General features: G+C 31.4%; 113 protein-coding genes and 2 tRNA genes (1 of these 115 running past the window's edge). 49 read left to right on the top strand and 66 right to left on the bottom strand.

Features of this window, described 5'->3' with window-relative positions:
* On the bottom strand, window positions 1-18 hold the beginning of the coding sequence (locus tag EG240_RS03880; protein WP_125017622.1) for a hypothetical protein. The gene continues 396 nt to the left of window position 1, outside the view; the window shows 18 of its 414 coding nt (coding positions 1-18); it begins with the start codon at window positions 16-18; the stop codon falls past the left edge of the window.
* A 140-nt stretch (window positions 19-158) separates the two neighbouring features.
* On the opposite strand from EG240_RS03880, the gene greA reads away from it, so the two are divergent.
* From greA to EG240_RS03865, 3 genes are all read left to right on the top strand, one after another.
* On the top strand, window positions 159-635 hold the full coding sequence (greA, locus tag EG240_RS03875; RefSeq protein WP_125017620.1) for a transcription elongation factor GreA: 477 nt from the start codon (window positions 159-161) through the stop codon (window positions 633-635).
* A gap of 3 nt (window positions 636-638) precedes the next feature.
* Complete coding sequence (locus EG240_RS03870; protein WP_125017618.1) at window positions 639-1028, top strand: HIT family protein; 390 nt, start codon at window positions 639-641, stop codon at window positions 1026-1028.
* 99 nt (window positions 1029-1127) lie between these two features.
* Complete coding sequence (locus EG240_RS03865; RefSeq protein WP_125017616.1) at window positions 1128-1757, top strand: hypothetical protein; 630 nt, start codon at window positions 1128-1130, stop codon at window positions 1755-1757.
* A 4-nt stretch (window positions 1758-1761) separates the two neighbouring features.
* Here the strand turns inward: EG240_RS03865 and EG240_RS03860 are convergent, their stop codons facing one another.
* The gene (locus EG240_RS03860) at window positions 1762-2907 is read right to left on the bottom strand and encodes a sensor histidine kinase (protein ID WP_125017614.1); all 1146 of its coding nucleotides are present in this window, start codon (window positions 2905-2907) and stop codon (window positions 1762-1764) included.
* Window positions 2908-3020: 113 nt separating this feature from the next.
* Here EG240_RS03860 and EG240_RS03855 point away from each other — a divergent pair, with 113 nt between their 5' ends.
* From EG240_RS03855 to aat, 3 genes are read left to right on the top strand one after another with little or no spacing between them, the layout of a single operon-like run.
* A complete protein-coding gene (locus EG240_RS03855) occupies window positions 3021-3905 on the top strand; it encodes a flavin reductase family protein (protein WP_125017612.1) in 885 nt (294 codons plus the stop codon).
* A 3-nt stretch (window positions 3906-3908) separates the two neighbouring features.
* Window positions 3909-4442: a DUF3127 domain-containing protein gene (locus EG240_RS17055; protein ID WP_125017610.1), complete on the top strand. Its 534-nt coding sequence runs from the start codon at window positions 3909-3911 to the stop codon at window positions 4440-4442.
* A 40-nt stretch (window positions 4443-4482) separates the two neighbouring features.
* On the top strand, window positions 4483-5124 hold the full coding sequence (aat, locus tag EG240_RS03845) for a leucyl/phenylalanyl-tRNA--protein transferase (RefSeq protein WP_125017608.1): 642 nt from the start codon (window positions 4483-4485) through the stop codon (window positions 5122-5124).
* A 64-nt stretch (window positions 5125-5188) separates the two neighbouring features.
* Here aat and EG240_RS03840 read toward each other — a convergent pair whose 3' ends face one another.
* The 23 genes from EG240_RS03840 to tssD all read right to left on the bottom strand — a co-directional run bounded on the left by EG240_RS03840 (window position 5189) and on the right by tssD (window position 28375).
* Window positions 5189-5989, bottom strand: coding sequence for a T9SS type A sorting domain-containing protein (locus tag EG240_RS03840; RefSeq protein WP_158611979.1), 801 nt, complete (start codon window positions 5987-5989; stop codon window positions 5189-5191).
* A gap of 227 nt (window positions 5990-6216) precedes the next feature.
* Entirely contained in the window at window positions 6217-6867 is a 651-nt protein-coding gene (locus tag EG240_RS03835) for a queuosine precursor transporter (RefSeq protein WP_125017604.1), read from the bottom strand.
* A 2-nt stretch (window positions 6868-6869) separates the two neighbouring features.
* Entirely contained in the window at window positions 6870-7427 is a 558-nt protein-coding gene (locus tag EG240_RS03830) for a DNA-3-methyladenine glycosylase I (protein ID WP_125017602.1), read from the bottom strand.
* 2 nt (window positions 7428-7429) lie between these two features.
* A complete protein-coding gene (locus EG240_RS03825; protein ID WP_125017600.1) occupies window positions 7430-8584 on the bottom strand; it encodes a dicarboxylate/amino acid:cation symporter in 1155 nt (384 codons plus the stop codon).
* A gap of 87 nt (window positions 8585-8671) precedes the next feature.
* Window positions 8672-9610, bottom strand: coding sequence for a hypothetical protein (locus EG240_RS03820; RefSeq protein ID WP_125017598.1), 939 nt, complete (start codon window positions 9608-9610; stop codon window positions 8672-8674).
* A gap of 134 nt (window positions 9611-9744) precedes the next feature.
* Window positions 9745-10710 (bottom strand): translation elongation factor Ts, encoded by a 966-nt coding sequence (gene tsf, locus EG240_RS03815; protein ID WP_125017596.1) that lies wholly within the window; start codon window positions 10708-10710, stop codon window positions 9745-9747.
* A gap of 106 nt (window positions 10711-10816) precedes the next feature.
* The gene (gene rpsB, locus EG240_RS03810; protein ID WP_125017594.1) at window positions 10817-11560 is read right to left on the bottom strand and encodes a 30S ribosomal protein S2; all 744 of its coding nucleotides are present in this window, start codon (window positions 11558-11560) and stop codon (window positions 10817-10819) included.
* 153 nt (window positions 11561-11713) lie between these two features.
* Entirely contained in the window at window positions 11714-12100 is a 387-nt protein-coding gene (gene rpsI / locus EG240_RS03805; RefSeq protein ID WP_125017591.1) for a 30S ribosomal protein S9, read from the bottom strand.
* On the bottom strand, window positions 12100-12555 hold the full coding sequence (rplM, locus tag EG240_RS03800; RefSeq protein WP_125017589.1) for a 50S ribosomal protein L13: 456 nt from the start codon (window positions 12553-12555) through the stop codon (window positions 12100-12102). The genes rpsI and rplM overlap by 1 nt, the downstream gene beginning before the upstream one ends.
* Before the next feature lie 193 nt (window positions 12556-12748).
* A complete protein-coding gene (locus EG240_RS03795; RefSeq protein WP_125017587.1) occupies window positions 12749-13507 on the bottom strand; it encodes a hypothetical protein in 759 nt (252 codons plus the stop codon).
* A 124-nt stretch (window positions 13508-13631) separates the two neighbouring features.
* Window positions 13632-16448 (bottom strand): DNA polymerase I, encoded by a 2817-nt coding sequence (polA, locus tag EG240_RS03790; RefSeq protein ID WP_397337408.1) that lies wholly within the window; start codon window positions 16446-16448, stop codon window positions 13632-13634.
* Between the two features lie 74 nt (window positions 16449-16522).
* Window positions 16523-17095 (bottom strand): hypothetical protein, encoded by a 573-nt coding sequence (locus tag EG240_RS03785; protein WP_125017583.1) that lies wholly within the window; start codon window positions 17093-17095, stop codon window positions 16523-16525.
* A 535-nt stretch (window positions 17096-17630) separates the two neighbouring features.
* Complete coding sequence (locus tag EG240_RS03780) at window positions 17631-18329, bottom strand: hypothetical protein (RefSeq protein ID WP_125017581.1); 699 nt, start codon at window positions 18327-18329, stop codon at window positions 17631-17633.
* A gap of 587 nt (window positions 18330-18916) precedes the next feature.
* On the bottom strand, window positions 18917-19660 hold the full coding sequence (locus tag EG240_RS03775; RefSeq protein ID WP_125017578.1) for a hypothetical protein: 744 nt from the start codon (window positions 19658-19660) through the stop codon (window positions 18917-18919).
* A complete protein-coding gene (locus EG240_RS03770; protein WP_125017576.1) occupies window positions 19635-20216 on the bottom strand; it encodes a hypothetical protein in 582 nt (193 codons plus the stop codon). Before EG240_RS03770 ends, EG240_RS03775 begins: the two co-directional genes overlap by 26 nt.
* A gap of 12 nt (window positions 20217-20228) precedes the next feature.
* Window positions 20229-21200, bottom strand: a complete 972-nt coding sequence (locus EG240_RS03765) for a DUF2931 family protein (protein ID WP_125017574.1) — start codon at window positions 21198-21200, stop codon at window positions 20229-20231.
* Between the two features lie 428 nt (window positions 21201-21628).
* Complete coding sequence (locus tag EG240_RS03760; RefSeq protein ID WP_125017572.1) at window positions 21629-21979, bottom strand: bacteriophage T4 gp5 trimerisation domain-containing protein; 351 nt, start codon at window positions 21977-21979, stop codon at window positions 21629-21631.
* Between the two features lie 155 nt (window positions 21980-22134).
* Entirely contained in the window at window positions 22135-22713 is a 579-nt protein-coding gene (locus EG240_RS03755; protein WP_125017570.1) for a hypothetical protein, read from the bottom strand.
* A 6-nt stretch (window positions 22714-22719) separates the two neighbouring features.
* Entirely contained in the window at window positions 22720-23577 is an 858-nt protein-coding gene (locus EG240_RS03750; protein WP_125017568.1) for a hypothetical protein, read from the bottom strand.
* A gap of 25 nt (window positions 23578-23602) precedes the next feature.
* The gene (locus tag EG240_RS03745) at window positions 23603-24085 is read right to left on the bottom strand and encodes a hypothetical protein (RefSeq protein ID WP_125017566.1); all 483 of its coding nucleotides are present in this window, start codon (window positions 24083-24085) and stop codon (window positions 23603-23605) included.
* A 111-nt stretch (window positions 24086-24196) separates the two neighbouring features.
* Complete coding sequence (locus tag EG240_RS03740) at window positions 24197-25816, bottom strand: hypothetical protein (RefSeq protein WP_125017564.1); 1620 nt, start codon at window positions 25814-25816, stop codon at window positions 24197-24199.
* Window positions 25817-25818: 2 nt separating this feature from the next.
* A complete protein-coding gene (locus EG240_RS03735; protein ID WP_125017562.1) occupies window positions 25819-27726 on the bottom strand; it encodes a type VI secretion system Vgr family protein in 1908 nt (635 codons plus the stop codon).
* Window positions 27727-27967: 241 nt separating this feature from the next.
* The gene (tssD, locus tag EG240_RS03730) at window positions 27968-28375 is read right to left on the bottom strand and encodes a type VI secretion system tube protein TssD (protein ID WP_125017560.1); all 408 of its coding nucleotides are present in this window, start codon (window positions 28373-28375) and stop codon (window positions 27968-27970) included.
* Window positions 28376-28932: 557 nt separating this feature from the next.
* Here tssD and EG240_RS03725 point away from each other — a divergent pair.
* Both EG240_RS03725 and EG240_RS03720 read left to right on the top strand, forming a co-directional pair.
* Window positions 28933-30150, top strand: a complete 1218-nt coding sequence (locus tag EG240_RS03725) for a metallophosphoesterase (RefSeq protein WP_125017558.1) — start codon at window positions 28933-28935, stop codon at window positions 30148-30150.
* 56 nt (window positions 30151-30206) lie between these two features.
* The gene (locus EG240_RS03720) at window positions 30207-30503 is read left to right on the top strand and encodes a thioredoxin family protein (protein WP_125017556.1); all 297 of its coding nucleotides are present in this window, start codon (window positions 30207-30209) and stop codon (window positions 30501-30503) included.
* On the opposite strand, the gene EG240_RS03715 is transcribed toward EG240_RS03720, so the two are convergent.
* The 5 genes from EG240_RS03715 to EG240_RS03695 form a co-directional block, all read right to left on the bottom strand.
* Window positions 30496-31125 carry a polysaccharide deacetylase family protein gene (locus tag EG240_RS03715; RefSeq protein WP_125017554.1) on the bottom strand — a complete coding sequence of 210 codons (630 nt, stop codon included), beginning with the start codon at window positions 31123-31125 and terminating at the stop codon, window positions 30496-30498. The genes EG240_RS03720 and EG240_RS03715 overlap by 8 nt on opposite strands.
* A gap of 230 nt (window positions 31126-31355) precedes the next feature.
* Window positions 31356-32756: an efflux transporter outer membrane subunit gene (locus EG240_RS03710; RefSeq protein WP_125017552.1), complete on the bottom strand. Its 1401-nt coding sequence runs from the start codon at window positions 32754-32756 to the stop codon at window positions 31356-31358.
* 2 nt (window positions 32757-32758) lie between these two features.
* Entirely contained in the window at window positions 32759-35899 is a 3141-nt protein-coding gene (locus tag EG240_RS03705; protein WP_125017550.1) for an efflux RND transporter permease subunit, read from the bottom strand.
* A gap of 11 nt (window positions 35900-35910) precedes the next feature.
* On the bottom strand, window positions 35911-37062 hold the full coding sequence (locus EG240_RS03700; RefSeq protein WP_125017548.1) for an efflux RND transporter periplasmic adaptor subunit: 1152 nt from the start codon (window positions 37060-37062) through the stop codon (window positions 35911-35913).
* Window positions 37052-37534: a MarR family transcriptional regulator gene (locus EG240_RS03695; RefSeq protein WP_125017546.1), complete on the bottom strand. Its 483-nt coding sequence runs from the start codon at window positions 37532-37534 to the stop codon at window positions 37052-37054. Before EG240_RS03695 ends, EG240_RS03700 begins: the two co-directional genes overlap by 11 nt.
* A gap of 243 nt (window positions 37535-37777) precedes the next feature.
* On the opposite strand from EG240_RS03695, the gene EG240_RS03690 reads away from it, so the two are divergent.
* From EG240_RS03690 to EG240_RS03650, 9 genes are all read left to right on the top strand, one after another.
* Window positions 37778-37853: transfer RNA gene (locus tag EG240_RS03690), tRNA-Gly, on the top strand.
* 34 nt (window positions 37854-37887) lie between these two features.
* Window positions 37888-37960, top strand: a tRNA-Gly gene (locus tag EG240_RS03685).
* A gap of 98 nt (window positions 37961-38058) precedes the next feature.
* Window positions 38059-38418, top strand: a complete 360-nt coding sequence (locus tag EG240_RS03680; RefSeq protein WP_125017544.1) for an S-adenosylmethionine decarboxylase family protein — start codon at window positions 38059-38061, stop codon at window positions 38416-38418.
* Window positions 38418-39809, top strand: coding sequence for a DUF4178 domain-containing protein (locus EG240_RS03675; RefSeq protein WP_125017542.1), 1392 nt, complete (start codon window positions 38418-38420; stop codon window positions 39807-39809). The genes EG240_RS03680 and EG240_RS03675 overlap by 1 nt, the downstream gene beginning before the upstream one ends.
* 7 nt (window positions 39810-39816) lie before the next feature.
* On the top strand, window positions 39817-40029 hold the full coding sequence (locus tag EG240_RS03670; RefSeq protein WP_203229281.1) for a DUF350 domain-containing protein: 213 nt from the start codon (window positions 39817-39819) through the stop codon (window positions 40027-40029).
* Entirely contained in the window at window positions 40022-41536 is a 1515-nt protein-coding gene (locus tag EG240_RS03665) for a polyamine aminopropyltransferase (RefSeq protein ID WP_125017540.1), read from the top strand. Before EG240_RS03670 ends, EG240_RS03665 begins: the two co-directional genes overlap by 8 nt.
* A complete protein-coding gene (locus tag EG240_RS03660) occupies window positions 41514-43121 on the top strand; it encodes an FAD-dependent oxidoreductase (protein WP_125017538.1) in 1608 nt (535 codons plus the stop codon). Before EG240_RS03665 ends, EG240_RS03660 begins: the two co-directional genes overlap by 23 nt.
* Entirely contained in the window at window positions 43099-44124 is a 1026-nt protein-coding gene (locus EG240_RS03655; RefSeq protein WP_125017536.1) for a hypothetical protein, read from the top strand. The genes EG240_RS03660 and EG240_RS03655 overlap by 23 nt, the downstream gene beginning before the upstream one ends.
* 162 nt (window positions 44125-44286) lie before the next feature.
* Complete coding sequence (locus tag EG240_RS03650; RefSeq protein WP_125017534.1) at window positions 44287-45090, top strand: DUF3667 domain-containing protein; 804 nt, start codon at window positions 44287-44289, stop codon at window positions 45088-45090.
* A gap of 116 nt (window positions 45091-45206) precedes the next feature.
* Here the strand turns inward: EG240_RS03650 and EG240_RS03645 are convergent, their stop codons facing one another.
* The 4 genes from EG240_RS03645 to EG240_RS03630 form a co-directional block, all read right to left on the bottom strand.
* Window positions 45207-45716, bottom strand: coding sequence for a hypothetical protein (locus EG240_RS03645; RefSeq protein ID WP_125017532.1), 510 nt, complete (start codon window positions 45714-45716; stop codon window positions 45207-45209).
* Window positions 45717-45816: 100 nt separating this feature from the next.
* Window positions 45817-47613 carry a translation elongation factor 4 gene (gene lepA / locus EG240_RS03640; protein WP_125017530.1) on the bottom strand — a complete coding sequence of 599 codons (1797 nt, stop codon included), beginning with the start codon at window positions 47611-47613 and terminating at the stop codon, window positions 45817-45819.
* Window positions 47614-48039: 426 nt separating this feature from the next.
* Entirely contained in the window at window positions 48040-48423 is a 384-nt protein-coding gene (locus tag EG240_RS03635; RefSeq protein ID WP_125017528.1) for an OsmC family protein, read from the bottom strand.
* 2 nt (window positions 48424-48425) lie between these two features.
* On the bottom strand, window positions 48426-49313 hold the full coding sequence (locus EG240_RS03630) for a pirin family protein (protein ID WP_125017526.1): 888 nt from the start codon (window positions 49311-49313) through the stop codon (window positions 48426-48428).
* Window positions 49314-49440: 127 nt separating this feature from the next.
* Between EG240_RS03630 and dusB the strand changes: the two genes are divergently transcribed.
* Window positions 49441-50439, top strand: coding sequence for a tRNA dihydrouridine synthase DusB (gene dusB, locus EG240_RS03625; protein ID WP_125017524.1), 999 nt, complete (start codon window positions 49441-49443; stop codon window positions 50437-50439).
* A 35-nt stretch (window positions 50440-50474) separates the two neighbouring features.
* On the opposite strand, the gene EG240_RS03620 is transcribed toward dusB, so the two are convergent.
* The 4 genes from EG240_RS03620 to EG240_RS03605 form a co-directional block, all read right to left on the bottom strand.
* Window positions 50475-52511 (bottom strand): M48 family metalloprotease, encoded by a 2037-nt coding sequence (locus EG240_RS03620; RefSeq protein ID WP_125017522.1) that lies wholly within the window; start codon window positions 52509-52511, stop codon window positions 50475-50477.
* Window positions 52512-52595: 84 nt separating this feature from the next.
* Entirely contained in the window at window positions 52596-53558 is a 963-nt protein-coding gene (locus tag EG240_RS03615) for a mechanosensitive ion channel family protein (RefSeq protein WP_235830329.1), read from the bottom strand.
* 68 nt (window positions 53559-53626) lie between these two features.
* Window positions 53627-54820, bottom strand: a complete 1194-nt coding sequence (locus EG240_RS03610; RefSeq protein WP_125017520.1) for a C1 family peptidase — start codon at window positions 54818-54820, stop codon at window positions 53627-53629.
* A 115-nt stretch (window positions 54821-54935) separates the two neighbouring features.
* Window positions 54936-56846: a S9 family peptidase gene (locus tag EG240_RS03605; RefSeq protein WP_125017518.1), complete on the bottom strand. Its 1911-nt coding sequence runs from the start codon at window positions 56844-56846 to the stop codon at window positions 54936-54938.
* Between the two features lie 148 nt (window positions 56847-56994).
* Between EG240_RS03605 and EG240_RS03600 the strand changes: the two genes are divergently transcribed.
* Together EG240_RS03600 and EG240_RS03595 are read left to right on the top strand one after the other, a co-directional pair.
* Window positions 56995-58275 carry a dicarboxylate/amino acid:cation symporter gene (locus EG240_RS03600; protein WP_125017516.1) on the top strand — a complete coding sequence of 427 codons (1281 nt, stop codon included), beginning with the start codon at window positions 56995-56997 and terminating at the stop codon, window positions 58273-58275.
* Window positions 58276-58289: 14 nt separating this feature from the next.
* The gene (locus tag EG240_RS03595) at window positions 58290-58973 is read left to right on the top strand and encodes a DedA family protein (RefSeq protein ID WP_125017514.1); all 684 of its coding nucleotides are present in this window, start codon (window positions 58290-58292) and stop codon (window positions 58971-58973) included.
* 67 nt (window positions 58974-59040) lie between these two features.
* Here EG240_RS03595 and EG240_RS03590 read toward each other — a convergent pair whose 3' ends face one another.
* On the bottom strand, window positions 59041-59976 hold the full coding sequence (locus EG240_RS03590) for an AEC family transporter (RefSeq protein WP_125017512.1): 936 nt from the start codon (window positions 59974-59976) through the stop codon (window positions 59041-59043).
* A 158-nt stretch (window positions 59977-60134) separates the two neighbouring features.
* Here EG240_RS03590 and mtgA point away from each other — a divergent pair, with 158 nt between their 5' ends.
* A complete protein-coding gene (gene mtgA / locus EG240_RS03585) occupies window positions 60135-60821 on the top strand; it encodes a monofunctional biosynthetic peptidoglycan transglycosylase (protein WP_125017510.1) in 687 nt (228 codons plus the stop codon).
* A 43-nt stretch (window positions 60822-60864) separates the two neighbouring features.
* On the opposite strand, the gene dinB is transcribed toward mtgA, so the two are convergent.
* Window positions 60865-61935, bottom strand: coding sequence for a DNA polymerase IV (dinB, locus tag EG240_RS03580; RefSeq protein ID WP_125017642.1), 1071 nt, complete (start codon window positions 61933-61935; stop codon window positions 60865-60867).
* Between the two features lie 43 nt (window positions 61936-61978).
* A complete protein-coding gene (locus EG240_RS03575) occupies window positions 61979-64021 on the bottom strand; it encodes a recombinase (RefSeq protein ID WP_125017508.1) in 2043 nt (680 codons plus the stop codon).
* Between the two features lie 45 nt (window positions 64022-64066).
* Here EG240_RS03575 and EG240_RS03570 point away from each other — a divergent pair, with 45 nt between their 5' ends.
* Window positions 64067-64534, top strand: coding sequence for a CYTH domain-containing protein (locus EG240_RS03570; RefSeq protein ID WP_125017506.1), 468 nt, complete (start codon window positions 64067-64069; stop codon window positions 64532-64534).
* A 5-nt stretch (window positions 64535-64539) separates the two neighbouring features.
* On the opposite strand, the gene EG240_RS03565 is transcribed toward EG240_RS03570, so the two are convergent.
* From EG240_RS03565 to EG240_RS03555, 3 genes are all read right to left on the bottom strand, one after another.
* Complete coding sequence (locus tag EG240_RS03565; protein WP_125017504.1) at window positions 64540-64920, bottom strand: septal ring lytic transglycosylase RlpA family protein; 381 nt, start codon at window positions 64918-64920, stop codon at window positions 64540-64542.
* Window positions 64904-65302, bottom strand: coding sequence for a septal ring lytic transglycosylase RlpA family protein (locus tag EG240_RS03560; protein ID WP_125017640.1), 399 nt, complete (start codon window positions 65300-65302; stop codon window positions 64904-64906). The genes EG240_RS03565 and EG240_RS03560 overlap by 17 nt, the downstream gene beginning before the upstream one ends.
* A 286-nt stretch (window positions 65303-65588) precedes the next feature.
* Window positions 65589-66020, bottom strand: a complete 432-nt coding sequence (locus EG240_RS03555) for a hypothetical protein (RefSeq protein WP_125017502.1) — start codon at window positions 66018-66020, stop codon at window positions 65589-65591.
* 296 nt (window positions 66021-66316) lie between these two features.
* On the opposite strand from EG240_RS03555, the gene EG240_RS03550 reads away from it, so the two are divergent.
* Together EG240_RS03550 and EG240_RS03545 are read left to right on the top strand one after the other, a co-directional pair.
* Complete coding sequence (locus EG240_RS03550) at window positions 66317-66973, top strand: metal-dependent transcriptional regulator (RefSeq protein WP_125017500.1); 657 nt, start codon at window positions 66317-66319, stop codon at window positions 66971-66973.
* A gap of 2 nt (window positions 66974-66975) precedes the next feature.
* On the top strand, window positions 66976-67800 hold the full coding sequence (locus EG240_RS03545) for a ZIP family metal transporter (protein WP_203229280.1): 825 nt from the start codon (window positions 66976-66978) through the stop codon (window positions 67798-67800).
* Window positions 67801-67832: 32 nt separating this feature from the next.
* Here the strand turns inward: EG240_RS03545 and EG240_RS03540 are convergent, their stop codons facing one another.
* The 7 genes from EG240_RS03540 to EG240_RS03510 all read right to left on the bottom strand — a co-directional run bounded on the left by EG240_RS03540 (window position 67833) and on the right by EG240_RS03510 (window position 75278).
* The gene (locus EG240_RS03540; RefSeq protein WP_125017496.1) at window positions 67833-68459 is read right to left on the bottom strand and encodes a hypothetical protein; all 627 of its coding nucleotides are present in this window, start codon (window positions 68457-68459) and stop codon (window positions 67833-67835) included.
* A gap of 11 nt (window positions 68460-68470) precedes the next feature.
* Window positions 68471-69145, bottom strand: coding sequence for a hypothetical protein (locus tag EG240_RS03535; RefSeq protein ID WP_125017494.1), 675 nt, complete (start codon window positions 69143-69145; stop codon window positions 68471-68473).
* A 428-nt stretch (window positions 69146-69573) separates the two neighbouring features.
* Window positions 69574-71943: a hypothetical protein gene (locus tag EG240_RS03530; RefSeq protein ID WP_125017492.1), complete on the bottom strand. Its 2370-nt coding sequence runs from the start codon at window positions 71941-71943 to the stop codon at window positions 69574-69576.
* A 99-nt stretch (window positions 71944-72042) separates the two neighbouring features.
* Entirely contained in the window at window positions 72043-72171 is a 129-nt protein-coding gene (locus EG240_RS03525; RefSeq protein WP_125017490.1) for a FeoB-associated Cys-rich membrane protein, read from the bottom strand.
* A gap of 3 nt (window positions 72172-72174) precedes the next feature.
* Window positions 72175-74268 carry a ferrous iron transport protein B gene (feoB, locus tag EG240_RS03520; protein WP_125017488.1) on the bottom strand — a complete coding sequence of 698 codons (2094 nt, stop codon included), beginning with the start codon at window positions 74266-74268 and terminating at the stop codon, window positions 72175-72177.
* Window positions 74269-74272: 4 nt separating this feature from the next.
* Complete coding sequence (locus EG240_RS03515; RefSeq protein WP_125017486.1) at window positions 74273-74494, bottom strand: FeoA family protein; 222 nt, start codon at window positions 74492-74494, stop codon at window positions 74273-74275.
* 85 nt (window positions 74495-74579) lie between these two features.
* On the bottom strand, window positions 74580-75278 hold the full coding sequence (locus EG240_RS03510) for an SCO family protein (RefSeq protein WP_125017484.1): 699 nt from the start codon (window positions 75276-75278) through the stop codon (window positions 74580-74582).
* Between the two features lie 120 nt (window positions 75279-75398).
* Here EG240_RS03510 and EG240_RS03505 point away from each other — a divergent pair, with 120 nt between their 5' ends.
* Entirely contained in the window at window positions 75399-77456 is a 2058-nt protein-coding gene (locus EG240_RS03505; protein ID WP_125017482.1) for a M13 family metallopeptidase, read from the top strand.
* A 42-nt stretch (window positions 77457-77498) separates the two neighbouring features.
* Here EG240_RS03505 and EG240_RS03500 read toward each other — a convergent pair whose 3' ends face one another.
* Together EG240_RS03500 and EG240_RS03495 are read right to left on the bottom strand one after the other, a co-directional pair.
* Entirely contained in the window at window positions 77499-78482 is a 984-nt protein-coding gene (locus EG240_RS03500; protein ID WP_125017480.1) for a T9SS type A sorting domain-containing protein, read from the bottom strand.
* Between the two features lie 68 nt (window positions 78483-78550).
* Entirely contained in the window at window positions 78551-79519 is a 969-nt protein-coding gene (locus EG240_RS03495) for a T9SS type A sorting domain-containing protein (protein WP_125017478.1), read from the bottom strand.
* A gap of 159 nt (window positions 79520-79678) precedes the next feature.
* Here EG240_RS03495 and EG240_RS03490 point away from each other — a divergent pair, with 159 nt between their 5' ends.
* The 7 genes from EG240_RS03490 to EG240_RS03460 all read left to right on the top strand — a co-directional run bounded on the left by EG240_RS03490 (window position 79679) and on the right by EG240_RS03460 (window position 88022).
* Window positions 79679-81730 (top strand): M13 family metallopeptidase, encoded by a 2052-nt coding sequence (locus EG240_RS03490; RefSeq protein ID WP_125017476.1) that lies wholly within the window; start codon window positions 79679-79681, stop codon window positions 81728-81730.
* A 53-nt stretch (window positions 81731-81783) separates the two neighbouring features.
* Complete coding sequence (locus tag EG240_RS03485) at window positions 81784-82245, top strand: SRPBCC family protein (RefSeq protein WP_125017474.1); 462 nt, start codon at window positions 81784-81786, stop codon at window positions 82243-82245.
* A complete protein-coding gene (locus tag EG240_RS03480; RefSeq protein WP_125017471.1) occupies window positions 82238-83551 on the top strand; it encodes a cryptochrome/photolyase family protein in 1314 nt (437 codons plus the stop codon). Before EG240_RS03485 ends, EG240_RS03480 begins: the two co-directional genes overlap by 8 nt.
* 226 nt (window positions 83552-83777) lie before the next feature.
* Window positions 83778-84263 (top strand): acetyl-CoA carboxylase biotin carboxyl carrier protein subunit, encoded by a 486-nt coding sequence (locus EG240_RS03475; RefSeq protein ID WP_125017469.1) that lies wholly within the window; start codon window positions 83778-83780, stop codon window positions 84261-84263.
* Between the two features lie 4 nt (window positions 84264-84267).
* Entirely contained in the window at window positions 84268-85713 is a 1446-nt protein-coding gene (accC, locus tag EG240_RS03470) for an acetyl-CoA carboxylase biotin carboxylase subunit (RefSeq protein WP_125017467.1), read from the top strand.
* A 60-nt stretch (window positions 85714-85773) separates the two neighbouring features.
* Window positions 85774-87321 (top strand): acyl-CoA carboxylase subunit beta, encoded by a 1548-nt coding sequence (locus tag EG240_RS03465; RefSeq protein ID WP_125017465.1) that lies wholly within the window; start codon window positions 85774-85776, stop codon window positions 87319-87321.
* Between the two features lie 158 nt (window positions 87322-87479).
* A complete protein-coding gene (locus tag EG240_RS03460; RefSeq protein ID WP_125017463.1) occupies window positions 87480-88022 on the top strand; it encodes an NADAR family protein in 543 nt (180 codons plus the stop codon).
* Between the two features lie 22 nt (window positions 88023-88044).
* Here EG240_RS03460 and EG240_RS03455 read toward each other — a convergent pair whose 3' ends face one another.
* Complete coding sequence (locus EG240_RS03455) at window positions 88045-88470, bottom strand: hypothetical protein (protein ID WP_235830326.1); 426 nt, start codon at window positions 88468-88470, stop codon at window positions 88045-88047.
* 60 nt (window positions 88471-88530) lie between these two features.
* Window positions 88531-93525, bottom strand: a complete 4995-nt coding sequence (locus tag EG240_RS03450; RefSeq protein ID WP_125017459.1) for a DUF4132 domain-containing protein — start codon at window positions 93523-93525, stop codon at window positions 88531-88533.
* 186 nt (window positions 93526-93711) lie between these two features.
* Here EG240_RS03450 and EG240_RS03445 point away from each other — a divergent pair, with 186 nt between their 5' ends.
* Window positions 93712-94098 (top strand): YchJ family protein, encoded by a 387-nt coding sequence (locus EG240_RS03445; RefSeq protein WP_125017457.1) that lies wholly within the window; start codon window positions 93712-93714, stop codon window positions 94096-94098.
* A gap of 23 nt (window positions 94099-94121) precedes the next feature.
* On the opposite strand, the gene EG240_RS03440 is transcribed toward EG240_RS03445, so the two are convergent.
* Window positions 94122-94367, bottom strand: a complete 246-nt coding sequence (locus tag EG240_RS03440; RefSeq protein WP_125017455.1) for a VF530 family protein — start codon at window positions 94365-94367, stop codon at window positions 94122-94124.
* Window positions 94368-94829: 462 nt separating this feature from the next.
* On the opposite strand from EG240_RS03440, the gene EG240_RS16440 reads away from it, so the two are divergent.
* From EG240_RS16440 to EG240_RS03425, 3 genes are read left to right on the top strand one after another with little or no spacing between them, the layout of a single operon-like run.
* Complete coding sequence (locus EG240_RS16440) at window positions 94830-95210, top strand: hypothetical protein (RefSeq protein WP_158611978.1); 381 nt, start codon at window positions 94830-94832, stop codon at window positions 95208-95210.
* Complete coding sequence (locus tag EG240_RS03430; RefSeq protein WP_125017451.1) at window positions 95180-95941, top strand: sensor histidine kinase; 762 nt, start codon at window positions 95180-95182, stop codon at window positions 95939-95941. The genes EG240_RS16440 and EG240_RS03430 overlap by 31 nt, the downstream gene beginning before the upstream one ends.
* Complete coding sequence (locus EG240_RS03425; RefSeq protein ID WP_125017449.1) at window positions 95938-96633, top strand: response regulator transcription factor; 696 nt, start codon at window positions 95938-95940, stop codon at window positions 96631-96633. The genes EG240_RS03430 and EG240_RS03425 overlap by 4 nt, the downstream gene beginning before the upstream one ends.
* Window positions 96634-96940: 307 nt before the next feature.
* On the opposite strand, the gene EG240_RS03420 is transcribed toward EG240_RS03425, so the two are convergent.
* The 6 genes from EG240_RS03420 to EG240_RS03395 all read right to left on the bottom strand — a co-directional run bounded on the left by EG240_RS03420 (window position 96941) and on the right by EG240_RS03395 (window position 101727).
* A complete protein-coding gene (locus EG240_RS03420) occupies window positions 96941-97441 on the bottom strand; it encodes an FKBP-type peptidyl-prolyl cis-trans isomerase (RefSeq protein WP_125017447.1) in 501 nt (166 codons plus the stop codon).
* Between the two features lie 160 nt (window positions 97442-97601).
* Window positions 97602-97949 (bottom strand): hypothetical protein, encoded by a 348-nt coding sequence (locus tag EG240_RS03415; protein ID WP_125017445.1) that lies wholly within the window; start codon window positions 97947-97949, stop codon window positions 97602-97604.
* A gap of 57 nt (window positions 97950-98006) precedes the next feature.
* Window positions 98007-98594: a hypothetical protein gene (locus tag EG240_RS03410; RefSeq protein WP_125017443.1), complete on the bottom strand. Its 588-nt coding sequence runs from the start codon at window positions 98592-98594 to the stop codon at window positions 98007-98009.
* A gap of 144 nt (window positions 98595-98738) precedes the next feature.
* Complete coding sequence (locus tag EG240_RS03405) at window positions 98739-99767, bottom strand: asparaginase (RefSeq protein ID WP_125017441.1); 1029 nt, start codon at window positions 99765-99767, stop codon at window positions 98739-98741.
* Entirely contained in the window at window positions 99757-100893 is a 1137-nt protein-coding gene (locus EG240_RS03400; protein WP_125017439.1) for a 1-acyl-sn-glycerol-3-phosphate acyltransferase, read from the bottom strand. The genes EG240_RS03405 and EG240_RS03400 overlap by 11 nt, the downstream gene beginning before the upstream one ends.
* A gap of 63 nt (window positions 100894-100956) precedes the next feature.
* Window positions 100957-101727 carry a TatD family hydrolase gene (locus tag EG240_RS03395; protein ID WP_125017437.1) on the bottom strand — a complete coding sequence of 257 codons (771 nt, stop codon included), beginning with the start codon at window positions 101725-101727 and terminating at the stop codon, window positions 100957-100959.
* 36 nt (window positions 101728-101763) lie between these two features.
* Here EG240_RS03395 and EG240_RS03390 point away from each other — a divergent pair, with 36 nt between their 5' ends.
* Complete coding sequence (locus EG240_RS03390; RefSeq protein WP_125017435.1) at window positions 101764-102201, top strand: retropepsin-like aspartic protease; 438 nt, start codon at window positions 101764-101766, stop codon at window positions 102199-102201.
* Here EG240_RS03390 and EG240_RS03385 read toward each other — a convergent pair.
* Window positions 102180-102770 (bottom strand): DUF3109 family protein, encoded by a 591-nt coding sequence (locus EG240_RS03385; protein ID WP_125017433.1) that lies wholly within the window; start codon window positions 102768-102770, stop codon window positions 102180-102182. The two genes, EG240_RS03390 and EG240_RS03385, sit on opposite strands and share 22 nt — an antisense overlap.
* Before the next feature lie 159 nt (window positions 102771-102929).
* Here EG240_RS03385 and EG240_RS03380 point away from each other — a divergent pair, with 159 nt between their 5' ends.
* From EG240_RS03380 to EG240_RS03370, 3 genes are read left to right on the top strand one after another with little or no spacing between them, the layout of a single operon-like run.
* On the top strand, window positions 102930-103505 hold the full coding sequence (locus EG240_RS03380; protein ID WP_125017431.1) for a MarC family protein: 576 nt from the start codon (window positions 102930-102932) through the stop codon (window positions 103503-103505).
* A gap of 52 nt (window positions 103506-103557) precedes the next feature.
* Window positions 103558-103752: a hypothetical protein gene (locus EG240_RS03375; RefSeq protein ID WP_125017429.1), complete on the top strand. Its 195-nt coding sequence runs from the start codon at window positions 103558-103560 to the stop codon at window positions 103750-103752.
* On the top strand, window positions 103749-104363 hold the full coding sequence (locus EG240_RS03370) for an FAD-dependent oxidoreductase (protein ID WP_162497954.1): 615 nt from the start codon (window positions 103749-103751) through the stop codon (window positions 104361-104363). Before EG240_RS03375 ends, EG240_RS03370 begins: the two co-directional genes overlap by 4 nt.
* 38 nt (window positions 104364-104401) lie before the next feature.
* Here the strand turns inward: EG240_RS03370 and EG240_RS03365 are convergent, their stop codons facing one another.
* Window positions 104402-104905, bottom strand: coding sequence for a hypothetical protein (locus EG240_RS03365; protein WP_125017425.1), 504 nt, complete (start codon window positions 104903-104905; stop codon window positions 104402-104404).
* Window positions 104906-105041: 136 nt separating this feature from the next.
* Window positions 105042-106184: a cystathionine gamma-synthase gene (locus EG240_RS03360; RefSeq protein WP_125017423.1), complete on the bottom strand. Its 1143-nt coding sequence runs from the start codon at window positions 106182-106184 to the stop codon at window positions 105042-105044.
* 86 nt (window positions 106185-106270) lie between these two features.
* On the opposite strand from EG240_RS03360, the gene EG240_RS03355 reads away from it, so the two are divergent.
* The 9 genes from EG240_RS03355 to amaB all read left to right on the top strand — a co-directional run bounded on the left by EG240_RS03355 (window position 106271) and on the right by amaB (window position 114923).
* The gene (locus EG240_RS03355) at window positions 106271-107032 is read left to right on the top strand and encodes a DUF3298 and DUF4163 domain-containing protein (RefSeq protein WP_125017421.1); all 762 of its coding nucleotides are present in this window, start codon (window positions 106271-106273) and stop codon (window positions 107030-107032) included.
* Window positions 107033-107042: 10 nt separating this feature from the next.
* Window positions 107043-108512 (top strand): oligosaccharide flippase family protein, encoded by a 1470-nt coding sequence (locus EG240_RS03350; RefSeq protein WP_125017420.1) that lies wholly within the window; start codon window positions 107043-107045, stop codon window positions 108510-108512.
* Window positions 108509-108943, top strand: a complete 435-nt coding sequence (gene dut / locus EG240_RS03345) for a dUTP diphosphatase (RefSeq protein ID WP_125017418.1) — start codon at window positions 108509-108511, stop codon at window positions 108941-108943. The genes EG240_RS03350 and dut overlap by 4 nt, the downstream gene beginning before the upstream one ends.
* 9 nt (window positions 108944-108952) lie before the next feature.
* The gene (locus EG240_RS03340; RefSeq protein WP_125017416.1) at window positions 108953-109501 is read left to right on the top strand and encodes a hypothetical protein; all 549 of its coding nucleotides are present in this window, start codon (window positions 108953-108955) and stop codon (window positions 109499-109501) included.
* A 15-nt stretch (window positions 109502-109516) separates the two neighbouring features.
* Complete coding sequence (locus EG240_RS03335) at window positions 109517-110527, top strand: sugar phosphate nucleotidyltransferase (protein ID WP_125017414.1); 1011 nt, start codon at window positions 109517-109519, stop codon at window positions 110525-110527.
* A gap of 117 nt (window positions 110528-110644) precedes the next feature.
* Window positions 110645-111469: a DUF4292 domain-containing protein gene (locus tag EG240_RS03330; protein WP_125017412.1), complete on the top strand. Its 825-nt coding sequence runs from the start codon at window positions 110645-110647 to the stop codon at window positions 111467-111469.
* Between the two features lie 21 nt (window positions 111470-111490).
* Window positions 111491-112771, top strand: a complete 1281-nt coding sequence (locus EG240_RS03325) for a murein hydrolase activator EnvC family protein (RefSeq protein WP_125017410.1) — start codon at window positions 111491-111493, stop codon at window positions 112769-112771.
* Between the two features lie 6 nt (window positions 112772-112777).
* The gene (locus EG240_RS03320; protein ID WP_125017408.1) at window positions 112778-113311 is read left to right on the top strand and encodes a 3-hydroxyanthranilate 3,4-dioxygenase; all 534 of its coding nucleotides are present in this window, start codon (window positions 112778-112780) and stop codon (window positions 113309-113311) included.
* 64 nt (window positions 113312-113375) lie between these two features.
* On the top strand, window positions 113376-114923 hold the full coding sequence (amaB, locus tag EG240_RS03315; RefSeq protein ID WP_125017406.1) for an L-piperidine-6-carboxylate dehydrogenase: 1548 nt from the start codon (window positions 113376-113378) through the stop codon (window positions 114921-114923).
* Window positions 114924-114970: 47 nt separating this feature from the next.
* Here the strand turns inward: amaB and EG240_RS16435 are convergent, their stop codons facing one another.
* On the bottom strand, window positions 114971-115132 hold the full coding sequence (locus EG240_RS16435) for a hypothetical protein (RefSeq protein ID WP_158611977.1): 162 nt from the start codon (window positions 115130-115132) through the stop codon (window positions 114971-114973).
* Window positions 115133-115343 lie beyond the last annotated feature (211 nt).

Raw genomic sequence — 115343 nt, 5'->3', positions numbered from 1 at the left:
AAGAATTAGCTTTTTCATGATTAAAGATTTGGAAAACAAATTTAATTAATTAACTTTGACCTATAGAGTAAAAACGAAAATTAATAACATATATTATCAAAGTAAACAAAATCCCGTTTGTTGGGATTTTTTCTATTTTATAAAAATGACGTAAAATTATGAGTAAGGTTTCTTATTACACAGCGGAAGGGCTTAAAAAGTTACGTGACGAAATCGATCAATTAAAAAGTATCGAGCGTCCAAAAGCGTCGCAAGCTATTGCAGATGCTAGAGATAAAGGTGACTTATCTGAGAATGCAGAATATGATGCAGCTAAAGAAGCTCAAGGTTTATTAGAAATGAAAATTGCTAAGATGGATGAAATTTTAGCTAATGCGCGTTTAATCGACGAAAGCCAATTAGATGTTTCAAAAGTTTTAGTTTTATCTAAAGTAAAGATTAAAAATCAAGCAAACGGAATGGAAATGACTTATACGTTAGTTGCAGAAAGTGAAGCAGATTTAAAATCTGGAAAAATATCAGTTACCTCTCCTATTGGAAAAGGTTTATTAGGAAAATCACTTGGAGAGATTGCAGAAATCAACGTTCCAAATGGAGTTTTAAAATTCGAAGTTTTAGAAATTTCTAGAGACTAAGTTATGGCATCAATCTTCACAAAAATAATCAGCGGAGAAATTCCTTGTTACAAAGTAGCAGAGGACGAAAATTTCATTGCTTTTTTAGACATCAATCCCAATGCTAAAGGACATACTTTATGTGTTCCAAAGCAAGAAATTGATAAGATTTTTGATATGGATGAAGCGCTTTACGCAAAGTTAATGGCGTTTTCATACAAAGTAGCCAAAGCGTTAGAAAAGAGTATTCCTGCAAAACGCATCGGAATGTCTGTAATTGGTTTAGAAGTACCTCACGTTCACGTACATTTAATTCCGTTACAAGAAATGCAAGACATTCAATTTAAAAATAAAGTTTCATTATCTAATGAAGAATTTGCTGCAACAGCAGCATTAATCGCATCGCATTTATAACAAAAAAACCTCTTTGTATTTAATTACTTAGAGGTTTTTTTGTAGGTAGTTTTTATTTTTTTTGTTCTTAAAAAACTCTTTCTTTACAAAAAATAAAACATGCAATTATTTAAAAACCTATCGTTAATTACAACTACAATAATTCTCACAATAACCTTAACTTCCTGCGTTAATTGTTTGAGAACAAATGACGAAAGTTATTACCTTTCACTTCAAGATAAAAAAATCAATCAGGTTTCTGAACAAGTTCAAAAAAAATATTTAAAAAATAACACATCTGAAGTCACATTCACATTTGAACCCACAAATCTTTTTCAGGAAGATATTAGAGCTTCCAATGACGAAGGTTGTTATTCTGATTGGTGTGAACAATCTACTAATAATATTTATATCGACGGTACTGATAAAACAATCAAATTAAATATTAGAAGTTGCATGAATAATGGATTATTTGAAGTGCATTTTTTTGACAATGCAAATAATTACCACCAATCTTACTATTTAATAAATCAAGAACTACAAGATGTAACAACAATTGCATCTTATAATTCTTCAGTTTCTACTTTTTTAAATTTCACACAAGATTTTCTCTACAAGAATACTATTTATAAGAATGTATTAGTTTTTAAAAGTTGGAATACAGTTGAAACTAATTATATTATAATTGAACCTGATTTTAATTTAATATTATTTGAACATCAAAATGATGAATATAAACTAACTGAATAAACCATTATTTTTGTTTTTTGTAGGCAATTTGAATCGTTGTTCCTTTTCCGATTTCCGATTTTACTACACGAATTATTCCATTATGATATTCTTCAACAATTCGTTTAGTTAATGAAAGTCCCAATCCCCAACCACGTTTTTTAGTTGAAAATCCAGGTTCAAAGATTTTTCTAAAAAGATTTTTTGGAATCCCTTTTCCTGAATCAATTACATTGATGTAAATATATTTTTCGGTATTCTTTATATTAATAAAAATTGCTCCTTTTCCTTTAATCGCATCTATGGCATTTTTGACTAAGTTTTCAATGGTCCAACTATGAAGTACATCGTTTAAAGGAATAATCACTTCTTCTGCATTGGTTTGGTAATAGAATTCGATTTGTTTAGAAGCACGAGATTTTAAATACTCATACGATTTTTCTGTTTCAGCAATCACATTCAGCGGAACTAAAATAGGGTCGGAACCAATTTTTGAAAAACGGTCAGCAATGGTTTGTAAGCGGTAAACATCTTTCTCAATTTCAGTAATCGTTTGTTCATCAACATTATCTAAACGCATAATTTCAACCCAGCCCAACAAAGACGACAAAGGTGTACCGATTTGATGTGCAGTTTCTTTAGCCATTCCTGCCCAAAGTTTATTCTGTGCAGAAACACGACTTGCTTTAAAATAACTTAAAATAACTCCGCCAAACAAAACCAAAATCGCAATTAAGGCTAACGGATAATATTTTAATTTGGTAACCAAAGACGAATTTCCATAATATAAATATTGATTTCCGCTTGGATGCTCAATAACTATAGGTTCGTTCTCTGCCTTCAGTCGTTCTAGTAAATCTTTTTTTGCGACATTATCACCTTGTACATAATCTTCGACATTAGACACATTCATAATGCTATCCTTCTCAGAAGTTTGAACAATTGGAATAGTCGTATTCATACTTAGAACCATCAATTGAAATGAAATATCGGTTTCGTCATTAGCGCTATTAATTCCTTGGTAAGCTGAAGACCAAATTTCCATTTTATCTCGTTCTTCTTCTTTATATGTTTGAAATAACAAATAGGTATTCCAAAGAATCAACGTTAAAATAAGAAACGAACTAATAATGATAAACCAACGTAAATAAATTCTTCTTTTCGAAAACATAAATGGCATTTAAAATTTAAAGATAGTATATTTTGTGGATTTTATTTCAGAATAAAAACACTAAAAACTCAATTCATATTTTTATATTTGTTACAAACCGAATTATCTCAAATATGTTAAGTATTACACCAAAAGAATTAACTCCTGTACAGGTTCAAGCGTATTTACAAGCAGCTGTTGGTCCGCGTCCTATCGCTTTAGCAAGTACAATAGACGAAGACGGAAATGCAAATTTATCTCCTTTTAGTTTTTTCAATATTTTTAGTTCTAATCCGCCGATATTGATTTTTTCTCCTGCACGAAGAGTAAGAAACAACACCATAAAACATACTTTAATTAACGCAGAAGCAACCAAAGAAGTTGTGATAAACATTGTTAATTATGACATTGTACAACAAATTTCTTTAGCTAGTACGGAATATGGTGATGGTGTTGACGAATTTGTAAAAGCAGGTTTAACAAAAGTAAAGTCTGATGTTATAAAGCCGTATCGTGTTGCCGAAAGTCCGGTTCAATTAGAATGTAAAGTAAATCAAATTGTACCGTTAGGAACAGAAGGTGGTGCAGGAAATTTAGTGATTTGCGAAGTGGTTAAAATACATATTCACGAACATATCTTAAACGAAAATGGAGCTATCGACCAAGCAAAAATTGACTTAGTTGCACGTATGGGTGGCAATTGGTACACGAGAGCAAATGCTGGAATGTTTGAGGTTGAAAAACCATTAACAACTTTAGGAATTGGTGTTGATTCTGTTCCTGATGAAGTTAAAAAAAGTGATATATTTGTAGGAAACGATTTAGGAAAATTAGGAAACATTGAACACATTCCTACAATCGAAGAAGTTTCTGCTTTTTTAAATGATAATCAAGAGATTAAATCCCTTTTAGATAGCAACAACACAGAAGAAATATACAAAAAAGCGAAAGAACTTTTAGATAACGATAAGGTTTTAGACGCTTGGAAAATAATAGTATCAATACAAAATAAGAATTAGAAGATGGAAGTTTCAGGAAGAGTAAAAATGATTGGAGAGCCTCAACAAGTGAGTGCTAGTTTCAGAAAAAGAGAAATTGTTGTTACAACAGAAGAACAATATCCACAACATATTTTGGTAGAATTTACACAAGATAAATGTGATTTATTAAATGGTTTCCAAATTGGAGAACCTGTTCGTGTTTCAATTAATTTGAGAGGAAGAGAATGGACAAATCCACAAGGAGAAACACGTTATTTTAATTCAATTCAAGGTTGGAGAATCGACCGTCCATCACAACAAGCACCTCAAGGGCAACCAGCTTATGGAGCTCCACAAGGTTATGGACAACCTCAAGGAGGATATAACCAAGCACCACAACAAGCGTACGGTCAGCCTCAAGGTGGATTCAACCAAGCACCGCAACAAGCGTATGGTCAACCACAACAAGGTGGGTTTAATCAAGCGCCACAAAACAACTTCAATCAAAATCCAGGTGGATTCCCTCCAGCTCCAGATTTTGGAAACAATGAAGAACCAGACGATTTACCGTTTTAATTAATACCTTTATCCTGATTTTTACAAATCAGGATTTTTTATGTATATTTTATCAAACGAAATTTATTTTCCACCCGTTTCAGAAGCTCACGAATCTGGGATTTTAGCTTTTGGAGGCGACTTATCTACAGAGCGTTTACTTTTGGCTTATAACAGCGGTATTTTTCCGTGGTATGAAGAATGCGAACCTATAACTTGGTACGCACCTGAATATCGAATGGTTTTACCTTTAAGTGTTTATAAACCAAAGAAAAGTGTTCGAAATCTTATTAATAGAAACATCTTCAATTGTAGCATTAATCAAGATTTTGAATCGGTAATTCTCAATTGTCAGCAAATAAAACGTGCAGGACAAAACGGCACTTGGATTACCGATGAAATCATTGAAGCTTACAGTAATTTACATAAGTTAGGAAAAGCTTTATCTGTAGAAGTTTGGCAAGATGGAGAATTAGTTGGTGGTTTATACGGAATTGTTGTAGGTAGGATTTTCTGTGGAGAAAGTATGTTTTCTATAGTATCAAACGCTTCGAAAATAGGTTTTGATTTTTTGGTTAATTACTTAAAATCAAAAGATTTTGTTTTGGTTGATGGTCAAGTTTATAACGAATATTTAGAACAACTTGGCTTCTTTGAAACACCTCGTGAAGCTTTTATGGAAATATTAGAAACATATAGATAAAAAAGAAAAGAGTTAGCACCAACCCGCTAACTCTTTTCAACCATTATTAACCACCAAATAAATATTATTTAACAACTATTTTTTTAGTAATAGACTGTCCGTTTGATTCGATTTTCATTAAGTATATTCCTGTTGCAAAACCATCGATAGAAACTTTGTCTGTAGCTTTTACGTTTTTCAACATTTTACCTGTAATATCATATATTTTAACATTAAGGTCGTCATTGTTTTGGTTAGTGATATAAACCATACCATCAGAAACTGGATTAGGATAAACTTTAAATTTATCTTTCATCTCATTTTTAGTATTCGCAGTAGGATCAACTCCAGTTAATTTAACGTCATCAATTCTAAATCCAACATTTGAATCTGATGGATTGCTGAAACGGATACGTAAATTAGCTGTTGCGGGAATTGTTCCAGTCGGTTCAATTAAAATCCAATTAGAAGTACCTGCTCCAGTTGGTCTTGTGTAAGTCAGTCCAGTCCATGCTGTTCCATCCTCGCTTACATCAATCAGCAATTCATTACTTCCAGCATTTGTTCCTTTATAATGACCTAATGATAATGCTAAGTCTGTAAAATCAACGGTATTAATTCCTTCGATTGTTATACTTTGTTGAGGTGTTGCTGCTCCAATAAAAACACAACCCTCGCCAGAAGCACCAACATATCCTTCTGAAGGTGTTGAAATTCTAATAGTTGCATTTCCTGTAAAAACAATAGGTGTTCCGTTTTCAAAATCAGTATGATCCGCAATATTTGTATTAGCAGTTACCACACCAAAGTCCTCTTCAAAAACAACAGTTTGTGCATTCATATTCAATGCAAATCCTAGCATTGAGAATAGTAAAATTTTTTTCATAACTTTTTCTTTTATCATTTGAGTTCAAATGTATAAAAAAAAATTATAAAATGTTAAAAAATAAATATATTTTTTTAAAAATAACACTTTTAAAAACAAAAGTAATACTAATTAACATAAGATTCAATATATAAAACGACTACGAAGACAAGAAACAGAAAAAAAGACAAAATCGATACATCTAAAAAAAAACGACCTCAAAAAAGGGTCGCTAACAATAGATTATATCATTTAATATCTTCTTTTAAATACTTCTTAATCAAGTGATGACCGAGATAGATTAGTGGAGTTAAAGCAATTGCCAAGACCAATTTAAAACTATAACCTGTACCAGCCATATTAATATAGTCTAAAGTAGAAACTTTACCAGTCATCCAAAAAGCAATTCCTGAAACGATAAAACTATCAAACAATTGAGAAATAACAGTCGATCCTGTGCTACGTAACCAAATGTGTTTTCCTTGAGTTAAGCGATTGAAAAAATGAAACAATCTCACATCCAAAAGCTGAGATATTACAAATGCAATTACACTTGCGACAATAATCCACATGCTTTGTCCAAAAACTTGATTAAAAGCATCGTTAGTAACAGCAGAAACTCCAGATGCCGGAATTATCATGGCAAAAAACAAAACAATGAAGCTGTAGATTATTAATCCGGTTGTTAGGAAAGTAAGTTTTTTGACACCAGCTTTTCCAAAGTGTTCATTAATCAAATCTGTTGCGACAAAAACAATTGGCCAAGGTAAAATACCAACGCTCAAGATGAAAGGTCCAATTTCAATAAGTTTACCTCCAATTAATTCAGCAACAATAGCGTTTGTGATAAACAAACCACCAAGAATGATATAAACAATTTGCTTTTTAGTTAATTCCAAAATTATTCCTTTTTAAAACAAAAACAATCCGAAACGTGATCATTTACTAAACCAACAGCCTGCATAAAAGCATAAACCGTAGTTGAACCCATAAATTTAAAACCACGTTTTTTCAAATCTTTCGCAATTTGATCCGACAATTCTGTTTTAGGCGGAACGTCTTTTAAAGTTTCAAAAGCGTTCAAAACAGGTGTTTGATTTACGAAAGCCCAAAGATAATTGGAAAAACTTCCAAATTCAATTTGAATATCTTGAAATAAATTTGCGTTATTTATTGCTGCTTCGATTTTTCCACGATGACGAATTATTCCTTCATTTAAAAGTAGTTCTTCAACTTTCTCTTGATTGTATTTTGAAATCTTTTTATAATCAAAACTATCAAAAGCTTGTCTGAAATTGTCTCTTTTCTTCAGAATCGTGATCCAACTTAAACCCGCCTGAAATGATTCTAATAATAAAAACTCAAACAACACAGCATCATCAAAAACAGGTTTTCCCCATTCTTCATCATGATATTTTATATACAATGCATCATTTGAAACCCAACTACATCTTTTCATAATTATTTCTCTTTAAAAAATTTATCCATTGCAATTGCGATAGCTCCATCACCGGTAACATTTCCAGCTGTTCCAAAACTATCCATCGCAATATACAAAGCAATCATTAATGCTTGATTTTGCGCATCAAAACCCAACATTGTTCCAATAATACCAATCGCAGCCATAATTGCACCTCCAGGAACACCAGGAGCAGCTACCATTGCAACACCCAACATCAGAATAAAACCAGAAAAAGAAAAGAAATCAATAGGCATTCCTTGAATCATCATCAAAGCAATACAACAAGCTACAATTTTCAAAGTACTTCCTGAAAGATGAATCGTTGCACAGAGCGGAACAACCAATTTAGCTATAGAATCCGAAACTCCAATTTTTTGAACTTGCTTTAAAGTTACCGGAATCGTTGCCGCAGAAGATTGTGTTCCTAAAGCTGTAAAATACGCAGGAAGCATCAATTTTAAGCTTGTAAAAGGATTTTTTCCAGCTATTAAGCCTGCAATAATAAACTGAATTAAAAGCACTACAATATGCAGAATAAATATAACGATGATAATCTTTGCAAATACATTTAAGATTACAAAAGCTTGACCTGAATGTGTCATATTCAAAAATATTCCGAAAATGAAAATAGGTAAAAAAGGAATAATTACCTTTTCGATAATCATATTAATGATTTTTTCGAACTCTAAACTTGCTTGAAGCAAAACAGAATTATGAATTTTAGCCAGGCCAATTCCAACAATAAAAGCAAATATTAACGCCGACATAACATCCATAAATGGTGGAATCGCAATTTCAAAGAAAGGTTTTATAGCTTCTTCTTCTGCAACTTGACTTAATGTTTGATTTTGTAGCAAACTCGGAAAGAATGTCATACTTGTTCCGTATGAAAGAAAACCTGCAAATAATGTTGATCCGTAAGCAATTAAAGCAGTTATTCCAACCATCTTACCCGCTTGACTCCCTAAATTTCCAATTGAAGGAATGATTAAACCAACTATTATCAAAGGGATAATAAATCCTAAAAACTGACTGAAAAGCGAATTTATAGTTACAAAAACACCAACAAAAGTTGCGTTAGCAAAACTTCCAATGACGATTCCTAATAAAATTGCAAGAATAACACGAAAAAGAAGATTGTTAAAAAACTTCATGAAAAATACATTAATTGAATAATACTATCAAAGCTACGAAATTAAAAAAGAAAAAACCCAAATCGGATGATTTGGGTTTGAAATAAATTATTGTTTTGAAACTTTACTTTTTAATATTGTTATTATATCTGTATTGGTTTTAAGTTCTTTCGTTGGAGTGTTAAATTTTCTGACTTTTGCCATTCTTGCACTTGCACTATCAGTGGTAGATACATCACCGCTATAGATAAATGAGACATTGTGTGTACCTGTTATTTGAATATTAAAATCAGCTGTAACAGGGTTAGCTTCTACATTAAAAGAATTGTAAATTACAGTTCCTTCTCCTCCAGTATATTCATTAGCAATAACATCAACTCCGTTTAAAGTTGCAAAACCAATTGATTTATAGATATTATTATCAACACTTGGGTACTCATAATCGGTAACTTGCCCATTAACAAAAGTTGCAGGAGTATCGAATGTAACAGCTACAAAATTTGTTGCCGAGTCGGGATTATTTCCATTCCAACCATATTGTGCCCATACAATAGTTGCGCCACCGATTCCGTCTGGACGATATCCTAATAAATCAATATATCCGGCGTTAATTTCATATGTTGTGCCGTTATAAATAAAATTACCTTCTCCCTCAATGGTTAAAAAAGGATTTTCAGCAAATGAAACAGAAACATAATCGCTGGTTATGTTCTGATATTTTGCGCTAACTAACATTACTGCTGCTGTATTTGAAGTAATTGTATTTCCAGAAATAGCAACATCATCAACATAATATGTAACTCCACTTGTAACCGCTGCACCATCTAAAGTTGCGGATAATGTAATAGTGTCACCAAGATAAGCAGAAGTAGCACTTGCAGTAACAACTAATTCTTGAGTTTGTGGTTCATTATCTTCTGGATTAGGGTTTGGATTTGGATTTGGAGTAACTTCAGTTGTGCTATCATCACCACCACAAGAAGTTACAGACAATGAACCTGAAAGGATTAATGATAATGTTAAGATAGAATAAATAATTTTTTTCATAATATTATAATTGTTTAGGTTTTGATGTAGCAATATAGTAAAATTAACAATAAAACAATAAACAATGTGTTTTTTTTGCAAACAAAAAACCCAAATCTAAAAGATTTGGGTTTTTAATATTTTGAATCTAAAGATTAACCTAAAGAAACACGTTTAAATCCAGTGATTTCTACACCAAATTCTTTAACGTAATCAGCTACTTTTTTAGCTTCGTCTTTAATAAAATTTTGGTCTAATAAACATTTTTCTTGATCTAATGTTGTATTGTCAGAAATGAAACGAGCCATTTTACCTGGTAAAATTTTATCCCAAATTTGCTCTGGTTTTCCTTCTGCTTTTAATTCAGCTTTAGCAGCTTCTTCAGCTTTAGCTAAAACCTCTTCAGTAATTTGAGAGAAAGAAATAAATTGAGGTACGTTTTTCAATGTTTTTCCTAAACGAGATAATTCTTCGTTATCTTTAACGATAGCCGCAATACGAGCTTCAGTTTCAGAAGCAACGAATGCAGGATCAAAATCTTTGTAAGATAAAGTCTCAGCACCCATTGAAGCAACTTGCATAGAAACGTCTTTCGCTAAAGTTTCAGCTTTGTCAAATGCTTTAGATAAAGCAGTGATTGCAGCGATTTTATTAACGTGAACGTAAGAACCAATATAAGCTCCTTCTAATTTTTCAAAACCACCGATTTCAATTTTCTCACCGATAACTCCAGTTTGCTCAACTAATTTTTCAGCAACAGTCATTGCATCATTATAAGCAGAAGCTAAAAATTCGTCTTTAGAAGCAAAGTTGATTGCTTTGTTAGCTAATTCGTTAGCTAAAGCAACGAAACCTTCGTTTTTACCTACGAAATCAGTTTCACAGTTTAAAGTCATTACTAAACCAACAGTTTTGTCAGCATTAATAACAGCTACAGCAGCACCTTCAGAAGAATCTCTATCTGAACGGTTAGCAGCAACTTTTTGACCTTTTTTACGTAAAACTTCAATTGCTTTATCGAAATCTCCTTCAGCTTCAACTAAAGCTTTTTTACAGTCCATCATTCCGGCACCTGTAGTTTGTCTCAATTTATTTACATCTGCAGCACTAATATTTGCCATTGTATATAGATTTTAATTGTGATTATTTATAAATTAAAAAAAGCCGTTATGGATGACTCAAAAATATGAAACCATCAGCATAACGACTTTAAGATACTGTTAAGGATTACTCCTCAGTAGTTGCTTTTACTTCAACTTTAGCAGTTTCTTCTTTCTCAGATTTTCTTTCAGAATTTCCTTCAACGATAGCAGAAGTAACTAAAGATAATACTTTATCAATTGATTTAGAAGCATCGTCATTTGCTGGAATAACATAATCAACCTGACGTGGATCAGAGTTAGTATCAACCATTGCAAACACTGGAATGTTTAATTTTTGAGCTTCTTTTACTGCGATATGTTCAGCTTTGATATCTACTACAAACAATGCAGCTGGTAAACGTGTCATATCAGCGATAGAACCTAAGTTTTTCTCTAATTTAGCACGTAAACGGTCAACTTGTAAACGCTCTTTTTTAGAAAGAGTCATGAATGTACCGTCTTTTTTCATACGATCAATAGAAGCCATTTTTTTAACAGCTTTACGGATAGTTACGAAGTTAGTTAACATACCACCTGGCCATCTTTCAGTGATGTAAGGCATGTTAGCTGCTGCTGCTTTTTCAGCAACGATATCTTTTGCTTGTTTTTTAGTCGCTACGAATAATACTTTACGACCTGATGCAGCGATTTTCTTTAAAGCCTCATTAGCCTCTTCGATTTTTGCTGCTGTTTTATATAGATTGATAATGTGAATTCCATTACGTTCCATATAGATGTAAGGAGCCATGTTTGGATCCCATTTTCTAGTCATGTGTCCGAAATGTACACCTGCTTCTAGTAATTCTTTTACTTCTACTTTGTTTGCCATTTTTGTAATAGTTTACGTTCTTGTGATTAGCAATGTTCCACAGCTTAAGGTTGATAACTTTATGCATTAGGCTTCATTTAGATGCTAAACTACCTCCTGCCTCAGCAGGCGTGCAACAAAAACTTAGATTTTTTTAATAAATAATAATAAATATTAACGTTTAGAGAATTGGAATCTCTTACGAGCTTTCTTCTGACCGAATTTCTTACGCTCAACCATACGAGGGTCACGCGTTAATAATCCTTCTGGTTTTAAGATTGCTCTGTTTTCTGCATCAACTTCACACATTGCTCTAGCAATTGCCATACGAACAGCTTCTGCTTGACCAGTTGTTCCACCACCATAAACATTTACTTTAACGTCAAAGTTAGCTCCATTTTCAGTCATTGTTAATGGTTGCATTACTTTGTATTGTAAAGTTGCAGTTGGGAAATAAGTTGTGAACTCTTTTTTGTTAACTGTGATGTTACCAGTTCCTTCAGTAACATAAACACGAGCTACTGCAGTTTTTCTTCTTCCGATTTTGTGAATAACTCCCATTACTTAAGATCGTTTAAATTAACGGCTTTAGGTTGTTGTGCAGCATGTTTGTGCTCAGAACCTACATTTACATTTAAATTACGGAATAATTGTGCTCCTAATTTGTTTTTAGGCAACATTCCTTTTACAGCTTTTTCTACTAATAATGCAGGGTTTTTTTGTTGCATTACTTTAGCTGTTAATTCTCTTTGACCACCTGGGTAACCTGTGTGACGGATATAAGTTTTATCCTCCAATTTGTTACCAGTTAAGTTGATCTTTTCTGCGTTGATAATAATCACATTATCCCCACAGTCCACGTGAGGTGTATAACTTGGCTTGTATTTACCTCTAAGTAACATTGCTACTTTAGTTGCAAGACGTCCTAAGTTATGACCTTCAGCGTCAACAATAACCCACTCTTTATGAGCAGTTGCTTTGTTTGTCGATACTGTTTTGTAGCTTAAACTTTCCACAATAAATATATTTTAATTAAACATTCCATTCCCAATAAAGGGAGTGCAAAAGTACAAATAAATTTTAACTAACCAAATTTGTTGGTTCATTATTTTGTTGATAACTATATCTCAAATTAACTTTTACTCCCTATTGACTTTTATTTTCAAAAATCAGCATTAAAAAACTCGTCAAAAAAGACGAGTTTTAAAACTATTTTTTTAAATATTCAATTGTAATTGAATTCGAAAAGTTTTCAGACCCTATCACATTCATTTTTACAGGATAATTAGCCGAATTGTACTGATAGGAAATATTTGAAAAATCTTCTTCTGCATCTTCAGAGTCCTTATACGTTAATTTAGTTACATTATTTATATCAAAAATATGAAACTCCTCTAACACTAAATAAAATGCCCACTGTGGAGTATTTACGTTTTTAAACATTCCGTTTTGATTATCATAGGTGTATGTATTCTCAAAGTCATCTTCAACAAGTTTAGTTACATTTCCTTTAGAATCATATGTAACAGTTAAGCCGTTACCTGACTGTAATTTTCCATTCGAATCGATTGTATAAACTGAAGTTTGGGTACTATTGCTCCAGTTTGATGTATAAACATTTACAACTGTTACTTCATTATTCTGATATGTAAAGGTATAATCTTCAGTTGAAACATACGTTTGATCATTTCCAACTTCAGTGGTTACCTCTTTTGCAGAAACCAATTGCCCATTAGTATAAACAAAAGTTACTATATTTGTACGAGAGCCGTCGTCTTCAATGTCTTTACTTTCAATTAAACGATTTTCTGAATCATATACAAAAGTTTGTACATTTTCTTCCGATTCAAATTTTGTTGGTAAATAAATTCCTGATGTGTCAACTCCTGTATTGTTGTCATCTGAATCATTACAAGAAACAAATGCTAATGTTGAAAATATTAAAGCTGATAATAAAATCTTTTTCATAACTTTTTTTGATGCAAAAATCTCCTTTTTTTAATGTAAAAAAACCCCTGTAATCAGTGATTTTTACAAGCTCAAAATAAAACCCGATGAAATCTAAATATCATGAGGTTTTAAAATAAATATTTTAATGCGCAGCCAACCAATCGTTTCCTACACCTATTTCTACTTCTAATGGAACAATCAATTTAAAAGCATTTTCCATTTCTTGTTTTATCATTGGTTTAATAGCTTCCAATTCATCTTTAGGAACATCAAATACCAACTCATCGTGTACTTGAAGTAACATTTTTGATTTCCAATTTTCAGCTTTCAAACGTTTGTGAATATTAATCATTGCAATTTTGATAATATCTGCAGCCGAACCTTGAATTGGTGCATTTACCGCATTTCGTTCGGCACCACTTCGCACCATTGCATTACCCGAATGAATGTCTTTTAAATAACGACGACGACCAGAAACCGTTTGCACATATCCGTAATCTTGAGCAAAAGTGATTTGATCTTGAATATAACTTTTCAATTTTGGATAGGTAGCATAATACGCATCAATTAATTCTTTACTTTCAGAACGAGTTAAATTCGTTTGCTGACTTAATCCAAAAGCAGAAACTCCGTATATAATTCCAAAGTTCACCGTTTTTGCGTGGCTACGTTGTTCACGAGTAACCTCATTTAACGTAACATTGAAAACTTTTGCAGCGGTTGATTTATGAATATCTTCGTTACGCTGAAACGATTCTATCATATTTGGTTCACCACTTAAGGCTGCAATAATACGCAATTCTATTTGAGAATAATCGGCAGAAACCAAGACGTGATTCTCGTCTCGTGCAACAAACGCTTTACGTACTTTTTGTCCACGTTCAGTACGAACTGGAATGTTTTGCAAGTTTGGGTTATTTGAACTCAAACGTCCTGTAGCCGCAACAGCTTGCATATAATCCGTATGTACACGATTTGTACGTACATCAACCTGTAAAGGCAACGCATCTACATACGTATTTTTCAACTTCACAATCTGACGCCATTCTAAAATATCTTTTACAATTTGATGCTCGTTTACCAAGTCACTAAGAATTTCTTCTCCAGTTGCATATTGTCCCGTTTTGGTTTTTTTAGGTTTTGAACCTCCAATTTTTAATTTATCAAAAAGGATTTCACCCAATTGTTTTGGAGAAGCTAAGTTAAAAACCTCACCCGCGGTTTCGAAAATTCGAGTTTCTAATGTGTTCGCTTCAATAGTTAGTTCTTCGGAAAGCGCGTTTAAATAAGGAATGTCTAAACGAATTCCTTCTGCTTCCATATCAGCCAAAACAGAAACCAACGGAACTTCAATCGTATCAAACAATTCTTTAGTTTGCGATTGTTCTAACCTTGGAGCGAAAATCTCTTTTAATTGAAAAGTAATATCCGCATCTTCACCTGCGTATTCTTTTATATCTTCCAAGGCAACCTCACGCATCGTTTTTTGTCCTTTACCTTTTTTACCAATTAAATCTTCAATTGGTTTTGGACTATATTTCAAATACGTTTCTGCCAAAACATCCATGTTATGACGCATATCAGGATTTATCAAATAATGTGCAATCATCGTATCGAAAATAAATCCTTTTACATCTATATTGTATTTCTTTAAAACCTTGATGTCGTATTTTAAATTTTGTCCGATTTTAACGATGTTTTCGCTTTCAAAAAACGGACGTAAAATTTCAATTAATTCTTGAGCTTCTTCACGACTTTCAGGGAAAGGAATATAATATGCACTTCCTTTTTCATATGAAAATGCGATTCCGACTAACTCGGCATTATTCGCATCTAAGCCCGTAGTTTCGGTATCAAAACAAACTTCTTTTTGTTCTAATAAAGTTTTAACGAAAAGTTTGGTAGGAAAAGCTCCTTCCACATATTGATAAAAATGTGAAGTGGTTGCTAAAGTCGCATAATAACCTTCATCTGTAATTTTTTCTTCAGAATCACCAACTTCAAACAATGAAATTTGGTCGTCTGCTTTTTTAGGTTTTCCAACAGAAGTCGGAACCACTTCTTGAACTTCAACCTCATCAGAAAACAATTTATCGAATTGCTCTTTCATACGTCTGAATTCCAACTCCATAAACAAAGCTTCAGTTTGTTCAACATCCGGTTTATCTAATTTATAAGCTTCAGCATCAAACGTAACTGGGCAATCTAATAAAATGGTAGCTAATTTTTTTGAAAGCAAACCTTGCTCTTTAGCAGCTTCAATTTTTTCTTTCATTTTTCCTTTTAGCTGGTGGGTATTCGCTAAAAGATTTTCCATTGACCCATATTCAGCCAATAATTTCTTAGCTGTTTTTTCGCCAACACCAGGTAATCCAGGAATATTATCCACAGCATCGCCCATCATTCCCAAGTAATCTATCACTTGTTCTGGACGTTCGATTTCGAATTTAGCTTTCACTTCTTCAATTCCCCAAATTTCAATTCCATTACCCATACGAGCTGGTTTGTACATAAAGATGTTTTCTGAAACCAACTGCGCATAATCTTTATCTGGCGTAACCATAAAAACTTGAAAACCTTCTTTTTCGGCTTGTTTAGATAGAGTTCCAATTAAATCATCAGCTTCAATTCCTGCTACTTCAATAATCGGAATATGCATTGCTTGTAACAACTGATGAATATACGGAATTGCAATTTTAATTGCATCTGGCGTTTCGTCACGATTGGCTTTATATTCAGGAAAAAGTTCGTTTCTAAAATCGCTTCCACCTTTATCAAATGCAACCGCCAAATAATCTGGACGCTCTCTTTTGATAACATCCAACAGAGAATTCATAAATCCAAGAATAGCAGAAGTATCCATTCCTTTTGAATTGATTCTAGGATTTTTTATCAGGGCGTAATATCCTCTGAAAATCAATGCGTATGCATCTAGTAAAAAAAGGCGTTTTTGTGACATAATTATTTCTTATAATTTTCAAAAATACGAAGATTAAATAAAATGACTTACCCTAAATTTTTAAAATAAGAAAATCACCATTCATATTTTTTATTTTCATTTTCAATACATTCATCAATACTTACTTCTAATGGACATTGAAGGCAATTATCAAAATTTGAATTTAAAAAATCTAACATAGGAAGTACGTCTTTTATTTTAATAATAGAATCCAGTTTACAAATTTCAGTTGCAGGAAGATAATCGAAATCGTCGGGAGCAAGTTCTTTTTTATAAATTGACCTTTGAAATCGAAGTAGCTTATTAATATAAATTTCGTTTTCAAATTTCATGAAATAAATCAAGAAAAAATCACCTGTATAAACAGAACTAAATTCTAGTATCGTTTCATTCTCTTTTTCGATTAAATTATATTTATAGAGTATTTCAATTTTTTCATTTTGAGCTGTAACAGGAATTTGTATATTAATTTTTGTATTGAACAAAATCATTTCTTCTAGATAATAACAATCTTCACATTCGTAAATTTCAGTAGAATTATGTAACTGACCGATTACGTCATTTTTATAATAAACCGAAGTTTGCGCAGATACAATTTGAATCCATAAAAAGAATAAAATATACAGAAGTTTTTTATTTATTTTCATAATTGATTGTTTATTAACGAGTAGTTTTGTAGCTATTCTCATATCTTGAATTAAAAACTTTTTATTCGTTTTTTTGAACATTAAGACTATCAATTAGATTGTCATTATCAAGATTTCCTGTAACGTAAAAAGCTTGACTAGATACTAATGAAAAGGTAAATACGAATATTATAATGATGTTTTTGCGCCAATTTTTTTCTTCAATTTCATTAACATGTTTCGGGTTTTTATTGACTAAAACTATTATTGCCAAAAATTCAGGATAAAAATAAAGTTACTTAGTTCTTCCCCAAACATATTTAGGTATTTTATTCAAATCTTTCTTTTGAAGTTTCATTAGTTCAATATATTTTTGATAATTATCTTTAGCTAAATCTTCCTGTCCTATTTCCCAATAACTATCCGCAAGATTTAGATAAGCAACAACTCTATCTGGAAATTTTTCGTGAATTTTATAAAAGATAAAGAAACCTGTAGTGCATTATACAACAAGATTATTTTATAGGTTGTTTCTATTTCTTCAAAATCATCAAAACTAAAATTTAAAAATATTTGTATTTCTATATTTTGATGCAATAAAATTCTCGATTTCAATTCTCGTAAATGAAACTTCATATTTTTGATTTCCGCTAACTGAATAATTATTTAAATCTTTGAAAACAAAAATAATTTCATTAAACTTTCTATTTGAATCAAAAACTAATATGTAGTTCGATAAATCAGAGGTCTCTAAATTTAGACGAATATTTTCTTGATTTATTAATTTTTTATTACATTCTAGCAGAAGCTTTTTTCGATTTTTAAATAAAGAATTTCCAATATTTGTATCTTTTTCTAAATCGAAAAAATAATATTCACTATCTTCCCAAGGGCTTCCAAATACTTGAATGCTAATTGATAATGCTAAATATTTAGAATCAATATATAAAATTTCGTAAGATTCGAATCCATATTGATGTCTATTTAAATCTTCGCTTAAATTGATTAATTTTTCTTTTTTTGCTGTAAGTCTATTAATTGGATCTTTAAAATAATTACCGTCAAAAAGATTATATTTTTGCTGTAAAATTTTATAAATATTTTTATTTTTAATACTTAAATTCATTTCTTCAAGTACATAATATTGATTGGAAATATGTACCGAATCTTTTAGAATTGTAATATTTTGCGCACTTATCTTTTGATCAACTAAAATGATAATACACAAAATGTAAAAAAACTGTAGTTTACTCATTATCAATTATTTTTTTCTGTTTTTCTCCAAGTTAATTGTATTTACATCTTCCTTTATATTGCAGTCCATCTCCTTCAACAATATGTTCCATTTCTTCGGCGTCTTTATGATTTCCTGAACTTCTCTTAAATTCCACATAATAATTAGGTGTATTTTCAACATTTTGGTTACGGATAATTTTATAATTATTATAATCATGGCATGTATCTATGATTATAACGATAATAATAGTTGTTATACTACCTATAATAAAAATACTTTTTGTTTTTCATTGTTTTCTTCTTTAATATTTTGGTCCAGTAATGGGCGGAATTTCTTTGTGAGTATCAAATAAATCAATCCAATTTCTAAAGATTTTTTCATTCGTCTTAGGATAGTGTTGTATCTCTTAGTATTCTTTTGAAAAACACCATCAGAACAATTGTCATTTGGAAAATATTGAGGCGTAAATTTTTTATTTTTATATTTTCATTTGCTAAAAGTACCTGGATGTTTTCTGTAAATTTTATGTGACTTTCGTGCATTCTGTTGTTTATCTTGCGTAGTTGACACGTCGTTTAAAATTTTTGAATAAAATTTGATTTAATTCAATAACAAGGTTCTGTTTTATTAAAAATACAATGGGGAAAACGCACATCTACAGAATCTTTTAATGTATAGATTCTGACGCTGTCAATGTTGCCTTCTTTGTTATAATATTTCCATTCTCCAAATTTGAAATTGTTTTTAACTTTTCCTTCTACTTTTATTGGGTATTCATTCGTTTCTTCTACAAAATGGTAGTCTTTCCAATAACCAGTACCTAATTTAAATTTGGTTGTATATAAGCTTTTAGCTGATTTATCGGTTATTTGCATTTTTCCATGAAAATTATTATTACAAACTTCTATGTTTATAACTTTGATGGTATCTCTACTTTTTTCTGGATATTGTACTTGTATGTATGAATCAGCAATTGTTCCATAAACTACAATAGTATGTTCGCTGATATTTTGAAATTTTCCAAAAAGAAATGCCGAATATAATTCTTCTGGATACGTTTTATAAATAAATTTATTTCCTTTGTTATCTGTATCAAATAAGTCAAATGATTTTTTTACAATTTGACCGTCTATTGTTTTTTTGTATCTACTTTTAAAATAATCACTTGTAATGCCTGAACCAAAAAGTCTAATCTCTTCGTTTCCTGAAAGAAATTCAATAAGTGGAGTAAAATCGCTATTATTCTTTTTATATAAATTCATGTTAGCATCCTTGCACACAGCACATCCATAAATTAATGAAATCAATAAAATATAAAAGCTTTTAATGATAATATTTTTCAACTTCATTTTGCATAATTTTTATTTGCCAAACGTAAAACGACACTTGCGAATTGTTGTAATCTAAAAAATTATCGGTTTTTGTTTTTTCGTATTTAAAACTAGCTCCATCATCTTTTCTATTTTTTTTATCATCACCTACTGTACCAATACCTTCAATATAAATGGAATATAATTCCATATCGGCGAACATGTATTTTCTAGCTACATTGGTAAAATCGTTACTAAAGCTATTGTCAACACCCATTTTGTCCATATAGCTTCTATGTATAGCTTTAAGGTATTGTTCGTACTCGTTTCCTACATCGGGGTTGTCTTTGTTTTTTAATTTTTTATATTCTTTTTCTTGTGCTTTTGTTGAAGCCTCTATTGCCTTTTCTTTTCTTAAAATCTCTTCGTCAGTATCAGTACTTTCCATTTTGTTTTCATGGTCTTTATACTTTTGTCGAAGTTCTGTATTTTTAAGATTATTAAGAGTACCGTCAAAAAAAACACCTACCTCAATTTCTAATTCATCTTTTGGATCTGAATAATTGCCAGTATTATATACATATGTTTTTTTCATAATTTTTTAAATTTAAAAAACTTCTAGATTATCCGTTTTTATAAATGCTTCTTTTCCGTTTTCTCCTTTTAGCTTCACCGTAAAATAACTATTTGCTTCATTTACTTTTATTACCAACTCTGCTTTGGTGCTAGTAGGATCATCTCCAAAAACTTTTTGAAAAACTTCAAGACTCGACTTTTCATTAATTTCACAATTCCCTCCAAATAATTCTCCTTTCAGGTTCTTATAAACAAAACCTATTTTTGTAGGCATTGCTCTCCATTCATAATCAGATAAAGGTTGAACTGCTCCATCTAATTGCTCCCACTCTCCATTGATCATACTCATTCCTACATCTGTTAATGGATTTAATATTGAATTTTCAGGCAATTCAAAGACGGGTTTCCAGCTAAATCGAGTTCTATAGACATCCCATATCCCAAATGGGATAGGTTTTCCTTCGTTTTCTTTTTTTACTTTTTCGGGAATTATTTTACCATTATTGAAAACCATATTTATATAATCTTCTCTCCAAAATCTATTTTCGTAACTGTCTAATTTAGCTATTTCAGATTCTGAAATGGTTACTTTTTCTCCCTGATATCTTCCTATTTCTTTTTGCCAACCTACTCCTGCTATCCAAACTACTACTACCCCACCTGGTGCCATACCTACACAAACTACATCATAATTTAGGTGTTGAATCTTTCCACTTGCTCCCTTTATTTTATATCCTTCGCTAAAATATTCCCTTATCTTCTCCGTATCTATATCAGCTTTTATCTGATAAAATTGATTTTCTGTATAAGACATCCATATAAAATCTAAACGAGTAGGTAAACCTTTAAAACCACTACTCATTCCATTATTAATTGAACCCCAACCATGAATTCCAGGAATCATCCCAAAACTTAAACCCACCCAGCCATTACCTTCATATTCCATACCGCCCTTATATACTTCCATTGGGTAACCTAATGCGGTGAAGTACCTTCTGTCCATTCGTATTTTGTTATCGTTTTTTCCTTTGTGTTTTTATTTTCTTTATTCTCTTGACATGATACTTGCATAAAAAAGAAACAGAATAAAATATATTTCATTGATTTAATAAACATTGTTTTTACTTTTATAAATATCAAATATGTGAGTTATTTGCTTCTATTGGTACTAATAGAAGGATAATTGGCGCAAGGATTATTAGTATCACACTTATTGCAATTGCAGTAAGTGAAGGTAAATACAGTTAATTTTCTCTTTTATAGATATTGCATGAGATGAAAGTCAAAAAATAGAGATTATAGAACTTTAAAAAAAGCTTATATAGCTCTTTGTTAATAAAAGTAATTGCCTATTTTAATATTCATAAAATCATAAAAATGAGAAAACACATAATAATAACGGTAATTATACTTACTTCAATACATCAATAATTATCCTTTATTTACTTTTGCATCAATCTTTCCAAGAACTTTTGCTACCCCAGAACTTTGGATAAGAATATCACCATATTTAGCTTTATGAGTAGTTGTAGATGTTGTTTCATTTAAATCTCCAATTATGGTTATTGTCTTATCTTCATTAATTGTTTGTTTATAGTTTTTAGAATTAAACTTATGATCATTTGTAATATCTACGGTGTGGTCATTCCCCACATTTGTTTTCATATCGTTTCCTACATTAACATTTAAATTTTCACCTGCCGTTATATTTATATCTTTTCCAGCATTTATATAAATATTTTCTGGTGCAGTAACATCGATATTTCCAGCACCATATACCATTTGTTACCGCTTGAGTAGTGAATTCAGAATTTCTACTTCAATTTCCTATCTCAAAACTCTTCAAAAAACACTTCATTGAAGTTACTAAAAAAATCGCAACTTTCTTAAAATAAAAAAGTTAGATTCGTTTTTTGAATCTAACTTTTAACAAAAAATTACCATTTAATTTGCTCTGCAAAAACTTCTTCTCTGCCTTTACTAAAACCAATACTTAGTTTTAATGTATCTGGTTTTTCTCTCATTTTATTTATAAAATCTGGATGGTCAGCTCTAAACTTTTTATATGAAATTACTTCTATGGTATCTCTTTTGTTTTTTAGTTCGAAAAGTGATTTTTTAACAGCATATTTTTCTAGTAATTCTTTGGCTTGAATATCGGTTAACTCATGCAAACCATCAACCACATAAATACTGTTTGGGTAGCTGCCATATCCTAAATCTTCTATAGCAAATAAAACTTTGTTTGTATCTCCGTTGTACACTAAATATTCAAATAGTTCCTGAACCCTCTTTGAATCTTTGTTATAATAAATACCGACATCCTTAATATCAGTTTGATTTAGATTTAGTTCAAATTCAATAGGTATATTTAAAATATATTTTTTTTGACCTTCTACTTCGCGCATGGTTATTGTTACACTTTTTTCTGAAACAACTTCTTTAAAATAAGGTTTTTGCTGGCAACTAACAATAGTTACAAAGCCTACAGCAATTACGATTAACATTTTTTTCATAACTTTTTATTCGTTTAAAAATATACAATCTACAACATCATAAAAATCATCAATCTCATTTTCTTCAACCCTGTAAGTAAATATGGTATGTGTTTTGGTGTCAGATTCACCATGTACTTGATCTTTTAAATCATCAATATTCATAATATTTCCTTTTAAAATTTGGTCTAATAAGTTATTACTTACCGAAAAATATAGAAAACTTTTTGTTTCTGCCCAACCATCGTTGTTTACAAATTTTTTGTCAGCTTCAAGCCCTTTGGTTTTAACATTTTGCCAATTTACCCACATGCTTTGCTCAATAACATAATCAACCTCTGCTAATTGGTCTTTAATAATTACTTCTGCTAAACCTAAGCCAAACGCAAGCATTTGAGCACCAGGTATAAAAGAATACAATCCAACTAATGTAGATAACGAGGGCATATTAAATTTTTTATTATCACTAAGTTCGGGTATCATATTTATCATTTCTTTATATACTTGAATCTTATCAAATACATCAGCAACCTTAGTTCCAAATTTGATTCCTTTTTTCAAGTAATTGAACATTATCATTCTCGTTCCTCTTTCAATTGGAATTTCAAAAACTATTTCATCTATATAAATTTGGGTAGCATTGTTTTTAATTTTATAAAAATGTTCAACACTTTCAACATGATAAGAAAAAGAGTTTAGTGTATTTGTATCTAAATCTATCGATTCTGTATAAATCGTCTTCTTTAATTGATTTATGCCTTCAATCGACTTAAATGCCGTTGTTGTACGTATTTTTATTACTTTAAATGTTTTTGTAGTTCCATCAGGTAATTCATCGATTGCAAAAAGTATAACATCACCTACTTTAGAAAATATTTCAGGCATAGGATATTCTTGTCCACAAGCTGGTTTATTTCACAAGTTTTCTGTAATCATCCCAATTAAAACCTACTGGTACGCTATCTTTTCGTACATCAAACGTATCCCAATAATGTATTTTGTAAAATTTTTCAAGACTTTTATCTTCAAGATAATCTATAAAATTAAGGTCAGTAGTATCTTTATAAAGAATTATTTTTTTAAAACTATAAAATTCATTGTTACCTTGACCAATAATTACCTGAACACCAAATACATTATAATCATTTGGTTTTATGAATTCTCTATCGGATGTATAAATGGGATAGTTCAATTTTTTTATAGGATTACCGTTTTCATCAACATAATAAAATTCGAATTTTTCGTTGAAAGTTCTATATTTTTCGTTTGTTCTTTCTTTTTCATTTTCTGTTGATTTTAAAAAAACAGAACCAGTATTTGTTTTAAATTGAGTTTTTAGTACTCCAGATGGAGGAATTCTATATAATCGTTTTCCATTCTCTAGGCAAACCATCTTCTCTTTCAAATAGTACAACAATATCTCCCGTTAATCCTTCAGGAATGTAATAAATTTCTCCATCCATCATGTTACAAGAATACAAAAAAAACAAAGAAAAAATTATTGCTATTCTACTAAATCCAAGTCTTCTGAAGCTGGTCTTTTTAAATGTATTTTGTTCCATGCGTCAATTGTTATATCTTTATAATCGGTAGCTTTATACGTAGCCTTTACTTTATTTAACCCTTTATTTAAATTTCCACCTGCTTGTTTTACATATTCCTTACCTGAATCAGTAAAATGCAGTCCTAAACTTCCTCGCCCAGAAAGAGAAGCAGTTTGAAAAATACTTTGCAATAAATTCCGTGATTGCTTTTTATCTTCTATTATTATTTCTACATTAGGCTTAACTCTAAAAACATCTTTAGCTTTTATTAGAGTTTCATCAAACAAAAGCGTTCCGTTTACTCTTTTTAGTTTAATACTCATTTCGACAGGTTGAATATAATCATAATTCGGATTATCTAACATTAAAGGTTTTTTGGAACTTTTTCGTTGATTATTCATCCAATTGTATGGAGAATATACCAATTCGCCTAAATCCATAAGTTCCCATGCTAATAACTCTTCATGTAGTGGTCCGAAAGTGTGTAAAAACAATTTGGTACCCGCATCGTCTTCAATATATGCTTCATATGCTGGAAAAGCTTTGTAAAAGACTTGTCCTACTATATTTAAAATATTTGTCGACTTATCTAACCTAAATTGAAGGTCTAGTTTACAATCTATATTAGGAGCAGGGATTACTAATGGATCTTGCCCTAAAACTCGCATAATAAGTTGATCTCCATCAAAAAATTGTTCAGAATACGGTTTTTCATGTGCTGTATCTTCAGGCCCTATCATCATAACCGCCCCTTCTGTTTCACTTGCATATGATTTGACATTTTTTTCATCAATCCCTACAAAGGGATAGACAATTTTTATTTCGTGGTATAATCTTGAAGACACTTTATTATTCGCTTTAGCATTTTTTGCACCTTCAACAGTATTTTCAAGCAAAGAAAAGCTTCGATTATCTCCATAAAATGAATTTGGCAATATACCATAAAGACTTCCAAATTTATACCAAGGTGCAAATGCACGTTGATAAATAATTAAAGGAATATTTAATTTTGAGGTTTTTAAGTAGTCTTTGTAACCTAATGGTAATTTTACATTTTGACTAGCGTAACTACATGCAAAATAAAGTTCTACAGTTCTATCATCTTCTTTATCAATTAAATCACTTAAAATTCCAGATTCACTTAAAGTTATCTTTATTACAACTTTATTCTTAGATACTTTACGATAATTAATAAGACGATAACCCTTATCATCATTACCAAGTTCAATTGATTTATCTTTACCTTGATGCCTCTCATTATAATTACTATCAACTAATCTAGTTGCGATGAACTTATCATCTTTTATATTACGCGTTTCTATTGTGAAATAAACAATATCGCCTAAATAGGCTTCATTAATTCTCACTCTACCTTCGGAATCTGAACTCCAATAACCTTTAATAAAATATCCTTCTTTTAATTCTTCTTCTTTGGGTGTATTATGATTTGTTTTCTTTGCATTAAAATTAGAAATCCCACCTGAAGACATAGTTAGTTTTTGATAAAAACCTTCAAAATTTTCTTCTACAACAGTTGTTGATTTACCTAACGCAATTCTTGTAATAGTTCCTCCTGCCATGATTATTGATTTTTAGACTTTTCACCCGAATTGTTATTAAACTCATTTTGAGTATTCCAATTATTATCGCCTTCTACTATCACATCTTTATTTTGGGCACTTTCTTTTAAATTTTTTGCTCGAGATGATTTCTCTCCATTTGCAATCTCGGTAATATTAGCTGCCAATAATGAATAATCAGCAACTGCGTTTTGAGTCATCATCGCTCCTGCAAAAGTTGTATGATTAACTCCTGCCGATTCAGAAATATTAACACCAGCAGAAGACGTTATATTTACTCCAGCTGTAATTGATACGTTCTCACCTGCATTCAACGAAATGTTTTTTGGTGCAGTAACATCAATGTTTCCAGCCCCATCCATATACCATTTGTTACCGCTTGGGTCGTGGATGGTGATGCTTCCTTTGTTTTCGGTATCATCAATCTGGATGGTGCAACCACTACGTGTGATGATGGTTTTTAGATGGTTTTCTTGTTGTCCGCCTAGTCCAATTTTCCCATGGAATAAACCTCCCATTACATAAGGTCGGTCTGGATGTCCGTGGATGAAACCAACCATTACTTGGTCACCTACTTCAGGAATGAATACAAATCCTCGGTTTTTGTTTACCAGTTTACTGCTTCCCGCATCGGGTGTCAACACACGAACCCAATCGGTGTTTTCACTACCTCGTTGCCACGGAAAATGCACTTTTACGCGTCCCATTTTATCTTCATTACTTACAACAGTTCCAAATTGAGCTTCGGCTTTTACTTCTGTGAATTCTGGTCGTGGTAAATAACCGGTGTCGTTTCCAACGGCTTCAAACCGCCCAACATAAGTTCCCAGTTTATCTACTGTATGTTCAATCTTGGTTATCATCAATCGGGTGAAATACGTTTTTTGTTTGGTTCCGGGTTTTAGCAATTGCATGTCAACCACACAACCTGGAAACAAAAACGGAACACTGGTTCGTCCTGTGGTTACAAATGTTTCTACTGCTGCGCTTCCTGCTGTGCTGTTTTGAGATTGTTGCACATCAACTGATGTTCGCGCTTTTATCGGTGCTGCCTGATAGGAAGGTGCTTTGAATGTTTTTTGTGAAATTTGATAAGCTATCTTTCCTAATGAAGAAACGTGTTTTATATCGCTTTCGTTGGTTTTCAACGGTTCGTCATCGCTGCTGTTATAGCCAAAATATCTCGGATTTACATGTAAGGTTTTGATAGAAATTTCGATTTGGTCAACATTTTTACCATAATACAATTCAATGGCTTTCTCGGGATTGGTCAACTTTCCGAATTTAACGGTATAACCATCATAGAAAAACTGCTGACCGTGGGTTTCTGCAAGTCGAGCTAAATAATTGTAATGTGTTTCGTTGTATTGACAACTATAACCTACATTTCCAAAATCTGAATTTGTGAAAATGGGATAATTTTGTTCGTCTAAGGCTTGTCTTAAAACGGTATTGGCAACATAATTTAACGACACGGCCATATCGCCTCCAAAGCTTTGAACATGAAGTGCTTTGTCTAACAAAATAGTTGGACTGTAACCAGAAAATATTAAATCGCCCATATTGCGATGTTCGCGTGATAATCCAATTTTGGTCACTACTCCAATAAAATGTCGCTCAGGTCCGTTGGGAATATTCTTATATTTGAAAGTTACCAAAATACGTTGTCCTAAATATTTTTGAGCGTTTTCTAAATGATGATCTTCTGGTTCTCCAAGCGAATCATAATCTAGAGTCAATGAAAATTCGTGATGTCCTGTGGCTGATTGCGATAATTCAAAATGTTTATAACTCTTGATTTGTTTGCCTTCAACTACGATGGTCAACTTGGTTAAATGCGAGATTCCGAACATTTCGTTGTCGTTCATTAAATCTGCATTGCTTTTTTGGTTTTGAGTTCCTTGTAACATATGCTTTCTTATTTGATTCGATTAATAGCGGTTGGTTCACTAAAAAAATGAAATTTATTTTTTGATATGTGTTTATTAAGTTTTATGAAACTAACTAAAGTTAATTATTTGATTTTTAATACGATGTAATTTTGTTAAATATTTTATTTGAGGTTCTATAATTCTCAATAACATACTCTTAAAAAGGTTGATTTTATCAGCTAAAAAGAAAAAGGAGCGCATAAAAGCGCTCCTTGAATCATTACTCGTTTGGCCAGATGCCTTCGTAAGCTCCGCCGCCGTAATTAATTTTTTCTGCACTTATCACAAAACTGATAAACATACTGTTTGAGTCAATTGCATCGAAATCTACTGAATGCTGAATCACATAACCGTTTTCCCAGTTTAAATTAATCAAAGTTCCTTCTTCGTGTGATTTGTTAAAGGTTACTTCTCCTGTAGTTGGTTTGTACTTTCCGTTTAACAAGCTTTCTAAAATCTCTGATTTTTCGTTTGCTTCAACTGTGATTCTGATAATTGCATTTGATGGATCTGAAGCTACGCGTCCTGAAACATCTACTGCACGATCAACATTGTAGTTTAATTTAAGTACTTTTTGAGCGTTTCCTCCATTGAATTTTAAAACAGCTCTTGCATTGTTCTCTGCCATAATTACATTTTTTTAAGTGATTGTTTAAATATTTGGAATAAAATTATTAAAGTCATCTACTACTTCCTAAAAAATAGCAAAAAGTTAAAAAATTGTAGTAGTTTTACGTAGCTAATCATAAAAAAGTGTTAAAAAAAGACCTCTGGAGCATCATCTATTACTTTATATCGTATTTTATGTGTTTGTCTTAACAGCTCATAACCCTTTATTGGCTCTAAAAAAAGATACATCGAATCTGTTTTTTGTTGCGATTTTGAGATCTTTTTTTCAGAAATAATCAATATGGGGAGATTTGTGGAAGTTGTTTGTTCTTTTTTTTAAATAAAGCATGAATATTTGCAGAAGCTCGCAAAAGGGATGGAAGCTTTGTTTGAGCTCTTTTGCAAATTTTTAATTTGGAAAAAGCGAGTGCGGACAGCCCGACCTGGAACGCAGTGGAAGGTTTTGCCCAAATAATTTAAATTTGTGCTTGTAAAGAAGTTTCTTGTTAAATAAAAAACAAAAAACAAGTACGTGAATTAGATATGATTTATTTTTGATTCAAAATTCAAAAGAAAATGCGTTTTGCAATCCCAATAATCATTTTATTATTTTTAGAATATTATAGTTACATCGCTTTTAGTTCCTTAAACAGAAGTAAAACTTTTACTATTCTTTATTTTATAATTACTTTTTTGTTGTATTTATATATTGGATACAATTTTTACAACACCAATTTTTCTAAAGGGCAATCTCATAAAAGTATGTTTTTGATGAGTATTGTTTTGTTGATTGTTTTACCAAAATTAATACTTTCTGTTCCGATGTTAATTCAAGATATTCTTCGAGTTTTCTTTGGAATTGGAAAAAAAATTGCAGGAACAGAAACAACTACTTTTTTACCTGAACGCAGAAAATTTGTTTCTCAAGTTGCATTAGGAATAGCAGCAATTCCTTTCCTTTCGATTATTTACGGAATGGCAAAAGGAAAATATAATTTTAAAGTAATCAAACAGACTATTTATTTCGATGACTTACCAGAAGCTTTCGACGGTTTCAAAATCACTCAAATTTCGGACATACATAGCGGAAGTTTAGACGATGCTGAAAAAATTCAATATGCCGTGGATTTGATAAACGAACAAGATTCAGACGTTTTTGTTTTTACAGGCGATTTAGTCAATAGTTTGGCCGAAGAAATGAATCCTTGGATTTCTATTTTATCGAAAATTAAAAAACATCCATTTGGTAATTATTCCATTTTAGGAAATCACGATTATGGTGAATATGTGAAATTTGATTCTGTACAAGCCAAACAAAAAAACTTTGAAGAAATCAAAAATAGTCACGCCAAAGTTGGTTGGAGATTGTTACTAAACGAAAACGTTACTTTTACAAAAGACAACGAAATAATCAATTTAGTTGGTGTTGAAAACTGGGGATTAAAATTTAAAAAAGCGGGTGATTTACCTTTAGCCAGTGAAGGTTTAAACCCTGAAACATTTAAGATTTTACTTACACACGACCCATCACATTGGGAAGCTGAAGTTGTTGAAAACCCAATGAATTATGGACTTACATTATCAGGTCATACACACGGAATGCAATTTGGAATAGAAATTCCAGGATACTTCCAATGGAGTCCGGTTAAATATGTTTATCCGCAATGGGCAGGATTATACCAAAAAGCCAAAAACTATATTTATGTAAATCGCGGTTTTGGTTTTCACGCTTTTGCGGGACGTGTTGGTATTAACCCAGAAATTACGGTTATCGAACTAAAAAAAACAAGATAAATAAACGGTAATTCGTCAAAAAGCGTAATTTTGTAAAACAAATTAAGAATCAACTTATGTCGAAATTCGGAGATTTAATAAATACAAATACACCCGTTTTAATACACTTTTCTGCAGATAACAATCCAGAATGTATTGAGATGCATTCTATTATCGAAGAAATCGCTTTAGAAATGGGAGAGAAATTGGTCATCATTAAAATTGACATTCAAAAAAATAAAGAATTAACCGAAGCACTTCGAATCAAATCTGCACCAACCTTAATGGTTTATAAAAATGGAGCAATGGTTTGGAGACAGTCTGGAATTACAGATAAAGCTTCATTAATAATGATTGCAAAAGCTTTTAACTAAGCAGACCGAAAGTATATCCTGCTTTTTGTAATTTTTCGATTACCGAAGGCAAACTACCCGAAAGATTTTTCGATGCTTTTTTGCTGTCATGATAAATGATTATACTACCCGAACTAATATTCTGAATTACATTTAATTCACAGTTTTCTGGAAGTAAATTCACATCATAGTCTTTACTGATAATATCCCACATAATAATTTTAAAACCCAACTTTCGTAGTTTATACGATTGGTTGGGTTTTATTTTTCCGTAAGGCGGTCGAAATAATTTTTTTGATGAATTTGTATGTTTAGAAATTTCATTTTCAGCCTCAATCACATTTTCAATGTACTTTTTCGAATCCGTTTTCCAACCATTCAGATGATTAAACGAGTGATTGGCAATCTGATGTCCTTCGGAGATAATCTGTTTAAAAACTTCTGGATATTTTCTTACATTATCACCAATACAAAAAAATGTAGCTTTGATTTGATATCTTTTCAAGGTTTCTAAAACCCAAGGCGTAACAACAGGAATTGGCCCATCATCGAAAGTCAAGTAGATTTTATTCTCGGTATTCGGAATTGTCCAAACTTGGTTAAAAAATAATGTTTTTAAGATTGATGAGATTTTGACCTGCATTATAAAACTTAGTTTTGATTTGTAAAATTAAGCAAAAAGATTTTTAAAAAATAAAATCAAAAAACATAACAAAATCACAAGAACGAAATCCACTTAATAGCCCAGATTGCAGCGGTATCCTTTTATGAAACGAAGTGGAATAAAAGATTTAGCGAAAAGCTGGAAATAGCTACAAAAAAAAAACCTGCAAGAAAAATCTTACAGGTTTTGATATTTAAACTGTGCTTTAGTTATTGAACTCCGCCTCCTAAAGCCTTATATAACTGAACGGCAGCAGCCAACTTTGTATATTTCGTTGTTGCAATGCTCAACTGTGCATTTAAGGCACTTTCGTTTGCAGTTAACACTTCGATATAACTTGCCATACCATTATTTAACAACTCAGTAGAATATTCAACTGCCTTTAAATAATTTGCCGCTTCTTGTTCTTTTAACACAATCTTTTTATCCATAGCTTCGTAGGTATATAACGCATCAGAAACTTCTTTTGAAGCTGTGTAAATCGCTTTTTGATAATTTATCAAAGCCTTTTCTTGATTGGTTTGACTCACTTTATAATCGGTACGAATTTGTCCACGATTGAAAATCGGAGCTGCCAATCCACCTACAATATTTGCAAAAAATGATGTTGGATCGAAAAGTTTTGAAGCATCAACCGATTGCAAACCACCTGCAGCAGTGATTCTTAAAGTCGGATAAAAAGCTGCACGTGCAACATTGGTCATTTCAAACGCATTCATAACCGCAAACTCAGCCGCAGCAACATCTGGACGATTGGCTAACAACTGCGCAGGAACTCCGATTTTAGGATCGATCGAAAGATTCTGTTCTGCTAAAGTTGAACGTTCAATTGCGTGTGGCATATCACCCAACAACAAACACAAAATATTTTCTTGTAATTTAATATTGTTTTCGATATCCAGCAATAAACCTTTTGCGTTGATTAATTGCGCTTCCGTTTGACGAACAGCAACTTCCGTAACCACACCTGCTTCTTTTAGCGCCATATTGGTTGCTAAACTATTGGTTCTATTGATGATCGTTTCTTCTGTAAATTTCTTTTGTTCGTCTAAAGCTAATAGTTGATAATAACTTGTTGCAATACTACTTATCAATTGTGTTTTTACCGCTTGATGCGCAGTCACACTTTGTAAAAACGAAGCTTTTAATGCATTCTTTTGGCTCGTAATTTTACCCCAAATATCGGCTTCCCAACCTAAATTTGCCGTAATATCAAACTGATCTAATCGTTGACGTTGACCTAAAATTCGACCAAATTGCGTATTAATTGAATTTACAGAATGTGTGTAATTTGCTCCAATATTCAACGTAGGATAATATCCCATTTTACCTTGGGTTGCATAAGCTTCAGCTGCTTCGATATTTTGAATTGCAGTACGAATATCCATATTGTTATCTAATCCGTAAGTAATGTATTCTTGCAATTTCGAATCGGTAAAAACTTCATTCCATGGTAAACTTGCCATCGAAAGACTATCGGTTGCAATATTTTCTGTTCGGAAATTTTCTTCGATTGTGATTTCCGGACGTTCGTATTTTTTAGTTGCAATACAAGATTGTAATGTAATTGCGACCAATGCTAATGAAGCTGTTCTATATATCAATTTCATAATTATTCTTCAATAGATTTTTTAAATTTCGCAGGTGTGATTTTCTCTTGAATATTTTGGAAAATCACGAACAACACAGGAATTAAGAAAACACCTAAAATCGTTCCGATTAACAATCCAAAAGCAGCACCTGTTGCAATAGAACGGTTACCAACAACACCAACTCCAGAAGCAAAAACAAGTGGCATTAATCCTAAAATAAAGGCAAAAGATGTCATTAAAATTGGACGCAAACGCGCTTTTGCTCCTTCTATGGCAGCTTGAACTACACCGTTCCCATTTTTTCTACTTTGTAATGCGAACTCAACAATAAGAATGGCATTCTTGGCGAGTAACCCAACCAGCATCACGAGGGCAATTTGGAAGTAAATATTATTTTCAAGTCCGGCTATTTTCTGAGAAATAAATGCTCCCATAATTCCGGCAGGTAAAGATAAGATTACCGCAAATGGCAACATATAACTTTCGTATTGCGCAGCTAAAATGAAGTAAACGAAAATAATACACAATGCAAAAATCAAAATGGTTTGCGAACCAGCATTGATTTCCTCACGAGTTAATCCCGTAAAATCAATCCCGTAACTGTTAGATAATTTTTGATCTGCAACTTCAAGAACTGCATTAATAGCATCACCAGATGAATAACCTGGTTTTGGAGCACCGTTTATATTTGCTGAAGTAAATAAGTTAAAACGATTCACCGATTGCGGACCATAAACTTTTTCTAAACTCACAAACTGACTCAATGGCGCCATTGCACCAGAAGCTGTTTTCACAAACATTCCATTTAAGCTCGAAACATCTTTACGATCACCTGGAAGCGTTTGTAACATTACGCGATATTGTTTTCCAAAACGAGTAAAATCACTTACATAATTTCCTCCAACATAACCTTGTAAAGTTGAGAAAATACTACTTACAGAAACACCAGATTGTTTGGCACGAGCAATATCTAATTTAATTTCGTATTGCGCGTAGTTTGTATTTAACGACGTCTGCGCATACATAATTTCTGGGCGTTGCATTAAAGCTCCTAAAAACTCTTGTGTTGTTTTATCGAAATCTTTTAAGTTCCCACCTGATTTATCTAACAATTTCATTTCAAAACCAGCCGATGTACCAAATCCTTGAATACTTGGCGGTTGGAAGAAAATCATTTTTGCGTCTGGAAAATCTTTTCCTGCTAAACCAAATAATTGACCAATCACAGCGTCTGTTGCCAATTCTGGTGTTGTACGATCAGCAAAAGGTTTTAATTTAATCAACATAAAACCATAGTTAGAACCTGATCCTGAAATAATACTTCTACCTGAAATAACAGTTACCGTCTCAATTCCCGGAATTTGGCGTGCTTGTAAAGAGAATTTCTCACCTAATTGATTTACACGGTCAACAGAAGCACCAGCAGGCAATTCGATATTTCCCATAACGAAACCACGGTCTTCACTTGGTACAAATCCAGCAGGCATTGATTTACTAGCATAGAATGTCAATCCTAAACAAGCGATTAAAATAGCAAACGAAATCCATTTGTGCTTGAACAAAAACTTAAATGAATTTCCATATTTATTGGTCATTGCATTAAACGAATTGTTGAATGCATCAAAGAATCGCTGAATGAAATTACGTTTTTTACCTTCTTCGTGATGATGTGATTTTAAGAACAAAGCACATAAAGCTGGACTTAAAGTTAAAGCGTTAACTGCAGAAATTGCAATCGCAACAATCAACGTAACCCCAAACTGTTTATAGAAAACTCCGGTTGGTCCGGATATAAAGGTTACCGGAATAAAAACGGCACACATAACCAATGTAATCGAAACGATCGCACCAGAAATTTCGCTCATTGCGTTATTGGTCGCTGTTCGAGCATCTTCTCCTGTTTCCTCCATCTTGGCGTGAACGGCTTCAACCACAACAATGGCATCATCAACAACAATTCCGATGGCCAGCACCAATGCAAATAGCGTTAATAAGTTTAATGAGAATCCGAATAAATTCAGGAAGAAGAACGTACCAACAATTGAAACTGGAACCGCAATTAACGGAACCAATGTAGATCTAAAATCTTGTAAGAAAATATAAACCACGAAGAAAACCAAAATAAAGGCTTCGATCAATGTAGTAACTACTTTATCTATAGAAGCTTCTAGAAATTCATTCGAATCAAGATTGATTTTGTATTTGATTCCATTAGGTAAGTTCTTTTCGATTTTATCTAATTCTTTCTTGATATTCACAATAATCTCCTGTGCATTTGAACCTGGCGTTTGATAAATAGCCATTGCTACGGCAGGGAAACCATTTAATTCAGAAAAACCACCATACGTTTGGGCACCTAATTCAATTTCTGCAACATCTTTTAAACGAAGAACTTGACCTCCTTCTAAAGCTTTAATTACAATATCTTCATATTGTTGTTGCGTTTTATATTTACCGCTATATTTAATAATATATTGGAATGTTTCTCCCGAATTTTCTCCTAATTGTCCTGCAGCAGCTTCTAAGGATTGCTCATTAATTGCAGCAGAAACATCAGAAGGAATTAAACCATAAGAAGCCATTTTAGCAGGATCTAACCAAACACGCATTGCGTAGTTTTTCGCTCCAAAAACAGAAGCATCTCCTACTCCATTAATCCTTTTTAGTTCGGGAATAACATTAATGTTCAAATAATTTTGAACAAAAGTTGCATCATAATTTTCATTCTCAGAATAAAAAGACAAGAACATCAATGAACTCGTTTGTTGTTTCTGAGTGGTAACACCAGTTCTAGTAACTTCTGTAGGTAACAAAGGCGTAGCACGAGCCACACGATTTTGAACGTTTACCGATGCAATATCAGGATCAATTCCTTGTTTAAAAACGACTTGAATCGAAGCAGAACCATCGTTACTTGCGGTTGATGTAATATAATCCATTCCTTCAACACCATTAATTTGCTCTTCGATTGGTACAATTACACTTTCAAGAACCGTTTGTGCATTTGCACCTGGATACGAAGCAGCAACCTGAACCGATGGCGGAGCGATATCTGGATATTGAGTTATGGGTAAAGCTGATAATCCTAAAAGTCCTAAAATGACAATTAAGATGGAAATAACTGTAGATAATACAGGTCTTTCAATAAAGGTTTTTAACATCTTTTATTATTTTAGAAAATAGGTTTGATTGAATTAACAATAGAATCGAAAGCTACTTTTTTAGGCTGAATTGCAGTTTTATCACGTAAAGTTCCAATTCCGCTTACCACAATAACTTCGCCTTCTTTTGCACCATCGCTAACAATAATCATATTATCTACACGATCAATTACATTTACAACCGATGAATAAGCTGTGTCATTTTTCACTTTATAAACATTGATTTTACCTTGTTGTTCGTAAGAAGCAACTTCTGGAATCACTAAAACTTGCGTATAAGTTCTTGGTAAACGAATACTTCCACTATTTCCATTACTAAGAATTTTGTTCGGATTAGGGAAAGCCACACGAAACTGAACCGTTCCTGTTGCTTGATCCACTTGACCTGAAGCGGTTTCCATTTTCCCTTTTTGAGGATATAAACTGCCGTCGGCTAATTGCAATTCGATTTGTGGTATATTTTTGATTTTTTCACTAAGAGATTGACCTGGCGTATCATTTAAGAATTTAAAATATTCTTTTTCGTTCATTGCAAAGTTTGCATAAACCGTACTTACATCAGAAACCGTAGTTAAAGGTTGTGAATCATTAGGACCAACCAAACTTCCAAGTTTAAAAGGAAGCGTTCCTACAACTCCGTTAACTGGACTACGAACAACTCCATAATCTATATTTGCATTTATACTTTGATAATTTGCTTGCGCTTGAGCCAACATACTTTTTGCTGAAGCTAAATTTGCTTTTGCTGTTTCTAATTGAACTGAAGCAATGATTTTCTTTTCAACAAGCGGAATTAATTTATTTACCTCAACTTGAGCAGCACTAACCGAAGCTTGAGCAGCAGAAATACTTGCTTTTGCAGCAGCAGCATTATCATTTAGCACATTGGTTTCTAAGCGAAATAAGATTTGTCCTTTAGAAACAGATTGACCTTCGTGAACTAAAACTTCTTTTATATATCCTTGAATTTTAGCACGAACGTCATTATTAATCTTTCCTTCGATGACAGCAGGAAAAGACTGATATCCAGTAACATCTCTAACAACCGTTTCTACTACATCTAAAGCTGGCTTTGGAGCTTGTTTAGCTTCTTCTTTTTTTGAACAAGCAACTATCGAAGTTGCACCAATTAGCAACAATAGCGTTTTTGTATTAATTTTCATTTTTACTGATATATATATTTAAGTTTTGAATTGTATTCTCTATTGATGTTGTAACTTCAGCTAAATGCTCAATGTATAAATCAAACGTTTCGGGTTTGAACATTTGGTTTGAATTAGTCATTTTGTAATCTTTAAGTTTTAAGTAAACATTTCTTTCGCTAATCAAACGTTCTTCAACATCCAATAATCGCATTAAAAAAAGTTTTTTATTAATTCTAAAATGGCGTTTACGTTCATTCTCGTTTTTAAAATCTTCAATAAAATTCAACTCAATAAGCGTATTAATACTATGCGACATTGAACTTTTACTAACCTGAAAAGTATCAACTAGAAAATCAAAAGTCAATCCATCTTGACAGTTATTGAAAATAAAAAAAGAATAAACCTTGGCTGTTAACGGCTGAAGCTTGTAATATTTTTCATAATGAGCTGTAACTTCTTTATAAAGTTCAAGCTCTAAAACATCTTCCATTTAAACAAATTTTTACAAAAATAGCATTAGTTCGGCAAATACCGAACTAAAAATACGTTAATTTTATATTAACAAATTTAATCAAAATAAAAAAAATCAACCCCTAAACATTTGATTCAAAAAAAATTAGACTAACAAGCATTGAAACATCAGAAAAAATTAAAAAAATTATTGCGTGAAATATTAATTTATCTCTATATTTGCAATCACAAAATCAGAACTAAGATTCAAAAATAGTTAAATGCGGAAGTAGCTCAGTTGGTAGAGCTCCAGCCTTCCAAGCTGGTTGTCGCGAGTTCGAGCCTCGTCTTCCGCTCCAAAACTTTGATAATAGTTTTTAAAAAATATCACATGCGGAAGTAGCTCAGTTGGTAGAGCTCCAGCCTTCCAAGCTGGTTGTCGCGAGTTCGAGCCTCGTCTTCCGCTCTTCAGAATCCTTAATCTCACGGTTAAGGATTTTTTTATTTTCTTTTTTAACATTTTTTTACAATCTTTGTGCTAAACCAAATGACCACTATTTGAAAATGCACAATAACTATTCACCTGGATTACATAAGTTGCTAACTTTAGAAGTTTCGAATTCTGAGAAAGTTACAAATCTGACTGCATTTGAAGAATTTGCAATTAAAATCATTAAAGAACACAATCTTGAAATAGTTGGAATTTCAAAACACACTTTTGATTCAAATGGTTTTACAGCTGCAATTTGCTTAATGGAATCACACATTTGTATTCATACTTGGCCTGAATTCAACCAATTGACTTTGGATATTTATTTATGCAATTATTTAAAAGATAATTCCGAAAAAGTTGAAATCTTAGCCAATGCTTTCAAAAACTATTTTGAAGCAAAAGTCCTTAATGAAACTAATGTTTATAGGTAATGAAAAATTATACGTGTCCAACTTGTAGTAAAACTACCGAGATTCCTCATACTAAACTTCAACCTGTAAGTTTTAGTTGCCCCTTTTGTCTTTCTGTTGCAAGTATAAACAACGGTGTTTTAACTAACATTGGACGATTTAAAAATGAAATTGACAATAATTACACTTTTATTGGTGAAAAAATTGTTTTTCAATCAAAAACATATCATGTTGTTGGTATCAGCACAAAAAAAGACACATCCGACAACACAAAATGGAACGAATACATTGTTGTTGATTATGACGGAAATTTATTTTTCTTATCTCACGGAAGCGATTTTAATTCATATTTAAAAGAATTTGACTTTTCTACAATCTCAAACGATGTCAATGAAGGAAAACCGTTCAAACGAAATAAAACAACTTATGTTTTTGATTTCTTTCAATATGCAGTAACAGATTCTGCTCAAGGAATTTTCTTCAATAACATTACAACAGAAGCTTATTTAAGAACCTACAGCGGTGAATATGACGACACAAAATTCATTTCTGTTGAAAAATACGATGAAAAAACAGAAGCCTTTGAAGGAAACTATATAAACAATCCAGCTTTTAAGTCGTTATTTTCTAAACTTAGAGAAGAAAAATATTTAAAAAACAATGTCATAAAAAACATTGCTTTGTTTTTTGCTCTTGTGAGTTTCATCATGGGGATTTTGCATTTTGCATTGAACTACAACAATGTAAATTCTTACAATTATTCAGCTTATATTGAAAAGAATCAACATGTAAACGAAATTGTAACCAACACCTTTAAAATAACAGGAAACGATCAGAAACTAAAACTTGATTTTATTTCTGAAGTTGATAAAAAAGATATTAATGTAGCTGTTTCGTTAGTTAACGAAAAAACAAACGAACATTTGAGAGGCGGAAATTTCATTCATTTCTTTAACTCAAGTAATCAAGCTTCTGGAAATCAAATTACATTTTGTAATTTAAATGAAGGCAATTATCATCTGGTTTTTACTTACAATGAAATCGGAACCGATTCAAATCAGAAATACGCAATTGATTACAAAATCACAGTTGGCGGAGTTACTCAAATTTGGTTATATATTTTTATTGGAATTTGTATTTTCATCGGTTATATTTATTTTGAAACCGTCAAAAACAATTTGAAAATCAAAGAAACACAAACATTCAACGCGTTATTAAAACACAACCATAATACTATAATTTATTTAGGAATTGGAATTATTGCAGCATATGTAACTGTAAATTTTTTCTTTGTATCCAATTACAATTGCAATTCAAATATCGAAAACAAACAACTAGAAAACGCAACTTACACCGGAAGCAGAAGTCATTATGTTTACAGAACATACAGCAGCTCTGGCTCACATAAATAAAATCAATATGACACAAATTTTAAACGGATTAACCAACTCAGTAGTTTATTCATTAGTTGGAATCGTAATTTTATTAATCGCTTATTTAATCGTAGAAAAGTTAACTCCAGAAAACTCTTGGAAAGAAATCGTTGAAAATAAAAACATAGCTTTAGCAATTGTTTTCGCGGCATTTATTATTGGCATTTCGATTATAATTAGCGCAGCACTTCATGGATAAAGACAAAAAATTACAGTATTTTTTATTTCTATCTGTATTTATTGTTGCCACTTGTGGATTAATTTACGAATTAGTAGCCGGCGCACTTGCAAGTTATTTACTTGGCGATTCGGTAAAGCAATTTTCATTTATTATTGGAACCTATCTTTTTTCGATGGGTGTCGGTTCATTTATGGCAAAATTTGTCAAAAAGAACTTAATAGATAGATTCATTGAAATTGAACTTTTAATTGGAATTATTGGCGGATTGAGTTCCGTTCTTTTATTTTTATTATTCCAAGAAGCTGCTCATTTTCAGTTTATTTTATATTTTATTGTATTTATTACAGGCTGTTTGACTGGAATGGAAATTCCGATTTTGATGAACATCTTAAAAAACCGTGTAAACTTTAGAGATTTAGTTTCTGATGTTTTCACATTCGATTATATCGGAGCCTTATTAGCTTCGGTTCTATTTCCTATTTATTTCATTCCGAAACTTGGCGTTATCGGCACATCACTATTTTTTGGAATTATCAATGTTTGCGTCGGGATTGCACTTTGTATTTTCTTACGCAAGGAAGTTAAAAACCCAAAATCACTTTACGCAAAAGCTTTCTTTAGTTTAGCGGCTTTGATAGCTGCTGCGTTTTATTCAAATGACATTTTAAGTTATACAGAAAAAAATCTGTACCAAAGCAACATTATTTACAAACACAGCACACCTTATCAACGTATTATTTTAACGGAAGACCGCGGACAATATCAATTGTATCTAAACAACAATTTACAATTCAATACCAAAGACGAATATCGTTATCACGATTTGCTGGTTCACCCAGCAATGTCAACCGCACCTTCTGTAAAGAATGTTTTGGTTTTAGGTGGCGGAGATGGCTTAGCCGTTCGAGAAGTCTTAAAATACAAAGATGTAGAAAAAATTACTTTAGTAGATTTAGATGAAGGAATGACCAAACTATTTCAGACAAATGAAGTTTTAACTGATTACAATAAAAATTCGTTAAACGACAAAAAGGTTACCATTTTCAATGAAGATGCTTTTGTTTGGGTAAAAAACAACAAAGAGAAATATGATGTAATCATCATCGATTTTCCCGATCCATCCAATTACAGTTTAGGAAAATTATATTCAACTTATTTTTACAAATCGTTATACGAAAGTATGACCGATAAAACAGTAATCAGCGTTCAAACTACATCGCCGTATTATGCGCCAAAATCGTTTTGGTGTATTCACGAAACCATTGCTTCCATTTATCCGAACATCACACCTTATCACACTTATGTACCGTCATTTGGCGAATGGGGATTTGCAATTGTTTCACCAAACAACAGCATCAATTTTCAATATCCAAAAAGGAAGCTAGAAAATTTGAAATTCTATAATCATAAATTAAGTGATTATACCGATTTTCCAGATGATATGAAAGCAAGCGATATTGAAATCAACCGATTAGACAACCAATCTTTAGTACGCTATTTCGATGAAGAATGGAGCAAATTATAAATGGAATCGTCGCGATTTTATCAAAACAACGTTGCTTTCATTAGCAGCGATTCCGTTTATTCAATCGTGTACAAATTCTGTCGAAAAACTAATATTCAAAATCACCGGAACCAATCATATTCTTGGACATCGGTTACGAACTTCTGATTTTCCGAAACCTACGAAAACAATAAACGAAAACATAGTGATTATTGGCGGTGGAATTTCAGGTTTATCGGCAGCTCGTTATCTTTCTAAAAATGGAATCAACGATTTTAAAGTCATTGAATTAGAAAATGAAGTTGGTGGAAATTCGTCTGCAGGAGAAAATTCACACAGCAAATATCCGTTTGGTGCGCATTATCTTCCACTTCCAAATCCTACCGATACCGAATTGATTTCATTCTTAAATCAAGAAAATATCATCACACATTTCGAAGATGAGAATCCGATTTTCAATGAAGCTTATTTGTGTTTTGACCCACACGAACGCTTATTTATTAAAAACTATTGGCAAGAAGGAATCATTCCTAAATACGCATTAAATGAAGAAGATTTAAGAGCTTTTGAAAAGTTTGACGAATTAATTTCCGAACTAAAAACAATTAAAGGAAACGACAATTTATTTGCTTTTGACATTCCAATAAACAAAGCTTCAAAAGACGAACAGTTTACCAATTTAGATAAAATTACGTTAGCCGAGTGGCTAATTCAAAATGACTTAAACAACGAACATTTAAATATTTATTTGAATTATTGTTGTAAAGACGATTACGGAATTGGAGTTAAAAAAGTTTCAGCTTGGGCTGGATTACATTATTTCTGCGGAAGAAAAAATAGCAATCACAATGTGTTGACTTGGCCTGAAGGAAATCAGTTTTTAGTTGAAAAGTTAGCCAAATATTCCAAAGGTAAACAGCTAAAAAACGAACTTGTTTATCAGATTGAAGAAATGGAAAACAAAGTGCATCTTTTGGTTTACGATTCAAAAACAAACGAATCTAAAACCATAATTGCAAATCAAGTTATCGTGGCAACTCCGCAATTTGTAAATAAATACCTGATTAAAAACAGAAAAGATGTCGTTGCTGATTTTGAATATGCACCGTGGTTGACCGCAACCATTGTTGTGAAAAAAATTCCGTTAAGCGAAGGTGCGCCATTGAGTTGGGATAATGTTATTCACAACGGTTTTGGATTGGGATATATTTACAATCAACATCAGCATTTGCATCAATACAAACCTCCTTTTGTATTGACGTATTATGCAGCTCTGTCTGAAAAAGATTTATTGACAGAAAGACGAAATCTGTATTCAAAATCAGATGAATATTGGAAAAGCATCATTTTATCAGATTTAGAAAAAGCACATTACGGAATCACAGATGAAATAGAATCGATTGAAATTCACAAAAAAGGACACGGAATGATTTCTCCATTTCCGAATTTTATCTTTTCCGAAAAATTAAAACAAGCTTCACAAAACACCAAAAACATATATTTTGCGCATAGTGATTTAAGCGGAATTTCAATTTTTGAAGAAGCTTTCCATCAAGGAATCAACGCAGCAAAAAAACTAATAGATGAAACAACCTTGGATACATAAAAAAAAGACCGATTTGCTATTTATCTTGGCTCCGCCCTTTGTAATCGCATTAATCGTGGTTTTATTTCAGAAGGAAATCACACATATTCAAAATCAATTTTCGTTTTTAACCTGGTTGATTTTAATTGTTTGTATTGATGTTGCGCACGTTTATTCATCGATTTTCAAAACCTATTTGGTTCCGTCTGAATTCAAGAAACACAAAAAATTATATTTAGGAATTCCAGCCGTTTGTTTCCTAATTGGCACGATTGCATTTACAATCGGAAAAGATTTCTTTTGGTCGTTACTCGCATACATTGCTGTTTTTCATTTCATTCGTCAGCAATACGGTTTTATGCGTTTGTATGCACGAAACGAAATGAAAACCAAATTTACGGTTATATTTGATAAAATTGTGATTTACAATGCAACGGTTTACCCGATGTTGTTTTGGTTTTTAAGTCCGGATAGAAACTTTAATTGGTTTGTGCAAAACGAATTTATTCAAGCTTCACAACCACAAATTCTGAGTTATTTAAACGTTGTTTATTTCATCATTTTTGGATGTTATATCGTGCAACAACTTTATAAATTCATAAAAACAAAAAGCATCAACGAACCCAAAACCTTGTTGATTTTAGGAACATATATTTCGTGGTATTTAAGTATTGTTTATTACAATAACGAACTCATCTTTACAGCTTTTAATGTCATTTCACACGGAATTCCGTATATGGCTTTGGTGTATTTTAGAGAAGTTGAAAATGCACCAAGCAAAAAGTTTAGTTTTAAATTTCAGAACCTAGTCGGAAAAGCTATTGGCTTTATTTTAATTCTTTTATTATTGGCTGTTGCCGAAGAATTCATTTGGGAAATTACCGTTTGGGAAGAACACATTCAATTGAACCAATCGTTTTACATTCCAGATTTTTGGCAGTTTTTATGGGTTCCACTTTTGGCATTGCCACAGTTTACGCATTATATTTTAGATGGTTTTATTTGGAAAAATAAAGGTTCTTAAAATCATATCTAAAAAAATCAAAACACACAATTATTTATTATTAAAATTTTACACAAAAATAAACTAAACTATTTATTTGTAAATTATTTGTGATATTTTTGTTAAAAACAAAACTTTAAAACAACACAACGTTAAAAGTAATTTTGCAAAAAACATAAATAAATGATGAATAAAAAATGCCTTAATTGTGGAAAAAAACTAACAGATAAATATTGTTCGTCTTGCGGACAAAAAGCCGATACGCACCGTATTACATTTAAAAATTTTATCTTCCACGATGTTTTGCACGGAACATTTCATATTGAAAAAGGTATATTATATACAGCAAAACAGGCATTGTTACGTCCTGGAAAAGCAGCACTCGATTATATTTCGGGAAAGCGAAAACCTTATTATAATGTATTTTTACTGATTTTATTAACCATTGGTTTGATGTTATTTCTCAAACATTATTACAATGAAATACTTATAGAACAAGGAAGGAGATATGTTAAAGATATATCGAATTTAAATGAAGCCAGTCAAAAAATGGAATATATTTTTGCTCAAAAAAGTAAAATAGTAATTTTCATTTTCGTTCCATTCGCTGCAATAAACAGCTATATTATATTTAGACGAAAAAAACTAAATTTAAGCGAACACATCATTATTGCTGCAATGATATTATTAGGGATTTTGCTATTATCAACTTTCGCTATTATTCTTTTTTATTTTGATTTATTTATTGATATCAGCAGTTCAGCGGATAAAGCCATTCAATATATAATTGCGTCTCTAATTTTCTTATACACTATTTATGGCTATTTTAACGCTTTTAGAAACGACTATTCAAAATTGGGTTTTACATATAGAATAATCTTGTTTTACGCATTTATTTATATAGAATTGATAATTTTACTTTTCATAACTATTGGATTTGTAACGAAATGGGAATTTGGTGATATTCTAATAACCCCTTTTAATTAGTATCATTATTACAATTAAACCAATTATTTTTTAGATGGTTTTATTTGGAAAAATAAAGGTTCTTAAACGTGATGATTAAGGATTTTATTATATAATCTCTACTTAGAATTTCTTAATTAATAATATAAATAAGGACTCAAATATTCTCCAGATTCAATTAACTTATCTCGAATCTCAACCGATTCTTGGTTAATTTCCCAAGGTTTAAAAACACGGTACATTTCATGTTTTTTTACACCTAAAGTATCAAATAGATAAACTGTATCTCTATTGATTATTTTTACAACAAACGTTTCATCACAATTCATTTTAATAACTGAATCATTTAACATCTCCCATCTATTACATTTTCCTGTAACATTCACTTTTGGTCCGATTCTACGTGCATGCCTATCTTTCATACCCAAATTAAAAACTTCACAAGTCAAATCTTTATGAAACATAAAACTAATAGTTCGTTCAAAATACAATGAATCATTATCGATAATCTGTAACTCCATTATTGGCATATCCCACATTGAAATACTATCGTTTGTAAGATATTCACGTAAAACATTTTTTTTAGCACAACTAGAAAAAACTAAAATAGAAAATACAAATCCGAGAAATAATAAATAAGACTTCATAAACATTAAATAAAATTCAATATAACAATTCTAAAACAAAAATCAACAAAAAAAACCGCTCATAAAAATGAACGGTTTTAAAATATATATCGCGAAAAAATTAATCGTTTAATTTAAGTACAGCCATAAAAGCTTCTTGTGGAATTTCAACATTTCCTACTTGACGCATACGCTTTTTACCTTTTTTCTGTTTTTCAAGTAATTTACGTTTACGAGAAATATCTCCTCCATAACATTTTGCGGTAACGTCTTTACGTAAAGCTTTGATAGTTTCACGAGCAATTACTTTAGCTCCGATTGCAGCCTGAATTGGAATATCAAACTGTTGACGTGGGATTAATTCTTTTAATTTCTCGCACATCTTTTTACCAATATGATACGCACTACTTTCGTGAATTAACGCAGAAAGTGCATCAACTGGTTGCGCGTTTAATAAAACATCTAAACGAACTAATTTAGAAGTACGCATTCCAATTGGATGATAATCAAACGAAGCATAACCTTTAGAAACCGTTTTTAAACGGTCATAGAAATCAAAAACGATCTCAGCTAACGGCATATCAAAATTCAATTCCACACGCTCTGGCGTCAAATACGTTTGATTGGTAATAACTCCACGTTTTTCAATACACAAACTCATTACGTTACCAACAAAATCAGATTTGGTAATGATTGTTGCCTTGATATAAGGTTCTTCAACACGGTCTAATTTTGACGGTTCTGGCAAATCAGATGGGTTATTAACAATCATTGGAGTATCAGGGTCTTTCTTCGTGTACGCAAAGTACGAAACGTTAGGAACCGTTGTAATCACCGTCATATTAAACTCACGCTCTAAACGCTCTTGAATAATTTCCATGTGCAACATTCCTAAGAATCCACAACGGAAACCAAATCCTAAAGCTGCTGAACTTTCTGCTTGGAAAACCAACGATGCGTCATTCAATTGTAATTTTTCCATCGAAGAACGTAAATCTTCGTAATCTTCTGTATCAACCGGATAAATACCAGCAAATACCATTGGTTTCACATCTTCGAAACCAGAAATCATATTTGTAGTAGGCACAACCGCATCTGTGATCGTATCACCTACTTTTACTTCTTTTGCTTCTTTAATTCCAGAAATCAAATAACCAACATCTCCAGCAGAAATCACTTGTTTAGCAACTTGATTTAATTTCAAAGTACCAATTTCATCAGCAAAATATTCGTGGTCCGTAGCCATAAATTTAATTTTCTGACCTTTTTTGATTTGTCCGTTAATTACACGGAAAATAACCTCAACTCCACGGAATGGATTATAAACCGAATCAAAAATCAAAGCTTGCAACGGTTCGTCTGGATTACCTTTCGGCGCAGGAACACGCTCAACAATTGCTTCTAAAATCTTATCTACACCAAAACCAGTTTTACCCGAAGCGTGAATAATATCTTCTAATTTACAACCTAATAATTCAACAATATCATCGCTTACCTCTTCTGGGTTTGCAGACGGTAAATCAACTTTATTTAAAACTGGAATAATTTCCAAATCATTCTCTAAAGCCAAATATAAGTTCGAAATCGTTTGCGCTTGAATACTTTGAGCCGCATCAACAATCAACAAAGCACCTTCACAAGCAGCGATAGAACGCGAAACCTCGTAAGAGAAATCCACGTGACCCGGAGTATCAATCAGGTTCAGAATATATTCTTCCCCTTTGTATTTATATTCCATCTGGATAGCGTGTGACTTAATGGTAATTCCACGTTCACGCTCCAAATCCATACTATCCAAAAGCTGTGCTTGCGCTTCACGAGCTGTAACAGTTTGTGTTGCATCTAAAAGTCTATCAGCCAAGGTACTTTTCCCGTGGTCGATATGCGCAATAATACAAAAATTACGTATTTTTTTCATCTTCAAATTTATCAGTTTTTGTGCGTTCCCTTTCAGGTCGGGCTATCCGTTTCAAGTCCTCACTCGTCGTAAACTCCTCATTGTGGGCTTTCCACTACTATCCCTAACGCGATGTCTCTACAGAACACCTCTAATTTGCAAATATAATTTAAAGTTACTTAGTATTATAGCTTTTTTTATGAAGCAACAAAATAATTTTGATTTGAAAACTAAAAAACAATTTAAAACTCCGTCAGAGTTTAGAACTCTGACGGAGTTTTACTTAAATATGTAAATTCACAAGAAACCATTCAATATTTGCAGGCTTACTTTTTTAGCCCAGATTGCAGCGGCATCCTTTTGCTTTTTTCAGAAAGCAAAAGATATAGCGGAAAGCTGGATCGGCTTCAAATAATCGAAAGTCAAAAGTCGAAAATTTTTTAAAACTTAAGATTCTACAACTATTGGATTTTGAAGTATTTTATTAATTGGACATTTCTGAGCAATTAAATGTAAGCGTTTTAATTGTTCTTCAGTTAAATCGCCTTTAAACTCAACTTTTTTCTTAAAAATCGTAGTTCCTGGAGTTGTTTCTGTATCGATTTCGACATCAACCAAAACTTCTTCTAATGGCCAATTGCTACGATCGGCGTACATACGAACCGTCATCGCAACACAACCCGCCAACGAACCTGCTAAAAGTTCTTTTGGACTTGGTCCTAAATTCATTCCGCCTTCGCTTTCTGATTGGTCAGCAATGAATTCAAGATTTTTTCCTTTAATAGTTGTTTTATATTTTTGAACACCAATTTTTGCGTGTACTTTTTCCATAATTAATCTTTTTTAAATGGGTTATTAGGCAATGGAACAAATTCGGTTTCACCAGGAACCTTAGGAAACTCTTGCTTTTGCCAACGTTCTTTTGCTTCTTCAATGGTTTCACGACTAGACGAAACAAAATTCCAGAAAATAAAATGCTCTTCTTCAAAAGGTTCGCCTCCAAACAAATAAATGGTTGAACCGGCTTTGATGTCAAATGTGCACAAATATGCATCTTTAGTAATTAGAATTTGTTTTGGTCCAAATGCGTTTCCGTTACTAGAAACTTCACCTTCTAAAATATACAAACCACTTTCACCATATAAACGATCGTGTAAATTAATGGTTTGATCTGCGTTTGCTTTTAGTTCGATCATATATAATTTACTATAAACAGGAACTCCTGATTTTTTACCATCAAATTCACCTGCGATTAATTTAAAATCAACAGCATTTTCTGTCCAAGTTGGTAAATCATTAGCTTCGACATGTACGAAACTCGGATCGATGTTTTCTAAATGCTTTGGTAATGCAATCCAAATCTGCAATCCGTGAACTGATTTTTCTACTTCTCGTAAATGATTTGGCGTTCGTTCTGAATGTACCACACCGTTACCAGCCGTCATCCAATTTACGGCGCCTGGTTCAATCATTAAATCGTTTCCTAAACTGTCTTTATGCTGAATAGCACCTTCAAACAAAAAAGTTAAGGTTGACAAACCAATATGCGGATGTGGAGCTACATCTAAATTTTCGCCTGCTTGTAATTTTTTCGGCCCCATGTGATCGATGAAAACAAACGGACCTATGTTTCGCTTTTGACGAAAAGGCAACAATCTACCTACTAAAAAGTTACCGATATCAGCAGCTTTCTCTTCAAAAATATAATCTATGTTTGACATCTTTTTCAATATTTAATTTAAATAAAGATACAATTTCTAATAAAAATAGAAGTTAATCTATCTTAAGAAAAACACAATATTTTCACACCTAAAAATAATATAGTAATTTTGCACAAAATTTATCTTCATGATCAAAATAGGAAATATTGAATTACCTGACCATCCGTTGTTATTAGCTCCGATGGAAGATGTTAGCGATCCGCCTTTTAGAAGACTTTGCAAAGCACATGGTGCAGACTTGATGTATTCTGAATTTATTTCTTCGGAAGGATTGATTCGTGACGCGATGAAAAGCAGAATGAAATTGGATATTTTTGATTACGAGCGTCCAGTTGGAATTCAAATTTTCGGTGGTGATGAAGAAGCGATGGCACTTTCGGCTAAAATCGTTGAAACGGTTCAGCCAGATTTGGTTGACATCAACTTTGGTTGCCCAGTTAAAAAAGTGGTTAGCAAAGGAGCTGGAGCTGGCGTTTTAAAAGATATCGATTTAATGATACGTTTAACGGAAGCTGTTATTAAAAGTACGCATTTACCGGTTACGGTTAAAACTCGTTTAGGTTGGGATGAAGAATCGATTAATATTGATGAAGTTGCTGAACGTTTACAAGATGTTGGTGTGCAAGCGTTAACAGTTCATGCAAGAACGAGAGCGCAGATGTACAAAGGACATTCGGACTGGACGCATATTGAACGTATTAAAAACAACCCAAGAATTCATATTCCCATTTTTGGAAACGGAGATATCGATTCACCTCAAAAAGCAAAAGAATACCGTGAACGTTTTGGTTTAGATGGCATGATGATTGGACGTGCGGCGATTGGTTATCCTTGGATTTTTAATGAAATTAAACATTACGAAAAAACAGGTGAATTATTGGCTCCACCAACGATGAAAGACCGTTTAGAAGCTGCCAAAAACCATTTAATTTGGTCGATGGAATGGAAAGGTGAACGTTTGGGAATTGTGGAAATGCGTCGTCATTATACGAATTACTTTAAAGGCATTCACGGTTTCAAAGCACATCGTCAGCGTTTGGTTACCGAAGATGATCCACAACAATTATTACGCATCTTCGAAGAAATTGAAGATTTTTATAAAGATTATGTTATCGAACATTTATAAACAAAAATCCACTCGAAATTTAGGAGTGGATTTTTTTATTTTAATTGATTAGCTTGAAAATCTAATAGATTTTTTTTAGCTGTAAAAATCAAATCGGAATGTATGTAAGAGATATTTCGTAAACAATCGAAAAGTAAATTCAAAGCTGGATCATTCCATTGTTCGTTTCGTAAATAAGCTTCATCATTATCTATATAATTAATAATTAATTTTCGCCTTTCTTCATTAATATCATTTTGAAACAAATCTGTAGCAACCAATTCTTTTAAATGTGTTTTAAAAACTTCTTCAAAAGGTTTCATTATTTTCAAATTTTCTTGAATCACAGGAATCGATGATTGTTTATTCATAAAAACTAAAACCTCTTCAAATTTAACTGCTTTTTTATACCCCAAATCATAAAGCTTATCCATTGTTATATAAGTTTTATATATAGAATCCCATTCGAGAAACAAACCTTTATCTTGGGCTTTATGATAAAAGAAACTATAAATTAAATCATCGTGACTTTCTATTTGATTTTTTAAATCTAAAAGCTCCTTATCTAAATTTTTTAAAAGATTTTCGGCATTTTTTTTTCGATATTTAATTCCATCAAAATCAAAAGTTTTAATCTTATGCTTTTGGAAAGCTAAATATTCAACATCTTTGTAATCTTGATTAAGCGACAAATATTTTGCCCCTAAAGCAACCTCCTCATCAGAAAACAAACTTTTTAAAGTAACCGATGAATCAACATCTATAACTTTTGAAATTTCAGTTAACGGATTTTTGTTATCATAATATCCGTTATAAATTTCATTAAATGAAACCGATTTTAAAAAATCATCATACATATCTTTCTCTTCTGTTGATGAAAGTTCTTTTAAATCCGTCAATTCATGTTCAGGATAAATCAACTTAGTTAATTTCAATTCAATTTCGTTTGGTTTTTCAAACAAAAACTTAGCTGGTTCTAATGAATTATTAACCGTTTGAATATTCAATCGTTGAATACTTTCAATTCGCTCTTCCATTGTTGGATGTGAAGCCCATTGGTCTTTAATATTCAATCTACTTTTATTTTGTAAACGCAATTCGTCTAAAGTTACCTTAGGTAAATGTTCGTTAAAATTATGCTTATCTTTTCTGGCAATTATATTAAGAACATAAGTTTGAACATCATAAAAATTACAAAGTCTGAAACCTTCAGAATATTTAGAATTTGTAAACGCATTTGCAGATCCATAAGCACGATCAGACAAATCCATTCGAGCCAAAGAATCAATCATCACTTGAGAACCTACAATGTTTGTAGCAACTGCATCGGCATGAAACTCCATTTCTCTAGACAATGACAAATTGCTTTTATTTAAGAAAATATAAAATTGCTTTAATACGAACTGAAAACCACGAATGATATAAATAGAAAAACCAACCGTAAGTTTAAAAAGAATATGACCGTTTGAGAATTTATTTACATTTTCTTCAAACGAACTATTTTCGAAAACCAAACTAAAAATAATTCGATTGCAATTGTAAACATAACTTCCAATCTTCATACTTCGTTGAGAAAAATGACCAAATTCATGAGCTAAAATTCCTTTTAATTCTTGTTCTGTAGAAACATTAACCAAGGCATAGCCAATCATTAAATTCTTACGAACTGGAAAGATCATACTCCAAAAAGAAGAATCGTAAAAAACAGATGCATTTAGTTGATCGGTTAGAAATACTTTTTTAGGAAAATCAGTACCAACCTCATCAGCAATTTCGTGAATCATCTTAAAAAATTTTGGATGTTGAGACGTATATATTTGATGCATCCCTTCAGTTGAATTACTAGATTTTTGAAAAATAAATTTAAACAGAAAAATCAATAAAACTATTGCAGAACCAACCAGACCAACCGCAAGTAACATTCCAATAAAATTTCCCATGAAAATCAGAATCTTAAAAGCTAGAAAAACAAAGAATGCAACAACTGCTAAACCTAAAAGAGTTAAAAGAATAAAACTTACTATAAAAAGAACGATAGATAAAATAGCTCTTTGTGCTTGTTTTTTAAATCCTGGTGAAATTTGAATTTCCATGTTTACTTTTTGGGTTGGTTAAACTAATTTAATATTTATATCACAAAAAAACAAAAGCTTCCTAAAAATCAGGAAGCTTTAATTCTATTCTTTATCTTTTTCAGATATTATATGCATTTCTCGTTGCGGATACGGAATTGAAATTCCTGCTTTATCTAACGCATTTTTAATTTCTTCTTGAAGATTATTTCTTGTAGCCCAATAATCTTCTTTTAAAGTCCAAGCTCGAATGGTTAAATTTACAGAACTATCTGCCAATTCGTTCACAAAAACCTCAGGAACTGGACCTTGTAAAACACGTTCATCGCTAGTTAAAACATTAAAAATAATGGAGCGAGCTGTTTTAATATTATCTTCGTAACCGATTCCGATGTTATATTCAAAACGACGACTTGTGATTTTTGAATAATTTTTTATTACAGAATTTGCCAAAGCTCCATTCGGACTAAAAACTTTTATTCCGCTTGAAGTTGTTAATGAGGTGTAAAGTAAATCGATTTTGTCAACTGTACCATCAGTTCCCGAAGCATTTTCGATATAATCACCGACTTCGAACGGACGGAATAAAAGAATCAAAACACCTCCTGCAAAATTAGAAAGTGACCCTTGTAAGGCCAAACCAACTGCTAAAACCACACCTGACAAAGCTCCTAGAATTGCAGTTGTTTCTAATCCTAAATTTTGCACAATCATCAAAATTAAAACAACGTACAAAACAAATTGAATGATTGACATTAAAAAACCTCTTAATGATTTATCGACATTTCGTTTTTCAAAGCGTCTACGAATGACTCCTAAAATGGTTCTAATAATAAAAAAACCAATGATTAAAAGAATAATCATTCCCACAATTTTAGGAATTGAATTTATCAATCGCAAAATCATAATCTGGAATCCTTCAGAAATTTGACTTACTTGTTCAACAACTCCATCTTTTACATTTTCTGGCTTAACTGCATTCAAGAGAACTTCCTTTTGACCTTGTAGAGTTATCGTGTCTTTTATTATAATCGAGTCTTTAACTATATTTAATGAATCTTTACTCATATTTTTATTTTTTACAAAATTAAAAAAGAGATGCAAATACATCTCTTTTTCAAATCATTATTTCAATATTACAATGATAATTTTTTAGCAATTGCTTTTGGAACAGCATTCTTGTTCACCATAATTGCAGTTGCTTTATATTTCATAAATTCTTTTGTCATATATAAATAACCTTTGTAGTCGTTAGATAATCCCCAAGAATTCTTTACGATATAATATTCTTTTCCGTTTTGATCTTTAGCAATTCCAACGATGTGCATTCCGTGATCATCTGTTGTTTCGTAGTTATCAAACGCTTTTTGACGATCGTCTTCAGTAACTTTTTTCTCAGCTTTTGGTCCGTTGAACATGTCTGCTTTTTGCTCTGGAGTCATTACACTAAAATCAATTTCCGGAACGTAAGCTACACCATTTTTCCAACTGAAACCTTTTTCAGAAACGTCACCAGCCCAAGCAACTGTGTAACCTTCTTTTAAAGCATTATCAACAACATCAACCAATTCGTTCATTTTTACATTGTAAACCAAATCAAAAGACCAGTTATCTGGAACTAATAAAACGAATTTTGAATAATATGGGTATTCTTTGAACGATGAAATTTCTACATAATCATCTGGATTGATTCCAACCACTTGGTCAGCGAAAGTTTTAGGTGTGTATTTTTTCCCTTCGTACATAAATTCAGCAGGAGCTTGACCTAAGTACGTATCAATAACTGCTGTGTAAGCATCTAACCAATTATCAGATAACTTATCGTTTTTAATGATTGAACCTAAAATAGCTTCGTTCATTTTAGACATTTCAGAAAAGTTGTTTCTTGTTTGTCCTTCACTTAAACCTGTATAAACTTCACGTGGAACTGCTCCGTATTTTTTATAAGTATTCATAACATCATGAAACTGTCCTCCTTCTCCAAGCTCAACATTTCCATGCATTTTTACATACATTTTTCCTTTTTCGATATACGCATTACGCGCTGTATAAATCTGAGCTAACTCAACCGGTTTTTTTCCTTTACGAATCATTTCTGATTCAATAAAAGAATTTCCAGAATATGACCAACACGTTCCAGATGAACCTTGGTCTTTTACTGGAGTATTTTCTAAATTAATAACATCTGTAAAAGTGAATAATTCTTTACTCTGATTACTTTGATTATTTTTCACAGCGTTCACTAAATTATCTTGAGCAAAAGCATTTCCAGAAACACCTAAAGCAATAATTAAAGCTGCAACGATTGGTTTTAATTTCAGTTTAAACATTATAATTTGAATTTTATTTTTATAATAAGGCGCATAAAGATAACAATTGTTACAATATAACTTTCGTTAATTAACAAAAAAGGAATCTACTTTCACAGATTCCTTTTTTATTAAATTATTTTTGTTTTAAAGTTTCGTCTAACCAACGGAAAAATTCACCTTGCCAGATTTGTGCATTTTGAGGTTTTAAAACCCAGTGATTTTCTTCTGGAAGATAAACAAAACGAGATTTGATTCCTTGTAATTGTGCAGCTTGAAAAGCTTCTTGTCCTTGCCCGATTGGTACTCGGAAATCATTTCCTCCATGGAAAACTAAAATTGGTGTATTCCATTTATCAACGTTGTTTTTCGGATTGAAATCTCTATATGTTTTTTGAGCAGCTTCGTTGTTTTTGTCCCAATAAGCTCCACCAGAATCCCAGTTTGTAAAGAACATTTCTTCTGTTGTTCCGTACATCGATTCTAAATTAAAAACTCCACAATGAGAAATAAACGATTTGAAACGGTTATCGTGAATTCCTGCTAAATAATAAACCGAATAACCGCCGTAACTTGCTCCGATTGCACCTAATTTATCGTTATCAACATAAGGTTCTTTTGCTAATTCATCAATTGCAGTTAAGTAATCTTGCATAACTTGTCCGCCCCAATCTTTAGAAATTGCTTCGTTCCATTCAACTCCGTGTCCTGGCATTCCTCGACGATTTGGCATCACAACGATATAACCTTCAGAAGCCATTAATTGAATATTCCAACGGAAAGAGTAAAATTGTGTTAACGCAGATTGTGGTCCACCTTGGCAATATAACAACGTTGGATATTTTTTATTTTGGTCAAAATTTGGAGGTAAAGCTACCCAAACCAACATTTTCTTTCCATCCGTTGTAGTAACATAACGTTTTTCTACTTTAACTTTTGCAATATCTTTATAAGCTGCGTCGTTTACGTGTGTAATTTGATTCCATTTTTTTGATTTTAAATCATACGAATAAACTTCTGTAGCTGTATTGAAATCGGTACGAGTTACGATAACTTTATCACCAGAAAATCCGACAATACTAGTTACATCAAAATTTCCATTTGTAATTTGTTTAACTGTCGGAGCGATTCTTTTTCTTCCTGGAAAATTAACTTCAAAAAGTTGAATCGTTCCATCAACTGCAGCAGTAAAATAAATTTCTTCACCGTTTGCGCTCCAAACAAAACTATCGACAGTTCCGTCCCAGTTTGCAGTTAAATTCATATCAGCTCCCATATAACGAACAATGATGTCGTTTTTATCCGCTTCATATCCGTCACTTTTCATTTGTAACCAAGACAATTCTCCGTTTGGCGAAAACTGTGGATGTGTGTCGTAACCTTTATTATCGGGAGTTAAGTTTGTAGTTTGCTTTGTTTCTAAATTATATTCATACAAATCTGCATTTGTACTTAAAGCGTAAGCCGTTCCTTCTAATTTTTTAGAAACATAAATTACAGACTTTCCATCAGGTGACCAAACATAATCTTGGTCTCCACCAAATGGTTTTTGTGGTGAATTAAAAGCTTCACCTTCTAAAATATCAACTTTTTGATTGTTTTCTAAATTTGTAATGAAAACGTGATTGAAAGTTCCATCATTATAAGTATCCCAATGTCTGTAATCCAATCCATCATTAATATACACATTAGATTCTGTCATTTCAGGATAATAATCTTTACCTAAAACTTTATTAATTTTTACTGCTTCGTCTGAAAGTTTGAATTTTCCGTCAGCAGAAACATTTTTATCAATAACCAATCCTTCTAAAGACTCAAGTTCTTTTCCTTTTTTACCATCAATAGTAACTTGATAAAATTTTGAATTGATTTTATTTTCTGCCATATTTGGAGTTCCAACAGCATAATATAAAAACTTTCCATCAGCAGATAATCCAACCGGATTTACTCTACCTAATTCCCATAAAAGTTCTTTAGTCATTACTTTGTTTTGGGCATTTGCAGATAAACTTGCAATACTTAAAGTTAGAATAAGTAATTTTTTCATTATTAAATTTTTTAAACAGCGATAAAAATAATCAAACTAATTGATTTATTCGATTATAAAACCAACATTCTCGTAAATTGGCAAATGTTCTTAAAAAATTCTTAAAACGAATTTTAATGAATCATTCATAACTTATAAGTAAAAAAAAATGAGTATTTTCACGCCTCAAAAATACTTCAACGTGAAAAGTAATAATAAACTATTTATTGCAATTATAGCTGCATTGGTTGTTGGTGTTGCAATCGGAGGAATTGTACATTACCAATTCCCAGAATACATCGCTGGTTTTTCAAAAAACATTAAACTTTTAGGAACTATTTTCATTCGATTGGTACAAATGATTATTGCTCCATTGGTATTTTCAACTTTGGTTGTTGGAATTGCAAAAATGGGCGATATGAAAATGGTTGGTCGAGTTGGTGGAAAAGCTATGGCTTGGTTTATTTCAGCTTCGTTAATTTCTTTATTAATTGGTTTGTTTTTAGTAAACTTAATGGCTCCAGGAAAAGGAACATCTATTCAGATGGATAATCCAACAGAAGCCGCTTCTGATTTATTAAAGAATTCACAAAGCTTTTCAATTGAACAATTTGTAACACATATTTTCCCTAAAAGTATTTTTGAAGCCTTTGCAACTAATGAAATTTTACAGATTGTAGTTTTCTCAATTTTATTTGGAGTTGCACTTGCAGCAATCGGAAAACAAGGAGAAAGTTTAACTAAAGCCTTAGATACTGTTGCTCATGTAGTATTAAAAATGGTAAACTACATTATGTGGTTTGCACCACTTGGAGTTTTAGGTGCTGTTGCTTCTGCGGTTGCAAGTTATGGTTTTGAAATCTTTGCTTTGTACGCTAATTATTTACTCGCATTTACAATAGGAATATTGGTTTTATGGGTGGTAATGCTAGTAGTTGGTTATTTAATATTAGGAAATCGTTTATGGGATTTATTACGTCACATAAAAACACCACTTTTAGTTGCATTTACAACAACAAGTAGTGAGGCGGTTTTCCCAAAAATGGTTGAAGAATTAGAAAAATTTGGATGTCAACCAAAAATCGTTTCGTTCACACTTCCTTTAGGATATTCGTTTAACTTAGATGGAAGTATGATGTATATGACTTTTGCGAGTGTTTTCATTGCTCAAGTTTACGGAATTGATATGCCATTAGAAAAGCAGTTATTGATGTTAATGGTTTTAATGCTTACAAGTAAAGGAGTTGCTGGTGTTCCAAGAGCTTCATTAATTGTAGTAGTTGCAACTTGTGCAATGTTCGGAATTCCTCCAGAAGGAATTGCTTTAATCTTACCAATCGACCACTTCTGTGATATGGCTCGTAGTATGACGAATGTTTTAGGAAATGCATTATCAACCGCAGCAGTTGATAAATGGGAAGGAAAATCATTACAAACAGAACAAGAATAAACATATAAAAACAAATGGAGAATTTTAATTGGGCAGATTTAATTAATCCCGAATTTTACATCAACTTAGAAATTGCAGGTCACAAAATCGGAATCTATGTAATCCTTTTCATCATTTTTGCAGAAACAGGTTTATTAGTTGGATTCTTTTTACCAGGAGATAGTTTACTTTTCTTATCTGGAATTTACAGTAAAGCGTTAATGGCAGAAGTTGTTTATATCGAAAATGACTTTATGAACGTTTGGGCTTTGGCATCTTTGGTTGCATTAGCCGGAATTATAGGAAACACTTTTGGATATTGGTTCGGTGCGAAAAGCGGAAACTATTTATATCAAAAAGAAGACTCTTGGATTTTTAAGAAAAAATACCTTTTTGAATCAAAAGCATTCTTTGAAAAACACGGTGGTAGAGCAATTATCTTTGCACGTTTCTTACCAATCATCAGAACATTTGCTCCAATTATTGCTGGAATTGCAAATATGGAAATCAAGAAATTTATGTTATACAACATATTAAGTTCTTTTATTTGGGCTTATTCTTTAATTTTCGCTGGACATTATCTTTACCGTTATTTATTAGACAATCACCAAGTGGATTTAACGCATTATATCGAATACATTATTATTATAATTGTTTTAATCACAACAGTTCCATTAGTAATGAAAGCTATTAAATCAAAAGGAAATAAAGCTGAATAGAATTAAACTATTTTAAATATTTAAAAGACTGAATTCAATATGAGTTCAGTCTTTTTGTTTAATAAAATTATGACAATAAAAAAATAAAAAAGCCCATCGTCAAAATTGACAAAACGCTACTCAAAAACAAAGCTGAAGAAATGGTTTGTTGCCCTTCTTCATATTGAATCGCAAGCATTATAACAACCGACGCTGTTGGGATAGACATTGTAATTACGGTTTCTTTTAAAACACTTGATGGAAAATTCAACAAAACGGAAACTCCCCAAATTGCTAACGGAATTAATATGTTTTTTGAAAGCACAATTGCTAAAACAGATTTATTAAAAACTACTTTATATGAAAACAAAATAATTCCAGAAGCAAAAAGCGCAACTCCGCCTGTAGATTTACCAAGTAATGTAAAAGAATCTATTAGTGCTGTTGGGAACTTTAAATCAATCAAAACGAATAGTAATCCTAAAACTGGTGCCCAAACCACAGGTTGTTTAACAGCATTTATAATATTTGAAGCAAAGCTATTAGATTGTGTTCCATCGGTATTTTTTACGCCTAAATTCAGTAAAATAATAGTTAATGGCACTTGGAATAAATTCATATAAATACTTCCAACGGCGATAGGAATTGAACTTACTGAACCGTATAACTCACCCAAAACAGGAACTCCTACAAACGGAATTGCGGGTCCAGCAATAGTTAAAGAAATCAATGCGGAAAGACGACTATTTTGCTTAAATAGGAATCTAGTAATAAGGTAAACTACTAAATAAAAAACAATCATTCCGATAAAAAGACCCAATAGAATTTCTTTTTCCTTCAGGATTTCCGACATCGAACTTGTTGCAATACTACTAAATAAGCTTAATGGTAGCGCATATAACATGACCATTTTATTTAAAACTCCAGCTTGATCTTTTGAAAAATCTTGATGATATCCAGCCAAATAACCTAGTATCAAAACTACGGTTATTGGTAATAGTGCTGTTAGAATCGTATCGAACATAAAACTTATTTTTTCAATAAAATTACAAAATATAAAAACAACTCATAAAGATTTGGTTTGTAATAGATCAAAACGTCAGCTTGCTGGTATGAAACACAAAAAGTAAAAATTGATAAACGAAAAGAATAAAGAGATATATTTGCTAAAAAATTTAATAGATGATTCGCAAAATTTTCAAATTCATATTTAAATTAATTTTATGGTTTTTTGGACTTTCGATAGGTTCTACAATACTTTTTAAATTTGTACCCGTTCCTTTTACACCATTGATGTTTATTAGAACTTTCGAACAAATTTCAGCTGGTGAAAAAGTTGTTTGGAAACACGATTGGATTAGTATTGACGAAATGCCAATTAACATACAAAAAGCTGTAATCGCAAGTGAAGACGGAAAGTTTACATCACACAGTGGATTTGATTTCGATGCGATTGAAAAAGCTTACAAAAACAATCAGAAAGGTAAACGAGTAAAAGGAGGAAGTACGATAAGCCAACAAACTGCAAAAAATGTATTTCTTTGGCCAGGTCGTAGTTTTATCAGAAAAGGTTTTGAAGCTTATTTTACTGTTTTAATTGAATTCATCTGGGGAAAAGAACGCATTATGGAAGTTTACCTAAACTCAATTGAAATGGGAAATGGGATTTATGGAATTGAAGCCGCTTCTGAACATTGGTTCGGTAAAAAGGCAGAAAATTTATCTAAGAAAGAAGCTGCCGCAATCGCTGCAATTCTTCCGAATCCCAGAAAGTTTAAAGCAAAAAACTCTTCAGGTTACATCAATAGAAGAAAAAATGCGATTTCTAGACAAATGAATTTATATCCAAAACCAAATTATAATAAATAAAATAATTAGCTATTTCAAAACACCATTTGAAGTAGCTTTTTTATTAGAAATTAAATCGCAATTGTATGAGTTTCGGCTTGGTTTCTTTATTATTCAAGTTGGTCATTGAAACACCGATTAAACGAACCGAATTACGCAACTTATCTTGATATAATAATTTCAAGGAAGCATCCAAAATCAACTCTTTATTTGAAATAAAATATGGTAATGTTTCACTTCTTGTTTGAACCGTAAAATCGCTATATTTGATTTTTAAAGTAACCGTTTTACCTGAAACACCACGTTTCTTCAAACGGAAATCAAGTTCTTCAGCAATAAAGTTTAGTTTATCTTTTAAGAAAATCTCGGAAGTTAAGTTCGTTTCAAAAGTTCGTTCTGCAGCAATCGATTTTGGAATCCGATTGGGTTGAACTGGCGAATTGTGAATTCCACGAGAAATATTATAATAATGTTGAGCCGAATTTCCAAAATGTTCTTCTAAGAATTCAATGTTTTTTTGTTTTAAATCCAAGCCAGTAAAAATGCCTAAATGATACATTTTATCTGCTGTTTTTTGTCCGATTCCAAAGAACTTTTTTATTTCTAAACTTTCAATAAAAGATTCAATTTCTTCTGGATTTATCGTTTTTTGTCCATTTGGTTTATTATAATCCGACGCAATCTTGGCAATAAATTTATTGGTAGAAATTCCTGCGGAAGCTGTTAATCCAGTCTTTTCAAATATTTTTAAACGAATTTCTTCCGCAATCAAGCTTGCACTTTTCATACTTTTTTTATTTTCTGTAACATCCAAAAAGGCTTCGTCCAACGAAAGTGGTTCAACTAAATTTGTGTATTCATAAAAAATGGAATGAACCATTTTTGAAATTTCTTTATAACGTTCAAATCTTGGTTTTACGAAAATTAAATTCGGACAACGTTTAATTGCTATTGAACCTGTAAGCGCACTTCGAACTCCAAATTTACGAGCTTCATAACTCGCTGCCGAAATCACACCACGAACTTCATTTCCGCCCACAGCTATTGGTAATCCTCTTAATTCAGGATTATCAAGCTGTTCTACAGAAGCATAAAACGCATCCATGTCAACGTGTATGATTTTTCGATAGTTCATCATAAAACAAAAAAAGAATCTCCAAAAAAAGAGATTCTCAAAGTTATAAAGTATTTTTTGATTTTCTTGGTGGAAAGAAAAAACGCATTGGATATTGTTTAAAATGGCTCCAAACCGATTTCTGAAGTGAGAAAACCTCAAATATCGGAATATCACGAGAACGTAAAGCTAATCCTAATGAAAGGGCAAAACTGACAATAAAGTTGAAAAAACCGATTAAAATCAAACCAACAATACACCAAATCCAGGTTGATAAAGTCAATGCGAAATCAGCACCATAAGCTCCGAGTGCAATGTTTCCACTAGCAAAAGTAATGTGACGAATATCCAGATTTAATCCTAAAAACATACCAATAGAATGCGTACTTCCCATAAAAATACCGAACCAAAAATTCGAAATAATTCCAGGCCATTTTTGTTCTAACCAAGAAGCTATTTTAGCTGTTTTAGCCACTCCTAAACTACGTTTCAGAAATGGATTCTCTTGTATTCTATAATATACCTGATTGTGTTTGTTTTTATTAGAAACGTTTCCTGAAATAATTCCAGAAAGAAACAAAAATACTCCAGCAATCGATGCGTGAAAAATTGCAGCAGATTTAATCGGACTTACATCATCCAATAAAGTATGCCATTTGGTATCCGTAATATTAATTCCAGTTGATAAATCAATCAACCAAATCAACAATAAAGCAACAGGAAAAGCTAAAATAACGTTACCAACAAAAGCGATAAATTGAGAACGGAACAATCGAGCAAATAAATGTGCGAATGCCTTATGTTTTTCAGATGGTTTTTCATTCGTTTTCAGGCCTTCTTCAATTACTTTAATCAAAGTAGAAGCAGTCATTGCCGGCTGTTTGGTAGCTAAAGTAAAACCAAAAAGATAGATTAAAATAAAACCAAATGAATAGTTCATACTGTACAAAAAAGCAAAACCAAAATCGCTGGTCTCTGTTTTTGACATCAAAACCTTAATCACACACAAAAAACCAACAATTAAACCACCACCTAAAGCACCTTTGAACATTTTAAAATATTCATTTGTTGATTCAGTGATATAATGTTCACCCGTTTTCGCAGTATGCTGTGTGATTTCGTATGAAATTAATTGCGTACTTTCTCCGATTAATTTTTTTACGTTGTTTTTATAACAGTTATATTCAATAAGTTTTAAAGAAAGATTTATCGATTGTTTAATCTTATCCGATTCGTCACGAACTATAAACAAGGACAATAAAATTTCTACACGAATCAATTGCTGTCTTATTCGAAGCAAACTTTGGTTAACTTTCATCGTAATTCCAAAACGAGAACTATTTTTGAAAGCTTGTCTAACGAAATCAACGCACTGTTTATGTAGAATAACTAATTGTTTGTAATTTAAATCATTGGAATCTACATAAACCATCTCGCGATTTCGCAATTGTTTTTCAATTTCAAGGAATTCTTTTTCTAATCCCAAGAAAGGACTTTCGAGATGATTGTATTCTGGAACCATTTTGATGATATTCGATTCCATCGAACGACCACTCATTCGTTGTGTGATGATTCCAATTGCATACATCACTTCAGAAAGCGCGCCTTTTTCAACATTATGAGCTGTAAAAACATCTGAGAATTGTAGTATTTCAAAAAGTTCTACAAGTTCGTTATAAGGAATTTTATTAATCCAAATAAAATCAGTTTCCTTATAAAAAACTTGGTTTAAAACATATTCTAAAGTTTCTTTTTCTGGTTGATAGGGTAATATTTTTAATGAAATTCGCTTTCTAATTTCATATAAAAAATCAGAATCTTGGATGATACCAGCATCTGAAATCATACGACTGAAACTTCTTCCGCTTAATAGATTTATTATGTATTCTGCAAATAAATAACGATGCTTTTCATTTTCAATTAAATGTGCGATCAAATCAACGAGAGTTATACTTTTCGTTTTCTTTGAATTTACGGGTCTGAAAAAAGCTACTAATTCATATAAAAATATAAAATCATTCGAAAAAAGCACCTGATCATTTACAACGTATTTGTTGAAAATATCGGAAATCGACGAAGGTTTATTTTGCTTTCTAAATAATTTCATATTTGAATTTTTAAAACGATATTTGAATTTCTAAAACAAACCAACATGCTTGAAATAGAAAGAAAATACAAGGCTAAAAATACTACTTTTTTAAATGAAACTAAAATTTCATTTAAAATAAATCAAGGATATTTAAACTCGTCTCCTGAGAGAACCGTTCGTGTTAGAACTAAGGATAATAAAGGCTTTTTGACGATAAAAGGAAAAAGTAATTTATCAGGAACGACTCGTTTTGAATGGGAAAAAGAAATTCCGTTTGATGAAGCCATCGAACTTCTAAAACTATGCGAAGATTTCATCATTGAAAAAACGAGACATATCGTAATTTATGGTAATAAAACTTTTGAAATTGATGTGTTTGAAGGCAAAAACAAAGGTCTAATTATTGTAGAAGTTGAACTTGAAAATGAAAATGAAACAATTGAACTTCCGGATTGGATTGAAGAAGAAGTTACGGGTGATATAAAATATTATAATTCTTACATCAGTACAAATCCCTTTTGTAATTGGTAGTTGAATCAGAGAATTTTAATCGAAACTTTAAGTTTACCTTTTTTAGAATCGTCTGTAATTTTCATAAAAGCTTTTCGAGATAAATCAATTTCCAATCCTTTTGTGAATGGTCCTCGGTCGTTTACTATTACAATAACACTTTTGTTGTTTTCTAGATTTGTAACTTCAACTTTGGTTCCAAAAGGCAAAGTTTTATGAGCTGCAGTAAGTTTGTTGTTTGAAAAAACACTTCCGTCAGCAGTTTTACGTCCGTTGAATTTATCGTGATAGTAACAAGCAAAAGCCTCATTTTTATAGAATGAGGCTTTTGTTTTTGTTGATTTACAAGCTACTAAAAGTAGTAAAATTGTAATCAAATAAAATATTTTTTTATAACATGAATTCATCTAAGCTTTCTTGTAAATCAAGTTTTGAATCTTCATAGTCTTCAGGTAAAACTTCAATTTTTACATTCAAAACCCCAGCACCTTTATTGTGTGTAATGTCTAAAAAAGCTTGTTTTGAAAGATCTAGATGACGTCCTTTTGTAAAAGGTCCACGGTCATTAACAGTAACAATTACAGATTCGTCATTTTCGTTGTTAGTAACTCTCAATTTAGAACCGAAAGGCAAAGTTTTGTGAGCGGCAGTATATTTTCCATTATTAAAAACTTGACCACTTGCTGTTTTTTTTCCATTGAACTTATCGTGATAATAAGAAGTTTTAGCACTCTCATTTATAACCTCAACTTCATTTTCTAATGATAATAGTTCTGAATTTATTAACATTATATCTGTTATTTCAGATGTTGATTCCAATAGTACATCTGACGTGTCGTTTACTGCTAATGATGCTAATTCTCTTGAATTAACTCTAGTTTCATTATTTTCTTCTTGTTCAACTGTTGAAAATTGCGTATTGTAAATACTAAATCCAATTGCAGCAAGCAAAAAGATTGTCAAACTTAAAATGTGCGTTACTTTTTTATTCATAATCGTTTCTTTTAAATTTGGCAAACTAAATTAATAATTTTACCAAAGTCTTCGTTCTATAATCAGAACGCTTTAATTTAAATTATGCAAACCATACTGCCCAAGGAATTCTAGATAAAATTAATATCAATCCTAAAGTGTAGAAAATTGCAAAAGGTTTAAATTTCGCATTTCCGTCTGCTATCTTTTTATGTTTAGACCATCCAATTGTGATTAAAACAATTGCAATGATATTTACTAACGGGTGTTCTAAAGCATACAATCTTAAAGTTGAATCTTTCATTGCACTTCCAAGGCTAACTACTAGCGGAGAAACGAAGTATAAGATTAAACCTAATAAAAGTTGAATATGAGAAAAAATCAAAGCAAATAATCCAATTTTGCGATCTCTCTCAACAAATTCTCTTTTAGTTGCTAATGCTATGATTGCGTTTAATGATGCAATCAACAAAAGTATGATAACTAAATAAGCTACTCCAGAATGAGCTTCTTTTACAATTACATTAATGTCCATATTTTTATTGTTTGTTAGGTGGCAAAGATAATAATAATTACCAACTAACCTACACTTGTATTTTTTAAACAAGGGCAAATGTATTAATAATCAATTAGATAACAAAATTTTAACTAAAATTTATAACATTTTTTTAAGATTTAACTCGCTAAAAAACATCAATTTAGCTTTCAAAGCGTCCGTTTTTCAAGGCTTAAGCGATTTTAAAAAATTATAAAATATTTTTATTTTTAGATTCATCTAAAATTTAATTTTACAAATACTAAAAAACATTAAATTTGTAATAAAAAAAGAATATGCTTACTCATTCTGAAGAAAATTATTTAAAAGCAATTTACCATCTTTCTCTAATTGAAGACAATGGAGTCAGCACAAATGCGATTGCTCAAAAAATGAATACCAAAGCTTCTTCTGTTACGGATATGATAAAAAAACTAAGTGAAAAAGGTTTTATGAATTATCAGAAATACCAAGGAGTTTCGCTTACTAAAGAAGGTAAAATGACTGCAAAAATGGTCATTAGAAAACATCGTCTTTGGGAGGTTTTTTTAGTTGAGAAACTGGACTTTTCTTGGGATGAAGTTCATATTGTTGCAGAAGAATTAGAACATATAAAATCAGAAAAACTAATCAATAAGTTAGATGCTTTTTTGGGTTTTCCAAAAGAAGACCCACACGGCGACCCAATTCCGAATGCGAAAGGAGAAGTTTTTATTTCAGAAAAATTCCTGTTAAACGAAATGGATGCAAATCAAATTTGTATTTGCGTTGGAGTTAAAGACACATCTTCTGAGTTCCTTCAATATTTAGACCGTCAGAATATTGCTTTAGGAAAAACGATTATTATTAAATCAAAAGAAAGCTTTGACAATTCTATGGTAATTGAAGTTAACAACGTTGAACTTATGATTTCAAATAAAATTGCCAATAACATCTTAGTCAAAAAACAATAATTATGGAGGAAATAATTAATTATTTTGAGAATATAAATCCTGTTTTAGCTGCTTTTCACGCAACCGTTTTCACTTGGGCGATGACAGCTTTAGGCGCAGCAACCGTTTTTTTAGTTAGAAATCCTTCTAAAAAATTATTAGATGGAATGCTTGGATTTACTGGCGGTGTGATGATTGCAGCAAGTTTTTGGAGTTTATTAGCACCTGCGATTTCTATGAGTCCGGGTGAAGGTTTTACCAAAGTAATGCCTGCCGCAATTGGTTTTGGGTTGGGAGCACTTTTTCTTTTTGGTTTAGATAAAGTTCTTCCTCATTTACATCTTAATCACGATGAAAATCAAAAAGAAGGAATAAAAACACCTTGGCAAAAAACTACTTTATTGACCTTAGCAATTACGCTTCATAACATTCCTGAAGGTTTGGCTGTCGGAGTTTTGTTTGGCGGAGTTGCAGCAGGAATTCCAGAAGCAACTATTGCAGGTTCGTTAACCTTAGCAATCGGAATTGGCTTGCAAAATTTACCTGAAGGATTGGCAGTTGCTTTTCCATTACGAAGAGCCGGAATGAGCAAACGCAAAAGTTTTATGTACGGACAAAGTTCAGCTTTAGTTGAGCCAATTGCTGCTGTTGTTGGCGCTTTGGCTGTTGGATTTTTCACTCCAATTTTACCTTATGCCTTAGCTTTTGCTGCGGGTGCGATGGTTTTTGTGGTTATCGAAGAAGTGGTTCCAGAAACACAACAAGGAAATAATTCCGATCTTGCAACTTTAGGTTTTATAGGCGGATTTATCTGTATGATGATATTAGATGTTTCTTTAGGAACATAAAAAAAGAAAGCTGAAAAGCTTTCTTTTTTGGGTTAATATTTTTTTGAACGAACTTCTAAATCGTATTTTAAACCTTTTCCTTTAATAAATTTATTCTTATTTTTTAAAAACACTGATTCATTTTCATCAACAAAAAGTGTTATTCCATAAGTTGCACAACTCTGGCAATTTTGCAGCTTTTTTGAAGGCGTGATTGATAAAACAAATTGGGTTCCTACTAAATTATAATTTGAAAAATCAAACGTTTTTTTCACTAACACTTTCTTAGTTTTTTCAAGTGATATAACAATTGATTCATCTGTCAATTTAGTCAATTCACCATTTTCATAATCATAAATATTTACATCAAAGAAACAGCTTGAACACCAATTTTCATAAATCACATTAGCTTTTTCAGCGTCATTAAAATCTAAAACAGGGAAATTAGTTGAATACCAAAATGTCAACTTATCTAAATAACCATATGGCAAACTATCTAATACATAATAATAATTATCAAAATCTGCATTAAATAAAGTATTCCTTGTCATTTTCCCTTTGGAAACTTTAAAGTTTTTCATTTTTTTATCAATGACAACCAATTCATCTAATTGTTCAATAGGTTGAGCATTCAAATTTTGAAAAAGAGAAACAAAAAGTAATATTAAAAGTTTATTCATATAAATATTTTTTAACAATCGTTACTTCCAGTTGGGTATTGACCAGCATGGTGTTCTGGACCTGCAATAAAAAATCTATAACTTCTAAAACTACAGTCTTGAACACATTTTCCAAAATAAATTGAGTCTTCATCACCAACTCTATAAGACGAACTACAATCTTTTTCGTTATTTTTCCAAAATCTATCGATATTAAATCTCTTTATCCACCCTAAGGATTGATAGTTATCTTCTTTAATTAAGTTAACAACATAAATGAAATCATATTTTTTTGACTCGTCAAAAACTGAATCTGTACTAATTTTAGTTAATTTATCTTTTTCTCCAGTTATAATATTTTCAAAATTTAATTCGTCAGTATTTAAATTTTTATCTGCAAAATATAACAATTCATTAGTATTTAAATCCTCTATTAAATAACCAACTTGTTTTGCATCATCTAACAAAACTTCAGATAACTTGAAGTTACCTTCTATGTTAGAAAAAACAACATTTCGTCCTAAATTATAAACTTTACCTTGGTAATAATTTTTTAAAAAAGTATCTTTTGATACACCTCTAGCTTGTGCATTTTTTTCATTCTGTTGCACATCTGTTGCCTCATTGTCATTACTACAAGAATATAAACCTGTAGCTAATAAAGCTGCTCCTAAAACCCCTAACGTAATTTTCTTGAATTTATTCATATTTTCAAAATTTTAAGGTTTATAAAACCTTGTTATTATTAATTGAAAAGCATTTAAAATTTTGTGTCTAGAATTAAAACTTTAAACACTACATAAGTTTAATTTTATGTTAAACTTCAAGAGCAATAATAATAATAATAATAACATTTCCAAATAAAAATTGCAAAAATCAATTAAAAAGAGAATAATAAATAAAAAAAACTATTTTGTTTTTAAAATATAGATAAAATATTAACATTTAAAAAATACCAACTAAAAATATCAATCAGTATATAATGAAAGAAACATCAAAAAAAGTTGATAAACAACGCAAAAACGTCAGATTTGAATTTTTTAGAAGAGAAAATGAACATTAAAAACAAAATTTCTATTTTAGGATTTATAATGATTTTAGATGTTGCTTTGGGAACTTAACAGAATAAAAAAAATTATTGAGAAAAAGATACCTCAAAATACGCTCTAATTTGGCTCATATCATTAATAACTTTAGTTTCAGTCAGTTTTCCATTTCGATAAACTTTAACCTCAAATTGATCATTCGATTCTTTAATTATAACTCCTTCACTAGGATTCCCTTTTTCATCATAATAAAGACCTCCGATTCTATTACTAGTGGTTGTCAATGATTCTTCTGAAGAGAAAAAATCACTATATTTTTGAAATTCATTTTTTCTAAATTCATTCAAAATAGCAAAAAAAATGGTTTCCAAACTTTGCTTTGAATTGGACAAAAAATATGAATATATCATCATTGTAAGATTATCCAGCTTCAAATCCGATTTTTGAGTTAAATCATATAAATAATTTCCATCAATAAATTCAAAAACTAATTTCCCGTTTTCAATAGCATAAGATGTAATAGAATTTGGCTCACCTTCTTTTACAAAAAAACTTGTACTGTTTTGTAAAACATTGCCATTTTTATCAATAACTTCAGTAAAATTAACATCATCCGAACGTATTACTTTTATAGTTGCACCACTTTGTAGTTCCTTAAAAGTCAATTGGTTTTTATCTATTTCAAAAATAAATCTATTGAAATAATGAATCCCAAAAAGATTCAATTCCATATAATTTGGCGCACTATTTATATAATTTATACCAACTAATATATTCCTGTTTGAATTGTTATATTCAAAGCCTTCATAAATTTTATCATTAATAAATGTTGCTTTTTTGTCGAGATTTATTTTAATATAATTATCAATCGTATTTAGATAATCGGTAGTGTATTTATATTTTAATATCCCTTTATCATAAAAACTAACTACTGGAATATCCTCTAAATCTTCAATAACATTCTCGTCAAGAAAATACCCGTCAAAAGGTTTTTCATCTTTATATTTCCCTTCGTAAATTCCTTTTGGGTTATCAGGGATTTCAAAAAAGAAGCACATCTTTTTTACAAGCTTATTGTTTTCATAAAGCTCAGTTGTTTTAAGCGAGCTCAAATTTAAATCTAAACTATCTTTCCGAATTAAATTTCCAGCTTCATAATACGAAACAATATTGAAATCATGAACTTTCCCAGCGTAAGGTAAACCATTACGATATTCAATTTTTACGAATTCGTCATTATTATTTTTTTTCTGATTATTACCTTCCATTTTACCATTTTTCATTTGATATTCTTCAAGTAATTCGGGTTGACCATAATATTTGAATTTTTGTTGAAGACCATCTTGAATTTTGTTTTTATAGGAAAAAATAGTGAATTCATTTTCAAATTCATTAAAAAAAGTTCCGTTGTTAGGCAATCCATTTATATAATCACCTTTAGCAACTATTTCTTTGGTTTCGGTAACGTAAGTTATTGATTCTCCAATCATCAATCCATCTACCATTTTATAAATACGATGAAAGTTTCCGATTTTATAATCAAAATCTCCACTAAAGGGTTTATTGTCTTTGAATTTTAAAACAATTTCTTTTCCGTTATTATAAATGATTTCTTCAATTTTATCGTGTTCCAAACGCTTAGTTATCTTTGATATTTTACCGTCTAATTCAAAGAGTGTTTCTGTTGTCAAAAAACCTTCTGATGTATTCTTAGAAGAATTTTTTGATTTCATACCAACTGCAAATCCATTTTTAGTATAATAATTAATAAATAATGAAAAATTTGATTTTGATTCACTTTCATAAATTAGATTCTTTTTTTCATCCCAATATTTTGTATTTGAGTTAGGAAAATTTACAAACTTTTCTTTAGCTTTATTGCCATTCAACCAAAAAATAATTTCGTAATGAAAGTCCTTATTACTTGATTTTACAGATTTCGCATAAATTAAATCATCCTTGTTTAATGGATTTTGATACCAAATTTCAGGTGATGAGGGCGTGAATAATCCTGATAGATGATCTCCATTAAGTTCACCAACTGTTAATTCTTTCCCATTTTGAAAAACAATGATTTTAGATTTTGTCCCTAAATTATTATAAAAGATTTTTTTCCAAACCGTACCATCATTATAATAATATGTCAAAACTTTTTGATTACTTAAATTGATGTTTTGTGATTGTGATGAATCCAAACCATTTTCATTAAACCAAAAAGCATCGCCAACATATTTATTTTCATCATTAGGATAAATATAAGCCTGAAATTGTAGCTGTCCGTTGTTGTAATAATCTTTTAACAATAAAAGCTCACCAACTTTTTGAAGTGGCATTGGTCTATAATAAAGAGATTTTTCTTTAGTGGTTTCTTTCCAATCTGCATCAAAATATAAAGTCTGTTGTCCTTGAATTTTAATTGAAAATAAAAAAATAAGTATCAGTAAAATAATATGTTTCATAATAAGTTAATTGGTTGAACATAAATTTATTAAAAAAAAACAATATGTTTTACTAAACAAAAAAAGCCTCCAATTTTACTTGAAGGCTAAATTTAAATTTTATCCACATTTACAATTATTATCAGAACCGCAACCTTTTTTGGATTTTTTCTTAAAGAAGAATTTCTTAACCAAAAAAGCTACAGCCAAAACCACAATTACATAAGTTATAATATCTTGAATGTTCATTTTTTATAAAATTTGATACGCTAACATCGCAGAAAAATAAGCTAATGCAGTCATAAATACAACCTGAACAAAAGTCCATTTCCAAGAATTGGTTTCTTTTCTTGTAATAGCAATCGTAGAAATACATTGCATCGCAAAAGCATAAAACAACAACAACGAAACCCCAGTTCCTAAGGTAAACATTGGTGAACCATCTTCACGTACTTGCGCACGCATTTTTCCAATAATCTTTTCTTCGTCTTCTCCGCTACTTCCAATATTATATAAAGTTGCTAAGTTTCCAACGAAAACTTCACGAGCAGCAAACGAAGTTAAAACCGCAATACTAATCTTCCAATCGTAACCAAGTGGTGCAAAAACAGGTTGAATCGTATGTCCGATTTTCCCAATATACGAAGTTTCTAGTTGATAACCAGCAATTTCATCGGCTAATTCTTCTTCGGTTAAATTATCGTTTATGTGCTTTTCAGTAATTATCGTTTCGGCTTGACCGAAAGTATCACTCGGACCGTGTGTTCCTAAAAACCAAAGCACAATTGATAGTGCTAAAATAATTTTTCCGGCTCCAACAACAAACTCTTTTGTTTTTTCCCAAACGGTATAAAATACATTTTGAAACAAAGGCAATTTATACGAAGGCATTTCGATTATGAAGAACGATTTCTCGTTTGCATTGATAAAACGTTTCATTACAAAAGCTGAGATTAAAGCAACGAAAAATCCTAAGAAATACATTCCGGCCATTGTTAATGCTTGTAAACTAAAGATTCCAAAAACAGTTTCATCAGGAATTACTAAAGCAATAATAATTACGTAAACGGGTATTCGGGCAGCACAAGTCGAGAATGGAGTTACCAACATCGTGATTAATCGTTCTTTTGAATTTTCGATATTTCGAGCCGACATAATCGCAGGAATTGAACAAGCCGTACCAGAAATTAACGGAACAACAGATTTTCCACTCAAACCAAACGGTCGCATAATTTTATCCATTAAGAAGACCACACGACTCATATATCCACTTTCTTCCAGCAATGCAATGAAAAGAAATAAAATAGCAATTTGAGGAATGAAAATCACAACTCCACCTATTCCAGGAATGATTCCATCAGAAATTAATTCGGCTAATTTTCCTTCAGGCAACACTGATTTTGCCCATTCAGACAACGAACCAAAACTACCATCAATAAAATCCATCGGAATTGCTGACCATTCAAAAATGGCTTGAAAAACCAATAACATAATCGCAAAGAAAATTACATATCCAAAAACTTTATGCGTGAAAATTCGATCTAATTTAGCGCGTAAATCTGTTGCTTTTGAGGCATCAATTACATAGGTTTTCTTTAAAATTTCTCCAATTAATTGATAGCGTTTAATCGTTTCTCTTTGCTGAATACGTTTAATTTCTGATTCCGTTTTTGGGGTATAATTCGAACCTAAAACGGTAGATATTCCTTCAAAAGGAATTTGTTGAGAATGATGTAACCAAACTTTATATGGATTTTGATTTGGATACAATTTTTCCATTAATTCAAAATGCGGCTCATCAACTTTCTTTAAATCTAAAAAGGATTGTGTTGAAAAAGTTTGGTAGTTTAAAATCAACTGTTTCAATTCATTAATTCCTTGATTTTTTCGAACAGAAATTAAAGCTATTTTAGTATCTAATTGTTTTTCTAATTCAGAAATATCAATTGTAATTCCTTTTAGCTCCATTCGGTCAGCCATATTTATAGCCAAAACTACAGGAAAACCTAAGTCTTTAATTTGTGAAAAAAGTAACAAATTACGTTTTAAATTTTCAACCTCAGCAACTACAACTACCACATCTGGGAAATCATTGTTTTTAGAATCAAAAAGCGCTTTCAAAGCAACTTCTTCATCTTTAGAAGATGGATTTATCGAATATGTTCCAGGTAAATCAACAATTTGTGCCGTTGTTTCATTTCCAATTTTACAAAAACCTACTTTTCGTTCTACTGTAATTCCAGGGTAATTTCCAACACGTTGGTTCAATCCGGTTAATGCATTAAAGACCGATGTCTTTCCAACATTTGGATTTCCGACTAATGCAACTTTTATCGTATTTTTCATTATGTTAAATAATTTCTATGGTAATTTCCTTTGCTAATTCTTTTCGAATACTAATATGTGAATCGTTTACTTTGACATAAATTGGGTCGTTAAACGGTGCAATATGTAATAATTCCACAAAATTACCTTCAATAAAACCAAGTTCAATTAATTTCAATGGAACAACATCCATATTCACTTGCGTAATTATTGCCTTTTCATTGATTTTCAAAGAATCAAGCTTCATAATCCCTTTATTTAGATTTAATTTAATTTGTAAAAATAAGCATTTAAAAAGGAAAATCTTCGGGACTTTCCTCTTTTGAAAAAGATTATTGATTTTCTCTTAACCAATTAATATCTTCAATTAATTGAGTTAAATTTTTGGTATCGTCATCCGTTGGTTTGTCATAATTTAAACCATCATAAAAACCTCTGATTCGACCATTTTTATCAACTAAAACAAAATTTTCTGTATGAACCATATCGTACATTTCATCTGCTGAGCCAGTTTTTACAGCTAAAAAAGATTGACGTGCCAAATAATAAATATCTTTTTTATCTCCGGTAACCATATTCCATTTTCCGTCTATTGCTCCTTTTTCATTAGCATAATTTCGTAAAACTTCTGGAGTATCGATCTCTGGAGTAACCGAAAAAGATAAAATTTTCACATCTGGCATATCTTTAATTTTTTCTTGAATTTTTACCATATTATCAGTCATAATCGGACAAATGGTTTTGCAAGTCGTAAAAAAGAAATCAGCTACATAAATGGTGTTTTCATAATCCTTTTCAGTTACCTTTTCGTTATTCTGATTGGTAAATTCAAACGCAGCAATTTTATGCTCTAATTTATTATTCTTATGTTGAACTAAAGTATCTACCATTTCCGGATTTACCATTGCAGGCGTGTAAATTGGTAATTTCTTTGCTGGTTTCAACGCATTGTAAAACAAACTCATAATAACCACGCATAAAAGAAAAAATCCAATAATAAAAAAACGATAGCGTTTAAAATAACTAAGCATAATAAAAATTTGCACAAAAATACTGAACCGTTTTTTAAAAAAGGTTAAAAATTCTTTAAAGAACACATTTATTAAAGTAAGTTGTTATTTTTGTAAGAATGCATTTAAAATATTCATCCAATGAAAATAAATAAACGATTAACCTTATTAGCTGCAGCTGCGATTTTTTCAACAGCAAATTTGAGCGCACAAGTTAATAAAAATGAAAACCACGGAATTAACTTGGAATTTATGGACAAAAACGTAAAACCAGGTGATGACTTTTTTAGATATGTAAACGGAACTTGGTTTGATAATACTGAAATTCCAGAAGATAGAACTCGTTGGGGAAGTTTTGATGAACTACGCCAAAACACAGATATCGATGCACTTGCTATTTTAAAGAAAGCGGCAAACAATCCAAATTTAGACCCAAATTCAGATCAAGCTAAAGCGGTTTATGTTTTTGAAACCTATTTAGATTTAGATATGAGAAATCAATTAGGAATTACACCAATTGAACCGTATTTAAAAGACATCAACAAAATTAAAAACAACAAAGAAGTTGTTAATTTGATTTACAAAATGGTTCCAGATGGAGGAATCGGCTTCTTTGGAATGTATGTTGGAGCTGATGCGATGGATTCTAACAAAAACGTAATTTACGTTTCTCCAGGAAGTATTGGTTTACCAGATCGTGATTATTATGTTTCTACAGATGCTGACTCACAAGATAAAAAGAAAAAATACGAAGAACATGTAGCTCGTATGTTGCAATTTACAGGAGAAAGCGAAGCACAAGCTAAGAAAGATGCGTCGAAAGTAGTTGCTTTAGAAACTAAAATGGCAGAATCTCGTTTAGATCGTGTGGCACGTCGCGACAGAAGAAATACTTACAATCCAATGACTATTAAGGAACTTGAGAAATTAGTTCCTGCGGTTAATTGGAAAGAATATTTTAAAGCTGCTGGCTTAAAAGATGTTGACCAAGTGATTGTTTCTATGCCTAAATATATGGAAACTTTACAAAACATCTTATCTAAATCATCGGTTGAAGATTTGAAAGCGTATATGCGTTGGACATTAATCAACAAATCGACTGGAGTTTTAACAGAAGAAATCGACCAAGCAAACTGGGATTTCTATAGCAAAACTTTAACAGGTGCAGTTGCACAACGTCCGATTGAAGAACGCGCGTTACAAGTTGTAAATGGAACCGTTGGGGAAGCTTTAGGACAATTATATGTTGAGGAGAAATTCCCTGCGGAAGCAAAAGAAAAGGCAAAAGAAATGATCGAATACGTTTTCTTAGCTTTTGAAAATAGAATCAACAATTTACCTTGGATGACTCCAGCAACTAAAAAAGGTGCAATTGAAAAACTTCGCAAATCTACTGTGAAAATTGGTTATCCAGATAAGTGGAAAGATTATTCAGAAATGGAAATCAAATCTGCTAAAGACGGAGGAACTTATTTTGACAATATGAAAGCTGTTTCTCGTTGGGGATTTGCACAAAACATTGCAGATTATGGAAAACCAGTTGACAAAACCAAATGGGGAATGTCTCCACAAACGGTAAACGCTTATTTCAATCCTACAAATAATGAAATTGTTTTCCCAGCAGCGATTCTTCAAGCACCATTTTATGATTACAAAGCTGATGAAGCTGTAAACTTTGGTGGAATTGGAGCTGTAATCGGGCACGAAATTTCTCACGGATTTGACGATTCCGGTTCACGTTACAATGCTGACGGTAATTTAGTAAACTGGTGGACTGAAGATGACTTAAAACAATTTACAGGATTAGGTGGAGCGCTGGCAGATCAATATTCAGCTTTAGAGCCATTACCTAATACTTTTGTTGATGGTAAATTTACTTTAGGAGAAAACATCGGTGATTTAGGTGGTGTTAATGCTGCTTACGATGGTTTACAATTGTATTACAAAGACAACGGAAGACCAGAAAATATTGACGGATTTACTCCAGAACAACGTTTCTTTATTTCTTGGGGAACTATTTGGAGATCAAAAATGCGTGATGAAGCAATCAAAAATCAAGTAAAAACAGATCCGCATGCTCCAGGAATTTATCGTGCTTATGTACCGTTACAAAACGTTGAATCTTGGTATAAAGCTTTTGATGTTCAACCTGATAATAAATTGTATATTAATCCAGATGACCGTGTGAAAATTTGGTAAAAATCAAAAATGCTCAGACGGATGTTTGAGCATTTTTTTTTATTATTTCTTGATAAACTTTTTATTGGTTCCACCAATTCTTAAAATGTAAGTTCCAATTTGTAGCTTTTCAACAGCGATTTGAGATTCACTTGTATTTTCAAATTTCCCTTTCAAAACTTCACGTCCTAATAAATCATAAATAGAATAATTCTTTTCTAAATTTTCAGAGAAAGTAAGATTTAAAACATCTGAAGTTGGATTTGGATACATCGCAAATTCAACTTTTTCTTTATTATGATTTGATAAAGTAATTACCTCAAAACGATAAACAGTATTTGCTGGAATCATACTAGTAAAAGAAACTGGAATATCATCTTCTGTATAACTTTCTGAATAAATTGGAGAAGTAACCGAAGCATCAGCTACTCCGCTTTTAAATTCAAATAATTCACCATTTTCAATGAATGAAAAAAAAGCTGAATAAAGTCGACTATCAGGATTCAGTGTAGATAGATTAGTAATATTATTTGAACCAAAACGATATTCAAAAGAATTATCTACTTCATAAAACCAAATTTGATAATTTACAAAATGAGTTGATGTTGAAGTTTCTGGAGAACTTAAATCGAAGTCACTCTCCAGCCCTGCATTTTTAACTTCTAATTTCAAGATTCGATTTCCAACTACACCGTCAACCTTATATGAAATTGGTGACAATGAAGTTCCTATTCCTGTCAGATTTCGATCAGAGACTAAAGCTGGGAAAGGAATTAATACAGTATAGTTAGATCCATCTGAATTAGTCAAAGTGAAATTATTATCTTCAAAGTAAATTTCAGATAATTGATTACCAAAAATCTGAATTGGAAAAGCGTTTGGTATTGGCCCATATAAATCATACAACCAAGATTGGCCATTATTTAGGGAGGTTGCATTTGTTAAATCTGCATAATTTTCTGAACTCTGTGTAAAACTGTAAAAATTCTGAGGAAAAACATTCGCATAAGTTGATAAGAAAATCAACAATAATGTAATTTTTTTCATAATTAAATATTTTTAAATTCAAGATAAAAAACGCTCAAATGTTAAAATATGAGCGTTTTAGTATCAAATTATTTTTTTATAAATTTCTTATTTGTTCCTCCAATTCTTAAAATATAAGTTCCAATTTGTAGATTTTCAACAGAGATTTGAGCTTCACTTGTATTTTCAAATTTCCCATTCAAAACTTCTCGACCTAGCAAATCATAAACAGAATAATTTTTATCTAAATTTTCAGAAAAAGTAAGATTTAAAACATCTGAAGTTGGATTTGGATACATCGCAAAATTTACTTTTTCTTTGTCATGATTTGATAAAGTAATTACCTCAAAACGGTAAACGGTATTTGGTGTTGCTATTCCATTCATCGAAATTAAATCTTCATCATCATCTTCAAATTCAGTATAAACAGGACTTGCTAAAGTTCCACTAATTGCACCTCGGTTATAAATTATACCATCTGTAAAAGCAAGCATGGATAAATACGGATGAAATACCCCTTCAGTATTTAAAGTTGTTAAAGAAGTTATATTATGCGAACCATAATGGTATTCAATCGCATTGTCAGATTCATAAAGCCAAATTTGATAGTTTAAGAAATGAGTTGATGTACCTGATGGTTGCTCAGAAGACAAACCTGCATTTTTTACTTCAAATTTTAATATTCTATTTCCAGCAGTTCCAACTACTTGATATGAAACTGGTGAAAAAGAAGCATCGTCACTATCATCGAAATTTCGATCACGTATAGAAGTTTCGAAAAGACCAAATTCAACAATTGGTAAACTTGTTTCATCAGTTAAATAAAAAACACCTCCATCAAAATAAAAATGAGTCATTTCTTGATCAAAAACTGGAAAATCAAAAGAGATAGGTTCAGAACCATAATACCCTGTAGACCAATTTTCGGAAAAGTTCATGTTAATTGGTTGATCCAAATCTGCGTAAGTGCTTGTTGATTGCGAAAAACTATAAAAATTCTGCGCATTTGAAGTTATAGCAAATGCTAAAGCTCCAATTAAAATTGTAATTCTTTTCATAATATAAATAAGTTAGTATTATCCAAATATAAATAAAAAAAAATTAAATAAAAATAATAATAATCAAAAAATTATGAAATAAAATGACAAAATCATAAAATTAAAGAGTTTTAGAATTAACTTTTTTATATTACCTTAGTCATCTAAATACTATTTTTTATGAAAAAACTAATGATGTCTGCTTTACTTGCAAGTGTTTTAATTATGGCATCTTGTAACAAAAAAGAAGCAGAAGACAATATGATTCATGGAATCAATCTAGAATATATGGACAAAACCGCTAAACCTGGTGATGATTTTTATCGTTATGTAAATGGTGCTTGGTTTGACAAAACTGAAATTCCTGCTGATAAATCAACTTGGGGAAGTTTCAATGAACTTGCTTACAATACAGATTTAGATGTTCTTTCAATCTTAAAAGAAGCTGCTGAAAGTAATAATTATGCAGATAATACAGATGAAGGAAAAGCCATTAATGTTTATAAATCATATATCGATACCGAAAAAAGAAATCAATTAGGTACAACTCCAATTAAAGGAGATTTACAAAAGATTGATGCGCTTACAAATCTTGATGATTTAAACAAGCTGATAAACGCAAGTATTTTAGATGGTGGAATAGGTTTTTTTGGGAATTACGTTTATGCTGATGCAGAAGATTCAAACAAAAATACTGTGTATCTTTCTCCAGGAAGTATTGGTATGCCAGACCGAGATTACTACGTTTCTGATGATAAAGATTCTAAAGAGAAGCTAGCTCTTTATGAACAACATATCGCTCGTATGTTACAATACATAAACTACTCAGAAGCTGATGCCAAAGTTGCAGCTAAAAAAATTGTGGCTTTAGAAACGCAAATGGCGCAACCAAGATTTACTCGTGTTGAAGAACGTGATGATCGTTTGGCTTACAATCCAACAACAGTTGCTGATCTTCAAAAAATGACTCCTGCTATCAATTGGGAAACTTATTTCAAAACCGCTGGATTCCAAAACTTAGATCAAGTAATTGTTCAACAACCTAGATATATGAAAGCTTTAGATGGAATTTTGAAAAATACATCTATGGACGATTTAAAATTATATCTAAAATGGACACTTTTAAATAATTCGGCTAGTTATCTAACTACAGATATCGATAAAGCAAATTGGGAATTTTACGGAAAAACGCTTTCTGGAGCAACAGAGCAACGTCCTATTGAAGAACGTGCGCTTGATGTTGTAAACGGAACAGTTGGTGAAGCTCTTGGTAAACTTTATGTAGAAAAACGTTTCCCTGCTGAAGCTAAGAAAAAGGCACAAGATATGATTGCGAATGTTGTTCAAGCCTACAGAAATCGTATTCAAAAATTACCTTGGATGGCACCTGCAACTAAAAAAGGAGCTTTAGAAAAATTAGATAAACTAACTATTAAAATTGGTTATCCAGACAAATGGGAAGATTTTTCTAAGCTTACAATAGAAAATCCAGAAAAAGGAAATTACTATCAAAATATGCTAAATTATTCACGTTGGGAAACTGCTAAAAACATCGCTGAATATGGCAAACCGGTTGACAAAACGAAATGGGGAATGCCTCCGCAAGAAGTAAATGCGTATTTCAATCCAATGTACAATGAAATCGTTTTCCCTGCAGCGATTCTTCAACCACCGTTTTATGATTATAAAGCTGACGAAGCTGTGAATTATGGCGGAATCGGAGCTGTTATCGGTCACGAAATTTCACACGGATTTGATGATTCTGGTTCTCGTTATAATGCTGAAGGTAATTTAGTTGATTGGTGGACGCCACAAGATTTGAATCAGTTTACTGCCTTGGGAAAATCTTTATCTAAGCAATACAGCGCATTACAACCTTTTGAAGGAATTTATGTAGATGGCGATTTTACTTTAGGAGAAAATATTGGTGATTTGGGTGGTGTAACTGCTGCTTATGAAGGTTTGAAATTGTTTTATGAAAAGAATGGTAAACCAGAACCGATTGATGGATTTACTCCAGAACAACGTTTCTTTATTTCTTGGGCAACCATTTGGAGAACAAAATCTAGAGATGAATATGTAAAAACTCAAGTAAAAACAGATCCGCACGCACCAGGAATATATCGATCGTATGTACCATTACAAAATTTCGATCCTTGGTATGAAGCGTTTGACGTAAAACCAGGAGATAAATTATATATCGAGCCAGATCAACGTGTAAGAATTTGGTAAAACTTTAAAAGCTCTTTTTTCGGAAAGAGTTTTTTTATGCTTAATTTTATCAAATGATTTACACCTTCGAAAACGAGCAATTCATAAAAAGCGATATTGATTCCGTTTGGAATTATTTTAGCAATCCAAAACACATCAATTCATTGACTCCAACAGAAATGCATTTTCGTACTTTAACAACAAATCTCCCAGAACAAATTCATACCGATTTAATCATCTCTTATTGGGTTTCACCCCTTTTTCGTATTCCTTTAAAATGGAAAACAAAAATCATTTCAGTAGAAAAAAACAAAAGTTTTATCGATATACAAATCAAAGGACCATATAAAAAATGGCATCATTTACACACTTTTGAAAAGGTGGAAAATGGAGTGCTTATGAAAGACATCATTACTTATGAATTACCTTTCGGAAGATTAGGAGATTTTGTTCATCGTATTGTAGTTAAGAAAAAAGTAGACCAATTGTTTGAATTTAGAACAAAACAAATCCAAAAACATTTCGAAAATGAATAAAGAAAAAATAGCTATTTTTTGGTTTCGTCGTGATTTACGAATCGAAGACAATCACGGTTTTTTTCAGGCATTAACATCTGGATATAAAGTTTTACCTATTTTTATTTTCGATCCGAAGATTTTAAATCGATTTGAAAATAAATACGATCGCCGTGTCGATTACATTCATCAAGCGTTGCAAAATATAGATAAAAAACTAGCTCAATTTAATTCTGGAATTGAACATTTCTATAAAACACCTATTAAAGCTTTTGAAGAATTAGTTTCTAAATATAATATAGAAAAAGTTTTTTGCAATCACGATTACGAACCAAAAGCAATACATCGAGATTTTGAAGTTGAAAATTTTCTAAAAACACAATCTATCGATTTTCATTCGTATAAAGATCAAGGCCGATTTGAAAAATATGATATTCTAAAAGCAGATAATACGCCTTATACCGTTTTTACGCCATATTCTAAAAAATGGAAATTGCTTTTAAACGATAAAGGTTTACCCTATTACGATTCTGAAAGCTATTTAAATCAATTAGTTCAAAAGTTAGATTTCAGAAAATTTTCTTTAGATGAAATTGGTTTTACTAAAACAGATATGCAATTTTCAGAACCAACTTTAAAAATTGATATTATTGGTGATTATAATGAGCATCGAGATTTTCCTGCTAAAAACCACACCACTCATTTAGGAATAGCGCTTCGTTTTGGAACTATTTCTGTTCGAAAATGTATCGATTTTGCAAGAAGGTCAAACGAAACTTGGTTGAATCAATTGATTTGGCGTGACTTTTTTATGCAAATTTTATTTCATTTTCCTCACGTTGAAAAGAATTCGTTCAAACCAAAATACGATGCCATCCCGTGGGAAAACAATGAGAATTTTTTTGAAAAATGGTGTAAAGGAGAAACAGGCTATGCTTTGGTTGACGCTGGAATGCGTGAATTGAATCAGACTGGATTTATGCACAATCGCGTACGAATGTTAGTTGCAAGTTTTTTAACCAAACATTTATTAATCGACTGGCGTTGGGGCGAAGCTTATTTTGCTCAAAAACTAAACGATTACGATTTGGCTTTGAATAACGGAAATTGGCAATGGGCAGCAGGTTGTGGTTGCGATGCGGCTCCGTATTTCAGAATTTTTAATCCGGATGAGCAAGTGAAAAAATTCGATTCAAAATTCGAATACATAAATTTATGGTTACCTGAATATCAAAACAATATATTTATTCAAAGAATTGTAGATCATAAGGAAGCACGCTTAAAAGCATTGGAAACTTATAAAAAAGCTCTCCAAGAACAAATATGAAATTTTTATTAAAATAAAGTATATTCTAAGTTTTAATTTTACATACAATATTAATTTCTTAAAATTTATTGATTTTATAGTAATAATCTCAAATATTCCCCAAATTCATTTGAAACAAAATTATTATAATCATTTAATTATTAGATTTTTATAAAATAAGATTAGGTAAAATTCAAATAATTTATGAAATTTGAGGAATTTTACATTTTTAATTTAACCTAAAAAAATGAACAACACATTTAAAGTTTCTGTAAACCAAGCAAATAATTTTGAAATTACAGAAAAACAAATTACAGAATTGGATGCTGTTTCTTTAGATGCGGCTAACTACCATCTATTGCACAACAACACTTCATACAAAGCAGAAGTGGTTTCATCGGATTTCATAAACAAGAAATACACGGTGGTTATCAATAATAATGAATACGTAGTTTCTATCGCAAATCAATTAGACCAATTGATTAAAGAAATGGGATTTGAAGTTGGAAAAGCTAAAATAGTTAATGCTATTAAAGCTCCAATGCCAGGTTTAATTTTAGAAATAAACGTTACGGTTGGTCAAGAAGTTCAAGAAGGAGACAACTTGTTAATTCTTGAAGCTATGAAAATGGAGAACAGTTTTGATTCACCACGTTCAGGAGTAATTAAATCTATCGCTGTTGAAAAAGGACAAGCTGTAGATAAAGGCCAATTATTAATTGAATTCGAATAATCAAATGAAAAAAATATTAGTTGCTAACCGTGGTGAAATTGCACTACGCGTAATGAAAACAGCAAAGAAAATGGGAATCAAAACCGTTGCTGTTTATTCGGTTGCAGACCGTCAATCGCCTCACGTAAAATTTGCTGACGAAGCAGTTTGTATTGGTGAAGCGCCTTCAAATCAATCATACCTTTTAGGAGATAAAATTATCGAAGTTTGTAAAGAATTAAATGTCGATGGAATTCACCCTGGATATGGATTCTTATCAGAAAATTCAACTTTTGCTGAATTAGCTGAGAAAAATAATATCACTTTCATCGGACCAAAATCGCACGCAATGCGCGTAATGGGAGATAAATTAGCTGCGAAAGAAACTGTAAAAGGATATGATATTCCTATGGTTCCTGGTTTAGACCACGCAATCATAGATATCGATGAAGCGAAACAAGTAGCTAAAGAAGTTGGTTTCCCAATTTTAATCAAAGCTTCTGCTGGTGGAGGTGGAAAAGGAATGCGTGTTGTTGAAAAAGAAGAAGATTTCGAATCTCAAATGCAACGTGCAATTTCTGAAGCAACTTCAGCTTTCGGAGACGGATCGGTTTTCATTGAAAAATTCGTTGCATCTCCACGTCACATCGAAATTCAAGTTATGGCAGATACACACGGAAACGTAGTGTATTTATTCGAACGTGAATGTTCGGTTCAACGTCGTCACCAAAAAGTGGTTGAAGAAGCTCCTTCTGCTGTTTTAACTCCAGAAATTCGTAAAGCAATGGGTGAAGCTGCTGTAAAAGTTGCTAAATCTTGTGATTACGTTGGAGCTGGTACCGTTGAATTCTTATTAGACGAAAATAAAAATTTCTATTTCTTAGAAATGAATACGCGTTTACAAGTAGAGCACCCTGTTACCGAATTAATTACAGGAATTGACTTAGTTGAAATGCAAATTCGTGTAGCTCGTGGCGAAGTGTTACCAATCACTCAAGACGATTTACAAATCAAAGGTCACGCATTAGAATTACGTGTTTATGCAGAAGATCCATTAAACGATTTCTTACCATCTGTAGGAAATTTAGAAACTTACATTTTACCAACTGGTGAAGGTGTGCGTGTTGATAATGGTTTTGAACAAGGTATGGATGTGCCAATTTATTACGATCCAATGTTGTCTAAATTGATCACTTACGGTAAAGACCGTAACGAAGCGATTCAATTAATGTTAAAAGCAATTCAAGATTATAAAATCGAAGGAGTAAGTACAACTTTACCATTCGGAACTTTTGTATTTGAACACGATGCATTTGTTTCTGGTGATTTCGATACAAATTTTGTTAAGAAGTTCTACAGCGCAGATATCATTAAAGAAGCTCAAACAAAAGAAGCTGAAATAGCAGCTTTAATTGCTTTAAAACAATATTTTGCAGATCAAGAAGTTTTACGCGTACCAACAAAATTATAGTCTAAAGTTTAAAGTTTGAAAATCTAAAGTTCATAAAACTTAAACTAAAAAAGAAAACAAATGGAATCAAATTCAAAATTCGATATTTTAAATAAAAAATTAGCCGAAGCTAAATTAGGCGGAGGTGAAAAACGTATTGCATCGCAACACGGAAAAAAGAAATTAACAGCTCGTGAGCGTATTGAATACTTCTTTGACGAAGGATCTTTCGAAGAAATTGGAGCATTTGTAACGCACCGTACGAAAGATTTCGGCTTAGATAAAGAATATTATTTAGGTGATGGAGTTATTACAGGTTACGGAACAGTAAACGGTCGTTTAGTTTACGCTTTCGCACAAGATTTTACAGTTTTCGGTGGTGCTTTATCTGAAACACACGCAGAGAAAATCTGTAAAGTAATGGATATGGCATTAAAAGTTGGTGCGCCAATGATTGGTTTAAACGATTCTGGTGGAGCTCGTATTCAAGAAGGAGTTCGTTCGTTAGGAGGATATGCAGATATCTTCTTCCGTAATGTTCAAGCTTCAGGAGTTATTCCTCAAATTTCAGCGATTATGGGACCTTGTGCTGGTGGAGCAGTTTATTCTCCTGCGATGACCGATTTCACTATGATGGTTGAAGGATCTTCATATATGTTTGTAACAGGACCAAACGTTGTTAAAACGGTTACGAACGAAACGGTTACAGCTGAAGAATTAGGTGGAGCATCTACGCATTCTACAAAATCTGGAGTTGCACATACAACTTCTACAAATGATGTTGAATGTTTAGAAGACGTAAAACGTTTATTAAGTTACATTCCTCAAAACAACCAAGAAACAGTTGAAGATTTACCATACGAATTAGGAAACGAATTACGCGATCAATTGAATACAATTGTTCCTGATAATGCGAACAAACCTTACGATATGCACGATGTAATCAACAACGTTATCGATGAAGATTCATTCTTTGAAATTCACAAAAATTATGCTGAAAACATCATCGTTGGATTTGCTCGTGTCGCTGGAAAATCAGTTGGTATCGTTGCAAACAACCCAATGTTCTTAGCTGGATGTTTAGATGTGAATTCATCTATTAAATCAGCACGTTTCGTACGTTTCTGTGATGCATTCAACATTCCATTATTAGTATTAGTTGATGTACCAGGTTTCTTACCAGGAACTGACCAAGAATGGAACGGAATTATTGTTCACGGAGCTAAATTATTATACGCTTTATCAGAAGCTACTGTTCCGAAAGTAACAGTAATTACTCGTAAAGCTTATGGTGGAGCTTATGACGTAATGAACTCTAAACACATTGGAGCTGATATGAACTTTGCTTGGCCAGGTGCAGAAATTGCAGTAATGGGAGCTAAAGGAGCATCAGAAATTATCTTTAAACGTGAGATTGCAGAAGCAGCTGACCCAGCGGCTAAATTAGCAGAAAGAGAAGCAGAATATGCTGAGAAATTTGCTAATCCATATAGTGCTGCTCAACGTGGATTTATTGATGAGGTAATCTTCCCACAAGATACACGTAGAAAGTTAATCAAAGCTTTCAAAATGTTAGAAAACAAAGAAGTTGCAACTCCTAACAGAAAACACGGTAATATACCGTTGTAGTCTTTTAGAAGTTTCGATACGCGATTTTAAATATTAGAAAACCGTTTGGCGTAAGTTGAACGGTTTTTTTATTTCAAGAAATTTAGAACAGAGATAACTAGTACTTTTTTTAGTAAATTCAATATTATTTTCTATTTTAAATATTTAAAAACCAACCTATGAAACACGACTTAGAACAAACAAAAAAACATTTTGATGATGCTGAAAATTTAGATTTACTATTCTTTTGGGGTCATACAGAAAATAAAAATCACGTTACTAAAGCTTGTTTGAGCCAATGGTATGAATCTGATTTTGCAATAAACGACATCATCTATTTTACTGCTGAACATTATATGATGGCAGAAAAAGCAAAACTTTTTAATAATATCGAAATTCACGATGAAATCTTAATCACTAAAAAGCAAGGAAAAGTCAAAGAATTAGGAAGACAGATTACGAATTTCAAACAAGAAGTTTGGGACGCGTACAAATATAAAATTGTGGTAGAAGGAAACTTGCATAAATTCAAACAGAATGAAAAACTTAAAACATTTCTCTTAAACACTAAAAATCAAATTTTAGTAGAAGCAAGTCCTGTTGATAACATTTGGGGAATTGGACTTACGGCAGAAAATCAAGATGCAAAAAATCCATATTTATGGCAAGGTGAAAATTTATTAGGATTTGCGCTTATGGAAGTTCGGGATTTATTAAAATAACAGAAGGTAAAAAAGCAACTCTCTACCAATAAGTACCAGTCAAAAAAGTTAATCGGATAAAAGCAATAACCGAATCTGGTTTTAGGTCAATTGATTGTTCAAAAGATTTAATTTCTTCATCATCCACAAAGACAACATATAAGCCATCTTCAAAAGCCAACAACGCATTTGCAATGGCTTCATCAACTTGAGCTAATTCCCTATTTTCAAGATCGCCAAAACCAATTTTACCCGTTTCGGATTGTTCTTGAATATCCTTTGGCGAAAGAAAAGACATCAATTTTATTTCTTCACGTTTTTCGTTGTATCGTTTTACTTCGCTTTTAACACACTGTTCAATTAGCTCTTTCAGCGTTTGAGGTTGCTTTTCGATTTCAAACTCTAATAGATGAATTTTCTTTTTTCCTAATCGTTTTAATTGTAAAGTTAATATCGACATATATTCCATTATTTAAAATAGGATTAAACAGCTTTATCAAACCGTTTAATCCTATTCAAAATTATTATTTTATTTATTGATTTGCGCTAAAATCGTAGGATCTTTGATTTTATCATCTTGAGCCAAGAATCGCATTTTGGTAATAATTTCTGCTGATTTTGGGTCATCATCTACAAAAGGTAAAAACATTCGTCCTCTGTGTTGACTATGAACTGGAATGATTGATATTTGCAAGCCATTTCTACTTACCAAACCACTACCCAAATGAATCGAATATTCACCTAATTTACCTTTGATAAGAATATGACGTTCTTTAACCTCAATGTTATCAAGTTTAAACAAACGAGCCGATTCTCTGGCTAAAACACCTCGCATTTGCATAGAGCTGTGACTTGCTTCAGGGTCAACTCCACCAACATGTGCCACACTTACAACCAAATCCACATCACGCATCACTTCACTAAAAATAACAGGGTCAATTTCAGTCAAGGGAACTATTTTGTTATCATCTAATGAATGAAAACAAACATATTCTAAAGTTGGAGCTTCGACATCCGAAGGCGAATACCAATCTGCCATCGCATAAAGTGTAACCCAAATTCCTTCCTTATGAAATACTTTTTGCAAACCTTCTTCGTAATTCACCGTCCAACCTCGACCACGCAATAATGCAACAGTTTTGTTTGGCTGAATTTGATGTCCTTGATAGCGTTCTGAACGATTGCTATGTTCGATTTCATCTTTTGTAGGAACATATAATTCACGAAAAATCTGTTTGAAGGGTTGAACGATTTCATTATCAAACACATATTTCTGATACAAATCCCATTGAACCGCATTGTACAAATGAACCGAATGCGCAATCACAAAGGCATCATCTTCTTTGATTTTAATTGCCTTTCCATCCAAATTGATAATCTGTCCATCTTTCCAAAAACCAGAATCATTGTTTTTCAGATTAATCAAAACCAATTTACTCAACATCGCCTTTACAATTGGATGCTCCATGATTTTAGACAATTCATGCATCGAAAACGAATCACGACGTAACATGGCATTTTCTAACGATTGTTTGGTACGAGAAAACTGTTTATTCAAATAAGTTTTCCCTTCCTTTAAATCATCTAAACGTTTATCTTTTTTGAATTTTGCAGGAATAGATTTCTGTTCTTTACCATTTTTACTAACAAACAAATCTGCTTTTCCTTCTTCATCGATTTTTAATTCGACAGACGTTTCTTCATCTAATGAAAGCAACGAATTCTCCATGATTTTCTGAGTCGCTTTACCTTCCATTGCCCAACTGAAACGAATACTATCTTCATAACCGGCATTTCTTGCCAAGTTATCTAACCCAATTTCAACAGCATTTTTTTCACTTTCTCTTCTTTGCGCACCGAATTGTTTACTTTCTTTCAGGAAATTTTGCAGCAAATTATAACGTTTCAACAAATCTGCTTCTGGATTTGCTTTGCTAATCGGAACTAATCCCAAAGCCATAACGTAGTCTTTATCACGTTTCTCTGTAACTTTTGCTAAGGTTTCTGTAATTTTGATTTCGCCCAACATCACAGATGAATATATTTTCACGCGACGATACCCCATACCGTCCGAAAGATATTTCGCTGCTTCGTGAACCAATTTCCAATTTGTCTTTCCTAAGTTGGAATATACACGATGAAACCATTCAATATCAATCGCACCCTGTTGAAAATCATTTTTTGGAACATTTGAATATCGAGAAATAATGGTTTCCTTTTCGGCATTCATATAATCTGTTGTATGAGCTAAAAACCACCAAACTGCTTCTTTAAGGCTTTTTATTTTCAGATAATCACCAATCCAATCTGCCCATTGAGTCGCATAACAAGAAGTTTCGACCAATCGTTTTTTGTCGAATTTGCTTTCGCTTAATTCTTTTGCAAATTGATTATATGTATCGACATCTGAAGCTTCACACAATTTTAAAATTCTGCTGAAAGTATATTTTTTAGAAACATCGCTTCCATAAGAATAACCGCGGTCAAAATTATCTTTTCCCATTCGCTGAAGCACTTCAAAGAAATATTGCATCCGTTCGATTTCACTCATGTTTTTTATGTAAATAGAAGCTTCAGTAGGTAATTCACCACGTTCAAGTTCAACTTGAAGCAAATTCTTTTTAAGGGTTTCGTTCAACTTCGGAATTTCAAAGTTTTCTAATCTTTTGGTGTAATAATTCTGTCCGCCATCTAAAAGGTAGAAAAAATCTTTATTCAAAAGAGAAAGGAACAACATATCATCTTTTCCAATTTTTCCTTCGTTGAACAAAGTCAAGGTCAAAGTCGGATATGGTGATTCTAAATCATTCTGTTTTTCAGGATGTAAAACTTTCGCTAAATAAGGAACAACTTCTTGAATCTTTTCTATTTTCTCAGGTTGTGCAATTTCTTGAGCTAAAATATATCGTTGCAAATTCCACAATCTCAACTTCTGCTCTAAATCTAAATAGTTTGTTTCTTGCTCATTAATATAGTAAGTTAAACTAGAAATAATTGATGTCCAATGTGTTTTAGAATAATAGCTTCCATCATTGTATTTGATTGTTTTACATTCTTCAGGAAAATGGAAAACAACATCCTCGAATACATCTAATTTGTATGACAAAAGCATTTTTTTGTCAGCATAAGCTTCTGTTAAATGTTCAATAATTTCAACAATCTTACGAGTTCTACTATTCCAAAAATAATTCCCTCTATCGAAATTAAGACCTTCAAACTTTGGTAAATAATTTTGTTTAAAATCAAAAAGTTTTGGATTTTTTACTCTTTCGTCATAATGTAATCTGCAAAAATGAGCGATAGTGAACATTTCAAAATCATTTAATTTTGACTTGTGATACCAATCTTTCCAAAGTTCTGCTAAGGGTAATTTATCCAAGCGTTCTTCGGTCGTATCATCTTCGGTGACTTTGTTGGTATGCTCTAAACGATTATTTAAAATGGTTGTTTCAATTTCACCTTGATAACCTTCGTATTGATATTCGTAATTTTTATTTTGTTCGAAAATATCAATCAATTTATTTACCTCTTTAACCGTTTTCTCAACTTTAATTAAATCTTTAAACAAAAATCCTGAAGTAGGAATCAAACCGAATAATTTCTTTGGTCTTTTGAATCTTTCGGTTGGTAAAACCAAAGGTGTCAAATGTTCATAATTTATGGCACCGAAACCATTTAGGTAATTATATTCGGTAGTAACTTTGGATAGTTTATCAATAAAAACTTGTTCATTTTTTGATAATTTTCTCAGTTTATAAGTTTCAATTTGATCCGAAACGAAAGACTCCAAACGTTCTGATTCATCCAAAATTGTTAGCATTTCTAAACCTGCTAAACGTTGATCAACATTTGCTGAATTTACTAATTTTTGGGTGCTTTTCTGAACTTGCTCATCAGATTGAGTTACTAAAATTTCAATACTTGCCTTTCGCAAATCTTTACCTTTTCGACTCAATAAATTCTCTAAAATTTCAAAATCTTCATCAAACAATTCCATTTTTTTGAACAAAGCAATTCCGGTTGCAGCAACCGAAGCATTTCTGTCTGAAATAGCTTGACGAGCCATATTTCGTTTCCACGAATTTTCTTCTAAAACAATATCAGCAGTTTTGTCTTTATTTGAATTTCCATAATACCAGCTATAGGTATAATGATTTGGGAAAATCTTACGCATAAATTTTTCGCGTACATCCGAAGAAATTTTGCTCAAATCATGAGAAAGTTCTATTAATTGATTTTCTTTGGCATTATCCAGAATTTTTTCATAGAAAAAGCTAGGCCTAATGGTATATTTCACCCAAGAAAAACCGCGCTCTTCGAAAGTTTTTCCGTCATTTGGTAGTGAATCAGCACAAGCTTTCATTTTCTCAAATAAAGAATCAGAAAGTTCGAAATTTGGAAAATTATTCAACATCCAATAATCGATTTCGATATCTTCGCCTAAATGTTTTTCGGCATAATCAACGATTTCAGTTCTAGTTCGCTTGGTTTCGTTAACAAAAAACATACAAACCAATCTTTTAATTTTGTCTGTTTTTTCATCAAAAAATAAATCAAAAGCCAGAACATTTGCCTCTTCAACATTATAAATTCCTTTGGACCAAAGCGCCACGTAAACCTCTAAATTGTCTTTGCTTTTTAAAGCGTCTGCAACTAGCGATTGGTCATTCAAATACAAATCTGCTAATTCTAAAATACGTTTAACAGTAGCCGCTTTTGGAGCTTCCCAACCAAAACCAAACCATGTGTCAACAGCACGAACAACGCTACTGAAACGTGATAAATTATTTTCAAGAATAACTTTGATGAATCGCTTTAATGCAACAATGGAAGTAAAATCTAGGGTTTCTAAAATAGTTTGTCTCAAACCTTCTTGTAACTGAGCCGCTATAAGCAATTTTTCGACCAAAAGATGATTTTCTGGATTCTCCGAAATCATTAAACCTTTGATAATTTCTCTTGAAACACCACCTATTTCATCTTCACCTAAAATAATTTCTTCTAATAATGGAAAATATTCGCTTTGATACTTCTCTAAAACTGCAGCTAAAAAAATGCCGAATTCTTGATAGGGAAAATAACTCGAATATTGAATCTGTTCTTTAATTGACAACTTTGCAATTCCTGAATCTCCAGTATTATACAAACTTGATAATATCTGAAGTTTTAGTGAAGTATGCGCATCGGAAACTGGAAAACGAAAAGGACGCCTGTAATACCCAGATTGAAAAGGAAGCTGATTCATCAAGTTCCAGATATCAGAAATATACGGAGCTCTAATCTCACCGAAAAGCAATAATGCTAATTTCTTTCCTTCTTCAGAATCCCACGGATTGAAGTTGTGATCTTTACCAAAATGTTCAACGAATGATTCAACCGAAGTTTGCTTCTCGGATTTTCGTTTATTTAGAAGAATCAATCCTAGATTTTGATAAGGTGCTGAAAAGCTTTCTAAATTGGTTTTACTTACATTAATTTTTGGTTGTTTTGATAAAAAGGAATCAACTTGTTCTCTTGGAATCATCTTAATAAGTTTTTAGTTGGTTAAACTTGAAAATATTGTTTACTAAAATACGAATCGAATTAAAAAAATCCTATTAATTTTTTTCAATTTTAAATATTATCATCATTTCATAACATCCTTTTCTAAGCTATATTTTAAATTTACTCATTCAAATAATATGTTATTTTTGCACAAAACAATTGATTTATGTCTGAATTAAAATGTCCTTGCTGCTCAGGAAACAATTACGAAAATTGTTGTAAACCTTATCATACAAAAGAAAAAAACGCTCCAACAGCCGAAGCTCTGATGCGCTCTAGATATAGTGCGTTTGCTATTCCGAATGGCGAATATCTTATAAATACCACTTTACCAGCAAAACGTAAATTTCATAATAAAGAAGATTTACAAGAATGGGGCGAAATTAATCAATGGATTAAGCTTGAAATTGTTTCGACACCAACTCCAAACAAAGTTGAATTCAAAGCATTTTACATTGATGAAGATGGAAACCAACAAATGCAACAAGAACTTTCTGTTTTTCAGAAAATAAGCGACCGTTGGTTTTATGTTTCTGGAGAATTTCAGAATTAAAAACAAAGTAAAACTCAATGGTTTTATTCTTGAGTTTTACTTGCTTTTGCTTTTTGTCTTAAAACATAAAGGTATAAAAGTTCAACCTTTTCTCTAGCCCAAGGCGTTTTTCTAAGAAATTTCAAGGATGAATTTATACTCGGATCGTGAGTAAAACATTTAATTTGAATTTGATTTCCTAAACCTTCAAATCCATTATAATAGTCAACTAATTCTTCTAGAATATCAACTAATTTTTTTCCATGTAATGGATCTTTTGAATTTTGCATATTTTCCGTTTTATTTCACAAAAATAAGACTAAAATTAGAATATAATAATTCAATATTTTTAGATGATTTATCTATTAAACGATTATTTTTCTATGTATTTTTGTATTTAATAAAACAAAGTTAGTTTTATTAAAAGAAAATACTAAATTTATAAAACTAAAAATATAAAATTTCAATTTTTTTTAATCTTTTTAATGGCAAAATATTTTGTATTTATAGACAATTTTTCATTGATATTACCAATAATCACAATTATTGGAATAATTATAGGTTTTTTTTATTTCAAAAAAATAAACAGCGCCAAAAGGATCTTATTATATTTACTAATAGCTTCATTAGGTACAGAAATATTAAGTTACATATCTGCCCGATTATTTGGTAGTAATCTAATATTTTTAAACACGTATGCAATCATTGAACTAACATTGATTTACAGCTTTTTAAGAACAAATACTTTTTCATTGAGAAATTTTTTTGATATTGGATATTTGATATTGTTGTCGTTTAATATTTTTGAATTAATAAACATCGATTATCAAAATTTTGATATGTTTCAAGCCTATTCGAGATCTATCAACTCAATCTTTTTATTAATTGCTGCAATTGTCATAATAATTGATAAATTAAACAAAGATGCGTTTGATCCTTCAAATAAAATATACTATGCTTTACCGTTCTTCTTAGTCGTAAATGCATTGTTATATTTACCCATGAATATTTTAATAAATTTCAAAGATATTCGTGTTTATATCGTTTGGTTTGCTAATACATTAAACATATCAATTTTCTTTAGTATTATAATTTATCAAATATGGAAGCTTGGAAGAGTCCAGAAAATGTAATTTTTTGGTTATTTATCATTTTAATAATATTTTTGATTTTATTGTTTTTCATAATTGCCTTAATTAAGGTTAGTTATAAAAAAGCAGTAGAAAAAAAAACAGCGCTTTTTGATGAAAAACTAAAGCACGAACAAAATCTAAAAAATGCAATTATTAAGGTTCAGGATCAAGAACGAAAAGAAATTGCATCTGAACTTCATGATCAAATCAGTAACAAACTAAACCTTGTAATTCTTAATTTAAACAATTTAGAGACAGAACAAGACGATTTTGTGAAACAAATAAAAGGAGATATTCGAAAAATAATTGACAAAAACCGTGATATTTCTCATTATTTATTTCCGGTAGAAATTGAAAATATTGGAATAATTTTCACTTTACAAGATTTATCCTTAAAATACAGAACAAAAGATTTTAAAATTGAATTGTTAAGTCGTTCTGGAATTACATTTGATTCAAAATTAACTGAAATTCAACTTTACAGAGTAATTCAGGAATCACTAACAAATACTTTAAAATATTCAAAAGCAACTGTTTTCAGCATTCATTTTAGAACCTATAAAAATCGTGTGATTTTGGTAATCAGCGACAATGGAATTGGTTTTGATGCAAAAAACATCAACAAAGGTTTAGGTTTAACCGGAATCGAAACCCGATTAAGTAGTATTAACGCTTCTTTTAAAATAAAATCCAAACCAAATAAAGGAACACAATTAATAATTGCTGTATGAAACAAATTATAAACATTGCACTTTTAGACGATGATTGTCTTTTTGTTGAAGGATTAGCTTCATTAATAGGAACTAATCCAAACTTTAAAGTTATTTTTAAATCTAGTAATCCAGTTGATTTTATAGAATATTTAAAAAACTCGAAAGAGTTACCTGATGTCGCGCTAATTGATTTAAACATGAAACCTATGACAGGTTTAGAAGTTTTAAATATTATAAATCAAAATGAAATCGACTTACGTATAATTGTACTTTCATCATTATTTAATTCAGTAATGTATGGTTATATGATTAAATATAGTATTTCTGCTTTTCTTCCAAAATACACTGATAAAAACGAATTATTTGAAGCAATTGAACAGGTTTATCATCATAAAGTTTTTATGAATGAAGAAAATCAACTTTTAATAAACGAATATTACAGCAGCAAATCAAAAAACCAAAATCCTTGGAGTAACATTTTTCTTACTGAACGCGAACATGAAGTTTTGATATGCATTTGTAAAGAACTATCAACCAGAGAGATTGCAGAAAATCTTTTTATTACAGTAAAAACAGTTGAATCTCATCGTTCTAAAATAATGGAAAAAATTGGATGTAAAAATGTAATTGGGATGGTTGTTTTCGCAATATTGAATGGTCTTTTTGTTTTAACCACTAAAAATGAAATGCAAAATCAGGGTAAACCCTGATATGAATTAAATTTTGGCTTTCTATATTTGTGGAACCAAAAAGATACAAAATACCAAAAAACATTTATGACATTATTAAGGCATATTGCATTTGTAATATGCCTTTTAATTTACTTTTGTTATTAAATAGTTTATGTGTAAAAAAACATATTGATAATTTAAATTGTTTGTTGTTGTTTCAAATTAATTTAGATTAAAATTGAATATTAAATTATCAATTAAGACTCACTTTCGATTTAATAAAAATTTTATTTCCAAAAAAAAAAAATCAGGATTTAGTTATCCTGATTTTTGTATTTAAATTTTCTTAGTGACTATGTGTACCGTCAATTCCATGAGCATGTCCATGATCTAATTCTTCTTCGGTAGCTGGACGAGTAGCAATTACTTCAACATCGAAATTCAACGTTTTTCCTGCCATTGGATGATTTAAATCTGCAACCACAGCTTGATCATTAACTTCTACAACTGTAGCTCGAAATTCATTTCCAGCATTATCAGTTAAAGGTAACATTGCGCCAACTGGTGGTAAACCTGACTCTTGAAACATTTCTAATGGCAATTGAGCAATAGCATTTGGATCAATTTCTCCATAAGCTTCTTCAGGAGCAATTACAAATGATTTTTTATCTCCAACAGTTAAACCAGACAACTCTTGCTCAAATTTAGGAATCATCATTCCAACTCCATGTAAGTAAGTCAATGGATTTTCTGTTGTTGTTTCTTCTACAAATACTTTTTCTCCATTAGCTTCAATGGTATGCAATTTATAATTAACTGTAACTGCGTGATTGTTTTCTATTGTCATCTTATTATATTTATTGAATCGTTTCCAATTCATGGATTAATTAAAATTCAAAAACATTTTCAAAGAAATGTCATTTTTTTACATTTTGATACCAATAACCATTCCGATGCGTTAATCGCTGTCAAAATTTAAAATATATGACTTTATGACATAAATAAACTTATTCGCACTTTAAAACGTCGTAGATAACTTCAAAGTGTCGGATTCCATGCTGATCTAATTTTAACCATCTGTAACTTTTAATTTCATAAGCATTACCGCCAGCTGATTTTACAGATTCATCAATTGATGCCGCAAGTTTTTTCAAATCTTTTTGTTTTGTAAAAGTACATGGTTTTAAATAAATCTGTTTAGGTTTAACAACTGAACAAGAATTTGGTTCAATTACTAAAGTAGCTTCTGAATATTCTGGAAGCTCCTTGAAGATTCTTTCTTTTGGTATAGTATATGCAGCAACACAAGAATTTAATAAAATAGAAATTATTGAGATAAATAGAATTTTTTTCATATCCATTAGTTAAAAAAGCCAAACATATCAAAGATATATTTGGCTTAAAATATTTTTTTAGAATTTTGGCTCAAAAGGAGGAACTGGTCTTGTGAAATCGTATAGTCCAGATGGATTTCCAACAATCAGATCAATTTGATTATTTGGTAACAAACCTAAGTTAAAAGAATTTCCTTGACCATTTGCATAATCTTCTGATGGAATTTCGAAATATTTGACTAAAGTTCTATCAGTAACATGTTTTGAAAACCATTCTTCTTTTTTTGAAGCCCAAGCCTCGATACGAGCAAAACCTTCTAAAGCATCAATAGCACAATCTGAATCAGGAATTGCTTTTTTCTCATAATATTCTTTAAAAGTTTTGTATCCCAAAGCACTAAAGGCAATAAATTCTGATTCGAAAACTTCAGTTGACTCAGTCCAATCGGTATAATTAACATTTTCATTTACTAAAAAGCCAACTAATTTAGAATTATTAATTCCTAAAAATAAATTTAAATTTTCAGTCGGAAAAGTTTTAAAATTCTTGCTAATAAAATCACAATAATCTGCATCTTTGAAAAGATCATCAAAATTCTCTTTGGTACAATGTGTTATAAAATCTTGGTAAACTTCTATACAAGATTTAATTTCGCTTAATTCCATACGTTTGTTTTTGGGTTATTTTTTTGATAATTTTAATAAAGTGAAGATACTCTAAATTATAAAAAAACAAAAAAAATTAACATTTAATGAAAAATATTAATTTAAATGAATTGAAAACAGAAAAAATCGGTTTTAGCAAAAAAACTATTCCATTTCTCCGCATATCGATGTTTCGAAATAGGTTTTAAAATCATTCTGAGGGATTTTTTTTCCTAATAAAAACATCAATTTCGTAATTGCAGCCTCAGTGGTTATATCTTTTCCAGAAATAACACCTATTTCTTTTAATGCTGTACTGGTTTCATATTGCCCCATATTGACACTTCCTCCAGAACATTGAGTAACATTTACAACATGAAGTCCATTCGAAATTGCTTCTTGCAACAAACTAATAAACCACCATTCGGTTGGAGCATTTCCAGAACCATAAGTTTCCAAAACGATTCCTTCTAAATTTTCAATTTTCAGAATCGCTTCCAAAACATGTTGCGAAATTCCAGGGAAAAGCTTTAGAATCATAACGTTTGCAAACATATCTTTATGAATTGCAAAAGGTTTATTTCCATAAAACTCATCTAACAAACGTTCATTAACTTTAAGATGAACTCCAGATTCTGCTAAATGTGGTAAATTTGGTGAAGTAAAAGCGCTAAAATGTTCGGCACTTATTTTTGTGGTTCGGTTTCCACGATATAATTTATATTCAAAATACAAACAAACTTCTTTAATAACCGCTTGATTATCTTCCCATAAAGAAGCAACCTGAATCGCAGTAATTAAGTTTTCTTTTGCATCTGTACGCAAATCTCCAATTGGCAATTGAGAACCTGTAAAAATGACAGGTTTGTGTAAATTTTCAAGCATGAAACTCAAAGCAGAAGCAGAATACGACATCGTATCTGATCCATGAAGAACCACGAAACCATCAAAAGAATCGTAATTTGTTTCTATAACCTCAGCAATTGTAACCCAATGATTTGGATTCATATCCGAAGAATCAATTGGATTGTCGAAAGAAAAAGTATCAATCGTACAATCCAACAAATGTAATTCTGGAATACGTTCTAACAATTGATCGAAATTAAATGCTTTTAATGCACCTGTTTCAAAATCTTTAATCATACCAATGGTTCCACCGGTATAAATAAGCAAAATAGCAGGTTTATGATTCATTTTCATATTTCATTTTATTCACAACTGGATTCGAATACATTGCCAAGAAACCTTGTAGTAAAGGTTCGTTTTCTTTATCGACACGCAAACCTAATCGCTTTAAGAAAACTTGTTTTTCGTTTTCTGTGTATTTATTTTCAAATTTATTTGATTTATGAACGACATCATAAGCAATATAATTTGTTGGCCACAATTTATAATTCGAAATTATTTCGCGATCTAAAACATTCGCTAAAGCCTGTACTTGTTTATTAGAACTATCAAATTCTTCTTTGATTACATCTATTTCAGAATCGATAACATCACCAATATGAATATGAATATGCTTTTTTTGCCCCAAAAGTCCACTCATTATATTAACGAAATCTTCGTTCTTTCCTTTAATATAAACTTCGTCTTTTAATTGTGCTAAAAGTTGTGGCATTTTCAATTTATCCGTTGGGTCGTATTCATAAGAAATAGAAACGGGAACAATTTTCAGCTTTTTGAAATAATCCATTACATCTTTTTCATCAGATGCCATTCCAATCATTTTCAAAACACCAGGATTTGTTGCGTCGTTACCATCTTTTGTTCTTCCTTCTCGTTGAGCAATCCACACTGGTCGCTTTTCGTCAGATAACATATGATAAATAAATTCAGACATTAGTTTTGAACTCATCAAAAGTTCGCGAGGAGAAAGTCCACGTCTAACCAAAAAATTTCGATTTAATCTAGCAAGTGCTAAAACAAATGATTTCTTAACTAAGTTATCGCCAATTGCAGAAGCTGTTAATTTCTTTCCATGTTCCATCAACAAAACATTCAGCAAACTTGTATCTAATAAGATATCTCTATGATTTGATATATATAAATATGCGCCATCAGGATCTAATTTTTCAAAACCAGAAGTAGTAACTCCTTCAGAAGAGATAGCCAAAACACGTTGTAAAGAATGGTAAACAAATTTACTTTGGAAATCATCAATACTATTTATTGAAGAAAAAATTTCTTTTAATTCAGTTTCAGATTTTTCAGGAAATGTAAAAGCAATCAAAGATTTAAACATCGGATGGTTTAAAATCGAAGACAATGCTTCCTGAACTTCTGAATCGTGATAATGACGAATTGAATCAAATTTTGACATTCCTTTTTCTATATTTTATTAAAGTTCACAAAAGAACAATTTATTATTGAATTTACTAAAATTTTATACACCAAAAACAACTTGTGCATTTTTATTTGTTTGCGTTGCTATTTCCGCTAAAGACAAACCGTAAATTGAAGCCAATTTCTCAGCAACAAGCACAACATAAGCACTTTCGTTTCGTTTACCACGATATGGAGCCGGAGCTAAATACGGAGAGTCAGTTTCTAGAACTATGTGTTCTAAAGGAATTTGATTTATAAACTGATCTACTTTTCCGTTTTTGAAAGTCACAACACCACCAATTCCTAATTTCAAATTGTAAGAAATGGCTTTCTGAGCTTGTTCTAAATTTCCGGAAAAACAATGAAAAATTCCGAATAAATCATCACCTTTCTCCTTTTCTAAAACTTCAAAAACTTCATCAAACGCATCTCTACAATGAATATTAATGGGTAGTTTATGTTTTTTTGCCAACTGAATTTGCTTTTGAAAAGCTTCTTGTTGAATAGCTAATGTTGATTTATCCCAATACATATCAACACCAATTTCACCAATTGCAGCGAATTTATGTTTTTCTAATTCACGCTCCACAAAAGCCAATTCATCTAAATATGTTTCTGGCTTCACATAACAAGGATGCAATCCCATCATCAAATGAACATTTTCTGGATATTTGTTTTTTAAATCATACATTTTTTCTGTGTATGAAGAATCAATCGATGGTACAAATAATTTTTGAACACCATTTTCTATAGCGCGTTGCATCATTTCAACTTGGTCGCTTTCAAATTCTTCACTATATAAATGTGTATGTGTATCTGTAAATATCATTTGTTTGTTGTATTTTTATCTTTTTAAAATTGAATTATGACTCATTTAGAAGCTGTTCTAAAACAAGAAAAATATAAAAAAATTAAATTTAAAATCTCTAACACCAAACATCTTCTTATCAAAGCTTCGATAAACGGAATCGTTGGTGATTTTATTTTAGACACTGGAGCTTCTACAACTTGCATTGATTTTTCAGGAATTGATCATTTCAATGTTGTTGCACAAAATTCAAAAGCAACCGCTTCTGGAGCTGGAGCAATTGGAATGGAAACTCAAGTTTCTAAAAACAATTTAATTAAATTAGGTTCTTGGAAATCAACGGCAATCACTTTGGTAATTTTTGACCTTTCGCACGTAAACGCAGCATTAGCCGATTATAAAGCTAAAACGGTTCACGGTATTATCGGTGCTGATATTTTAGAACAAGGTGATGCAGTGATTGATTACAAAAATCAGCTTCTCTTTTTAAAGTGATTTTGTTTGTTCCATTCGTCAGCAACCAATTCTAATTCGGTGTACCAAGATTGTCCATATTTACGAATTAGTGGTTCTTTCAAAAACTTATAAACCGGAACTTCTAATTCTTTACCTAAAGTACAAGCATCATCACAAATGTGCCATTTGTTATAATTCACAGCAGAAAAAGAAGAATATTCTTTAATACGAATTGGATATAGATGACACGAAATTGGTTTTTTCCACTCAACAATTCCTTCATTGTATGCTTGTTCAATCGCACAAAGTGCAGTAGCTCCGTCAAAAATAACGTAAGCACATTCTTTACCTTCGATCAAAGTAGTTTCAAAATCACCATCTTCCCCAATTACCCACTTTCCTTGAGCTTCAATTGCTTCAATTCCTTCTGGTCGCAAATAAGGTTTTACTTTATCATAAATCTGATCTAAAATAACCGTTTCTTCTTTATCCAAAGGCGCACCAGCATCACCATCAATACAACATTGTCCTTTACAAGCCGACAAATTACAAACGAATTCTTTTTCTAAAACATCTTCAGAAACAATTGCTTTCCCTACTTGAAACATATTCTTTAGCTATAAAATTAATTTGCAAAGGTATAAACTTTATAGCCGAGTTTAAAATCGTAAAGATGAAATCCAAAAATTTATGCGAAATATTCAGTAGATTTATCTAAAATCAGTAAAATCAAAAACAAATATTGATAACTTTGCACAAAAAAAGCCATGGGAATAGATTTTAAAGAAATTATTACAGCTAGTATGATTCTATTTGCCGTAATCGACATCGTGGGATCCATTCCGATTATTGTTGATTTACGTTCGCGTGTTGGACAAATTCAATCTGAAAAAGCTTCGATTGTAGCAGCAGCAATTATGATTTCGTTTTTATTTGTTGGAGAAAGCATTCTGAGTTTAATCGGAATTGACGTAAATTCTTTTGCAGTTGCTGGTTCTTTTGTGCTTTTTTTCTTAGCTCTAGAAATGATTTTAGGTATTCGTTTATATAAAGATGAAGAAGCAAATACTGCTTCAATAGTTCCATTAGCGTTTCCTTTAATTGCTGGAGCTGGAGTTATGACAACGATTCTTTCGCTAAAAGCGGAATTTAAAACCATAAATATTGTAATTGCTATTATTTTAAATATTATCTTAGTCTATATTGTTTTAAAATCATCAGGAAAAATCGAGAAGATAATTGGTAGTAATGGTTTAGGTGTAATCCGAAAAGTATTTGGAGTAATCTTACTAGCTATCGCTGTTAAATTATTTGCTTCTAATGTTAAAGGGCTATTTGCCTAATTTTTTATTTAGTAATTTCGTAGTCGAATTACAACTTTTACATATTTTTATAATGAAATACATTACTTACATTGCTGTAGCAATCATTATCGGTTTAATTGTTATGAATGCAATGATTTTAGATTTTGGCAATCTTTTTCAAGGTGATAGTATGGTTGCTTTGATTTCTATTGTTGCTTTATTATGCGCAGTTTGCATCTTATTAATTTTTAAGATGTCTAAATCAATCGAAGAAAAATCTAAATAATGATTTACGACGTTTTAATTTTTGGAGGCGGAGTTTCCGGAGTTTCGTGTGCATTAATTTTAGGTTCAGCTCAAAAGAAAGAATTTGTTGCTGATAAGAAAATTGGAATTATCGCACATCAAAAGGGTTCAATGTTACAAGATGCATTGTTTAACAATGCTTACGGAATTACACCTGGAACTTTAGGAAGTGAATTATTAGAAACTTCTTTAGAAAATTTAGCTTCAACTTATCCGCAAATCAACCAAATATTAAACGAGAAAGTAGTTTCAATAGAAAAACAAAAAGATTTATTTTTGGTAACTACAAACAAAAACAACTATCAAACTAAAATAATTGTTGTTGCAACCAATTCTAGCAACGCATTTAACATTGAAGGTTTGATGGAATATGTGATTCCACATCAAAAATCAATTGCATCAAAAAACAGAATTCAATTAATGAATATCGACCATAAAGTTACAGATAATATTTATGTTGCAGGAACTTTAGCAGGTTGGCGTAGTCAGCTTAGTATTGCAGCTGGAAGCGGCGCTGCAGTTGCTACAGATATTTTAGTTGAATGGAATAACGGGAACGAAACACATGCTCACGATAGCATCAAGAAATAACAAAAAAGAAAGCCAATAAGCTTTCTTTTTTTTATAAATTAGAATGATAAAGAAAATCCAACTCCATTTCCATTAATGATAACATTTAATTCAGAATCAGATAAAGTATTCTCATTTTGAGAATTTTCGATGTCTATTGCTTTTTTTATTTTTTTAGATGCAGATATACTCAACGGAATCGAAGCTCCTAGCACACATAAACCAGAACCAGCAATAATCCAACTTGTTTGTCTTTTTGATTTTGCTTGTGGATCAGAACTTTTTGTTCCAATAGCTGAACCAATTCCATATCCAAGCCCGAATCCTCCAACATAGCCTAAAATTTCAGCAAATGTTTTATTTCTTCTAGCTTGTTTAATGTTTAGAATTGCTTCAGGATTATTAAATACATCCTTATAGTCTTTCAATTTATATTCTTGACTATTTTTCATAAAAACACTTTTGGAATTTTTAATCAATTTTACTTGATTATTCGAATTTTTACTTTCTTGTGCTAAAACTACATTTCCAATTAAAACAATTAATAACGCTACTTTTTTCATTATGTACTTAAGAGATAATTTTTAGGTAAAATTAATTTTATTCAAGAAAATATAAAAACTTATTTCATTATAATTGACCTAAAACAAAAAATGCCTCGAAAATCGAGACATTTTAATTTATTCTTTATTACTTGAATTATTTTAAAGCTTGCTCAATATCAGCAATTAAATCTTCAATATCTTCAACACCTACACTCAAACGTACCATGTCATCAGTAACACCAATCTCTGCACGTTTTTCTGCAGGAATTGAAGCATGTGTCATCAAAGCTGGATGATTTGCAAGAGATTCAACTCCTCCTAAAGATTCTGCCAATGTAAATACTTTTAAGTTTTCTAAGAATTTAATTGCATCTGCTTTAGCTCCAGATTTAAATGTAAATGAAACCATTCCACCAAAACCTTTAGTCATTTGTTTTTTAGCTAAATCGTGTTGTGGATGCGATGGCAATCCTGGATATAAAACTTGGTCAATTAACGGATGTTGCTCTAAATATTCAGCAACTTTTTGTCCGTTTAAACAATGACGTTCTACTCGTAAATGCAAGGTTTTGATTCCACGTAAAACCAAGAAGCTTTCTTGCGGACCTAAAGTTGCACCCGTAGCGAATTGTGTAAAATGTAATTGTTTTCCTAATTCTTCATCTTTAATAATTAAAGCTCCAGCAATCACATCTGAATGTCCGCCTAAATATTTAGTTGCCGAATGCATTACAATATCAGCACCTAAATCTAATGGTTTTTGTAAATACGGAGTTGCAAACGTATTATCAACTGCGAATAAAATATTGTTTTGTTTTGTGATTTTAGCAATCGCTTCGATATCTGCTAATTTCATTAACGGATTCGTCGGAGTTTCAATCCAAACTAATTTTGTATTTGCATTGATTTTTGATTGGAATAACTCTAAATCATTCATATTAATGAAATGGAATTTGATTCCTAAATCTTGATAAAAACGAGTAAATAAACGGTATGTTCCACCGTATAAATCGTCCATCGCAATTACTTCGTCGTTTGGTTTTAATAAACGTAAAACACAATCAATAGCTGCTAAACCAGATGAAAAAGCCAAACCACGCGCTCCGTTTTCTATATTTTCTAAAGCGTGTTCTAAAGCAGTTCTTGTAGGATTATCTGCTCTACTATATTCGTAACCTGTGTGAACTCCCGGACTTTTTTGCGCAAAAGTTGATGTATGATAAATTGGTGGCATTACCGCTCCAGTACTTGGGTCGTGATGTTGTCCACCGTGAATTACTTTCGTATTAAATTTCATAACTAAAACGTTTTTTAAAAATAAACACAAAGATACTTTTTATGAAGGAAATATTATAGATTTGTTTCATATTAACAAAAAATTATATGACTAGAAAATTACTTATACTAATCTGTTTTTCAACACTATTATTCAGTTGTAGCAAAAAGGAAACTTGGTATTTTGAAACCAAAAAATACGAACTAAAAACAACGCTTCCGTGTGATAAAGATGATTGTACTTACGTGGATTTAATTATTCCGACCATCATATCTGACCAAAAGGAATTAAATGAGATAAATGAAGTTGTTTTTAAAAATGTAAAAAAACATATTGCGTTTGAAAACGAAAATGAAGAGATCAATAATTACGATGATTTAGCAAAGTCGTTCATCGCTTCTTATGACGAAATTAAAAAAGCTTTTCCAAACGAACCTCTGCCGTGGGAAGCTTCTGTTAACGGAACTTCGGAAATTTTTGAAAACAAAAGCGTTAACATCGTTTTAAATTATTATACGTTTACAGGCGGAGCACACGGAAACGAAGGAACTATTTCATTGTTTTTTAATTTAGAAGACGGAAAACAAATTTCACAGAAAGATTTATTTTTAGATTATGAAGGATTTAAAAAAATTGCTGAACGAGATTTTAGAACTTCAAACAATTTGTACGAAACGGATAACATCAATAAAAACGGGAATATTTTCAAAGACAATCAATTTAGTTTACCTGAAAACATCATCGTTACGCAAAATGAAATAATTTTGCGCTATAATAAATACGAAATTGCACCTTATTCATCAGGAGCAACCCTTTTAAAATTTCCGATGAAAACATTTAAAAAATATTTGAATCCACTTTATTTCTAAAATACAAATTTTGAGCGTTTATAAAAAACTTTTTGGGCAAACATTAATTTACGGAATTGCCACTGTTGTTCCAAAAATGATTGGTTTCATAATGGCTCCGTACCACATCAATTGGCTTCCAAAAGATGCTTATGCAGATTACACTTTAATTTTTTCTTGGATGATGTTTTTCAACGTCGTTCTATCTTTTGGAATGGAGACGGCTTTTTTCAGATTTTATAACAAGAAAGAAAATAAGAACGAAGTGATTAACAATACCATTTTATTTTTGATGGCTGTTTGCGCGATTTTCCTTGGAGTGATTTATCTCTTTAAAGAATCCGTTGATTTATATTTTGAAATCCCGCCAATTGTCGTTTCTTATTTAATTTGGATTTTAGTTTTAGATACTTTAGTTGTCATTCCTTTTGCGATTTTGCGAGCTCAGCAAAGACCAATAAAATATAGTTTTATAAAAATTACCAATGTTGTAGTAAACGCTGGATTGACGGTCATTTTATTGTATTTAATTCCGAAATTTCTACTTCAAAATTCAACAGATAAAATCGCTGCATATTATAATTTCGATTTCCAAGTAGGTTATTTGTTTTTAGCAAATTTGATTGCTAGTGGAATCACGTTGCTTCTTTTGTCTAAATATTATCTACAGTTAAAACTAAAATTCAACAAAATACTTTGGAAAGAAATGCTTATTTACAGCTTTCCTGTGATGATTGGTGGATTGGCTTTTGTTGTAAATGAAACATTTGATAAAGTTTTTTTAAAAGAATTACTTCCTGAAAATTTCCAAGATTTAGGTTTAGCAAGTTATGGTGCGATTTATAAAATTGGTGTTTTTATGATTTTATTTAGAACCGCTTATTCAATGGGAATTGAACCTTTCTTTTTTAGTTACGCCAAGAATGACGATGCGCCATTAAAATACGCAACGGTTACGAAATATTTTGTAATTTTTGGAAGTTTGGCAATGCTTACAATTGTTATTTTCTCTGATTTAATCAAAACTTTTTACATTCCGCAAGAAGATTATTGGTTTGCAATGGAAATTGTTCCGTATGTAATTTTAGCAAATTTAATGTTAGGAATTTACACCAATTTATCGGTTTGGTACAAGATTCAAGATAAAACAAAAATCGGAGCCTATATTTCTATTATCGGAGCAATTGTAACGGTAGTTTTTAATTATTTATTAATTCCAATTATCGGATTAGTCGGTTCAGCAATTACTACATTATTAGCTTATGCAACAATGATGCTTATCTCATATATAATGGGACAAAAATCATATCCAATTCCCTACAACAAAAAAAGTATATTTTTATATTTAGGCACATCAACTCTATTTACATTTATATATTTTTACAATTTCAGGGAAAATTATTTTATTGGAATCACATTCCTTCTTATCTTCGTAGCAATTATTTACTTCAATGAAAAGGTAATAATTACAAGAATTATCAAATCTGTATTGAAAAAATGAAAATAAATATCATCAATAAATCACAACATTCATTACCAAGTTATGAAACAATAGCTTCTGCAGGAATGGATTTACGTGCAAATTTACAAGAACCAATTTTAATCGAACCAATGGAACGTGCTTTAATTCCAACAGGATTATTCATAGAATTACCAATTGGTTTCGAAGCTCAAGTTCGACCAAGAAGCGGATTGGCATTGAAAAAAGGAATTACTTGTTTAAACTCACCAGGAACGATTGACGCAGATTACCGTGGCGAAGTTGGAGTTATTTTGGTTAATTTGTCCAAAGAAACATTTGTTGTTGAAAACGGTGAACGCATTGCACAAATGGTGATTGCAAAGCACGAACGTGCTGAATGGATTGAAGTAGAAGAATTATCAACAACTGAACGCGGAGATGGCGGATTTGGAAGCACTGGCGTGAAATAATTTTTTCAGATGAAAATCAAAATTGGCTTTATATTATTATTTTTTGCATTTCTTTTGACTTCATGTTCTAAAGAAAAGCAAAATCATTTTAATCAATATTTAGATAATTTTGACGTAATCGAAACTGAAAAAACAATTGATGATGGAGAAAATTACACTTTTGAAACGCCTTCGGATTGGTATCTTACTATGTTTGAACAAAGAAACAATATAAATTTTGAACACGCTTATAGTAAAGATAATGTTAATCGATTTACGGTTTTTAAGATTAAATCTGATGAAGATCTAAATCAATTAAACGAAACTCTGATCGAAGATATAAAAACACAACTTTCACTAGTCATAGGAGGTTTAGAAATATTAGGACATGGAGAAACCAACTTTTTGAAACATCCTTCTTATTATTATCACACTCAAGACGCAAGTGGATTTAATGTAGTCAGTTTTATTATGAAGAGTAAACAAAACGACCATTATTATCGTGTTATCATTGAAGCAGAAAAAGAACATTTACCAACCATGTTACATTGCATAAAAACTTTTGAAATTTTAAAATAATTTAAAGAAACACAAATGAAAATTATTGTACCAATGGCCGGACGCGGTTCACGTTTACGCCCACATACATTAACCACACCAAAACCATTAATTCCAATTGCTGGAAAGCCAATCGTTCACCGTTTGGTCGAAGACATTGCAAAAGTTATCAATCAACCGATTGAAGAAATCGCATTCATCATTCACGAAAGTTTCGGTAAAGATGTTGAAAAAGATTTAATTGCAATTGCAGAAAAATTAGGTTCTAAAGGAACTATTTATTACCAAAACGAAGCTCTTGGAACGGCTCATGCTATTTTATGCGCAAAAGAATCGATGCAAGGACCGATTGTTGTGGCTTATGCCGATACGTTATTCCGTGCAGATTTCTCTTTAGATGCAACCGCAGATTCTGTGATTTGGGTAAAAGCAGTTGAAGATCCTTCAGCTTTTGGAGTGATTCAATTAAACGATAAAAATGAAATTGTTGATTTCGTTGAAAAACCAAAAGAATTTGTTTCTGATTTAGCAATTATTGGAATTTATTTCTTTAAATCGGCTGAGAATTTACGTTCAGAATTAGAATATTTAATTGATAACAACATCGAAAAAGGTGGTGAATATCAGTTGACTGATGCTTTAGAAAATATGAAGCAAAAAGGTTTGCGTTTTGTTCCTGGAAAAGTTGATGAATGGATGGATTGCGGAAACAAAAATGTAACGGTTGACACAAACAATCGTATGTTGAATTTCTTACATGCAGATGGTGAAAATATGGTTGCAGCTTCTGTAGTTATCGAAAATTCTCGAATTATCGAACCTTGTTATATTGGAGAAAATGTTACGATTAAAAACGCAACAGTTGGACCAAATGTTTCTTTAGGAAATAATTCAATTGTTGAAAATGCTACAATCAAAAATAGTTTAATCCAAACGAATTCTACAATCAAAAATGCAGATTTAGACAACGCAATGGTCGGAAATCATGCAAAATTTGATGGTAAATTCACAAATATTAGCATTGGTGATTATTCAGTTTTAGAATAATTTTCAATTCAAATAATAAATTTAAAAAAATCCGTTTTCAATTTGAAAACGGATTTTTTCATTCAAAAGGAATAGTTTTTGATAAAACTTGGTTTACATTTGTGCATATTTTAACTTATGAAAAAAGCTATTTTATTCTTCGTTTTATCCACCGTTTTATTTTCTTGTAAAAGCAAGAAAAATCTGACTGATAATACAACTCCTAATGATTCTTTGACAGGAGAAACCTTAATAATCAAAGAAGAAATTAAATCATCTGATAAAAAAGAAAATTTGACTTATTTACGAGCAGTAAATGACCATTACGCTTTAAATAAAAATTTCAATACGATACAAATAAACGCTGACGTTGAATTCAAAAACAAGAGTTTTGATGAAAGTGTTAGTGCTGATATTCGAATCAAAAAAGGCGAAACGATATTAATTACGATTAAAAAATTCGGGTTTACCGGAGCCAAAATATTAATTACTCCAAAAAGAGTAAGTTATTACGAAATTTTAAACGGTACTTTTTATGACGGCGATTTCCAATTCATAAGTAAATTTTTAGGAACCAATTTAGATTATAATCAAATTGAAAATTTATTAATCGGAACATCGGTTTTTAATTTAGCTGAAGAAGAATTACAGACTAAAGTTGAGGATGGCGTTTATAAATTATATAAAAACACCGACGATTTATCACTGGTTTTTGTGTTAGATGGTTTGGCACGAATGAAACAAGAAGTCATTCAACAAAAAGGTTCGGCAGATAAATTGGTTATCGATTATTTATCGTATCAAACCAAAGACGAGGTTTTATTGCCTTTAAATTTATTAATTCGTGCGATTCAAAAAGACGAAACGAATTTGAAAGTCAATTATCGAAAAATTGATTTAAATCCTGAGATTTCTTTTCCTTATAAAATACCAAATGGTTCAAAAGAAATAAATTTTAATTAAATTTGACAAACTTTTTATTCAATGCAACGAATTTTATTAATACTAGTTACTTTCTTTATATCAATTTCCGCATTTTCGCAAGATTATGAAGAACAGCAACGCAAATTAGAAAACAGAAAAGCGCAAATCCTTAAAGAAATAAAGGAAGTGCAAACTTTGCTGAATTCTGAAAAAAAGAAAGAACGCAATATCTTTAATGAAATTTCAAATCAGAATAAAAAAATCAAGCTTTCTACAGAATTAATTAAGAATTCACAAAAGCAAAATCGTGTATTATCTGACGATATTTATACGGCTACGCTAAAATCTAATAAATTAAAACGTGAGCTTAAAGTTCTTCAGGCAGATTATGCAAAAACTATTGTAAAATCATACAAAACACGTTCAGAACAAAGTCGAATTTTATTTATTTTATCTTCAGATAATTTCTTGCAAGCTTACAAACGCATGCAATACATGAAACAATATGCTAATTTTAGAAAAACTCAAGGAGACGAAATCAAAGAAAAAACGATTGAATTACAAAACCTTATGAAACGTTTAGAAATTCAAAAAGTTAAACAACAAGCGATTTTAGTTGAACAAGAAAAAGAGCGTAAAGTTTTAGAAGACGATAAAAAAGTTCAAAATCAATTATTAGCTGAAGTTAAGAAAGATCAAAAGAAATACGGAAAGCAAATCAAAGATAAACAAGCCGAAACTAAAAAAATTGACCGTGAAATTAAAGCGGTTATTCAAAAGGCAATTGCAGAAGCAAACAGAAAAGCAAAAGAAAAAGCTGAAAGAGAACGTTTAGCAAAAGAAAAAGCGACGGGTAAAAAAGAAACTCCAGCAAAAGCAAAACCTGTAAGTTCTACAAAATTTGATTTAACTCCAGAAGAAAAAACGTTGTCAAATAGTTTTAAAACAAATCGTGGTCGTTTGCCTTGGCCGGTTGAAAAAGGTTTTATATCGATGAAATACGGAGATCAACCTTTACCGGGAATGCCAAATGTAACGGTTCATAATAGTGGAGTTGAAATCACAACAGAATCTGGAAGTACGGTTCGTGCTGTATTTGAAGGGGAAGTTTTCAAAATTCAAAACATCGGAAACATCAAATTGGTATACATTCGTCATGGGGAATATGTTAGTATTTACCAAAATCTAAGTTCCATTTCGGTAAGCGATGGCCAAAAAGTTTCTACCAAACAGAGAATTGGTACTGTAGCAAACAACCAAGAAGGAAAAGCGGTGCTTAAATTCGTGATTTCACAAAATGACACTTTTATGAATCCTGAATCTTGGATAAGTTCAAAATAATTTGATATGAAATTGATAAAGCCTTTTAATTTACAACAATGGATTTCAGACAATAAGCATTTGCTGAAACCACCTGTTTCGAATAAAAATATTTATGTAGAATCTGATGATTTTATTGTGATGATTGTTGGTGGACCAAATGCAAGAAAAGATTATCATTACAACGAAACAGAGGAATTATTTTATCAGTTAGAAGGGAATATTCAAGTTGCGGTTCAGGCCGAAAACGGAAAAGAAGTTTTAGAATTGGGTGCTGGAGATATGTTTTTATTGCCTGCAAAAATGCCTCATTCACCAATACGAACTGAAAATTCTGTTGGATTAGTTGTTGAAAGAAAACGAAATAATTCAAACGCAAAAGATGGTTTATTATGGTTTTGTGACCATTGCAATCACAAATTGCATGAAGTTTACTTTCCATTAAACAATATAGAAACTGATTTCTTATCTCATTTTCAACATTTTTATTGTTCAGAAACGTTAAGAACTTGTACAAAATGCAAGCACATCATGGAAGTTGACGAACGTTTTATTAAATAAATAATTTTTAGCTTACTTTTTTAATTATTTGTATATTAGCCCAACTAATATCAAAAAACGAAAAATGACAAATCAAGCCGCTGATTTCGGAATAGAAGAAGCATTACAAAAATTAGGACTTAAAGAAATTAACGAAGGTACTTCAACAGGAAACGACTGGTTTTCAAACGGTGCAATCATTGAATCATATTCACCTGCAACAGGAAAATTAATCGGAAAAGTTAGAACATCAACTGCTGACGATTACGAACAAGCAATGGTTAAAGCTTCTGAAGCTTACAAAACTTGGAGAATGGTTCCTGCTCCAAAAAGAGGTGACTTAGTTCGCCAAATGGGAGACGCTTTACGCGAAAACAAAGATGCTTTAGGTAAATTGGTTTCTTATGAAATGGGAAAAAGTTTACAAGAAGGTTTGGGTGAAGTTCAAGAAATGATTGACATCTGTGATTTCGCAGTTGGTTTATCACGTCAGCTTTACGGATTGACTATGCACTCAGAAAGACCAATGCACAGAATGTACGAGCAATATCATCCAATTGGTATTGTTGGAATCATTTCTGCTTTCAACTTCCCAGTAGCAGTTTGGTCTTGGAATACGATGTTAGCATGGATTTGTGGAGACGTTTGTATCTGGAAACCATCTTCAAAAACACCTTTATGTGCAGTTGCTTGCCAAAACATCATCGCTAAAGTATTAAGAGATAACAACATTCCAGAAGGAGTTAGCTGTTTAGTTACAGGAAACGCTTGTGGAGATTTAATGAATAACGACAAACGTATTCCTTTAGTTTCTTTCACAGGATCTACAAGAATTGGTCGTCACGTATCTAAAACAGTTGCAGAACGTTTCGGTAAAACAATCTTAGAATTAGGAGGAAACAATGCAATCATCGTTTCTGAACATGCTGATTTAAAAATGGTTTTAGTTGGAGCTGTTTTTGGAGCTGTTGGAACTGCAGGACAACGTTGTACTTCTACACGTCGTTTAATCGTTCACGAAAGTGTTTACGACAAAACAATAGAAACTTTACAAAAAGCTTACGCTCAATTAAACATCGGAAATCCATTAAACGAGAACAATCACGTTGGACCACTTATCGATAAAGGAGCTGTTACAGATTACTTAAACGCAATCGAAAAAGCGAAAAAAGAAGGTGGAAAAATCATCGTTGAAGGTGGCGTTTTAGAAGGAGAAGGATACGAAAGCGGATGCTACGTTAAACCTTGTATTATTGAAGCTAAAAACGAATTCGAAATCGTTCAAGAAGAAACTTTCGCTCCAATTTTATACGTTTTAAAATACAGCACAATCGAAGAAGCTATCGATATGCAAAATAACGTTCCTCAAGGATTATCATCTTCAATCTTTACAAACAACTTAAGAGAAGCTGAATTATTCCTTTCTCAAGCTGGTTCTGACTGTGGAATCGCTAACGTAAACATCGGAACTTCAGGTGCTGAAATTGGTGGAGCTTTCGGTGGAGAAAAAGAAACTGGAGGAGGAAGAGAATCTGGTTCTGATGCTTGGAAAGTTTATATGAGAAGACAAACAAATACAATCAATTACGGAACTGAGTTACCTTTAGCTCAAGGAATTAAATTTGATTTCTAAACTAATTAAAAAGGAAGTATCGAAAATGGATACTTCCTTTTTTGCTTTTAATCTACATCTTCGAACTCAAAACCGAAATTGATGTAGCTTTTATACTTGTTATTTTTATTATAATCCAAATATTCAAATTTAGAATTTCGTCTTTTATACCAAATCTTTACATCATATTCTTTAGGAGCATTACGAGCTTGTTCTGGACGAATAGACATTTTAATTTTATTATCAATAAAATACCCTGTATTATCAACAGCACCAATAACCTGAATCTCAACAAATATTGGCTTGTCAGTTATTAAAATATCATCTTCGATATCAATTTCAAAAAAAAATTTATTTTTTGAAATAAACTCAAAAGTTCTAACCTGAATTCGATTATTAATACAAAGCTAACTGACTGGAATTTAGATGTTCAAATTTAAT

This window comes from Paenimyroides tangerinum (genome assembly GCF_003865405.1).
Lineage (GTDB): Bacteria > Bacteroidota > Bacteroidia > Flavobacteriales > Flavobacteriaceae > Flavobacterium > Flavobacterium tangerinum.
Note: the sequence above shows the minus strand (reverse complement) of the source record. Positions and strands in the feature narration are given on the sequence as shown.

Bases quoted from the DNA above. Each gene is read 5' to 3' on its own strand.
- EG240_RS03820 (WP_125017598.1), bottom strand. From the start codon at position 9,610: ATGAAAAAAATTATTTATTCTATCTTAACATTATCATTAATCCTTTCA.
- EG240_RS03500 (WP_125017480.1), bottom strand. From the start codon at position 78,482: ATGAAAAAAATTACATTATTGTTGATTTTCTTATCAACTTATGCGAAT.
- EG240_RS03695 (WP_125017546.1), bottom strand. From the start codon at position 37,534: ATGGAAGATGTTTTAGAGCTTGAACTTTATAAAGAAGTTACAGCTCAT.
- EG240_RS03675 (WP_125017542.1), top strand. From the start codon at position 38,418: ATGAAAAATTATACGTGTCCAACTTGTAGTAAAACTACCGAGATTCCT.
- EG240_RS16435 (WP_158611977.1), bottom strand. From the start codon at position 115,132: ATGTCTATTCGTCCAGAACAAGCTCGTAATGCTCCTAAAGAATATGAT.
- amaB (WP_125017406.1), top strand. From the start codon at position 113,376: ATGACAAATCAAGCCGCTGATTTCGGAATAGAAGAAGCATTACAAAAA.
- greA (WP_125017620.1), top strand. From the start codon at position 159: ATGAGTAAGGTTTCTTATTACACAGCGGAAGGGCTTAAAAAGTTACGT.
- EG240_RS03480 (WP_125017471.1), top strand. From the start codon at position 82,238: ATGAATAAAGAAAAAATAGCTATTTTTTGGTTTCGTCGTGATTTACGA.
- EG240_RS03430 (WP_125017451.1), top strand. From the start codon at position 95,180: ATGGAAGCTTGGAAGAGTCCAGAAAATGTAATTTTTTGGTTATTTATC.
- EG240_RS03330 (WP_125017412.1), top strand. From the start codon at position 110,645: ATGAAAAAAGCTATTTTATTCTTCGTTTTATCCACCGTTTTATTTTCT.
- EG240_RS03595 (WP_125017514.1), top strand. From the start codon at position 58,290: ATGGAGAATTTTAATTGGGCAGATTTAATTAATCCCGAATTTTACATC.
- EG240_RS03745 (WP_125017566.1), bottom strand. From the start codon at position 24,085: ATGGTTTGCCTAGAGAATGGAAAACGATTATATAGAATTCCTCCATCT.
- EG240_RS03840 (WP_158611979.1), bottom strand. From the start codon at position 5,989: ATGAAAAAAATTTTACTATTCTCAATGCTAGGATTTGCATTGAATATG.
- EG240_RS03515 (WP_125017486.1), bottom strand. From the start codon at position 74,494: ATGAAGCTTGATTCTTTGAAAATCAATGAAAAGGCAATAATTACGCAA.
- EG240_RS03535 (WP_125017494.1), bottom strand. From the start codon at position 69,145: ATGAATAAATTCAAGAAAATTACGTTAGGGGTTTTAGGAGCAGCTTTA.
- EG240_RS03620 (WP_125017522.1), bottom strand. From the start codon at position 52,511: ATGGAAATTCAAATTTCACCAGGATTTAAAAAACAAGCACAAAGAGCT.
- EG240_RS03635 (WP_125017528.1), bottom strand. From the start codon at position 48,423: ATGGAAAAAGTACACGCAAAAATTGGTGTTCAAAAATATAAAACAACT.
- EG240_RS03610 (WP_125017520.1), bottom strand. From the start codon at position 54,820: ATGTTTAAACTGAAATTAAAACCAATCGTTGCAGCTTTAATTATTGCT.
- EG240_RS03725 (WP_125017558.1), top strand. From the start codon at position 28,933: ATGCGTTTTGCAATCCCAATAATCATTTTATTATTTTTAGAATATTAT.
- EG240_RS03680 (WP_125017544.1), top strand. From the start codon at position 38,059: ATGCACAATAACTATTCACCTGGATTACATAAGTTGCTAACTTTAGAA.
- EG240_RS03785 (WP_125017583.1), bottom strand. From the start codon at position 17,095: ATGAAAATAAATAAAAAACTTCTGTATATTTTATTCTTTTTATGGATT.
- EG240_RS03360 (WP_125017423.1), bottom strand. From the start codon at position 106,184: ATGAAATTTAATACGAAAGTAATTCACGGTGGACAACATCACGACCCA.
- dut (WP_125017418.1), top strand. From the start codon at position 108,509: ATGAAAATAAATATCATCAATAAATCACAACATTCATTACCAAGTTAT.
- lepA (WP_125017530.1), bottom strand. From the start codon at position 47,613: ATGAAAAAAATACGTAATTTTTGTATTATTGCGCATATCGACCACGGG.
- EG240_RS03445 (WP_125017457.1), top strand. From the start codon at position 93,712: ATGTCTGAATTAAAATGTCCTTGCTGCTCAGGAAACAATTACGAAAAT.
- EG240_RS03485 (WP_125017474.1), top strand. From the start codon at position 81,784: ATGATTTACACCTTCGAAAACGAGCAATTCATAAAAAGCGATATTGAT.
- EG240_RS03670 (WP_203229281.1), top strand. From the start codon at position 39,817: ATGACACAAATTTTAAACGGATTAACCAACTCAGTAGTTTATTCATTA.
- EG240_RS03455 (WP_235830326.1), bottom strand. From the start codon at position 88,470: ATGGAATATATGTCGATATTAACTTTACAATTAAAACGATTAGGAAAA.
- dinB (WP_125017642.1), bottom strand. From the start codon at position 61,935: ATGAACTATCGAAAAATCATACACGTTGACATGGATGCGTTTTATGCT.
- EG240_RS03555 (WP_125017502.1), bottom strand. From the start codon at position 66,020: ATGGACATTAATGTAATTGTAAAAGAAGCTCATTCTGGAGTAGCTTAT.
- EG240_RS03575 (WP_125017508.1), bottom strand. From the start codon at position 64,021: ATGAAATTATTTAGAAAGCAAAATAAACCTTCGTCGATTTCCGATATT.
- EG240_RS03720 (WP_125017556.1), top strand. From the start codon at position 30,207: ATGTCGAAATTCGGAGATTTAATAAATACAAATACACCCGTTTTAATA.
- EG240_RS03355 (WP_125017421.1), top strand. From the start codon at position 106,271: ATGACTAGAAAATTACTTATACTAATCTGTTTTTCAACACTATTATTC.
- EG240_RS03510 (WP_125017484.1), bottom strand. From the start codon at position 75,278: ATGCTTAGTTATTTTAAACGCTATCGTTTTTTTATTATTGGATTTTTT.
- EG240_RS03475 (WP_125017469.1), top strand. From the start codon at position 83,778: ATGAACAACACATTTAAAGTTTCTGTAAACCAAGCAAATAATTTTGAA.
- EG240_RS03390 (WP_125017435.1), top strand. From the start codon at position 101,764: ATGACTCATTTAGAAGCTGTTCTAAAACAAGAAAAATATAAAAAAATT.
- EG240_RS03605 (WP_125017518.1), bottom strand. From the start codon at position 56,846: ATGAAAAAATTACTTATTCTAACTTTAAGTATTGCAAGTTTATCTGCA.
- EG240_RS03375 (WP_125017429.1), top strand. From the start codon at position 103,558: ATGAAATACATTACTTACATTGCTGTAGCAATCATTATCGGTTTAATT.
- EG240_RS03780 (WP_125017581.1), bottom strand. From the start codon at position 18,329: ATGAGTAAACTACAGTTTTTTTACATTTTGTGTATTATCATTTTAGTT.
- EG240_RS03560 (WP_125017640.1), bottom strand. From the start codon at position 65,302: ATGTTAATAAATTCAGAACTATTATCATTAGAAAATGAAGTTGAGGTT.
- EG240_RS03545 (WP_203229280.1), top strand. From the start codon at position 66,976: ATGGAGGAAATAATTAATTATTTTGAGAATATAAATCCTGTTTTAGCT.
- polA (WP_397337408.1), bottom strand. From the start codon at position 16,448: ATGTCACAAAAACGCCTTTTTTTACTAGATGCATACGCATTGATTTTC.
- EG240_RS03380 (WP_125017431.1), top strand. From the start codon at position 102,930: ATGGGAATAGATTTTAAAGAAATTATTACAGCTAGTATGATTCTATTT.
- EG240_RS03440 (WP_125017455.1), bottom strand. From the start codon at position 94,367: ATGCAAAATTCAAAAGATCCATTACATGGAAAAAAATTAGTTGATATT.
- EG240_RS03410 (WP_125017443.1), bottom strand. From the start codon at position 98,594: ATGGAATTAAGCGAAATTAAATCTTGTATAGAAGTTTACCAAGATTTT.
- rpsB (WP_125017594.1), bottom strand. From the start codon at position 11,560: ATGGCAAACAAAGTAGAAGTAAAAGAATTACTAGAAGCAGGTGTACAT.
- EG240_RS03660 (WP_125017538.1), top strand. From the start codon at position 41,514: ATGAAGAATGGAGCAAATTATAAATGGAATCGTCGCGATTTTATCAAA.
- EG240_RS03335 (WP_125017414.1), top strand. From the start codon at position 109,517: ATGAAAATTATTGTACCAATGGCCGGACGCGGTTCACGTTTACGCCCA.
- EG240_RS03385 (WP_125017433.1), bottom strand. From the start codon at position 102,770: ATGTTTCAAGTAGGGAAAGCAATTGTTTCTGAAGATGTTTTAGAAAAA.
- EG240_RS03830 (WP_125017602.1), bottom strand. From the start codon at position 7,427: ATGAAAAGATGTAGTTGGGTTTCAAATGATGCATTGTATATAAAATAT.
- EG240_RS03770 (WP_125017576.1), bottom strand. From the start codon at position 20,216: ATGAAAAAAACATATGTATATAATACTGGCAATTATTCAGATCCAAAA.
- EG240_RS03320 (WP_125017408.1), top strand. From the start codon at position 112,778: ATGAAATTGATAAAGCCTTTTAATTTACAACAATGGATTTCAGACAAT.
- EG240_RS03460 (WP_125017463.1), top strand. From the start codon at position 87,480: ATGAAACACGACTTAGAACAAACAAAAAAACATTTTGATGATGCTGAA.
- EG240_RS17055 (WP_125017610.1), top strand. From the start codon at position 3,909: ATGGAAGTTTCAGGAAGAGTAAAAATGATTGGAGAGCCTCAACAAGTG.
- EG240_RS03765 (WP_125017574.1), bottom strand. From the start codon at position 21,200: ATGGACAGAAGGTACTTCACCGCATTAGGTTACCCAATGGAAGTATAT.
- EG240_RS03425 (WP_125017449.1), top strand. From the start codon at position 95,938: ATGAAACAAATTATAAACATTGCACTTTTAGACGATGATTGTCTTTTT.
- EG240_RS03530 (WP_125017492.1), bottom strand. From the start codon at position 71,943: ATGAAACATATTATTTTACTGATACTTATTTTTTTATTTTCAATTAAA.
- EG240_RS03550 (WP_125017500.1), top strand. From the start codon at position 66,317: ATGCTTACTCATTCTGAAGAAAATTATTTAAAAGCAATTTACCATCTT.
- EG240_RS03715 (WP_125017554.1), bottom strand. From the start codon at position 31,125: ATGCAGGTCAAAATCTCATCAATCTTAAAAACATTATTTTTTAACCAA.
- EG240_RS03505 (WP_125017482.1), top strand. From the start codon at position 75,399: ATGAAAATAAATAAACGATTAACCTTATTAGCTGCAGCTGCGATTTTT.
- EG240_RS03540 (WP_125017496.1), bottom strand. From the start codon at position 68,459: ATGAATAAACTTTTAATATTACTTTTTGTTTCTCTTTTTCAAAATTTG.
- EG240_RS03565 (WP_125017504.1), bottom strand. From the start codon at position 64,920: ATGAATTCATGTTATAAAAAAATATTTTATTTGATTACAATTTTACTA.
- EG240_RS03795 (WP_125017587.1), bottom strand. From the start codon at position 13,507: ATGAAAAAGATTTTATTATCAGCTTTAATATTTTCAACATTAGCATTT.
- EG240_RS03865 (WP_125017616.1), top strand. From the start codon at position 1,128: ATGCAATTATTTAAAAACCTATCGTTAATTACAACTACAATAATTCTC.
- EG240_RS03665 (WP_125017540.1), top strand. From the start codon at position 40,022: ATGGATAAAGACAAAAAATTACAGTATTTTTTATTTCTATCTGTATTT.
- EG240_RS03450 (WP_125017459.1), bottom strand. From the start codon at position 93,525: ATGATTCCAAGAGAACAAGTTGATTCCTTTTTATCAAAACAACCAAAA.
- EG240_RS03465 (WP_125017465.1), top strand. From the start codon at position 85,774: ATGGAATCAAATTCAAAATTCGATATTTTAAATAAAAAATTAGCCGAA.
- EG240_RS03735 (WP_125017562.1), bottom strand. From the start codon at position 27,726: ATGTTACAAGGAACTCAAAACCAAAAAAGCAATGCAGATTTAATGAAC.
- EG240_RS03655 (WP_125017536.1), top strand. From the start codon at position 43,099: ATGAAACAACCTTGGATACATAAAAAAAAGACCGATTTGCTATTTATC.
- EG240_RS03855 (WP_125017612.1), top strand. From the start codon at position 3,021: ATGTTAAGTATTACACCAAAAGAATTAACTCCTGTACAGGTTCAAGCG.
- EG240_RS03405 (WP_125017441.1), bottom strand. From the start codon at position 99,767: ATGAATCATAAACCTGCTATTTTGCTTATTTATACCGGTGGAACCATT.
- tsf (WP_125017596.1), bottom strand. From the start codon at position 10,710: ATGGCAAATATTAGTGCTGCAGATGTAAATAAATTGAGACAAACTACA.
- EG240_RS03415 (WP_125017445.1), bottom strand. From the start codon at position 97,949: ATGAAAAAAATTCTATTTATCTCAATAATTTCTATTTTATTAAATTCT.
- EG240_RS03710 (WP_125017552.1), bottom strand. From the start codon at position 32,756: ATGAAATTGATATATAGAACAGCTTCATTAGCATTGGTCGCAATTACA.
- EG240_RS03870 (WP_125017618.1), top strand. From the start codon at position 639: ATGGCATCAATCTTCACAAAAATAATCAGCGGAGAAATTCCTTGTTAC.
- EG240_RS03495 (WP_125017478.1), bottom strand. From the start codon at position 79,519: ATGAAAAGAATTACAATTTTAATTGGAGCTTTAGCATTTGCTATAACT.
- aat (WP_125017608.1), top strand. From the start codon at position 4,483: ATGTATATTTTATCAAACGAAATTTATTTTCCACCCGTTTCAGAAGCT.
- EG240_RS03340 (WP_125017416.1), top strand. From the start codon at position 108,953: ATGAAAATCAAAATTGGCTTTATATTATTATTTTTTGCATTTCTTTTG.
- tssD (WP_125017560.1), bottom strand. From the start codon at position 28,375: ATGGCAGAGAACAATGCAAGAGCTGTTTTAAAATTCAATGGAGGAAAC.
- dusB (WP_125017524.1), top strand. From the start codon at position 49,441: ATGATCAAAATAGGAAATATTGAATTACCTGACCATCCGTTGTTATTA.
- EG240_RS03590 (WP_125017512.1), bottom strand. From the start codon at position 59,976: ATGTTCGATACGATTCTAACAGCACTATTACCAATAACCGTAGTTTTG.
- feoB (WP_125017488.1), bottom strand. From the start codon at position 74,268: ATGAAAAATACGATAAAAGTTGCATTAGTCGGAAATCCAAATGTTGGA.
- EG240_RS03570 (WP_125017506.1), top strand. From the start codon at position 64,067: ATGCTTGAAATAGAAAGAAAATACAAGGCTAAAAATACTACTTTTTTA.
- accC (WP_125017467.1), top strand. From the start codon at position 84,268: ATGAAAAAAATATTAGTTGCTAACCGTGGTGAAATTGCACTACGCGTA.
- EG240_RS03755 (WP_125017570.1), bottom strand. From the start codon at position 22,713: ATGAAAAAAATGTTAATCGTAATTGCTGTAGGCTTTGTAACTATTGTT.
- EG240_RS03705 (WP_125017550.1), bottom strand. From the start codon at position 35,899: ATGTTAAAAACCTTTATTGAAAGACCTGTATTATCTACAGTTATTTCC.
- EG240_RS03860 (WP_125017614.1), bottom strand. From the start codon at position 2,907: ATGTTTTCGAAAAGAAGAATTTATTTACGTTGGTTTATCATTATTAGT.
- EG240_RS03525 (WP_125017490.1), bottom strand. From the start codon at position 72,171: ATGAACATTCAAGATATTATAACTTATGTAATTGTGGTTTTGGCTGTA.
- EG240_RS03325 (WP_125017410.1), top strand. From the start codon at position 111,491: ATGCAACGAATTTTATTAATACTAGTTACTTTCTTTATATCAATTTCC.
- EG240_RS03420 (WP_125017447.1), bottom strand. From the start codon at position 97,441: ATGACAATAGAAAACAATCACGCAGTTACAGTTAATTATAAATTGCAT.
- EG240_RS03645 (WP_125017532.1), bottom strand. From the start codon at position 45,716: ATGAAGTCTTATTTATTATTTCTCGGATTTGTATTTTCTATTTTAGTT.
- EG240_RS03775 (WP_125017578.1), bottom strand. From the start codon at position 19,660: ATGAAGTTGAAAAATATTATCATTAAAAGCTTTTATATTTTATTGATT.
- mtgA (WP_125017510.1), top strand. From the start codon at position 60,135: ATGATTCGCAAAATTTTCAAATTCATATTTAAATTAATTTTATGGTTT.
- EG240_RS03395 (WP_125017437.1), bottom strand. From the start codon at position 101,727: ATGATATTTACAGATACACATACACATTTATATAGTGAAGAATTTGAA.
- rpsI (WP_125017591.1), bottom strand. From the start codon at position 12,100: ATGGGAGTTATTCACAAAATCGGAAGAAGAAAAACTGCAGTAGCTCGT.
- EG240_RS03615 (WP_235830329.1), bottom strand. From the start codon at position 53,558: ATGAGTAAAGATTCATTAAATATAGTTAAAGACTCGATTATAATAAAA.
- EG240_RS03600 (WP_125017516.1), top strand. From the start codon at position 56,995: ATGAGTATTTTCACGCCTCAAAAATACTTCAACGTGAAAAGTAATAAT.
- EG240_RS03825 (WP_125017600.1), bottom strand. From the start codon at position 8,584: ATGAAGTTTTTTAACAATCTTCTTTTTCGTGTTATTCTTGCAATTTTA.
- EG240_RS03760 (WP_125017572.1), bottom strand. From the start codon at position 21,979: ATGGTATATGGTGCTGGAAATATCGATGTTACTGCACCAGAAAATATT.
- EG240_RS03700 (WP_125017548.1), bottom strand. From the start codon at position 37,062: ATGAAAATTAATACAAAAACGCTATTGTTGCTAATTGGTGCAACTTCG.
- EG240_RS03490 (WP_125017476.1), top strand. From the start codon at position 79,679: ATGAAAAAACTAATGATGTCTGCTTTACTTGCAAGTGTTTTAATTATG.
- EG240_RS03740 (WP_125017564.1), bottom strand. From the start codon at position 25,816: ATGGCAGGAGGAACTATTACAAGAATTGCGTTAGGTAAATCAACAACT.
- EG240_RS03750 (WP_125017568.1), bottom strand. From the start codon at position 23,577: ATGCCTGAAATATTTTCTAAAGTAGGTGATGTTATACTTTTTGCAATC.
- EG240_RS03365 (WP_125017425.1), bottom strand. From the start codon at position 104,905: ATGAAAAAAGTAGCGTTATTAATTGTTTTAATTGGAAATGTAGTTTTA.
- EG240_RS03650 (WP_125017534.1), top strand. From the start codon at position 44,287: ATGATGAATAAAAAATGCCTTAATTGTGGAAAAAAACTAACAGATAAA.
- EG240_RS03630 (WP_125017526.1), bottom strand. From the start codon at position 49,313: ATGTCAAACATAGATTATATTTTTGAAGAGAAAGCTGCTGATATCGGT.
- EG240_RS03400 (WP_125017439.1), bottom strand. From the start codon at position 100,893: ATGTCAAAATTTGATTCAATTCGTCATTATCACGATTCAGAAGTTCAG.